This window comes from Acinetobacter sp. BSP-28 (assembly GCF_044130285.1).
GTDB lineage: Bacteria > Pseudomonadota > Gammaproteobacteria > Pseudomonadales > Moraxellaceae > Acinetobacter.
In genome coordinates, this window is record NZ_JBIQOB010000001.1 from 115344 (window position 1) to 229859 (window position 114516).

Here is a 114516-nt window from a genome sequence, read left to right on the forward strand (position 1 = left end):
CGAAGATTTGCAAGATTGTGTTATCAATAGATTATTAAAAATAGAACCAAAAACCTTGCTGATTCATCGGCTGGATCGTGATACTTCAGGCATCCTGGTTTTTGGCCTGACCAGATGGGGACAAAAAACCATTTCCCGTCAATTCCAGGAACGCCAAACAGACAAAACCTATCAAGCCGTAGTGGCAGGGCATCTTGAAGGTGAGGGCACGGTTGATGTGCCGGTTATTTACGATCCGGAACACCCACCTTTACATATTGCCGATCCCAATCACAACAAGCCTGCACTGACACATTGGCAGGCCATCGAACATTTTGAAATTCAAGGACAGGCGGTGACGCGTGTCAAACTGAGCCCGATTACCGGCCGTTCACATCAGCTTCGTGTACATATGCAATATTTAGGTCATCCCATTATTGGCGACACATTGTATGCGACTCCTGAGCAGCAACAGTTGATGCCGCGGCTGTGTTTACATGCTGAAAATTTAAGTTTTTATCATCCACAAACAGAGGAGCTGATGGAGTTTTATGCTCCGGTTCCTTTTTAAAGTAAAAACTTTTTAATCCTCATCGATTTTGCGCACTTTTTAGTGGGCTTTATGTCAAAATAGATTGCTTAAAGACCTGATTTTTTGCTCAAATAGCAACCAGATTTTGGGCTTGAAATTAGTGTCCTCATTTTTAGATAAAGGTGGAAAAATTGCATCAGTTTGCTATTGGTCAACGTTGGTTATCAGACACGGAAACAGAACTCGGTTTAGGGGTTCTAATAGACGTAGATGAACGATCGGTTAGCATCTTATTCCCAAAAAGTGATGAAACTCGTGTCTATGCACGTAACAATGCACCTTTATCACGTATTGTGTTCAATGTGAATGATGAACTGCAGGATCAGGAAGGCACCAAATGGACGGTTGAGTCTTTAGAAGACCGTCATGGCGTGGTGCGTTACAATGTGATTCGTACTTTGGACGATGGGTCAGAAGAACGTAAATCGTTAAATGAAACCCGTATCGGTGCGACCATTCAACTGTCTAAACCGCTTGACCGCTTGTTGGCCAGTCAGGTCGATTACAAAGAATGGTATGACCTGCGTATTGAAGCTTTGCTCATGCAAGCCAATATGAAGTCTAGTCCTTTACGCGGCATGGTCGGTGCACGTGTAGGCCTGATTCCGCATCAGCTTTATATCGCCCATGAAGTCGGGCAGCGTTTTGCACCGCGTGTTTTACTGGCCGATGAAGTAGGCTTGGGTAAAACCATTGAAGCCGGCCTGATCATTCATCAGCAACTGAAAACAGCGCGTTCCGAACGCATTTTGATTTTAGTGCCCGATTCACTGCAATATCAGTGGATGATTGAGATGCGTCGCCGTTTCAATCTGCAGTTTTCTTTATTTGATTTGACCCGTACTGCGTCAATCAAAGAACATGATCCAGATTTGAATCCATTTTTGACCGAGCAATGCATTATTGCCAGTGTCGACTTGATGGTCGATCATGACGATTTACGTGAACAGGCTTTAGAAGCCGGTTTCGATCTTCTGGTAGTCGATGAAGCACATCACTTGATGTGGAGTGAAGAAGAAGGTGGTAACGACCGTTACGATCTTGTTGAAGAGCTCGCGGAAAAAACACCGGGTGTTTTACTGCTTACAGCAACACCAGAACAATTGGGTGTAGAAAGTCATTTTGCCCGTTTACGTCTGCTCGATCCGCAACGCTTTAGCTCGCTCGATCGTTTCCTCGATGAAGAAGAGCAATATCATCAGACTGCAAAAATTGCTGAAGTGCTGATGTCAGATCTGCCTTTGGAAGATGGGCATTTAAAAGCGATTGAAGGCTTGTTGGGGCATGGTATTCAGGATGAGCCGGAACAGCGTTTCCGCGCTATTCATGAGTTGCTGGACCGTCATGGTACAGGTCGTATTTTATTCCGTAATACCCGTGAAGCAATTCAGGGCTTCCCGGGACGTGACTGTCAGCCGGCACCTTTGCCAGCGCCTGCAAACTGGTCGAAAGATGGCAAGTTGCGCGAGCAGATGTGGCCTGAAGAAGCTCAGCTGGATGGCGCATGGATGGAACATGACCCACGTGTAATGTGGCTCATGGAAATGCTGCGTACCGAATTGAAACACAAAAAAGTGTTGCTGATTGCACGTAGTGGTCCAGTGGTTGAAGCTTTGGAAAATGTACTGCGTTTGCATGCCGGTATTCGTACAGCCATGTTCCATGAAGGCATGAGTCTGCTTGAACGTGATCAGGCTGCGGCTTATTTCGCTGAAGATTCGTATGGTGCACAAATCTTATTGTGCTCTGAAATCGGTTCTGAAGGTCGTAACTTCCAGTTTGCCTCTGACCTGATTCTGTTTGACTTGCCAGCCAATCCGGATGTACTTGAGCAGCGTATTGGTCGTCTGGACCGTATTGGCCAGGAAAACCGTATTCAGATTCATGTGCCTTATCTGGTTGGAACTGCGCAAGAACGTATGTTCCGTTGGTACAACGAAGGTTTAAATATTTTCAGCAATATTTCACCGACGGCACAAACACTGCAAGAAAACTTTATTGTGAAATTAAAAGACTGTTTATTGGCAGATTTAGGCCAGCAGTTTGAAGATTTGCTTGAAGAAGTTAGTGTTCAGCGTGAAGCTTTAGAAGCTGAATTACAGGAAGGTCGTGACCGTCTGCTTGAATATAACTCTTGCCGTCCAATCGTGGCACAGGAGATTGTTCAGGCGCTTGAAGACTATGACGACAACACGACTTTGCCAATGTTCATGAAACGCTTTATGGCATCGACCAATATCGATTTCGATGAGCAAAGTAATGGTACCGTGATCATCAAGCCAACTGATCAAATGCAGGTTCAAGGCTTGTCACTAGATGAAGAAGGCATGACCGCGACTTTCTATCGTGATCAGGCCCAAGTTCGTGAAGATGCACAATATTTAACTCTTGAACATCCATTCACTGAAAGTGTCATGGAAATGATCAATACCCAAAGCTTTGGTAGTACCAACGTTGCGGTATTAAAATCAGCAGCTTTGCCACAAGGTTCGGTATTGCTTGAAGTATGGTTTAAGGTAGATGTTGTTGCACCAAAAGCATTGAACTTGCCGTCAAGCTTGCCACAACAGCTGATTCGAGTATTGCTCAGTGAAAAAGGTCAGGATCTATCTGACAAGATTGCTCCAGATATCCTGAAACCTTATCTGCATCATCTGGATGGCAATAGCTGCCGTCAGGTGGTTAAGGCGCGCCGTGAAGTGATTGAACAGCGTTATACACAAGCCTTGGATATTGCCAAAACTGCATTGCCAAACTTTAAGCAGCAGGCAAAAGAAGTCTATGGCAACAAATGGCAATATGAAATTGACCGTTTAAGCTATTTAAAACAGTTCAACCCAAGTATCCGTGAAGATGAAATTTCACGTTTACAGAAATTCCAGAAAGAAGGTTTAACATTACTGGACGGTTTATCAGTCACACCGGAAGCGATTCAAGTGATGGTGGTGGTGAAGCCTTAATCTGAGCTTCGCATTTGAGCTGTTGTTAAAAGTAAAAAAGCGCCAATTGGCGCTTTTTTTATACCTCAGTCATTGTTGCAAGCTTGGTCTAAAATAGCGAAGTATTGCTTAAGCCAGAAAATCTTCAAAATGCTGCCAAATTTTAGCCGCTGCATTTTCCGCGCGTGCGGTATTTTTTGCTAGGCCTAAAAATTCATGTTCAATTTCTTGCAGACAGTTTGCAATTTCAGCAGCTGTGGTATGTTCATCTTCTAATACATCCAGGATATCTACAATATAAGCGTCATATTCGTCCTGCATAGACGCATCTTTACGGATATTTAAAGGGTCCCAGTCATGCAGCAACACATTTTGAATATGCTGAATAAATAATTCAGAACGTTCTTCTGAGTTCATTGAGAGCCTCGTTAAATCGATTATAAATTTTTAAATCATTATATCGTGAATACAGCATAAAACCGAACTACTACAGGAATATGGCAGTTAATGGTTGAACGATCAGCTTTTATAATACGGTGAGTTGTGCTGGAGGGCTGAAACGATTTCCGCTAAAATATGCGCAAAATTAAAACAATGGATAATAAAAATGGCGAAAGCACTGGTGACTTTAGGTTCTCAAACATCCCATGGTGGTGTAGTCTCGGAATGTGAAAATTCTTTTACCATTAATGGCATTGCGGTGCATTTAAACGGCATGAAGCATTTTTGCCCAAAGTGCAAAGCTGTTGTTTCAGCTGTGGCTTCAGATCAATCCACAACAGTTAAAGGGCGTGCAGTGGTGATCGTGGGGGATAAAACCACCTGCGGCGCGACGTTTATGCCCAACCAGAATTTAGTGGTATCTGCAAAATAAGGCAAATATTGGATTTATCATAGGTATTGATTTTAAAGATAAAAATGGATGTGCAAGCTAAGTCAGTATGCAATCAGTATGGTCTATGGGCAGCAGATCAGCTGATTTGTGAATGACTCATTATTCAAATTAAAATGCAGATGTGCAATTACTAAATCTTAAATGAAGCGTTAGGCTGATGGCATTCATTTCGTTGTTCTTAGGTCTATGTTACAGCCGATTCATTTTACACATGCCAATGGCATCCCATCTGCCAGCTATCAAAAGTTTTTTAGCGCTTTGGGTACAGAATACAGTATTAAAGCCATTCCTGTGCTGGGAATGAGTTCTAAATTTCCTGTGACATATACATGGAAGCATTTGGTCAATCAGGTCATTCAAGATATTGAGCAGCAGTTTCCACAGCAGCAAGTGATTGGTTTAGGGCATTCTTTTGGGTCATTAGTGACCTTAATGGCAGCCTATCAGCGCCCGGATTTATTTACACAGTTGGTGATTATGGACCCGCCTTTTGTCATTGGCTCTAAATCAGCAATTTTTGAAGGCATGCAAAAGTTAAGGCTGAAAGCCGTAGATAAAATTACCCCAGCAGAGATAACACTCAAGCGCAATGATCACTGGCAAAGTTTTGATGAAGCTTATACTGCGCTGCGCCATAATCGATTGTTTAAAAATTTTGATCAGGAATGCTTTGATGATTATTTTGAACATGGCATTCAGGCTGATGAACAGCGCGGCGGTGTGACGCTGAGCATTCCTAAAAAAATTGAAGCGCACATTTTTCGTACTGTACCTGCCTGGTGGTGGCGTACGCCGCGCAAGGCACCGAATGTACCGGTGCATTTAATTACCGCAGAGCAGAGCCATTTTTATAAACAAGGTTTGCCTCAAGGCATGAAAAAAATCTATGGCATAGAGTACAGTGTTGTAGAAGGCGGGCACATGTTTCCTTTGGAACGGCCTCAACTAACAGCACAACATGTAAAAAAAATGATTGAGAAACAACAGGTATAACTACAATTAAGGATTCTATTTGAATCCTTATAACAGCAAATTATCGAATCTGTGCTTCATCCAAATGACGTGCACCTTCTAAAATCATCCGAATCATGATCATGGTCTGTTCGGCAATTTCCTTACGCTCTGTCGCAGAAATATCAATAACCGTTGCACCCATGTTAAATACCAGCTGGGTAATGGCTTTTGCTGCGATGTCGGGGTGAGAAAGCCTGCTGTTATTGAGGCGTTCTAAACGAATTAAATCTTCCTGTAATTCTTGCTGGAAATAATTTAACTGACGTCCAACTGCTAATTTATAAGAAGCAGAGCCAGTATAGGCTTCACGCAGCAATAAACTTAAATTTCCTTCATCTGCATCTAACTGTTCAATAAAAACCTCAACTGAACTGCGAATAATGCTGTTTTGTTTAGATGCTTTTAAACGTGCCTGATGCAAAATTTGACGCAATACATTCCCGGAGCGATCAATCAATTCAATCGCGAGTTCATCTATATCTTTGAAATGACGATAAAAACTGTTTGGAGCAATACCTGCTTCACGTGCAACTTCACGTAGGCTTAAGGAGGAGATGCTTTTTTGCGGTCCAATTAAATTCAATGCAGCTTGAAACAGCTCTTCTTTGGTAATGGTTGCTTTTCGCCCCACAGTACGGACGATCACCGGTTCATGAACGAAATTCTGTTTATCAACAGGAGCATCAACATTTTTTTTGATTGAAGACTGGTTCATATTTTTCAAGGGATTAAAGAAACGAAAACATTATAGCGGTTGCTTTGCGACTTTGGAAAGGAATAGAAAAAATACAAATATATATACAAATATATATACATGTGTATAATAATTAAAAATCAATCGCGTGGTGCTGACTATGCATGTGTTAGAAAAAACTAAATCTCCCTTAAGTTCCCTTGCTGAAACTGTAATTGATCAGCATGCAGCTAATTTCTGGTTGCAAAAATTCAATTCACTTTGGTCGATCAATCAACCATTGGGCAAAATTGTCCAAAAAGAAAATGCTGCACAAAATATGGTGAGCTTAACTATTCAAGTGAACCGTCATTTTAAAATGGGGCAGGCAGGACAGCATCATCCGATCTTTGTGGAAGTCGACGGCATTCGCTATGAACGAAGCTATAGTTTGACTCAACTTGATGCTCAACATGTCTTATTAACAGTTAAAAAGGTTGATCAGGGTAAAGTCAGTTCTTGGTTGAGTGACCATGCACAAATAGGCGATGTATTTGAATTTGGCCAGCCATATGGGGATATGCTGTTGCCAGAACAAGCTCAGCCGATACTATTGCTTGCTGCGGGTAGCGGTATTACCCCGATGTTAAGTTTACTCAAAGCACTTTCTAAAACAGATCGCATGGCTCAAGCACCGATCCAGTTGTTGTATTGGGTAAAAGAGTATGCCGATGTCGCTTTTAAAGCACGTTTTGAAAAGCTTGCAGAACAATATCCTAATTTTTCTTTTCAGGTTTTTTATACTCAGGAAGATGATGCTGGTGAACGTTTAAATCAAGAGCATCTTGCATTGGTGAAAAATATTGAAAATAGCCTAGTTTATGCCTGCGGCCCATCCGGATTTGTGGCACAGGCTGAACTGCTGTTTGCAGATGCGCAAAGTTTTAAAAGTGAAGCTTTCAGCATGACACCTGTTGAAAATTCTGATATCGGCTTTGTAAATATCACTTTGCTGAAGTCTAATAAAGTGGTGGCGATTCCTAAAGGTCAATCCATTCTCAGCAGTCTGGAACAGCAAAATATCAAACCGACTCATGGTTGCCGTATGGGAATCTGCAATAAATGTGTCTGCAATAAAGTCGAAGGTTCTACTAAAAATTTAGTCAATGGCAGTCAAAATTCAGAACCTGGTAATGTCTTAAAAATTTGTGTCAATTCAGCACAATCCGATCTTGTTATTGATTTATAAGTGAGTCAAATATCATGAATATGCCTGTTAAAATAGAATATTTTAAAAACCCTAAAAATGGTGAGCTCACACAATCTCAATTAGATGATTTGGCTCGTGAGCTGGATGCAATTAAACAAGAAGTGCTTGATGATATCGGCGAAAAAGACGCGAAATATATCCGCAAGGTTTATTCAACCATCCGTTATGCTTCAATTGCTGGTCGTGCCTGTCTGTTTGCCGGTTGGTTCCCGCCAGCATGGATTCTAGGTACAGGTTTACTTGGTTTTGCTAAAATCATGGAAAATATGGAACTCGGTCATAATGTCATGCATGGTCAATACGACTGGATGAATGATCCTAAATTCCATGGTCCAAGTTATGAGTGGGATATCGTCGGTACAGCGGATAACTGGCGTCAAACCCATAACTACAAGCATCATACTTATACCAATATTAAAGGCATGGATGATGATATCGGTTATGGCTTGCTACGCCTGTTTCCGGAACAGCGCTGGAAACCAGGCTATCTTTTACAACCGATTTATGCCATTCCATTTTGCTTGTTGTTCCAATGGGGCGTAGCCATTCAAAACCTGGAAATTGGTAAAGTTTGGTTTGGGCGTAAGAGTAAACAGGCACTAAAAGAAGAGTGGAAACCGCTACAAAAGAAAATCGGCAAACAATTGTTTAAAGATTACGTTTTCTTCCCATTAATTGCAGGTCCAGCAGCTTTACCTGTATTTACCGGTAACCTGGTTGCGAATGGTATCCGTAACATCTGGACATTCAGTATTATTTTCTGTGGTCACTTTACCAAAGATGTGGAAGTGTTCCCGAAATCAGTGCTGGAAAATGAAAGTCGCGGGCATTGGTATATGCGTCAGATCCGTGGTTCATCTAACTTGACCGGTTCAGAAGCCTTCCATATCTTGACCGGACATTTAAGTCACCAAATCGAGCATCACTTGTATCCGGATATTCCGGCACGCCGTTATCGTAAAATGGCACCTAAAGTACAGGCAGTATGTGAGAAATATGGTTTAAATTATAATAATGCCAATCTGTTTAAGCAGTATGGTAGCGTGATTAAACGTATTGCTAAATATGCTTTTCCATTTAAAAAATAAGCATATTAAAAGATTATGATACGCTGTTTTTCAGGAGTGATTGTGGGATAGCAATCACTCCTGAAATTTTTATAAGATAGAATAAAAATTATAGACCATTAATTTAGTATTAAACGATTGAATCAATTTGCTAATAAATTAACCTTAACAATTGTTGTCTTTTGTTAATTTTTTGTGAAAAACTTGCATAACAATTTTCTTTTTGAGGGTAATCCTCCCATAAATAATCGAAGTTAAAAGTAGAGGTTAAGCAGCCATTAGAGGTGGTCTTCCTTTATTTGCTTGGTGTGGTCTTTCATGGTTGTAATGCCTGAGTAGCACTGCTACGCAAGAATTTGTTGCATAATCTTGTACTTCATCCAAAGTATCAAATAAATGTTTGCTCAGCCAGCTATAGCGTATGGTCCGATTATAGCGTTCAATATATGCATTCTGCTGTGGTTTACCGGGTTGAATATATTCAATACGAATACCTTGTTACGTTGCCCAACGTACAAATTCGTGACTGATAAACTCTAGTCCATTGTCACATCGAATCACTAAAGGCTTTTCTCGATATTCCAGTAAATGATTGAGTGCACGAATCACTCGGATTGTAGGTAATGAGAAACTTGCTTCAATCGCTAAACCTTCTCGACAGTAATCATCAATTACATTCAATAGCCGGTAATTGCGACCATCAGAAAGCTGGTCATGCATATAATCCAGTGACCAGACCTGATTTGCCCGGATCGGTTCTTTCCGCAGTTCTAGTGCATGCCGTTTTAGTCTTCTTCTTGGCTTAATACGAAGATTTAGTGCCAATTCACAGTAAATACGGTAAACACGCTTGTGATTCCAACTGTAATGTTCAACATGACGCAGAGAAGAGAAATACAGACCAAGCCCCAATCTGTATTTTCTTCAGTGAGTTCAAGGAGCTGTTCTGCAATAAGTGCATTGTCATCACTGAGTTTAGCCTGATAACGGTAGCAGGTTTCACTGATGCTAAATGCACGGCAAGCTAGACGAATGCTAATAACATGGTGGGTAACCGCCTGTTGTACCATCTGACGTCGGTGAGATGGCTTCACCCTTGCGTAGCAGTGCTACTCATTGCCATCGCTTCCTGAATGATCTCTGCCTTTAAGCGTTCCTCAGCATACATCTTTTTAAGTCTGGTATTTTCTGATTCCAGTTCTTTGAGTCTTGCCATTAATGATATATCCATACCGCCATATTTGGCACGCCCTTTATAAAATGTGGCATTACTCATAGCGTGTTCACGACAAAAAGCGGCTACAGGTGTGCCAGATTCCGCTTGTTTCAAAATGGACATGATCTGACTGTCAGTAAATTTAGATGTTTTCATGCAGAATCTCCTGCTCGTATCTTAAGAGAAAATTCTACTTTTAGATCCTTTTATTTTTAGGGGGGATTACCTCTAGAATACTTTAAAACCAATCAAAGTAAATTTTTCAAAAATATGGATCTTTTTCCTGCAAACTTGGCAAATATTTTATTCTTAACAGACACTGAATTTGCAATTGATGCTGCTAATGATACAACGCTTAATTTGTATGGCAACCTAGTTGGTACTAAAGGAGCAGGTGGTACAGGTAAGGCATCTGGAAAAATTACAGGTACTGGTGATATTAATATTAAAGGGAACTTGGTGGTTACGGGAGATTTAACAACAGAGGTACAAGGTAATATGACAGTTACTTTAGGCAGAAGTAATACTGATGGTAATAATATTCCTGTATTAATCTATTCGACCAAATCAAAATCTATCCGCTACATGTAAGCTTTCAAAATCTAAAAAACCCACAATTAATTGTGGGTTTTTTATGCATGTAAATGCAACTAAGCCAACTTTTTACAGTTAATAATTTCAGGTAATTGTTGATCCGTTCCCACCATATATGAGTAAGTTGCCAAACTCAGCATTTCATTATCTTCAACACTATTGCCATAGGCATAAATCACAGAATAATGATCTAAAGAATACTTTTCTAAAATTCGTAGTCTTTTTTGTTCCGAACTACAATCTGGAGTAGTGTATTGTCCCGTATAGACATTATTGACTTGTTCAGTATGGGTACAAATTAAATCAATATTTAATAGCCCACAGACATGCTTGAGATAGATATCAACCGATGCTGAAACCAGTACAACTTCATCGCCTAAAGCTTGATGTTGTTTAAGTTGTTTCAGTAAGGGCGAATTTAATTGATTCATTAAATTTTCCGCATATTCCTGTGCCATTTGTTGCAGCTCTAAAGCATTGGCATTACTAAACATGGCACGAAACAATTTGGAACGCATGGCAGGTGCAGGGTAGACACTCAAATAATAAGCTTGAATCCAGGGCAGGATTTTAATGCCTTGTTTGATGATATGTCGTTTGGATAAAGCATAGAAGATAAACCCCGTGAAACTGTCTTTTTTACACAGGGTTCCATCAAAATCAAAGAGCGCTAAATTTTTATTCTTTTTGCTCGTTGCATACATGATTGATATCTTCCGTTTACGCGTGTTGCAAACCAGTTGGTATTATAATCACGACTCAGTTTAGGACCAGAAATGACCACTTCAGGCATGATAGCATAAATTGGATCTTTGCCTGTTTTCTCTTGGTAGAGCTTGGTTACAGCACGATAGGTTGCTGTATCCTCAAAATTTTTCTCTTTTTCTTTTTTTAAGTCAGAACGAATTTGTCGTGGTGTAACCAGAATATTGTTGGCTGCAAATACACTAATCAGTTCGCGTTCGGATTGACTGCTTGCAGAACGGACTGAGCCATCTTTAGTGTAAAGCAACAAATCACCATCCAGATCAAGCTCTGTTGCCGTCAAGTCATTGAGCATGCTTTGAAAAGCTGCGTTGCGACTTGAATACATGCCAGAGTTATAATCTGCAAAACGATAAATCGCTTTATCATAATCGGCAGGGTACATCATCAAACGGTGGATACCGTAATACAAACCGCCATATTGACTATATAAATCAGTACGTAATTCGGCCATGTTACCACCTTGACGTTTATGTTCTTTGGCATAGCCAATATGAACCTGCATGGAACCTAAAGTGGTAATCGGATTTAATTTTTCGCCCATGTCTTGACCGACCAGTTTGGCTGCACCCGTTAATGCGCTGACATGATAATGCTTCGACATATAATCAAAAATTTCACGATAGAGTTCATCTAATTCACGCTCGGTTTTGACACGACGCATTTGACTTAAATAATTATTTTCAGGGGTGGGCTGATTTTTCAGAACCTGCTCAAAATAACCGGCCATGGTTCCGCCCAGAGTATCGCCCAATTTATCTTTAAATTTTTCATCCAGACGATCTTGAACTTCCTTCACTGCTTTTTCACCTAAACCGGGAACTTGCGGGTCAGCAACGAAGTTGGATTCCTGATCCACCACAGCCACAATACTGCAAATATTTTCTTTGGTTTGGGGAATACCGAGCTGATCGGTAATACTGTAAATGTCTTTGGCCCAAGAACTACGGTCGTTAACACGTGGTGGAATAAGACGTTTGACTTGATCTTCTTCTAGGGTTGGTTCATTGTTTTTTGACCACCACGAGCTATCCCCACATGCCACTAAGCTAAGTGACAAAGCCAGAATACTCAAAGATTTAAACCGAGATGAAGTAAAAAGAGTTTTTTTCATAATGATGAAAACATGTTCCAAAAGGATGAGCCCATACAGCAGATGCAGTATACTATGCCGGTCGAAAAAGTGATGAATTTATATGTATATTGGTCCATATCAACTGTCAAATAATTTAATTGTTGCTCCCATGGCAGGTGGGTCAGATTATTAAATATGGTATTTATAAATCAATAACTTAAATAATAAAATTTGGCGCATGGCGTAAAAAAGGCGTAAAAAATGAGGCGAACTTAATTCACCTCACTCCAGTTTCGTTGTGACTCTCTTTGAAGAGAATCTAACCACATTGCAACATCAGATAGATTAACAAAATACTCTGATTTGTTCCCATCGATTTTAAATGCAGGAAAGGGTAGCTTACATTTTGCTGCACGTTGTTTTGCTGAGGCCATGTCCATATGTGGCATATAGTCTTCAACAATATCCTTTAAAGCCACAACTGGACTTTTATAACGTAGGATTAACATCATCGACGTGTCAATCATGTCGTTCTTTTTACTGACTGCTGCACCCATTAATGTTCCTCCTCATTATCCAATCTTTTATTGGCTTCAATTTCCTCTGGGGTTGCATGTCTAAGCCCTCGTAAAGAACAACCTCCTGTCATGTGTTTGGATTTAACTGTTGCCATTCCAATATCTTCAAGCAGTGAAATAAACTCATAAATTTCATCGCCTATATGAGCATCATGAACCACCAAATCACCAGCTTCATAAATATTGTGCTGGCGGCGGTATTCCAATAAGCGCTGCTCTAAACCTTCAACATTATGCAAGAGGCGAGCATTAGGATTATCCAAAACAGCTTTTGCTTTTTCGTACCCGTTAAAACTTTCTATGACAGAATCAGCTAAGCTCATGAGACCTCCTTAAAGCTTTTCCCAAAGGCGGCTACTACTTTCAAAATATCCTTTTCATTTTCCCAGCAGCCTAAGGTAAAAACAAAATTACTATTGTTGTATTGCACACGTTCATAACCACCTTGTTTTGTGCCATCAATAAGGAAGTATTCTTTACCTGGTATTGGTTCTTTAACTGGTGCAGGTACTTCTACGTTATTCACAACGATGACAGGAGGTTTTTCGCGAAAAATCAGTTCATCTTTATAAAATCGGAAAAAGCTGATTTGAGTACTCTCATCTGCATCAATCCAGTCATCGTCCACATTCAAGAACTGAATATTTTTACCTTGTAAGTAAAGTTGAGCAGCTTGTTCGCCATTAATTTTTTCAGTCATTGGCTGGCTCCTGTGCTTCGATCATTTCGTCGATTGCTTCCTCAACAAAATCGAGAGCCATCAACTGACCAAAACTTTTATCGTCATAACCTTCTTCATGCATTACATCGTTAATTCTGTCGTAGTGGGCTGTAATGGTGTTCTTTAGTCTTGATAGCGAATTATCTGGCACCGCTCGGGCTTTGGAGAACGTCCACATTTGACGCATTTGTTCCTTAAACCAAATTACTTCACCATCTTTGATGGTGTGCGCAAACAATTGCTCGTCTGTTAGTGTCTGAGAAAGCACCTCATAGACAAATGTTTTCTTAAATTTAGTTATAAAATTTTGAATTTCCATCACTTGTCATCCTGCCGTGTATTCCAAGCCTTCACAGCATGCGGTTCAATTTCTTCACATGTTTGAAAAGAAGAATTAAATAGGATGCCGGGTTTAACCAAGCACGTACGGTTGCTACAGATAATGCGCACAGCATTATTTGATGAGTGCGCCATATCTGTGTGGGACAATTTAGGAATTGACTGGCACCATGGACACGGCAACAATTCAGGGGTGTTAAATTCCATTACACGGCCTCACTTTTTTGTACGCCAACCATAAAGCTTGGTGGCTTAGGTAAGTCCTGACCTTCAGGTCGCCATAAATGCAGACAGTACGGGTAATTATTCACATATTCACTTTTTGCAGGATGGTACTGAATGACACAATCGTCCTCATCCCAAAACATAGATTTTACTTTGCACATTTCTTCCCAAGTTGGGCAGCGTGATGGAGTGGAAACACTTACGTGTTCCCAACCCATTTGATCACTGGCGATTGCAACAAATTGATTTTTACCAATTAGAAATGAGAAAGCACCATTATTGCCATAGTCTGCATTACTGCCCATTGGGCCATTCTTGATGCGGTTTTTTTCTGGAACTTTAAACATCACGCCACCACTTCATCTTCATCAGTCATCAACACACCAACCAGGTTTCCACCCTCAATGAACCAGTCCACTTTGCTTAACCCAAAAATATCGCTAAGTAATTCTGAAAGCTGGTCCTTTTCAAGTTTAAGTTTACTTTTACGGGTAACTACCGTTTGGATCTGTGACTTGTACTCATCCAAAAGTGTTGCTGGTGTATCAGTACTATCAGCTTTTACGCCTGGATGAATTTCAATACCTAAAATATGAGTTAATGCTTCAGGTTGTTTTTGAATAATTTCCATGGTCGCAGCTGCAGCAGCTGAAGCCACTGCATCTTTACGAAACTCTAGGGAAGGGATGCTTACCATTTGAGTTTCTGGTTTGGCATCAACTGGTTGTTCTTCAGGTTGAACTTCATTTACAGCTTCACCTACAACAAGCTGGTAATGTGATGCACCTGGTAAACCTGTGCGATTGATGTTCCAAGTTTTTCGCAGCAACCACATGGCTTGACTTAATTGCTTGTCTGTTATGTTTAAAGTACTGGTAATCACTTCACCCAGTAGGCCTTCTTTATTTTCCTGTAGCAGCTTTAATAATTCAGTCTGAAGATTGCGTTTAACTTCAGTCGGATGTTTCTGTGCCAATTCAGGTGCTTTCTGAATTATTTCTTTAGTAGGTGAAGCAGCCACGGTAGGTTTAACAGCAGCTGGTTGTTCAACTGCAAGTTTTACCTGTGCCTGATTCAATGTATAAACACCCAGGCTTTCCGTAATGTCTGTACGAGTAGAAATAACATTACGAACAGTTTTGATGCTTAAGCGACAGATCGTTGTAAGCTGGTTTCCAGATAAACCTAAAGGATTGTCTTTTAATGCAGCCAATACTTTTTGAGTGTTTTTATGCAACTCACGTTCAGCTTTTTGAGCCTGAAGCTCTTTTTCAGTCGTCATTTCATTACCTCAATATGTAATTGGCCAATTTAAAGAATATTGTGACGTTTCAATTTTTCGCGAAACGTGCCCCGGTTAATTCCAAGCATTTCAGCTGCTTTAGTTTGATTACCCCGGCAGCGAACTAAAATTTCAGGAAGCAGGGCCTTTTCAATTTCATGAATAAGAGCGCTGTATACTTCACCTTCGTTTGCATCAATTAATTTATTCACGTCAGCCGGGTGAATGTTTAATAAGGACGATAATGTCGGTTGTTTCGTTAGCATGGATTTTCTCTATTGTTAAGCAGCTGCGTTACGAACTAATTTAATCTGGTCGTTCAGATTCTCGATAAATTTCTTGCCATGCCTCAAATACATTTTGAGAAACACGGCATAGCGTTTTTGTGCCATGGCACACATTTCACCGCTGACATTGAGGATCAGTTTTGGCCGGTCAGGATGGTGAAAGATCATATCGCCAAAGCCTTTTTTGCCTGTGGTTTGAATTGGCAGGTTCATCATGAACAAGCCAAAATGAACTTTTTCACAGTCGACCATGTACTGATCGTTGAACAAAAAAGCACAAAATGCCCGACGCATATTTGCGTGAATAAACTTGCCGCCAACCGGTGCAATTTCTTTATATTTAAAAGCGACAATTTCTACAGATTGAGTGGGCATTTCCATTCATTCCTACTTAATTAATGACGTAACGGTTGTTGATTATTTGAGTTGCCTTTAACCCAACCCTTTTGATCTGCCCGAGCTTTACAAGCATTTTCAATAGAACGTGCATACTTGGTTGATGCAAAAGCACCTAAGGCTTTATCCAGTAACTTCGGGTCGTTGGTGCTTTTAATCTGATCCAGGGCAGATTGATAACGTTCTTCAAGTGAACGTTTAGGTTTTTGACTTGCTGCCTGTTGCTGGTTTTGCTGTTGGACACCGTTTTGCTGAGCACTGTTTGAACGTGGCTGCTGCTGGTTTTGCTGTGAATTCTGGCCATTCATACTTTGTTGGTATTCGTTTGAATCGGCATCTTTGTTATCGTCGATCAGGAACAAACCGTTCAGGGCATATTTACGGGCATAGGTGCTCGAAGAGCCAAAAGTCTGTGAAATATCCTGACCTTTTTTAGATTCCACTCCAGCATGTGCTTTTACTTCGGTGACATTGCCCAAACTGTCCTTGAACACGACCTTAGCAGTAATCACTGCAATGCCAGCAATATCGTGAACGTCATCAGTAATGACCATCTCACAGCCATATTTTTCAAGCAGCGGCTTCACTGCTTCCAGAATGTCTTCACAGCTACGGTAGTGAAATTTACCGTATTCGTTGTATTTGCTTTTTGGAGCTTTAAGCTCAAGCTGAATTTTGCGCAATGCGCTATTTTTTTGTTCTGACATGTTCATTCTCCCCAGATGATCGAGTCTGATTAAAGTGGATGGTTATGCACCAACCCAACCCATGCGTTTTTTGTATGCACGACGTTCGTGAAGTGGGATGTTTGTACGTTGCAGATCGATTGCTAATTGTTTGCGACGCTGAAAAGCCATTTCTTTTTCAAAATTGCTACGGATCCACGGCCGAGCAACATGCATTTCCAGCGTGACTAATTCGAGGCCATCAACACGTTCGATATAAATTTTTTGGCCTTTCATGACATAAGTTAGGTGGCCAAGACGCATACGGTTATTGCCTTGCTCATCAGCACCTAAGTATTCAGAGAACTTTTTAGTAGAAGTAGTCATGAGCGTACACCTTCCTGAAATTTGATGGATTCAATAGTCTGGCGATCAACTTCTTCTGAACAGCTTTTCACTGTGAAAGGACCTGCTATAACAGCACCAATAAAACCAATAATTAAAAAAGCGTCTTTTAAACCAGCTTTAAACTTGTTGCGTGTGTTTGACTTGGCCAATTGTTCTGTTGATGGCGGCTGCTGATAGAGAATCCCGGTTTGTGGGATGTGACCAAAATCCGGCGTTTGACTATGTGATGGAACTTGATTCATACTTACCCCCGTAAGCTTGCAAGTGTTTACGTGAAGCCCTGATCCCGTCGAAAGTCTCAGGGCTTTTTTGTTTTTAGAATTAACGTACTAATGAGCCTTCAAGTACGGTTACGAATGGATGCACACCTGGTAAAACCTCAACAGGTTCATCGGCCGCTGCATCAGAAGGATTTGTTTTTCCGTTCTTGATGTAATCAACAGTGTCTTCCATAGAACGTTCAATCGCTTTTTCTAACTGATCAAGGTCGTACCAAAGACGAAGTACACCGTCTTTAATGCGGTAACGGAAACGAGCTGGAAGGGCATAGTGACTGCCACCACGGTGAACCTGGATACCAAACACGATCTGCTCAGGGATAGACAAAGCACCTTCACGACCAGCACTTGCATCAATTTTTTCGTTATAAGTCAGGCTAACTTGACCGTTATCAGTACGAATGCCAGATTTAAAATCAACACTGGTTTTGGCAGAAAGGGTACTTACGATTTCGTATAGTTCAGCAGCAGCTGGCTGATTGATGTAGGGCATAACATCTTCAAGGAACAAGGCAAAGTCTTGTTGCGACATTGCCACCCCAGATTTTTCACAAATTTTTATAAATTCAGGTGTTTTTTCCACGTTAAAGTGAGCGTTATGTTCACAGTGGCGTTGAATTGCATTGGCGTTAGTTTCTGTATTCACCCCAGTTTCGTGATAATCAAGAACAGCCTGAATTTTCCCTGCCAATACATCAACAAAGATGACTGAGTTTGGATCCGCAAAACGATTTACATAAGCAATAAAGTCTTTTGCTGTGTGTAAGCGAACTGCTTGCTTTAATTGAAGTGGGCGATCAAGAAGACCGCTGAAAGTATGAGCACTACCACCTTCAGGAACTACGACAAATGGTAGTTTTCCGCCAGCTTCTTGTAGTGAAGTTTGGCCAAGTTTGAAAGCATCAGAAGTCACTTGAGTATTTATTTCTGTATTCATGTTGTACCTGTTGTTCTATGAAAAATTAAAAGAATTAGTTGAGGGCTTTAATTTTTGGTGCCGCTTCAGTTGGGATGGCTTTTAGGTCAATTGGTCCACTGTCGCTTACGCGTTCTAGGTTTAGACGTTGTTGGCGAGGATCTTCACGAACAAGCTGTTGGTCACGATCTGTAAATAGGACAGTTGCTTCTTTTTCGAATTTCGGAAGCGTGGTTTTAACGTCATCAATGATTTTGTAAGTACCAGCACCATTAGGCTTAATGGTTAATTTCACGGTGACAGTACTTTGCTTGCCTGTGTCAGCAGATGCTTGCAATGCTTCAGTTAAAGCTTGATCAAGTTCTTGCAGGGTGCATCCATGCTGCAGGTTGCCAAGTGTTTGGCAAAATGAAGTGTGTTGTTTAGTCATGCTGACTTTTCTCACATTGGGTTGTTTTGTGAGATTAATTTAGTGTTTACTAAATAATTAGTCAATAGTATTTACTAAATAATTTAGTGAATTATAAAATTATTTTTTAATAGGTAAAAGAAAACCCCGCATAGTGCGGGGTTAGATAAGGTTGTGTGAGGGGCGGAAAATAAAAAATAGAATACGCTATTAGCTATTTTCCATCTGATCTGTTCTTAATTCCCCATTTTTCCCAGGCTTTATATGGAAGGCGGCCGTGATTCAAAATTTTTACAGAAGTTTCTTTTTTCATTTCTTCTAGATTTTTTTGATATAAGCCTACGGATTTAAAGTACTCTACGATTTGCCTATTATTCAAAATATATTCTAGGTAGTAATCACCATGTCCTCTAATTGTTAAATTGGGATGTGTTATTTGTTGTAAGTGATTCCTAACTAGATGAAAGTCACTAGGTTTATTTCTACGATCAAACCAAAAAACAATATAAAAAATTGTAATTGTTAAACTTATAAGCCCCAAGTTGTATAGCAAATCATGCATTTAACACCTCTATTATAATTTTTACCAACTTTCAGTAGTCGATATTCGCCAAATCCATCCAACAATTTCAAATTCTTGTTCTCTTATTTGATCGGCAGTTAATTGAATTTCTGGATACTCCCCAGCATTGTCAGAAACAATACGAATGCCACCCATAGGCAGGTTATAAAGGCGTTTTGCCATAAACAAACCGCCATGACAAATAGCGAAAATTTTACCGTCTTTAACCGTTTTTCGACCTAAATCTATGTGAATTGTGTCCCCATCTTTGATGGTTGGGTGCATTGAATTACCACTGGAACCAGTAGCTACAGCATTTGCTTTTTCTATCCCCAAATTGCGAAGGGTAGCTTTAGGTAGACGTAATTTTTGAGTTTGTGTTTTTAATGCTTCCCCAATCGCACCACTACCACAAGCAAAGCTAAAATCATTAAAGAAAGGAATTTCTACTTCATCATCATCAAGAGGGGTACTTGGATCCCAGACTTGTACAGGAATGAATTCAGCTTGAGGGATATCTAAATAACCACTAACCAGCCCGATTTTCTTCTCTAAATTACGGGCAGCACGCTCACCAAAACTTCCATGGCCCTTAATCAATTGTGAAATATGACTAGGGTTAAGGTCGTGCAATTCACAAAATGCTACATCTGTAAGAGCAACTTTATCTTCCGCAGCTTTATCTAAGACTTTACGTAAATTTGTTCTTCTTAATTTTACTATGTCCATACAAGCTATCCTCTAAACACAATTAAATAATAATAATTTTTTAGTAAAAACTAAATTCATAAACACTAAATAAAAGTTGACGATTACTTTAATTAAAATTAGTATTTACTAAATTTATTTAGTTGTGAGTAATTCATGTCACAAATCGGTACTGATCAATTGAAGCAATATTTAAAGCCAATGAAAAAGGAAGAGCGTGAAGCATTTGCATCGCGCTGCGGAACCACATTGGGAAATTTAAACCAAATAATGTACGGCTATACCACTTGTGGAGCTGCTTTAGCGATTGCGATTGACCGTGAAAGTAAAGGCAATATTCGTTGTGATGATTTATGCCCATCAGCGGATTATCAATATCTTCGTGATCAAAATGAAGAATTATCTGCCTAACTGGAAAGTCTCTCATGCCACAAAAACGAAGTTTTAAAAAAAGAAAGGGCAAATACTTTATGAGTAAAAAATCAGTGTGTATGCCTGCACATTTGTCTGAAGACGTTGCACACCATATTACGCGCCAGGCTTTAGAACGCGGTTGGTCAAATAGCCAGTACTTACGATGGTTAGCCATATTGGATAAGAAGCGTTGTGATGATGATTCTCAGCTTATGTCACAGATGGCAGGCATACCAAGAGAACAGTTCGATTTAATCGAACGGAACGAACGCTAAAAAGAAGGGGATGTAGAAAGTGAATACTCAAGTTCCTGTACAAAGCATCGCTCAAACCATGAGTACCCGAGAATTGTCTATTTTGTGCGGTAAACAGCATAAGCATGTTTGCCGTGATGCTGAAAAATTGAATGAAACCTACGTGAAAATGGGCCTGCCCAAAATTGGGCAGGGGTATTACACCCATCCAAATACAGGTAATCAGCAACATCGTGAATTTTTACTAACCAAAGACCAGACCATTGATCTTGTAACTGGTTATAACTCGGAATTGCGAATCAAAATTAACCGTCGTTGGGCTGAGCTTGAAAAACAAACGGCTTTTGATATTAAAAATCCTGTGCACTTACTACAAGCCATTGAAGTCCAAGCAAGGCTTAATCTTGAGTTGAGTGAAAAAGTTGCACATTTAGAGCCTAAAGCAGAAGCCTTAGATGTTATTGCAGATACATCCAACACGTACTGCCTGCGTGAATGTGCCAAAACGATTGGCATTCAGGAAAAAGAACTTATCCAGCTGCTGATTGATAAGAAATGGATTTACCGCGAACCATCTAAAACACTGGGCAAATCAGGAAAGTTACAGCCACATGCTCAGTATGTGCTGAATAAAGTATTCATCAATCGTATTTCACCAGTAATAACCAACCAGTACACAGGTCAAGAGATGGTGCATACGCATATGCGTGTCACCGCATTTGGTCTTACCCGTATCACTGGACTCGTCAACAAAATCAGAAAGGAGAAAAAAGTAGCATGAGCGATTTACACCCATGCCAGGGGAAATGTTCGGAATTTAAAAATGAGCAGTGTCATACCTGCTTGATCCGTGACATTGAAAAGCAGGAATTTAATTTAGGGGTAGCTCCTGATGATGCCTATGTAAGAGGTGGGCAGAACGCTGTAACAGGCATGGATGAAGCATTTAAGGAGCTTATCGATGAGGCATTTATTGAAGTGTTTGGGGTTACAACACTCCCTTAAAAAGTAAACCCCGATGAATCAGATCGGGGCCACTAATTCAAAACGGGCTTAAGCATTATGAATATGAAAACAAATTTAGCACATGAGCCACCGATTCTACAAGAAACGGTAGGTGAGGTGGTTCAGTTTCCCAAAGGAAAAAAAGTGGTAGATAAATTTGAGAAAGGCTACATCATGTTTAGCCGCCTCTATCACGATGAGGTTCGTCCATTTTTAAGTCCTGCTGCAAAAGATATTTATGAAGAGCTAAACGCTCGTATATCTGGGTTCAATAAGGAATCAGATTTTGTAAGCTATTCACAGCTACAAGGTGGAAAATTAGAAGGTTCTCATAAGTTAAGTCCTGCAACTGTGCGAAAAGGACTTAAAGAGCTTATTGAGCTTGGTGTAATCACTGTCGTTAGTGAAAATATCAAAAAGGGCAATGAATACCGAATTAATGAAGTTTCTTTAGTTGAGTACTTCAAAAACAAAAGTACCACTTCAAAAAGTGAAGTACTAAATAAGGATAAGCACTTCAATAACGAAAGTACTTCAAAAAGTGAAGTACTTCAAAAAGTGAAGTGCTACCACTTCAAAAACGATAGTGCTAGTACTTCAAAAAGTGAAGACACAATAGATATTCTTTATAGATATATTTATATAGATATTATTAAGTCGCTTCGCTCCCAAAAACCTTTGGAAAAAAATTATCTGGTTTTTCAGGAATTGAAAAAACAGCAGCAGCTTGAACAGGAAAAAATTGCAGCTGCTGAAAAATTAAAAGCTGAAGCTGAACGCAAAGAAAAATCACGGAAGTTATCTTTTGATGAAGTAATGAAACTGACTTCTGAAAAATTTCAGTCTTTGTGTGATTTGGATCTATGGGAACAATACGTTTCTGCCCGTTCTCAACTCTCAAAAACAAAACTTACCAAAAATGCGCTGAATACGATTTACAAGGATTTTACGGCTTGGGGTTTTGCCGGTGCCACTCAATCCTTGAAAACATCGATCACGGGTAATTATCAGGGCTTGTTTGAACCGAAAACTACGGATAGTTCTTATCAGTACGGTAATTCTCACAGCAACGATTTCCAATTTGGTGACCTGGCTTATGAAGCCATGCAGCAAGGAGGATATCGCGATGTCTGAGTTGCAGATTTATCAAGCCAACATTGAATGCAATATGCTTGAACCAGCTCAAGCAGACTTAGTGCTCACCATGATGCAGCAGCAATATGGCGCTGAGTTCAACCACAAGCATGAAAAGAATACCAAAGCGCAATTGCGTGCTACGGCTTCCCGGATACTTGCTGGATTGAGCGAAGCAAACATTGTGCTTGGCTTACAACGTATGCGCCATGAGCAACGCTGTCCATCTTTGTCAGCATTTCGTGAATTATGTGAATACTGGAAAGGCCCGAATGAAGCCTGGGCAGATGCCATCACATACACCAAAAACAAAAAGCACCCGATCACTGAACTGACTAAGCAAGCCTTGGACAGAGTTAAGGACATGCTGATTGATACCGATGATAACCGTGATGCTGTACGCATGCAGCAATCGGCTGGTTTCGCATTCCGTGAAATTTACGAAAGCTTGGTTGAACAGGCGAAATTGGCGAATGACATAGAACGTCCATATGTGCCGCAAAAAACTGAAGCTTCAGGACATATAGCGATTGAACTTCAGATCATTCCTGAAAAATCAATTTATGAAAAATTGACAGATGAACAACGCGCCATTGTCGATATGCAAAAGCAATTAGTGGCAGAGGGCATGGACCATCGCACTGCATTGAACAAGGCACGTAAAGAACTCGGCAATCAAAAGTTAAACAAGCTGGACAATCCAGAATTACAGGCGAAGGTTAAAAAACAGCCTAAGCAGAAATTTGATACACCATTTCAAAAGCTCGTTGCCCAAGGCATGAATGTGAAAGATGCGTTTAAACAATGCAAGTTAGAGGGGGCTAACAAGTGAATGCACAAGTAAAAATCGAAAAACAATTTAAAAAAGTAGTTCCAAATGGCCGTGCACAAGTCGCGCATTTTATTAGTGTTCTCGACATTTTGCTTTACGCATGCCACGCCACGCAAGCATTTACGGTAGATGACATTCACCAGAATGTTTCTAACAAAAGCCGTCGGACCGTTTATTTAACGATGATTTCATTGGTTGCTGAAGGATTACTCGAGCGTGTGCCGAACTCGGTGCATTACTACCTACCAACAGAATTTGCCAAAGACTTACTCAATACACATGGGGAGATTGTGAAGTGAGCAGAATGTCGTACGAAGATTTGGTGCAAGAGAATGAATCACAAAAAATGGCTCGCTATATCACTGCTCCACAAAAGCATAAATTGCGTGAAGAACTGGAAAAAGAACTCAAAAAATATAAAGGCCACGTCACTGTATTACCTGGTGTGATGAATACACCACGTCAGCCATCACCAGTTCGTGATACCAGTAATGATTATTGTGGAAATTTAAAAGCGTTTCGTGTTCGCCAGTGGATTGCTGGTCCTGGTTACAGCAATGGCCGTCGTCAACGTCTGGCAGAAGTTACGGATATTAGCTTAAGACGAATCAATGATATTGCCTGTTATCAGACGGGTGCCATTTTAACGAATGCTGAATATGTGCAGATCAAAGCTGCAATGCCAAAAATTGAAGCGATGGAGACTGAAGTAGCAATGTCTCAGCAGGTGGCATCATGACACGTGGATTCCAGCTTAATCATTTTGTGGTGCTAAAAGGCCAAAAGTCCGTATTTAAGATCGTCAAATTTTTTGAAGTGACCAGTCGTAAAAAGACCAGTCACCGTGTACGCCTACAAAATTTAAAAACAGGTTCAGAAATGGCGAAGCAAGTGAAAGACATTGAACGTCTGGCTTTGCAGGTTGAAGTGGAAACTAAACAACGTGGAGGGCAGGGAGTATGAGAAACCGTTTCTACCTAACTTCTGCTCATGGGGATCTTGGTTCAAATATTGTTTGGCATTGTCATGAAGGTCGTGGTTATTCAACTGACATCGATCAAGCACACGTATACACACTGAAAGAGGCACAGGAAGAGTGGGAATTTGGAATTTGTCAGCCTATTTCTGCTGATCACGTTGATGCTTTAGCTGTTTGGAAAGTTGATCACCAATACATTCCCAATGAAACTCAGCCTTTCACAGATATCCACAATACATACGTTGCTTTCAGAAAGGATAAATGGGATGGCAATGATGTTTATTGGCTAAATATCGATAAATGTATTACATCGACTGATTTTGATAATGCTTCTGTATTTGGTTACCCAGTAGCTAAAAAATTAGATTCAAGCTATGTGGTTATTCCATTTGATCTGGCAGATAAGGCAAAACGTCGCACATTCCAAAGATCACAATTCAATCGCAGAAAGATGGTACAGGCTGCCGGCTTACGCGTTCCAGATATTGTCAAAAAACAGCAACGCAGGGTTAGCAGTCCTATGACTCGTTTTAACTGTCCCTCTTGTGGGCGAATTACATGGCAGGACTATCCGTATGACTTTCTAGGGTGTCGTAACGTTCATTGTGATGAATGGAGTATGAATGCATGAAAAAGCCACGCACAAAGAAAAAACACAACCCAAACAAGCTGCTTCCACATCAGGTCCAGGAGCTACAACAAGCAGCTGCAGCTCGTCGTAGTGAAGCTGAATTTATGGCGCGGTGTGAACTGGAATGCCAAGACACCTATGAAATGGAAATGACGTTTTTCAGTCGCAATGTGTACAAATACATTGAAGAACAGAAGGTGAAACAAGCGGAACTGATCAACATGATCGAAGATCCAACGGTTATCCCTTATCACATCATCATCGGTGCATATGATTATCAGGACTTGGCCATTGCATTGACACTGGAAAGCATTCATGTGCCAGAGGTTTGGAATATTTCAACGGAGGGTTATTTTATTGACGTAGATAACCCGGATGCCGAAATGATCAGCCATGACTATCACATTACCTTGCCATCAATGACTCAACTAGAAGTCTGGAAAGGCAAAGATAAATGCGCAGTTCCTTTAGGTAATGGCTTAAAAGTTGTACGGAAGTGGGAAGGCCTGCAGCAGGAATTGATTAAGCATTTTGCTGAAAAGATAGAAAAGGACGGGCTATTAGATACCTACTCACTGGAAACAATCCAGGTAAATTTTGCTGTTGATGCCAAGTTTAAAAATGCAAATCACTATGCTGAATTCTTGACGATCAGTGAATGGGTTGAAAAAGGTATTGCTGAAGAACGCCTGTACAAACTATGGGTTGCTGAGCAATTAAAAATTAAGGAACTGCAGGCCAACAAGAATAAGGAGTGTGCAGCTTGAAGGAATTAAACAAGGTGTTTTTATTCGTGTTTATGGCAATTGGTGCGGCAGTTGTTAAAGCGTGGGGTGTAGCATGAGTAATTTTAAACGTGGTGATTTGATTGTAAAAAAATCAACTTCAGATAAGCGCATTCGTTATGTCATGTATATGCATAACTCCAAAGTACAAATTGCTGAACTCAACAAGGATGGAACTCCCAACCTTATGACCTTGCAGGCACCTTGGGCGGATTTATTCCGTTTGGCCAACCAGCATGAACGTTTATGCCGGTTTCGTATTGACGACTTGATTAGTCATCTTGGCTTGAAAGATGCCCGGGATATTCTGAATGGTTCCAAGCAATCGGACGTATGCAAAGTTGAACTACAACGTCAGTGGGATGCTTGGCACCAAAATGAAATGGATTCCACGAAAGAAGATGAACGGAATTATGTGGAGTGTGGGCGATGAAAGAAGAAGTAGTTGATATCAAGTACGACATTCAAATGAAAGTTGCATCTGCAATTAATGCAGCCTATCACGCAGGACAGTCTGAAGATGTTACTCAAATCAAGGCCGAGTTAGAGGAAACATTGAAGCACGCCCAGGAAGCGTATGAGTTTTTTAAGGTGGTCATGAATCGCTTTTGTATTTCTGAAAATCACCTAGAAATTACCACTCGAAGTTATCTGAATGAAGTGGGTAGACAGTTAGAAATGATTAAGGGGATTAAACGTTGAGTATGAATAAAGGTGACCGCGTAAAAGTTGATTTTGTTTCTGAATCCCGTACTGAATTTTCAGGTAACCATTTTACAGGTGAGGGTGTGGTGGATCGGGTTGAAGATGACCGAGTGTTTGGTCGCTTGGATAATGGTATGCCGTTCATGTGTGGCGTGGATGATGTTCAAGTCATTACTGGGCAATCCGATATACACGACACATTTCAAAAATGGTTTACGGAACAAGCATTCTATAAAAACATGCGGTTTATTTATGGCGAAAATTTATTTCATAAAGACTTAGGTGTTTATCGGATATTACCGGTTCAGATGACGTTTAAGGCTTGGGAGGATCGGAAATCCCAACTCAACAACATAGAGCAGTGCTATATCCAGAAGAAAAAGCAGGTTGATGATTGTGCAGCATTAGCAAAAGAATGGCGAACCCTAGCCAGAGAAATGTGCCCACTTGATGATAAGTATGTGATTGGTGCGCGATTAGGTTGTGCTCAGGATATTGAGGAAGTTTTGCGAGGTGAGCATGAAACTAACTAAGCAGCAACGTGCAGAACTAAAAATGAAGTTTGGTGGTCATTGTGCATATTGCGGTGAGTTATTAGGTGATAAGTGGCATGCGGATCATATTGAGGCTGTTAAGCGTGATTTTGATATGAAGCAGTGCCAAAAGACAGGCTACATGATTCCAGTTGCAAATGGAGTTTTATTTAGACCTCAAAATGACACTTTGGAAAATATGAATCCATCTTGTGTGCCATGCAACATAAATAAATCATCAATGTCTTTGGAATCATGGCGCAGATCAATAGCACATTACCGTGATGTTCAGTTGCTTCGAGACAGTAATCATGCACGGCATTTACACCGGTTTGGCCTAATTGAAATCAAGCCTGACCCAGTGGTGTTCTTTTTTGAGAAGTGGCGAGGTGGCAGTGACCAGCATCTCACTCGCTGAATACAAATTACTGACTTAAAAACATACCAACAATCGGAATCATATAGAGGAAAATAAACATGAAAACTAAACATTTATTGCAGGCGATGGCTGCTGCTGGAATGTACATCAACTATGAACGCAGAGTGATGGCTTTTTATGAAAAGACCGCAGGACGCAACATTACTGGAATCTGACGGTACTTTTTGGAAATGTGTAGATTACCAGTATTACTGGTGGCGTAACGGCTGGGGGTGGCAGCCTTACGTGGGGAAGGTCACACGAGAATTTGAAAACAAATTTTTGCTTGTGAGTAATTATGACCTTACAGATGAAGGAAAGAGATTTGCGAAGACTGGGGCTCGGACATTTACTCCAGCCATCGCAAAAAAACGGTAAAAAGACGAATAAGTTTAACGCCGAAAAAGTCATTGAGGAAAATAAGACGTTTGATTCCAAGCATGAAAAACGTCGGTACGATGCGTTGCTGCAAATGCAGCGCATTGGCTTAATTCAGGACCTTAGGACACAAGTGACGTTTGATCTTGTGCCTAAGGTTCGTTATCCGGCGGCAGGAAAAACCAGCCGTGGACGCACATACATAGCTGACTTTACTTATATGAAAGACGGGGCACTGGTGGTTGAAGACGCAAAATCCAAGATTACGGCACAAGACAGTACATACAGTCTTAAAAAACATTTGATGATGCATATACATGGCATCGAAATCATTGAAGTCTGAGGGCATGCGAATGAAAACACTAGAAGATACCAAAACATCAAGTTCTGAAAAAACCTCAACTCAATTCGTGCTTGAAGCTGCAATTGATTTGCATAACCAGGAACAGATTATTACCCGCGAAACCTTGTCACAGATTTTGCCTGATTTGCCGATGGGCAAGATTGATGACCGCCTGGGGTTTTTAGTCGATACAGGAAAATTACAGCGTGTACAGCGCGGTGTATATATTCCGGTAATACGTCATGCACCATCACGCCCAATTGCTAAATATATTTTGCCAGATGGCACAGTAAAAATTGATATTGGTGATGACATTGTCCTGACCTTAACCCCGCGTGAATCACGTTATTTAGGTAATCTCATGGTCGCTGAAGCAATGCAGTTTTCTAATATTGAACTTGGCCATCACATGGCTGCTATTTCTGGGCAGATGGGAACACAGATCCGCAAACTATCCAATCAGATTGATAAGCTGGTTACAGGTAAGCAGGAGGATTTATTTAATGAGTAAAGTAATTCATAAATTTGAACTTACTTCGCAATGGTCGCAAATGATTCTGCTGCATGAAAATGCAGAAATATTGGATATTGAATGTAAGGGCAGTAAAGTATTTCTATGGGCATTACTTGATATAAATATGCCTGAGAAGGAGTATGAAATTGTAACTGTAGTAACTGGCGGGCTATTTAAAGATGGTTTGAGGTATATAAAAACCCTACATATGATCAATGCCTTTGGTGAAAATATAGTACTGCATTATTTTGTTAACCATTCATAAGTTAGTTCATGAAAATATGTTTGTAGTTACTAACGATTAATATGATTAGTATGAATTTTAAAGAAAGCCCCTTTGCGGTAATAAATTCTAATATCGAATTCATTAATGAGAAGGGGGTCGTGTTTATCTGAGCGCAAGTTATAAATCTCAACATTCATGATTGTACAATTCATTTGTAATTTATATTTTTGAATATATCGATTAACAAAAATATAAATCTCCTTCGTACACTGCATCATGCGAAGCATATGTTCGGAAGCTAGAGAAGATAATGAATGTTCCTTTTCATTTTCCTTTTTCTTTTGAGATGATCTAACAGTTACAGGGCCAAATTTTGCAGGCATGTATACGGATCCGTCATCTAATGTTACAGCAAAAGCAATAATATCTTCATCTCGTAGATTTTTTATCTCTTCTTCATTGGATATCTTTGGAGATATATCCTTCAAAGTCGTGACCTTATTTCTACTTATAAAATGTGGTCTCTCTCTATGGAGTATTTCCAGTACGCTCTTATTCGACCATGTATAAGGATCCTTACCATGGTGTTTAGTTTCAATAAAAAATATTTCATCATCAGTCACGAATGCTAATGCAACAGGTCCAGTACGCTCAATATATTTGCCAACTAAAACCTCACCAAGATGAAAATGTACACAACCATAATCATCTAAAAAACGATCAGAAAACATTAGGTTATTAATCGATTTACTGAGATAGATATTGATATCTTCGCCACTCTCAACTCTTTGAACTAAATTTTGATATCCAATTAAATGCTCGTTAGGAACATTAAAGTTTTTTGATGTGGTAACGGATCTAGGTTTTTTTTTAATTACTTTGCTTAGGTAGTTGCTTAATTGCATATATGCGGGAGCTTTTGGATCAAATTTAAGTTTGCGTGCCTTAATTTCATTTATCGCAAAAGAGTCAATAGCCCGGCTGACTGAATCATATGGAAATTCTTTTATCATTTTTTAAACGATTTTATTAAGTATGTGAAAACATATTACATGCTTTATTTTAGATGTAAATCTAATCGTGGAACATCTAATTTATAGGACGCACCGCGTACCCTTGTAAGGTTTTACAGGTACGCACAGTACGCATGATCATTAATTCACTGATGAAAGGTGAAGTGATGACTGCGGAAAAAAAATCCTATGATTGGGAACGAATCGAGTGTGAATACAGAGCTGGTGTTAAGTCTGTACGTCAGATAGCACAAGAGTTTGGGCCATCTGAAGGTGCTATCCGTAAGCGTGCAAAAAAAGAAGAATGGGAGCGCGATTTAAACGGAAAAATTGAAGCAAAAGCAGAAGCTATAGTACGCAAAGAAGCAGTACGCAATGAGGTACGCAATTCCCCAAAATTCCAGGCAACCGAAAAAGAGACCATTGAAGCAAATGCCAATCTGGTTGCATCCGTCCGTATTACTCATCGCAAGGATATTGAAAAAGCCCGCACAATGACCATGGCTCTATTTGATGAATTAGAGCACATGATCGGCACTGATCAAGCTGACTTACTCGCCCAGCTTGGTGAGCTCATGTATAAGCCGAACGAAAAGGGAATAGACCGTTTGAATGACCTGTATATGAAGATCATTCAAATGCCGAACCGGGTCAGTTCACTTAAGCAATTGACCGATTCACTGAAAACCGTTGTTGGCCTAGAGCGTGAAGCATTCAATCTGAATAAAGAAGAAGCCAAGGTTGAAGATGCATTCACGACCATGCTTCACCGGATATCCCAAGGAAACAGTTCTACCTTCCAACCAGTCGCACAGGATTCCGAGTATGAGAATTAACTGTGTGTACGTGAATGGAACGGCTAATGACCCTGATCAAAATATTTTCATGCGCGTAGACGCAATATTATTGCACCATGCTTGTGCAAAAGGCGGTGAAAGTTGATATACAACACCGCTTTAGCTGAACTACCCTCAAATAAAGAAGAACTGGAACGCTGCCTTGCTGACCCGAAATGGCGGATTTTTTCAGGCTGCCTGTACAAGATCAAAATTAAGGGTGATGACTTTAAGGATGAGCTTGGCAACCTGATTGAAGCTGAAACATTCGAGCTTCCATTTAAGCCCAATCCTGCACAGATTAAATTCTTAAATCGGCTGTGGTACCGCAATATCATTCTTAAAGCACGTCAGTTAGGTTTTACTACGCTGATCTGTGTACTTTGGTTGGACCATGCGCTGTTCAATGCCAATCAGAACTGCGGCATTATCGCGCAAGATTTACCCACTGTTTTTAGCATCTTCAAGGACAAGATTAAGTTTGCCTACGATAACCTGCCTGAAGAAATTAAGTCACGCTTTCCACTGAAAGCCTACAACAAGTCTGAGATTGAGTTTGCCCATAACGGCTCAAGCATCCGTGTAGCAACATCGTTCCGTTCAGGCACCATGCACCGGTTGCATATTTCAGAGTTCGGTAAGATCTGTGCGACTGACCCGGCTAAAGATGATGAGGTTATTACCGGTTCGATTCCAACAGTACCGACCAATGGTGTACTGGTGATTGAATCTACGGCTGAAGGTCGAAATGGATCATTCTATGCCATGGTCCAAGCTGCTCAGACCAACTTCCTGCTGCGTAAAATCCTCACCAGTAAAGATTACCGCTTCCATTTCTATGCCTGGTGGCAAGAGCCTAAATATCGTATCGAAGCTTCAACGGTGAATATCACATCCAAGGACCATGAAGACCTGGATGAAGTGGAGCAAATTGTATTGCAAAAAATGGGTATCAAGATGCGTCTTGACCCGGATCAGCGTGCCTGGTACGTGGTGACACGTGACAATGACCTGAAAGGCGATTCTGCAAAAATGTGGCAGGAATATCCTTCATTCCCGGATGAAGCATTCCAGGTGGCCAAAGATGGTAACTACTATGCCAAGGATATGCTGGCATTGCGTAAACGTGGCGGAATTACACAAATTGAAGTCCTTGATGTACCGACATACACCTATTGGGATATTGGTAATCACGACGGTTGTGCAATTTGGTGGCACCAGATGATGAATGGCCAGGACCGGTTCCCACGTTACTACGAAGCACATGGCCAAGACCTTAGACACTATGCTGCAGAAATTAAAAAGTATGGGTTCGTTTATCACACGCATTTCTTACCGCACGATGCCGCACACCAGCGTTTAGGTGACTTCAACAAATCCACCTTAGAGCAGCTGCAAGAACTTTTACCAGGTCATAACTTTGTAGTGGTACCACGAGTCACGCAGCTTATCGCAGGGATTCAACTCACCCGTAAGCTGCTTAAGAATGCTTGGTTTGATAAGAACGATTGTGCCTTAGGTATTGAACGCCTGGAAGGATATCAAAAGAAATTCTCGAAGCAGGATAAGTGCTTTATCGATCAGCCTAACAAGGCCAATGGTTGCTCAGAAGGTGCTGATGCTCTACGTCAATGTGCTCAGGCAAAAGAAGCTGGATTGATAGAGGACTATTCACAATCTGTCAGCCGTGTAGGGTTGGCTGAAGAAGAACAAACGACTGAAGATAGTCGCTATGAAGATGAGCCATACGACTGGCGATTAATGTAGGATTTTGCAGATGCCCAACACTGACTATGCCGTAGATGAGCCAGTAGTAGACCATTTAGCTTTGACTGGCGATGAATTAAAAGAAATCCATTTAGAGATCGATGAACAACCGAAGTGGCGTAATACAGCGGATATGGAAATGGATTATGCAGACGGCAAGCAGCTTGATAGTGACTTGCTGAAACGTATGCAGCAAATTGGTATTCCCCCGGCAATTGAGAATCTTATTGGCCCAGCTTTACGTGCAATTGAAGGTTATGAGCTTGAAACACGAACGGATTGGCGTGTAACACCTAATGGCGAACCTGGTGGACAGGATGTTGCCGATGCACTGAATTATAAATTAAACCAGGCAGAACGATTATCTAAAGCAGATCGAGCATGTAGTGAAGCATTTCGCCCTCAAATTGGTTGTGGTCTTGGTTGGGTTGAGGTCAAACGCGAACAGGATCCATTGAAATATCCGTATCGTTGCATTGCAGTGAACCGTAACGAGATCCATTGGGACATGAAAGCGCAAGAATCTGACTTGTCCGATGCTCGATGGCTGCGCCGTATGCGCTGGATTCACCCTCAACGATTGAAACTGGCATTTCCTGATCATAAAGAGCTGATTGAAACGATTGGTCGTCATGGTACATCGTGGTGGCAAGATGATCACTATCTGGATGGCGGTAAAACAACAGGTTTAAATAGTGCCTGGGGTGAAGCTCAATCCTGGACATTATCGGAACGGTTTTGGTTCGATACTTCATCCAAAGAGATCAATCTTGCAGAAGTCTGGTACCGCCGTTGGGTAGAGCAGGTGATGCTGCGCTATAAGGATGGTCGTGTGGTTGAGTTTGATGAGAACAATCCCGCACATATCTTCGCACTGACACAAGGCTATGCAATTCCAGAGCGTGCACAGGTTGCTAAAGTTCGCCGTAGTTATTGGATGGGACCGCACTGTTTATTTGATGGTCCTACACCTTATGCTCATCATTATTTTCCGTATGTGCCGTTCTTTGGGTTTAAGGAAGATAACACAGGTATCCCTTATGGCTTCGTACGTGATATGAAGTATTGCCAAGACCTTGTGAACTCAACACAGGCTAAATTACGCTGGGGTATGAGTTCAGTACGTGTCACGGCAACAAGAGGTGCTACCCCAATGACTCGTGCACAGGTATTACAGCAGATTGCACGACCAGATGCTTATGTTGAATTGAATCGTAGTCATATGTCCCAGACAGGTTCTCGATTTGAGGTTGAGCGTGATTTTGAATTGAATCAATACCAGTTCCAGCTGCTCAATGATTCACGTCAAGCGATTGAGCGTAGCAGTGCAATTACTTCAGGATTCCAAGGCAAGCAAGGTACAGCAACTTCAGGACGACAAGAGCAGCTGCAGATTGATCAGTCTAACCAAGCACTGCGTAAAATCGTGGACAATTTCAAAGAGGGTCGGACATTAGTTGGTGAAATGCTGGTATCCATGATTGTTGAGGATCTCGGTAGTCAGGAAGAAGTTGTTATCATTGAAGGGGATGCCATTACTGAGGAACGTCGAGTTCATATCAATAAGCCTGAAACTGATGAGTTAGGCTATACGTATTTATCCAATGATGTACAGCGTACCCGTATTAAAGTCATTCTTGAGGATGTTCCAAGTACCAGCGGCTTCCGTGCACAGCAATTGGCTGCCTTGTCTGAAGTTACTAAGTCATTGCCAGCGAATATCCAGCAACCCATTCTTCCGTATCTTATTGCGCTTACTGATACGCCGTTCAAGCGCGATATTATTCAGGCAATTCGTGAAGCAGCTAAAATGCCGACTGAAGAAGAAATTGAACAACGTATTAAGGATGCAGTAAAACAGGCATTGATTGATGCTGGCCAAGAGCTGAAGGTGAAAGAACTAGAACTGAAAGAGCGTAAGACTGCCAGCGAAATTAAGAATATTGATGCCAAGTCAGTTCAAACAGGCGTACAAGCATCTTATTCTGCAATGCAAGCAGGTGCTCAGATTGCACAGATGCCTCAGATTGCACCAGTTGCTGACCAGATTATGCAAGGTGCTGGTTATCAACGGCCTAATCCTGGTGGTGACGATCCGAACTTTATTACACCGGAACAAGTAGCTGCACGTGATATTAGTTCACCATACATTGAGGGGCAAAGTGCACAGATTGGAAGTGGAGATGTAGCAGGAATGCAGGTGCAACAAAATACCAGTCCAATGAATCCACCGGTACCACAGCATGGTCATTCACCTATGCAAGGTATTGAAACAGCTAGAGTAAATGATAATTTGCAATAATAAACCAGTTTACATTTTACAACCTGGACATTTGTGCTATTGATAGTATTGCTACTGTGGAACATTAACTGTTCCACAGGTTTATTTAATTATTGAAAAGGTGAATAACATGTCACAAAGAACTTGGAATCAACACTTCAATTATGTGGGTAATGTAAATAGAATCCTTGAAATGCATCAAGGCGGGTGTAAGGAAAACCAGATTGCTGGAGTCTTTAAGGATGAGGGTATAAACATTGAACCTCATCAGGTAAAGTCAGTTGTTGAATCTCATGAGGCATTATGTTCAAAATCACTTCCCAAAGAAGTTGCACAGAACGCTATTAAAAATAATGCACAAAATAAGCCTTTTGATTCCGATAATGGATTACAACCAGCATAACCATTAAGCCTTATTGATTAATTAACATACTAAGAATCCGACCTGCTGCACTGAAAATAAAAGGATGAATTGAATATTCGTCCTTTTATTCGCTAGTCTTAGGATTCAACATGACACAAAAACAGATTACATTAGCATTAGACCCAACTACAGAAACAACTGGTAATGCAGAACAAGTAGCACGATTGATTGGTTGCAGTGCTTGGCATATTTCAGGGGATTTTTTAGTTATAGAGAATCCACTACTTGGATATAAGGTCACGGATAATGAAACCTATAGCAGTCCGAATGAAACAACCATTCCAGATGGTGCAACAATAATTCTGCTTGAAGAAGAACAAAGTAAACTTAGATCTGGTATTAATAAGCTACTGGAAACACGCATTCCAATCTTGGACCAAATTTATGAGCTATGCTTGGCTATAGAAAAGTGTGGTGCATCGCCAGAACTAACAGATGCGGTTACTAAGGCCGGTGCCTTACGTGAACCAATTACCCAGTTGGTGAATCAGGCACTTAAACTTGGTATTGGCGAAGGCATTTTGAGTGTTGATTATAGTGATTCAGGTTCATCAATTGCAGAATCACCAAAATTAAAAAATAGTTATAATGTCAAAGCACATGAACCTGAATGTGGTAACCAATCATGTATGGGTAGTAGTGCAATCTCTAATAACCGTCAAATTGATGCAAAGCGTGATAATGCTTTCCTCATAACACAGTTACTGACTTCAAATAAAATTAGTCTAAAATTGCGCCAAAAGGCTGAGAGTAAAATGTTAAATCTTTTGGATGAATTAATTTAATATCAATGTTGGTAACTCAAAACCAGCATAATTGATGCTGGTTTTTTTAATGTTCAAAAATATTATTGCTTAAATATATCAACATGAATGATTGAATCGCTATCAAGATCGGCAGTAATAATATGGAACCCAGAGAAAGGTAACTTGGTTTCAATAATATTAGAAATTTGATTATTTTGATTCTTTACATATTTTCTCATTTCTCTGTTATAAATTATTACAGCTTTATTAAACTGCGACATATCCCAATCAGCTTTAAATATAAATTTTAAAGTTGAGCCATTACTTAGTGCATAAATTATTGAGTGGTGTAATGAATAGCCATTTGTCGTACCCTTCATGATACCGCCAGCAGTTATAATATATGGTTCTTGTTGACCTTCTTTTATAGATCTCATTAAGTCACTAAAAGCTTTTTCTGCTATCATTTCTCCTATTTTAGTAAAGAAGCCATCACATATTTTTACTGCAATGTAAGTAATACCAGCAAGTAATATAGATGCTTGAGGACCAGCCGGTGGAATAGGAACTATTAAAGTATTAGGTACGGATTCTATTGATTTCTCAATTTTCTTGGTTATATCCTCATCAATTTGTTCATTTACACAAATTATCAAGTTGTAGTTTTCTGGATTAATCATTACACACACTAATTCATTGATTTTAAATATTCATTTAATCATAGAGTGAATAAAAATACTTCACTATCATGATCATTCTTAAAAAATTCATCCCACCCTACGCAACTACATGCAACGGCTATTGAGCGATTAGGTTTAAAGCTGTTATTAGTTTTTTCATGAAAACATTTTGATTAATTAACATACTAAGAATCTGAAGCACTGCACTGAGAATAAAAGGATGAATATATTTTCATCCTTTTTTTATTGGTCAGCCTGAGGATTCAACATGACACAAGAACAAGCCTGGCTTCAAACCCCCACTCACCAGATCCTGCCGTTTATCACAGGAACTCATTTTGATTATGACGCAGAGAATCAAAAGTATTTATGTGTCATCGAACTGACCAATGAATCAACAGTGATTATGCCTGCGGATGATGTGGAAGAAGCACATGGCAATGCAATCAAAGTCATTAAAGAAATTGCGCATAAGAATGGATGGCTTAATTAATGGGTTACGGACTTTATTTCAGCGATAAGAATAATCGCTTTCAAGGTTATAACATGCATGCATATTGTGATCATCCGGGCTGCAAGAACGAGATAGATCGTGGTATTGGTTATGTGTGCTGTGGCGATCAGGATCACATGTGCTCATGCGGTGGCTTCTATTGTGCAGAGCATGAAAGCTTGTGCACAATCATCACAGAGGATGAGTTTGAAGACTTGGATCAGGATGATATTCAAGAGCTTCTTAACCACTACGATTTAACTGAAATGCCTGTATTTGATGAAGATGGGTATTTCTATCATTGCAGTCATGAGCCTATCGAAAAAGACAAGGAACATCCTGAATGGTTGAAGCATGTTTTAACTGATGAGACATGGCAGGAATGGCGTGAAAAAGAACCTGAGATGGCAAAGCATTATCAGGAACTATTGGATAAGCAAGGAAAAGCTGAACAATGAAACCATCGAAATTAATGCAGGCAATCGCTTTGGTAATGATGAACCCAGAACAGTATTACCCTGAGCGTAAAGAGTGGCAGGACGTTGAAAAAGGTCAGGTGAGTCGTGACTTTGCTGATTTTGTTGAAGCTTGGATACCAGGTCAAACTGTATTTACATCTGAATGTGAGATTACTGAAAACTCAGAAACTTACAAAATGAAAGCGGATGATGTGCCATTCACGTTCAAGCGTACAGATGACAGCTATACACTGATCTATAACGGATGTGCAGAAGAAATTCAGGAATCTACGTTTAACCAGTTTGTAGACAGTTTATGTGCAGAATTTTCGCTTAGTCATTCAAGTGTATGATTTTCATACTAGCTTTCTGAAGCACTGCATTTATATTTAATTCCATCAAGCGAAGCTGCAAGGTTGCAGGTAGCAAATAACTATTAGGTCAATTGGTATTGCAAGGCTAGTTGATCTTTTGCAGGGAGTTCTCCCCAACTTCCAATAGTCCAGGTTTAACCGGCCTGTCGTTTGATATAACAGATTCAAGAATTGAATGTCTTTGTTTATGACAAGAACGGGTGACCTAGGAATTAGGGAACTGACGCTATGGGTCGCTCCCAACTTGCGTTGCAGCAATACCGCAGAATGATAAACATGACAGCTGGAAAGACAGCAACCCATCTGATGAGCTTGCGAGATTCAAGCGAAACCGAAAGGTCATGGGACAGCGCACCATCGTGGCGTAGGACGTAAAAAATCCATGCAAGAGATGAGGACTGCCGAAGGGATGTGCGACGTACTTCGGATGGCATAGCACAATATTGGTCGATAAGTTTGTTAGTTTGAATGAACCATAAAAGCCGCTATGGGCACAATAAAAACTAAATAGTGGACGCCGACTCACGAAAAACTCGGCTAACTAGAACTCTATAGAGTGTTCGGAGATGAACTAAAAGCACTACCATTATGAAAGCAGGGCTGATGTATTCGAAAGAACGAGATAACCCATAAACGGCTTAGAGTAGTAATGGTATTTACCCTTGGTCGCAGCCGGTGCGCTTACTTTCCCTCTTGTAAGGTGGGTTCAACTCCCACATTCAAGGCCATTATATTTGAGAGTGATTGAATCCGCAGTCGATGCGGTGAGCGATGTAAGTAGCAACTGGGGAACTGCCGCAGGGAAAGCAAAGCAACAAGAAATCGAGTAGTCCAAAAGATGAACGTGCGCTTGTTAATCACTCTCAAATGTAATGCCTTAAAACGTGGCGTTTGCTCAGTCCTGACTTGCCAATGGTGGGAATGGATGGCCTAAAGTGATTTAGGAACTGGAAGATATCAATCCTTGGATATCATTTATAAAAGTACAGAGCATCCAGGCATTTTGCAGTTTCCGCCAAGAAGTTCTGCAATAAATAACGTTTAGGTAGGGTTGGATGTCCCCTGACAGCAGTTTTACCTGACTGTGCCGATTCAGGTAACGATTTCATTAAACCAGTGCTGTGGTTTTTTCTAACCCGTTCTTTCCCCAAGGAACGGGTCTTTTTTTGGAGATTTATTAATGAAAAATAAAGAAATGATAAATCAAAGTAATAGAGATTTGATTTCAGCATCCCAAGAACTCTTTGAATTAAGACGGGACATTAATGGTTTTTTAAATCAAGTTCGATCAATTAAGGATGCTCAAAATATATCTTGTAAAGAGCTTTCGGAAAGATTTGGGTTTGGTAAAAATGTTATTCAATCCTGGTTAAGTGGTGAAAAAAAACCATCACAAGAGATGCAGAAAAAGGTTTGTCAATTTTTAAATATTCCTTATGACACACTGTCATTGACCCCGAATAAACAGGGTGAATATCCATGTGGAATCCGTATCTGTAAACATTGTAAGTCTGAATTTCCTGTATTTAAAAAAACAAACTATTTAAGACGTACTTGTTGCTCTAAATTTTCCGACCCCGTGTAGGGTTTCTACTTTCCTCATGCCTCCTTGCAAAATCAAATCCAGTTGAGCAATCGACAGCAAGCGACTGTAACAAGTCTGCACTTCACCTATTTTGCGGCTACTGCGATAAGTAGCAGGAAAGGCATGAGTAATACAGAAATCTTGAATAGCATTGAAGCGAATGATGGACAAGTCACTCCTGAACAGGGCGCAGCATTACTGAATGCTGCGCTATATGGCGATACCGCTCCGGCGGAAAAAGTTAGTGTGCCAGCCACTAACCCAGAACAAGAGACTGATACACCAGCAGACGCAGGGAAAACAGCAGAACCAGCTGTTAATACAGAGCAACAACCTGATCCTGAACCAGCAAAGGCTCCAGGTGAAGATGAGCAGAATGCGGACAACACTGTAGTTCTGGCAAAAGATGGTAAACACACCATTCCTTTTGAAAGTTTACAAAGTGCCCGTGATCAAGCCAAGTTATTTAAACAGCAGCTTGATGAAGCAAACGCAAAACTCGCAGCACAGCAAGCTCCTGACCAGAGCCAACAGGCACAGCAAAATGCAGCAACCGCGGAAGCCTTAATTCAGGCCAGTGGTAATGATGCAGATGTGATTGCCTTGTTTGGTGATTTTTCTGAAGAAGAAGTTGTAAAAGGTGTAAATGCCTTAATAAATCAGCGTGTTTCAGCTCAGGTTGAAGCCGTAGTACAACAGGCACTTGCCCCATTTCAGCAACAGCAGCAGCAAATGCAGCAGCTCAGTGCTGAGCAACAACACTTTGCAACGATTGAATCTGCTCATCCGGATTATGAATCAATTGCAGAGTCTAGCGAGTTTGCAACTTGGATGGATTCACAGCCTAGCATCACTCGTAATGCGTTTAACAACGTGTTGCAGGGTGGAAATGCTCAGGACGTGAATGAACTGCTTAGTCTGTATAAGTCCCAAAACAATGTTAATCAAGCGGCACCGGCAGCCAATCCTACAGCGGAAATGATTGCCAAAGCCAAGCAAGCTGTACAGAACGCTCCTAAACAAATACCTATCAGCGTGTCAGATCTGCCAGCAGGTGCACCAGCAGCACTTTCTGCAGAAGAACGTTTGTCTACATTGTCCGGCCCTGAACTGCTTTTAGAAATGCAGAACTGGTCGACTGACAAGGTAGATGAATTCATGGCACGTCGTGGATAATCTTTTGGAGAATTCTAATGACAGATAAAACCCATGCTGCATATGGTGATAAAACCAATGCGGTACAACAGTCGGTAGGACTGTTCGCAAAAAGCCTGAAGCGTAATTCGATCATCAACAAGATGGTTGGCACTATGCCGAAAGGTGAAGGCAGTGCAGAAGCGCAAATTAAAAACCAGTCATCTACCCACATGCCGATTGTGCGTGTCATGGATCTTGGCAAGCAAAAGGGTGATGAAGTTACCTTTAACTTGGTACAACCGGTAAACGCTTATCCGATCATGGGTAGTGAATACGCTGAAGGTCGTGGCGTTGGTATGACCATCGTTGAGGATCGTCTACGTGTAGATCAGGCACGTTTCCCTGTGGACTTGGGCAACGTGATGACTTCCATCCGTTCACCGGTAGATTTCCGCCGTTTGGGTCGTCCAATCGCACAGGATCTGATGGATCGTTATAGCGACTTATCGACACTGGTGCATTTATGTGGTGCTCGTGGTTTCTCGAATAATGCTGAATGGGCTGTTCCACTTGCATCACATGAAAAATTCAAAAAAATCATGGTCAATGATGTAAAAGCACCGACTAAAAACCGTCACTACTTGGCCAATGGTGCTGGTGTAAAAGCATTTACCGTGAACGCTGGTGAAGTGGATATTACAACTACTGACTTATTCATTCCGGATACCGTGGATTCTATGCGTTCAGTGGTAGATGACATGATCTTGCCGCCACCTTGTATTAAGGTCGAAGGTGATAATGGCTCGGATGATTCACCGTTGCGCTTATGGTTGGTATCTCCAACTCAGTACAACTGGTTTGCTAAGCAACCTGGCTTCCGTACTTTGCAATCTGAAGCGATTGCCCGTGCATCGAATGCCAACCAGCATCCGTTGTTCCGTGGTGAAGTTGGTCTGTGGAATAACTTCCTGATCCGCAAAATGTCACATGCGATTCGCTTCCGTGCCGGCGATCCTATCCGTTACTCAACTTCATATACCAGTGAGGTTGAAGATAATGCACTTGTTCCAGCAACGTTTGGTACCACTCATGCGATTGACCGTTCAATCATCCTGGGTGGACAAGCACTTGCTGAAGCGTTTGCAGCACATAAAGGTACAGGTATTTCATACTTCTGGTCTGAAAAAGCTGACCTTGACCATGGTGACAAAGCTGAGCTCTTGGTCGGTGCAATCCGTGGCGTGAAGAAGATCCGCTTCAATGTGGACGTGAACGGTGATGGCAGTGACATGCAATATACCGATCATGGTGTGATTACCGTTGATACCGTCGTGAAACTTCAAGGCTAAGTTTCAGGGCAGGGCCGAGCAATCGGCCTTCCTTCAATCATTTGGGAGTAATGAACTCATGGCGACAATTAAACGCAAACGCACACCTGGTCAGTTTGGTGGTGCAGTGCCATATGGTAATACCACTGTACTGGCTTTTGCTTTAGCCACTAATGCAACAGGTGCAGTGATTGATTCAAATTCAACTGCAGCAGTGGCTTCTGGTGATGTGATCGAACTCGGTAGCCTACCTGAAGGTTTCCGTTTAGATGATGCCCAGGTCATTGTGAATACTGCAATGACAGCAGCTGTAACCGGTTCGCTTGGCTTTAAGTATGTGGATGGTGTGGATTCTACAGATGTACCACAGGATGCCGCATATTTCATTAGTGGCGGTGCTTTGAATGCAGCTGGCCGTCTACGTGCGACAGGAACAAAACTGGTCACACTGCCTAAGCCAGCAGTACTCACACTTACTACAGGTGGTGCAGCAAATGCGAAGGCATCTGATATCAAAGTATTGGTATCTGGTGAATTGCTAGGCCCGCGCTAATCTGCAGCGAATAACGATAACTAGGTTAAGCCTTTGGGGTATTGGATGTTGGGAGACGCTAATACCTCTTTTTTTATCCAAGAGGAATAACAATGAAACTCACAACGATTGCAATGCTATGCCACTCAATTAATGCTGCTTACTGCCTGTCACAAGGAGATGAGTCACAGCCATCTTGGGATAGCGCACCTGATTGGCAAAAGAAAAGTGCCTTATTAGGTGTTGAAATGCACTTAAAAAACCCTGATGCAACACCTGAACAATCGCATGAGTCTTGGTATGCACAGAAGGAAAAAGAAGGCTGGAAGTATGGCGAAGTTAAAGATGCTGAGAAGAAAGAGCATCCTTGTTTTTTACCATATGCTGAATTACCGGCTGAACAAAAAGCCAAAGATTATCTATTCAAAGCTGTGGTCAATCTTGCCCGTGATCTTCCTGATCCATCAGATGTACAGGACTTGAGTGCTGAAATCGTGAAATTGCAGCAGCAATTACAAAATGTGAAGTCTCAACCTGCAGTACAAACAACAGCGCAGGCAGCCCCGGCAGTTGGCGTGACAATCTGCTATAAGGCAAACCGTGATACCTGGACAGATAACCTTTATGGCACTCAATTGGTATTCAAGCGCGGTGTGCCACGTACGGTACCAAGTAACTTAGCTCAAAAGTTCCTGTCTCATCCCGAGTTTGAACGTGTAGAAGGTGGAGCTTTGACAGAACAGGCCTCTACTCAAGATGACACACAACAAATCCTAGATGAACAGGCTAAAAAAAAGCAGCAGGCTGATGAAGCGGAAGAACTCAAAAGTGCAGAAATTCAGGCCGTTCGTGGTTTTCGTACCAAGGATACCTTGATCAAATACGTTGAAGAACGTTACAAGGAAAAACTGGACAGCAACTTAAAGCTGGATGAGTTGAAGCAAGTTGCAGTAGATAAAATCCATCAATTCGGGGTTGTTTAATGAAATTGAGTGAGCTGCTTTCACGCTTTCGTACTGAATCAAACGATAAGGTACAGCCTTATTTTAATGAAGATGCGGAGGTAATTGACTGGTTGAATGATGCAGTAGAGGAAGCATGCTTACGTGCACGTCTACTTCATGAACATGCAAATCCCGATATTTGCAGAATTGCCGTGGTCGCTGGCAGCTCACAATATGCATTGCATGAAAGTCTATATGAATTAACACATATTCAGTTTGATCCGGATAGTGGCCGTTGTGGTCGTGGCATTGAGTTGTCATCGGAAGAAATGCTGAGTAAGACCTATTATTCTGACTGGCGTACACGACAGGGAACACCAGTACATGCAATTCAGTCTGATACGGGTTTACGTCTGGTTCCCACACCGGATGAAAATGGCACTTTAATTCTTGAAGGCTATCGTTTGCCATTGGTAGCAATGGCAAATCTGGACGATGTGCCAGAGATTAATAAATCTCATCATGTTCACTTAGTTCAATGGGCATTGCATAAGGCATTCAGTATTCCTGATACCGAATTTTTTGATGCAAACCGTGCTCAAATTGCTGAAATGAAATTCACTGAATACTTTGGTGAACGACCAGATGCAGACTTACGCCGTATGACTCGTGAAGACATTCCGCATATCTCCATGTCGTTTTGGCCTTAAGCAGCACCCCTGTAGGGTTTCAGTTCAAACCACCACGATTCCCATAATGGATTAATTTCATAATCCGTTTTGGGAATTTTTTTAATGGCTAATACGCTATTTGACGCTGCGCGGCAGCGTTTTCTGGAAGCGCAAATTAACTGGATGACAGATACAATTAAAGTCATTCTGGTAAGTACCAGTGCTTATACGGCACAAGTTGGCGTGCATCAATACTTATCAGACGTAGCATCATCAGCGCGTATTGCAGGACCGGTGACACTCACATCAAAAGCTACAACAGGTGGTGCTGCAGATGCGGCTGACTGTACGTTTGTATCGGTGAGTGGTAACTCCATCGGTGCAATCATTATTTATGTGGATACCGGCGTTGAATCTACTTCGCCACTGATTGCCTATATCGATACAGCCACCGGCTTACCGATCACACCTAATGGTGGTGACATTATTGTGACCTGGGACAACGGTACCAATAAAATCTTTAAGGTTTAAAGAAGTGGCCACTTATACAGAGTATGAGTGGTTAAACCTTTATTTCTATTGAGAGTTAGGTGGATATGACAGAAGAAAATAAAGTAGAGCAGCCGGTAAAGAAACCTCGCGCTCCACGTAAAAAGAAAACCGTACCAGTTCAAGAAAAGCCACCGGCTCAAGGTATTGGTGTTGGCGGTTTTGTTGCAGATCAATATGCAGCAGATGAGAATAAAATTAATTGGCCACACCTTATGGCACAGCCAAAGTTCCAGATGTACTGCGTAGAACTTAGCAGCAAGTCGCATGGTGAAGTCGAGTTTTGGCTTGGGCCATTTGTCCAGGATCAACTGGTAAATGGTGAAAAGGTTTTCTTTAAAGCTTATTGTGATTGGCACGATCAAAAGGGCTACTGGAAACAGGAAGATTACTACGGGAATTTACTATGACGGTTGAGTCTGGCATTCGTCTTGAGTTTGCTCAGTTTGGTCATTTCGATTCATTTGACATTATTCGATCATTAACAAGCATGGTTGGATTAGTAGATAACGCTCATCCAACACCTATTGTTACTGGCTTAAAAACCATGTACTACGTTGACCAGGAGGTTATAGAAGGTACTAGGTATTATTATAAAGTTCGTGTATGGCGTGGTTCCACCAGTTTTATTAGTAATGAAGTTACCATCATTGCTGACGCAGATAACTATTGGACTAATGTGTCATCTCTATTGCATTTTGATGGAGCCAATAATTCAACAATATTCACTGATCAAAAAGGTACGGTCTGGAATAGGTCTGGTAATCCGGTTATTTCAACGGCACAAAGCAAATTCGGTGGAAGTAGTGGCAGGTTCACTGACAACAACTATATATACACAAATAATAACGCAGGCTTCCTGTTTGGGGTGACAGAAGATTTCACAATTGAAGCTTGGCTCTATGTTCCGACAGGTGCATCAATCTATGAAAATGTACTCCCAATTATTTGTGCCGGCTTTCAGGATTTATCCAGTGGTGGGGGTGGTTGGAACCTAGCGGTTGTTGACAAAGCGAATGCGACCATTTCTTTACAACGATGCGGTACAAATTTAACCATACAAACAGCTGAATTTACAATTGGCTCCGCTTTGGCACGTGATGTTTGGCATCATATAGAGTTTGGTCGGGCTGCTGGAACAACATATGGATTTTTTAACGGAAATCTAAAAGGAACAACAACCATTCAAAACAATATACCGTTTAATAGCCCAAACACGTCAAATGTGTCTATTGGCTCGGGTAATGGTCGTGTGCTGCCGAACAACTGGCATTTGGATGGTTATGTTGATGATCTAAGAGTAACGAAGGGTGTGTGCAGGCATACTGCAAATTTTGCTGTTCCGACAAGACCTCATCCGGATGCATGATTTATGGCAGACAATTACGAGCATGATAAACCGTATCTGATTACTGCGACATTTCAGAAGCAGCCTGTACCGTCTGAATTAAGTGTTTCCTATGACTTACATGCCACGTTTTTGGGTGTTCCTGATGGTGGTCCTCCTGTAACGCAATATGTAGGTCCAATGGCATTTTTGGCAACAGAATTTAGTTCGCCAAAACTAAAATTCACACAGTTCACAAGTCCTATTGGCTTTGCTGCTCTTACATTTCCTTCACCTAAAATTTACAACAAAATCCAACATATTCAGGTTTCAGGATTTAATGCCGCTGCTTTTGGTGCTGCCTTATTTAAAAATAGAAACCAGGAAGTAAAAGTTAGCGGTTTTTATGCAGGTGCTTTTGGTGCGGCCAAAACATATAACCTACGTCAATATGTAATACATAATGGATTTAATGCTGCTGCTTTTGGTACACCTTATTTAATAGGTGGTGTGAAGTATGTGAATCCTTACGGATTGTATTCTCTTGCCTTTGGTATGCCAAAAGTTATCAATACCAAGGCCAATCAATTTGTTTATCCAACTGGAATTAATGCACCCTCTATTAATGGTCCATTAGTATCGCCACGATTCCTGAGAACGTCCGGTTTTATTGATAGTAAATTCGGCCAGGCTTTAATTTACTTAAAGACGCGGTATGTTCAAGCTAAAGGACAGGAACAATCCAAGTACGGTACACAATGGGTATCGCATAATCCACGGCATTTAAGTGTCCAAGGCTTTGAATCATTTAATCCAGGCTATCCGCGTATTTTCGACAAGGCTCAAAAAATACTCCTGGCCAATAGTCCTAAGATTGTCGGTGGCGTGTTTGGTGATATTGCTGTTAAAAATACACGTCGCTATATCAACGTCAAAGGTGAAGCACATACTGCTTTTAGTGATTGGGCTACAGTTTATTCCAATCGCTCATTTATCACGCCACCTAGTTTTAATTCAGCTTTATTTGGCAATACAAATATCTGGAATAAAACGCCATCGGTTTTCCCGGGTGCATTTAATGCCAGTGTATTTGGTTCAGCTATGGTGGCTGACCGGATACGCAAGATCCAGGCACGTGGTTTTAGCCTGCTTGAAATCAACCGCTTTGGTCAGGCTGTATTTGCCAAGTCACCTGAATTAAATCCTAGATCGTTTAATTCTATGGCTTTTGGTCAGCCATGGATCAGTAATTTTAAGCAATATATTGCTTCTGCAGGTGCTTTATCGTCACTGCGAATGGGGAATGATATTACGGTATGGTTCAGGTACCGTAATGTTTCAGCACAAGGCTTTAATTCTCAAGCAATCAACTCACCACGTATTGAGCATGGTTCGCGTGAGATTCTGGTTAGGGGATTTAATGCAGCATTACTTGGCCAACCTACTACCTGGTACCGCGTTAGAACCATTGCTCCTGGTTCAATCTATCGTGATTTTGAAACAAATCACATGGTCGGTGGTACACAGCACATCAAGCCGCAAGGGTTTGTTGCTTCACTGTTTGGTAGCCGTATCATTCCAGAAGTTCAAGCTGTTTATGGCCAGGGCTTTAATGCGTCAATTATTCCTGAAACGCACAAAATTGAACTGTACAAGCGTTGGGTACAGCTTAAAGGATTTTCTACTGCAGGTACGGCAGACAGCTTGCGCTATGGTACTGCACAAGTCTGGAACAGAAAGCAGATCATTCAGCAGAATTATGATCCTAACGATGGTCTTAATCCTGGTTCGTTTGGCCAGTGGTCAGCCATTGAGAACCGAAATAAAAAAATGGGTGCAATTGGTTTTAATGCTGCACGTTTTGGCATTACTTCCATTGTCAATAAAGCACGACAGATCAAACCACAATCCAATTCCTATACAGCCTTTGGCGTATTAATGATTGCAGATCGCATCCGTTATCTACGCTTAGATGGTATTGAGAACCCACCAATGAGTCGGTGGATTATTGCATTTAACGCAGCTGCTGTGCTTTCAGTGAAAGGCCAACCACATACCATGTGGGGTAATCCGAATGTGATCAATACACGTCGTCAATATCGTTGGGTAGGCGCGTTTGATTCTATGGAATTTGGCAAGCCGATGATAGATTTCAGAATCAGAACGCTATCCATCGAATCGCGTTACGGCATTGCACCTAAATATATTCCGATTCATAAGATCGAATTGCATACGCGCTATATCGAGCCGCATGGTATTGAGAATAATGCGTTTGGATGGAATGAGCTATCGATTCACTGGACCAAGGTTACACCACGATGGACGCACCGCGATTATTTCGGTGAACCGCGTTTAAGAAATGTCACACCCGAACTCAGACAGCGTAGCATTAACAGCATGGAGTTTGGCCAACCTGCTTTGCGTTTAAGTTTTGAGTATTATCCATTGGATGGATTTAATGCCAATGTCTTTGGTAAGGCTGATATAGCTTATCGAACCAAGAGAATACCGATTAGTGGTTTTGGTACCATGGCATTTGGTCAACTTAAAGTGACCAAGACCATAGCTCCACCGTATAGCTTGCAGAATATTATTCTTGATGCTGTAGATGGTTTGCCGGCTTTAGGTATTGAACCACCAAAACATCAAGTGGCCATACCAGGCGTTAAAAGTAATGTCATCTTTGCATCTGGATTTAATGCTGTTCGTTTCAGTGAACCGCATGTACAGTCTAACAGCATCAGGGTTGAACCAGGTATTCAAGAACTTACGATAGGCACACCGCATGTCAGTTTGAGAAATCGGACGATTTCTGTTCCGACCATGGGCGACTTGCTGCAAATAAGAGATACCCGGCCAAGAATTTCACCACATACCATTTATGCGGTAATAGAAGCACCTGCACAAGCCAAGGCTAATCATGAATCTTATAACCTGCACTATGTAAATAGTGATGGTGGTACTCGTCCTCCTGGCGAGGTATTTGGTCATGCCAGAATCGAATTGCAGCATCGTAAAATGTCAGTTTTCGGATTTAGAAATGAAGTAATTTCTGTTCCGAACATATTTTTAAGAAAGCACTACGTTAAACCGATTGGAATATCCTCTTTTCGCATGGGATGGCATCTACTCCTGGATGGTTCACCGCAATATGCCGAACAGATTGAAAGCCATAATAGTCAGGAATTTGGCCGTCCATCATTGCATATCAATTATTACGGTCCTCAATCTATTAGTTGCTTTGGTTTAAGCAGTCTGGCTTTTGGATCTCATCGTATTGAACTGTTTAACCGTACAGTCAATGCCAGTGGTTTTGAAGCAACAATGATGGGAACAAGACGACAAGGTGACACACTATACAAGCCGCAAGGTTTGTATATTGGCTATCCTGCGCCTACCATCCCCAACGGATTTAATGCGGAAAGGTTTGGTCAAGCCTGGGTAAGTCATCGTGTACGCCAGGTTGATGTAGAAGGATTTGAATCCTATACATCAGAAATGGATATAAGCAATTTTAAAGGCCGTTTAAAAGTTATCTTGGCCAAACAGCCAAGCGTCATTACAACACAAGAGATAAAACCAGTATCCATTAATCAACCTGTGTTTGGTTTGCCTAATGCTTGGTTAAAAGTTCACTATATTCGACCAGATGGGAATAGTGATCAATACAGGAAAGGAGGTGGTATTCAATGAAGCGCATTACACCGTTTAAGGGGATAGATAATGTATCTCATGATGATGAAATGGAAACACGGACCAAGGAGGGCGGTTTTATTCGCTTGCGTGATGCCGTCAATGTCGATGTAAGTTCATCAGGACGTGTAGCAATCCGTCGTACCGGTAAAGAAGTATCGGACGTTGCATACAAAAGCCTATGGCAAAGCTCGTTGCATGGTGATGTATTTGGCGTTTTAGGTTTAAGCCTGGTCAAAATTAACCCGTTGGATTGGTCGCATCAGGTATTAGGGCAGCTGAAATCAGACCAGGTAAGCTATGAGGTTATTAATAACCTGGTTTATATCTGTGATGGTGCTGCGCTATATACGTTTAATGGCGCGTTATTGCAAAACCTGACCATAGATACACCGTCATCGGTAATGTGCCAACAGCAAAGCGACGGTGCGCTTAAAGCAGGTCAATATAATGTAGCGATTACCTGGCAATCTAACGGCAAGGAATCTGGCCTATCTGCCTTATGCGGCATTGAGGTAGATTCCCAATCTGCAATTGAAGTGATTTTGCCGTTCTGCTTTGATTCATCCGTGGATACCGTCAATATCTATTGCACGTCCATGGACGGTACCGACCTACGCAAGTTTGACTCATACCCGATTGCACAACGTGTGGTGAATATTTCCAATACGGAAAATTTAGGCCGAAGTATTCAGTTTAAGGACCTGTCGCCAATGAAAGCCGGCAAGTTTTTAGGCTACTGGCAAGGGCGGTTACTGACTGCAGAACGCAATATTATTCGCTTTTCCCAGGCTTTAAACTTTCATTTGCTTGATGAGCGTTATGATTATGTTGCTATGCCGCAGCGGATTACCTTTATGAATCCGGTTGATGGTGGTATTTGGGTTGGCCAAGTCGATCACGTAGTTTTTTTGAGTGGGGAACAGCCGCAAAATTTAAACTTCATAAAGAAAACCGCACAAGCTCCTATTCCGGGTAGTGCAGTATATATGGACAGCGAGGATCTTGGCGAACTTGCCCAGGGTGGACGCGGTGTGACTTGGCTTTCACAGCATGGTTATGTGATCGGCAGTCCGGTAGGTACCTTGATTGAACCACAAGCCAAACGTTTAAAAGGTATCACTGCAAAAATTGGACAGTCTGTAAGGTTTGATCAAAGGATGATAACCCTAGCAAAGTAGCATCATCATAATAGATGGTGTTATTTCGATGGAAAAACAAAACATTAATATTGCTTTGGGTGATGGCACAACAGCTCAAGTCAGCCTTGAACAAATGCAAGAAATGATTGCAAGCGGCTTGATGCCGGTGGGTGAATACTTTGATCGTGTCAATGGGGGTGAATGGCAACGCACCTTTAACATTGTTCCCACGGAAGGCATTGCACATATCCTGAATGTCGCATTGGGTTCCAAAGCAAAACCTTCTAATTATTACATGGCTTTGTTTAGCGGCACCACTGCACCGACTTCCACCTGGACAGCTGCACAATTTGCAGCCATAGCATCTGAAATTGTCAGTCAGACCGAAGGTTATACCGCTGCTAACCGTCCGACCTGGACACCGGCAGAAACCAATACCAATTCGATTGACAATATGGCTACTGCAGCGCAATTGACTATTGCAACGGCAGGCACTTTAACCGTGACTGGTGCTGCAGTGCTGACGACTTCTGCAAAAGGTTCGACTACCGGTGTTCTAATTTCAGCAACCAAGTTCCCAATTGCGCGTACCTTCCAGAATGGCGACGTTTACGAGCTCGGGTATCGACTTAGCTTAACGGTGTAAGACTATGGCCCAAAAACCATATGGGCTATTTGTAAAGAACGATGAACCTACCAGGCGTGATTTAAATTTCATTGCAGCTGTAGTTCATCGTTTTTCTACTTATAAGGCCGAAGCAGACTTAAATGCACTCAGACAGGTCCATGACTTGCCGGATGGCGGCACCATGCTTATTCAGGATGCCGCAGATCTCTTTCGCGTTATCGTAGACAAGCAGCACCAGAAAGAATACCAGCTTGAAAAGAACGGCTATGTTAAGCCGTATATCCCGATGTTTTTTAGTGGTGTAATTACCCGGGCATCTGTGCGTGATGATCAAAAGGTGTCAATTAAAATCACCGAGCAGTGTAGACGACGTTTGGAGAGGGCTACCGATTCTAAAGCGGGTAAAGAATTAAGTCTTGAGCGTTTGACCATTGATCAAAGTTATGATTTTCCAGAATTTATCCCAAAAGAAGAAGGTGTATTAAAACGCACACAATATTTTGCACATAATCCTGCCTGGTATAGTGGGGCTATGGCCGAAGTTATGCAGATTGTTGGCGGCTATGGTAAGCAAGAGTTTGAAGCCTTGCCGGATCATCCGATTGAACGAGCTCAAATCATTTTGCCTGAAACAATATTTAAAGAGATCTGGCCAAAATACCAGAATGTCAGATTGCCAGGTTATGAAGGTGTTCCACCAGTTGATGGCCAGTTTCAGTACGATTACAAGTGGGCTAAGACACACGGCATAGCTTTTGATAGCAATCAAAATCCTTGGCTTGTTGAAATCAGTGATGCGGTTTATGTCATGCCGTTACCAATCATTCCTTTAACTGCTGATGCATTGTTTAGGAAATATGTAGAAGAAGAACTTCAAGATACTGAAATAATAAAAATTTTAGATAAATTTAAAGCATTACCTAGCGGTGAATCATTCCCGAAAGACAAGATTGCTTTTGACCGGTGGTTACGTGCCGGTGTGATTATTAAAGTCTGTGATGTGGCAGATTTTAGAAATCAACAATCCATGTTTACAGCATGTGGTTGGTCATTCAATACGCATGGCCATAGTGCATATAACACCGGCTACAGCTACGATTCAAAAGGCTTAATTAATTGCCACACGTACAGTCTTACGCTAACGCTTAATCCTTCTTTATGGCATTACGGTACCGAAGCGGTAAATCTCAATGATAGCCAGTTAAGCAGCGAAGAAAAAAACCAAATTGCCAAATATCTCAACCATATATTTAACCATATACGGGGCGGTGATGATGTTTTAAGAAATAGCCTGTTATATAAATTTCGCCATGTTGATCAAAATGAAATCCTGGCAAGATCAGGCGCAAGTAACTTTGAAGCAGAAGTTGAATATTGGGATAACTACCAGGCACAACCAATGGCCAACCATACCGGTCATGTGAAAAAGGTATATAGCGGTTATCTGTATCATCCGGCAAAGCCTGAATTTCAACCACAAATCAAGTTTCCATTCTTTGAAATGGATGGCTGTATCTCTTTTGACTTTTCAGCACTGGAATCTGGTGTCAGTGCAAAATGCGATACCATCATGTATGCCTACTATGAAGGCGATGATCTAAAAGTAGTGAAGTATTTTTATGACAACCGCACCTTTAACAAAGTGGTAGATACAGACTATGAAGAATATATGATCGTCGGTAAGTGGTACATGAATGAATACCAAGGCGATTCACGTATATCAGGAAATTTCTATACCACCGATATAGATGAGCGTAAGGAAACATCAGGTACTACAGTAGAAACCACCATAGAAGGGCGTGACCATGGTTATGATTCTAAACCTCATTTTGCCTTTGATTATTTCGGTTCAATTGGGGGTACCATGTGGAGAAACCGCTATTTCAGCCATTTAACAAAATCACTTAACATTGAAGATAGATCGGTAGTGAATGCCATCCTTATTCCCATGTTTAATCGGTTTACCGTATTACATGCCTATAAAGAAAACGAGAAAAATAAAACCTACCGTGAATCACTAGAACTATTTTATATAACCGATCCAACTTCATACCGTTACTGGACCTATGATTTTGTGTTTGCATGGCATGGCAATTTTGAGAAACGGACAGGACAACCCTATCCGGTAAATGGCAACCCGGTATGGGTAGAAATTGAAAACTATAGTCCAACACCTTATAGCGACTTTGCCGATCAAGGTCCTTGGGTACCAGGATTGCCGGCTGATTATACTTGGCTGATCCATCCTAAAAGCAGTGAGTGGAATCATAGCGGTGGCGGTGGTGCACCAAAAATTCATGAGTATTCAAAAAATGAATATCCAACGCTAGAAGAAATACAACAGCTGAAATGGCAGATTAAAAACTTCACGCTGCAGATTAAAACCAAAGATATTGATCGTAAGTATTTCACTGTATCGCCTGATCAAAATGGAAACATGATTACCAGGACAAGCAGTAAGGTTTCTTTTGGTGATAGTGAGTATGTCAACATAAGTGAAATCAATGAACAGCGAACTTATAGAGCAGTTGGCCAGTGTTCATTGGTAGATAGTAAATCTAATTATCACTTTGTAGGGGTTATCAATGAGTAATTATCGTGATGACGTACAAGAAACATTATTCATTAGCGACTTTTCATTCGCTAAAGTAAGGTCTGGTGATGCAGACCAGATGAGAATTACCGACACTGTTATTAGCAAAATCATTAATCGCTTGGATGATAGCTTAGTCATTTCCGACCAGGCGATTAATGCCACACTTTTATTGTTAGAAGATCGGGTTCAGATTTCGGACAGCTACACCGAAGTTATAACGGCAAAGGCATTGATAGTTGATGCTGTAAAAATTAAAGATACCAGTTTTGCCAAATACAAAACCAATCTTGAAGATTCAATTGTCATTGCCGATGAACTACGTTCAACCATCAAGGTTTTGCACCAGGATTCATTGCAGATCTCTGAGCAATATACAGGCAAAAATACGGCCACCAATATAATTCATGACAGCTTAAAAGCGCGTGACCAGGTTAGCAATTATAAAACTGCAAATAGCCTGATAATAGATAGCTTGTCTATCCATGACACTGTGAATGATACGCTGAAAAATATCATCACAGAACGCCTGGTATTGTCGGATGAGGTGCAGTCGTTTAAGCAATCCAGTCAGCTGATCAACGATAAATTAAAAGCCCAGGATAGCAGCTTTATCAAGTTTGCCGACTTGGTTCACGATCAAGTTGTCATTTCAGACAGCATTAAAACAGTTAATCGATTTAATGACCTGATTCAAGATAGCCTAATTTTATCGGATGTATTTATTGAGTTAAGTCAGCCGATTGATCTTATCCAGGATAGTTTAACGATCAAGGATGAAGGCAGCGGATTTAAAAAGGCGAAAGGACAGATTAACGATACGCTGTTTATTGATGATGAGAGCATTGATAACCATGACAGCCATATTGCTTGGAGTAGTAGCGACTCATGGGATATGTCACGTTACGACGCATTTAACTATGAACAACTTGTAGTAATTGATGGCCGACTATATGGCGTAACTGCAAGCGGTATTGAATCCCTGGACTATGGCCATGCTGAAATCGCAGCCAGGGTAGAAATGCCAAAGATTGACATAGGTAAAGGAAACCTAGCTCATCCACTCGGTATGTATATGGAATACACCCTCGAAGGACAAAGCAAGGCTTTCACTGTAGATGTAGGCACCACCCAATCAGGAAATTATCAGCAATACCAATACGCACTACCTGCAGAACAATCAGGACAGTTGACCAATGGCCGCGTATTGTTTGGCCGTGGTTTGCGTGGTCGGCATTTTAATTTCACCATCAATATGCTCGGTAAGTTTGGATATATCAACGATCTTTCTATCGACATTGCACAAACGAAACGGAGAGTTTAAGCATGATTATCCCTACTCTTAATGTCGTAGACCAAGCGATTGAGCAAGTCGAAGATAAGATGAAATACTTTGAAGGCCGCAGTAATGAGCTGCTTTCGAGTATGCAAGAAGCCGTAGGAACATTATCCAATGTCACAGTGGATCGTGTAGATAGTGTTCCTGTTTTACCCAATGCGCAAAATGCCACATTTGAGCCGATTGAACTACCAGAAACACCGAATCTTAGTATTGAAACGCCTAAGCCGTATGCTTTGGATCTTGATATTCAGCAGCCACCTAACTCGCCACAGCCAGGCGCGTTTCCTGGCTTGGGCTTTGATTTGCCAGACGCGCCAATCATGGCCAATGATATTCAGATTCCAAGTGAGCTTGTCAACTACACGCCTGAAACACTGGATACCAATATCGAGATTGGCGACTATGCACCGCTGACATTGACTGGACTGGATACCCATCGTAATCAGACCAGTATCGATATTGGTGTTTTGCTTGAGGGACTAGACTTATCTGATCTTGAATTACCACAAGCACCGGCACAGCCGCAGATTCAGATTCCTGAAATGCCTAACCTGATGGTGATTGATGCACCGACCCGGCCTAACGTAGATATTTCAGCAGTACAGATCCCGGATGCTCCACAGGTTTTATTGCCTGAAATGGAAGTTCTCGAATCTATCGTGCTGCCAACTTATGAAGTCGAAGCCTTCCCGATTTTTGATGAACGTCCACCAGAATTAAATGCCGAAGTGCCTACCGACATTGATGCGATTATGGCCCAGGCCAATCAAGTGATTACCACGGATTACCAAAGCTATAACAAGGATAGTGCAATACAGCCTTTAGTCCTGCAAATTCGCTCCTGGCTGCAAGGGAGTCATACTGGTACCGGTTTACCTGCAGATGTGGAAACAGCGTTATTCAATCGTGCGCGTGAACGCAATGCCACTGAAACGGAACGCAGTGTGCAAGAGGTAGTCGACCAGTGGGCAAGCCGTGGCTACTCATTGCCGCAAGGTGTGTTGCAAAAGCAGGTGGATGCCATCCGTGAGAATGCCCGTTTAAGAAATGCTGATCTGAACCGTGACATTATGATTCAGTCATTTGATAAGCAGCTTGAACATATCCGGTTCTTAACTGAACAAGGTATGGCCCTAGAAAAACTGAAACAGGATATGTGGCTTGCCTATGTTGGGAACATCCTGGAAGCGGCCAAGTTTCAAATTGAAAGCAAACTTAGTCTGTTTAATGCACAAATCTCGATTTTTAATGCGCGAAATGACGCTTTTAAATCGATGATTGATGTGTACAAGACCCGAATTGAAGGCGTGATTAGCAAGCTGAACGCATATCGTACTCAAATCGAAGCACAAGTTGCTATTGGCCAGATCAACCAACAACGTGTTGATGTGTTCAAAGCCAAGATTGAAGCGGTGATGTCGAACGTTGAAGTGTATAAAGCACTGATTCAGGGTGCAACATCCAGGGCCGACTTGGTGAAAACCCAATTCGATGCCTACAAAGCAGAAGTACAGGCATATTCTGAGCAGGTGGGTGCAGAACGGATTAAGGTTGAGATGTTTGATTCCCAGGTAAAAGCCGAAGGTACCAAAATTCAGGCTTATGAATCCCTGGCACGTACTTATGCGTCGACCATTGATGGGTTAAGCGCGAAGGCTGGGATTAAAAGTAAAGAAGCGGATATGAAACTGGAAGCGGCCCGGGTGCGTGTATCCGAGTTCCAGGCCAATACCGAAGCCTATCGAGCAGGGATTGATGCCAAGGCGCGTGAACTGCAGTTGCACACCGAAGCCTATACCACCGGACTTGAGTTATTTAAGACCAAGACACAATTACAGATTGAGAAAATGAATGCTCAAGCCAACGTAATTGAATCCGGTTCACGTACACGCATTGCCTATGCCGATGCCTTGGCCAAGTATGCGGAAATGAAAATTCGTGTTGGTATTGCCAACAGCGATACCTTGTCCAAGTTTGCAGAAATGAAAACCAGGACAGCCATTGCTGTATCGGAAGCACATTCCCGCTATGCAGACCTGGCATTAAGAACAACGATTGCTAACAGCGATATTTATAACCGCTACATTGAATCGCGTACACGTGTTGCTTTGGCCAATGCTGATACACAGTCCAAGTATGCTGAATTAAATTTACGCACAAACATGGCTTATGCAGATACACAAGCCAAGTTTGCCGATATGAAAATGCGTACATCGATTGCCAATGCAGAAACCCAAGCGCGGTATACCGATATGAATATCAGGACCAATATTTCTTATGCTGAAATGCAAATTAAGAAATATGAAGTCGATTTAAGTCATGCTTTGAAAAAGGCAGAACTGGCAGCTGAAAGTATGAAAGGCATTGCGCAGTTTAACTCTCAATTGGCCGCAGGTGCCATGTCAGCCATGCACGTATCTGCCAGTATTAGCGGCAGTGGTTCAAGTTCCATGTCATACAGTGCAAGTGAATCTAAATCTGAGAGTGAAAGCCACAACTACACTTATTAACATGCTATAGGGTTCGCTCTAAGTTCTATTTGATCAGTAACATTTGACTCATCAAATAAGATTTAGGGCTTTTTTATGGGCTTTGGTATTCAGAAAAAGGGAAAGCCACAACAACAGGGTGGCAAGATTGTAGGCAAAGGTACCGGAACTTCAGACGATATTAAAAAAATTGTTCCAACTGGCAGTTACATCATGCCTGCGGATTCAACTAAACAGATTGGTGCTGAAAATCTGGAAGAAATGGGAGAATCTAAAGAGAAGGACCGTGCCGAAACGGTAGAGGGTATGGGCGAACCCAGAGACGTTAATCTCAGTAACGGTGAATTCCAGTTCACGCCTGACCAGGTACATCAGGTGGGTGTGCAAGCCCTGGACCAAATGAAGGACCAGACACATACACCAGTTGATCAGCCACAAATTCAGGGTGGATTTGGTATCCATAAAAAACCTGAACTGTTTTTTGCAAACGGTGGTGTGGTAAGCCCTTACCCAAATGCAGATGATATTCGCAAGGCACAAGCACAAAAACAAATTGGTGGTCCACAGATGCGTGATGTAACGCCTGTACAACGTCAATTGCCCGCGACAACGGCTACAACCAATATACCTAATACCAGTGCACCGAGCACAGCAGCTGCGGAAGGTGGTGGCTTCGTTGGTGGTCTTAAAAATGTGGCCAAAGGTTTAGGTAAGTTTCATGGTGTAGGTTCAATGATTGGTGGAGCAGTTGATGGTTTCAATACAGACACCGAACAATACCGGCAACGTTTTGGCATGCAAACAGATAATCCTTCTTTCCTTGGTGACCTTGGGGTTCGTACATTAGGTGTGCTTTCCGATGTAGGGAATACAGCAACCTTTGGTTTGGCTGGACGAAATTTTGCAGATAAACAACAAGCAGCTGCAGAACAGAATTTAGCAAGCCAGCAAGCACGTTTTGCTACACATAATGCATCCAAGGCAGCACAACCAGTATCAACACCGAGTGTACCAGCACAACCTAAACAGCCTAGTTTTAATGACCAGGTAAATAATGAGTTGTATGGAACAGAATCGACTGTACAGCCAGCGAAAGCAGCATCACAAAATTCTGATCCTTATGCGATTCAGCAAAAAGGCAATAGCTTTAGTTATACCAATCCTGCGGCTGCAAACCAGGCACGTGCAGCAGGTGTTCCAGAATTACAGACAAGTGGCTTTGCCGGCGGCATTCGTCGTACGAATGATCCAAATGGTGTACGCAACTTCATGGCGAATACCCATGAAATGGGACCAACACAAGAGCAAATTAATCAAGCGCTCAATCAAACCTTGAATAACCAACAACAAGGATTTGGTATTCGATATCCAGACCGGCCACAACGTACAGACACACAACAAGCTGAGCGTGATCAACTTGTGCGTGACTTACGTACACCCATTGCTGGTGCCCGTGGTATGACATCAAGTCAGCGTGCACAGTTGTCTGAATTGCAGACCGGTGATGATAATCGTGCTACAACGATGTATAACACTGATGCTAATAACGCCACGAGTCAGGCAAATACTGCTTCGAATAATGCTGCAAGCATTGCGCAAACCATGATGCGTGAACAAGGCGCAAATGATCGTAATGCCTTGAGTGAATATGGTCAGACTTATCGCCAAGGTCAGGCATTAGATCAGGACACCGCCAAGTTTAGTGCAGATTTTGGATTGAAAAAACGCCAGCAAACATTGAATGAAACCAAAGAAGGTTTTGGTATTCGTAATGCTCAACGCATTGAAAAGCTCCAAGAAATGTATGACAAGGCTGAAACCAATGAGCAGCGTCAAAGTATTCAGGAGCGTATTAGTCGTTTGACTGGTGGTAAGGAGAATGCCCGTGACCGCTATATGACTGTGGGTGGTGGTCAGGAATGGAGTGAACAGGCTGGTGGTATGGTCAATCGTCCTCAACAGATCTTTGATACCCAGACACGCAATTATGTTGACTTGGGTAATCCATCAGGACAGCAAGCCTCTGCAGGAGCTACTCCAGCTAAATTCCAAGGGTATCAGGTTTATGAGGATGCTAATGGTAACAGTGCATATCTTGATCCGAAGACGGGGCAATTTATGCCAATTCCGAAATAGAATAAAGCCACCGCAATGGTGGCTTTATCTTATTAATTACACTGCATTTTCCCGCCAATGTTTTGACAGGATCCACCAGTTGATGGAAAGTAAGTATTTCCAGCAGCTTTATTATATCGTGTGCCATCCGATCCCCAACATCCAGCACTATCACAATTTGTAATTGATGATGGTGCGCGTTGTGGTGTCGGTGCAGAATAAGAATTTCTGGAATTTGAATTGTCAGTAGGCATATCCACACCATTCATGGCCGCTAAAGTTCTTAATTGGTTTGCAGTTAATTGACCATTTGGTGAGCCTTTATACGGTGTGCTGGCTTCCTTAATAATTTTTTGACGCAATGCTTCATCTTCTGCACTTCGTTCAGGCTGACGAGGTACCGTATATGCCGTTCTATTGCTATTTTGATATGGGTTAATGTATTGGGTTGGAATTGATGCATTAGATTTAAATTCTTTTCGTTGAGTTGACGCGGCTGGTGTAGATTCGAGTGATCTAAGGGTTTCAATCTTTTGTTGTTTTACTCCTGCAGGCGGTCGTTTGCTGGAATAGGTCACATTCCCTTTACTATCTACCCACTTATAATAATTTTTTGCATGCACTTGTGGTAAGCAAAGCCCAATTGTTACCCCAATAAAAATAATTCGTTTTAACATTATGTTATCTCTTAATTTTTTATAGTTTTATTAAAGACTGAAATGGGAGTAAATACAACACTCCTGTAGGGTTCGACCAATACCAATCTGAAACAGCATTATTCAGGCATACCATAGGAGTGTGTCATGCCTGATTCTAAAGTCATTAATAATCCATTCTTAGATGACCAGAATACCAATAAAGTCACTGAGCAAAGTGTATCTAAGTTTGATCCAAGTACCGCCAAGCCTGTAGTAGAGAATCAGACTCAAGTTTCAAAAGATAAAAATTTCAATTTTGATCCCAGTACAGCTAAGGCAGTAGATAAAGGATTTTCCGGTCATGCACGTGATTTGGGTGCATCACTCATGGGTGGTTTGGCTACGGTACCGGATATAGCTGTCGGTGTTGCTGATCTTTATACCGGTGGCCGGGCAGGTAAGGCAGTAGACAACCTTTCAGATAATTTCAAACTGGGTCAGGCACAAAAATATTGGCAGGATCAAAAAACAGATCAAGCCAAAGTGCAGTCACAACAGTTTGCTGATGCCGAAGGAATTATCGATAAGACCAAGGTGGCACTGTCTAATCCTTCGATTATTGCAAATACCGTGACTGAATCCCTACCATCTATGGCAGTGGGTGGTTTAGCGGGTCGTGGGATAAACATTGCATCCAAGGGGGCAATTGGTGCGGCTGCTTCAGGTGCCATTGGTGAAGGTGCTGTAATGGCAGGTTCACAGGCTGAACAGATCCGTCAGAAAACGGATGACGGCTTACTAACTGGAAAACAAACTGCAGCAGCAGCAGGTACTGGGGTTGCAGGTAGTTTACTTGGTTTCCTTGGTGGTACCGTGGCCAAAAAACTTGGCTTTGAAGATGTAGATACTCTTATGGCCAAGGGCGTAAAGCCTGAGCAAGTAGCACAAGAGATTACGCAGATTCCATTCTCGAGTATTCCAAAAAGTGTAGTACTCGGCGCTATCAGTGAAGGATTGCTAGAAGAAATGCCTCAGTCAGTGACTGAGCAGGTATTACAGAACTATGCATTGGACAAAGATCTATTTAATGGTGTAGATGATGCCATTGTTATGGGGACTTTGGCAGGTATGGCCATGGGTGGTACGGTTGCTGGTACCAGTCAGGCTTCAAAATGGGCTGGCCAACCAAATTCAGCAAACCCCGATACAAATAATGATGCGGATACCACTGGTTTAAATCCATTACTTCCTGCGCCAACCGGAGGAGGTAGTGGAATACCAGGTCTTGGTTATGATGGCTTGCAAGGTGAGTACATTCCTGCTGGTGCACAGGCTTCTGCACAGCCAACGCAAGCACGTCAGAATTTTGAATATGACCAAATGCCAACTGATGCAGAAAGTCAGATTGAATTTGGTGGATTATCCCGTCAGTATGCACCAACTCCATCAGAACAGATGGGTATTGATCCGAATGTAGGGCTATTGTCATCGGCTGCTGCAGCTGCAGTTGATACCGGTATATCTCAGCAATTTCAGATTGAGATGCAGGTACAAGCGGCATCTGAAGCATCACCTAACCCAGCTGGGAAAACCGAAGACAATAATGCACCATTACAACAGGCAGCAGATGCAGCACGACAGCTCACACCTGAACAGATCCACGGTACCCAAAATAAATACAGTCCTGAAGTTATTTCAGCACTTGAGACTTTACGCCAGCGTCAGCAAGGGGAGCAGAGTGGATCAGTCACCCTTAATGAAAGCACTCAAAATGAGGCAGCACAGCGAGGAAATGCACCGCTTAACAATGGAAGCCAATCACTTCCTCAGCAATATGACACCAATGCAACGTCGCAAATGGGAACAGCAACAGGAGCAGCGCAGAAGGGGCTACAACCTGCGCAATCTGATGCAGGTCGGGCCATCTCATCCAACCAAAGTATAAATGAAATCCAAACTAGCGAAGTGAAATCCAAACTACTTGGTGTTCAATCCAAAGTAACCGAACTAGAAGCACAGCTTGCCACTGAAAAAAGCGTACCTAAAAAGGCACAGATTCGTAAACAAATTGCTGAATTACAGAGTGAGCTTTATATTCAGGCACAGAGTGATGTAAATATCGACAACCCACAAAAGTCTACTGTTGAAAATCATCGTGAAAACTTTGCCAAGATGGATCGCTCTATCGCAAAAGTAAATGCTGTCCGTCAAAGAATGCGCGAAGCAAATCCTGAAATCTTCACCGAAGCAAATGATCGTGTACGTGAAACCCATGGTCTAACGAATGCGCGTGTCACTGCTATTGCTGACGAAATAGAAAGTTCAGGCAGTTATGAATTATCTGACCGTGAATATGACAAGGTTAAGAATAATCCAAATTATAAGATCGACTACAACCCTAAAACCTTTACCGGTAAAGTTATAGCTGTTAAGGATCAACATAGTGGTGAATGGCTAGGTAATAAAGAACAGTCTAATGGACAAAGTACTGCACAAATTAATACGGGTCATGTTACCCAAAATGAGATTCAAACTAGCAATAATCAAACCAGAGTATCTGAACTTGAAGCGCAGCTAGCTACAGAAAAATCTATACCTAAAAAAGCACAATTGCGTAAGCAGCTTGAAAATTTAAATGCTGAACGTGCGGCGATTTCTAAAAATAATGAACCAGCTATGACACCGGAATCATCATTACGTGAAGGTGCACGAAATGATTCAGTTACTACAAGCAGCTTTCAGATGCAGCCATTAGATCATGGCGCATTGAATGTTCCATTATCTAAACGTGGAAATATTGATGCACAATTGGATCAATATAAAAAAGAGCAGACTGCTTTAGAAAATGAAAAGCGCGCAATTCAAAAGGGTAATCATGCGGATGCCCAAGCTATTGCAAAACCAATGTTTGATACCTTGTCTACAGAACAAATCAAGACATATGCAAATAAGGCAGGCATCAAACCAAGTGAAGCCAAAAAAGAATTAAAAAGTATGACTCATTGGCAGCCACAAAAGGCAGTTAAGGTTTTTGAGGCATTAAAGGAAGTTGGAACTAAGCAGGATAAACCAGTTACCCCACCTACCTTACCTAACCTAGGTGGGGTAGAGCAAATACAAGTACTTGAACAACAATTGGCAGTTGAAAAGAGCGTACCGAAAAAGGCACAGATCCGTAAACAGATTGCCGAACTTCAGAAGCATAGCCCAATTGATCAAGCTGCACACCAAGCCGCAACCAGTATTCAGAATGATTTACCTGAACCAACCCAAGCACAAATTGAAGCTGGCAACTACAAGAAAGGTCACATTAAGGTACATGGCCTGGATATTGCCATTGAAAATCCACGTGGTTCTGAACGTCGTGGTACCGATCCTGATGGTAAAGAATGGTCTCATCAAATGAGTGACCATTATGGATATCTGAAAACCACGACTGGCGCAGACAATGAGCAAATTGATACCTATGTTGGGAGCAATCCTGAATCCGAACAAGTCTTCATTGTAGATCAGCTAGATCAACAGACGGGTGGTTTTGACGAGCATAAGGTCATGCTTGGGTTTAATTCGCAAGACGAAGCTATTAAAGCCTATTCATCAAATTTTGATAAAGGTTGGAAGGTAGGTCCAGTTCGTGCCATGACCAAGGATGAATTTAAGACCTGGTTAAAAGAAGGGGATACGACTAAACCATCTATGGATGATAAATCTATTACTATTACAGAGGAGAAGCAATTAGGTGATATATTTAACGAAAAATCTACGGGTCAATTGAAAGAGAATATTCATGAGCAAAATGACAGAGTGGAACGCGTACTTATTGAAAACGGGAATACTCAGCCAGGAGAGAGCGGAAGCAATTCGAGCACATCCGGACGCAATCATGGAGCTAGGAAAAGCAGAGCAGTTGGCATTGTCGAAAATAAGGATTCTGGAAGAATATCAAGCTCTACCCAAAGAGAAACAAGAACAGATGCCAACAATTCTACAAGAGTTGGAGAAAGCCAAGACAATAAAAGAACAAATGCCAATTTGGGCAAGGATTCGGAAGGCATAGCTAATGCTTCAGCAGAAATTAATATCGATGAATTACTAGGTAAATTAGCTGGCAAAGCAAACCGTTTAGCTGATGTGGTGGACGATTTAGCGGCTTTGAAAGACAGCTCAGAAGGAAATTATTCGCGGAAACTTTTGCGTTTAATTGCAAGGCTGAATCCAGATGTACGCATTCATATTGTTTCTGATTTAAATACAATAGATGATTCTGTAATTCGTGCAGGTTTAGTCGAAGGTGGTTTTTTTGTTCCTGATCAAGATACCTCTTACATTTACCCAAATACAAAATCATGGGGTGGTTCAAAGTTAGAGTTAGTCAATCATGAATTAGTCCATTCTGTCACTGAAAAATACATTACAGATGGTCATATCTCTAATGAGAATATGAAAAAACTGAATGAAATAAGGGATGCTTTAGATAATTACCGAATAGATAATTATCTGGATTTATCTGAGCATGCTGTTGACCGTTTGGATTATGCATCTAGTACAAATTTTCCGCATGAGCTATTTTCTGTTGGTATGTCTGAAACAGATATTCGAACAGAATTAAAAGAAGCGCTAGGTGAAAATGGTCTTGGAGAACTTGATGCCATTTTTAAGGAAATTTCAAATAGCCTCTCTAATACAAAAACGAAGAATAAAAAATTTAGCCATGCAGATGGCATAACTGCTGGATCTACAGTTAAACAAGTGCGTGAAGCCCTAATCAGCCGTTTTGGTGAAAAGACCATTGCTGATTTGGAAACTCAAGGCATTCTCAATATTGTTCAAGACCAGCAACAAGGCATGACCGGCAATGTTGAAGGCTGGTACGAAAACGGAAAAGTCACATTAGTTGCATCAAATTTGGATGCAGACAGCGCTGTTGCAACATTCCTGCATGAATTAGGTGGGCATGGCGGTTTTCAGAATCTGATGAACAAGGATGCTTATGCTGATTTAATGCATCAGTTTGAGCGTATGATTGAACAGGGAAATCCTGTTGCTATTGAGGCTAAACGTCTTGCAGAACGCGAACTGAATAAAGATGTACAGCTGGATGAATACCTGCCGTATATGATCACACTTGCATCACAGATGCAGTTAAAAAACATTGTACAGAAAGGTGCGATTAAGCGTTTTATGGATCGTATCGTATCCGCCGTAAAAGCTTGGTTGTATGACAAAGGCATCAAACTAAACCTGAATGAAAATGATGTCCTGGCCTTAGCTGAGCGTATGGTTGAAAAACAAAGTGGCATTACTGCAGTACAACGGGTGAAGCAGCAGCTAGAAAATACATCGGCATGGATGAAAGCACCGAATGGTAACCCAACCAGACTGACGGAACAGCAGTGGCTTCAGGTACGTACACCGGCATTTAAACGCTGGTTTGGCGATTGGGAAAATAACCCGGCACAGGCATCACAGGCGGTAGATGAAAATGGGGAGCCAAAAATTTACTACCATGGTACCGCGGCTGAATTTAGCAAGTTTAATCGTGGCGGTGGATTGCTTGGACGTGGTGTTTATCTAACGGATGACCTGGCCACAGCTCAAATGTATGGTGATGTAAAGTCCAATAATAACGGCATTGTGATGCCTTTGTTTGTGAATACCAAACAGACCATGCAAGCTACAGATCGAACCAGTCGTGAACAGATTGATCATGCATCTGCTTCAGGTCGTTTTGATGGTATTCGTCGTTCATTTCAAGATATGGATTTCCTAGTCGCCTTTAATTCAAATCAAGTCAAACATGCCATGAATAATGAAGGCAGTTTTGATGGTCAGAATGATGACATTCGTTTTAGTCGTCAATTCAATGCTCAGCAGACCTTTGACAACATCATGAATGGTGTTAAGGGACTAAATGTACAAAGCACCAAAAATTGGGCAGGTAATAAGTGGATTGACTGGCTAGGTTTGGCTTTATCTGGATTGGGTCGTCGTCAGTTAACCGAAATTTACAGCAAAATTTTACCGTCACTCAGTAAATATAATGAGCTCGCAGCGCAAATGGATGCGGATAAAAATGATGCTGGTGCTGAAGCCGATACTATTGTGCGTGAATGGTCCAACTTGAAGGATGATAACCAACTTGCAGACCTGATGCATGATGCAACGCTGGCAAAAATTGATCCGGTAAAACCGCATGTGGCAGGCGATAGCATCATTAAATATAAGCAGTTACGTGATGACTTCAATGCGCTGAGTCCAGAAGCGCAAGACATCTATTTAAAGGCCCGTGATGCCTACAAAAAGCACTATGCCAAAGTGCACCAGGCTATTAAGGAACGTATCCTGCGGTCAGAGCTCAGTAACACTAAAAAGGCTGAGTTACTGAAGGACATGGATAATCAATTTTTTGGTTATGTGAAAGGCGTGTACTTTCCATTGGCTCGTTTTGGTAAATACGTTGTGATTGTCCGCAATCAAAATGGACAAGTTGAAAGTGTCAGCCGGGCCGAGACCATGGCAGAAGCTCAAAAAATGCGTGCCAAAATGATGAAGAAATTCCCGTTGTGGAAAGTAGATCGTGTGATTCTGGACAAGGAATTTAATGCATCCCGGGACGGGGTAGGTCGTGGATTTATGTCGAGCCTATTTAGTGAAGTGGATAATTTAGGTTTATCAACAGCTGAACAGGCTGAATTTGAAGACACCTTAAGCCAGTTATATTTATCTTCCATGCCGGATTTATCCTGGGCAAAACATGGTATTCACCGTAAAGGTACCGCAGGATTTAGCCAGGATGCACGTCGTGCTTTTGCCCAGAATATGTTCCATGGTGCCGGATACCTTGCCAAGCTGCGTTATGGTGACCAAATGGCAGAGCAGCTGGATGAAATGCAAAAATATGCAACTGAACAGGCGAAAACTAATCCTGAATATGATCAGCCTAAGGCGCAGCGTGTCATTGATGAGATGAATAAGCGTCATGAAAACCTGATGAATCCGAAATCCCATCCACTTTCCAGTATGCTGACCAGTGTAGGCTTTATTTATTATTTAGGTCTGTCACCAGCTGCAGCGATGGTCAACTTGTCACAAACACCTTTGGTGGCATATCCAATTATGGGTGCCAAGTGGGGATTTGATAATGCGGCGAAGGAATTGCTTAAGGCATCGAATGACTTTAGGAAAGGGGTCGAGTTCCATAAAGTCAAATGGGAAGGTACCAAGACGGATCTATACAAAGCCGTCAGTTCAGATATTTCCAAGTTCTTAAACAAGGATGAGCAGCAGGCATATAAAGATGCTGTAGATCGTGGTGTGATTGACGTGACCCAGGCGCATGATCTTGCCGGTATTGCCCAAGGTGAAGATTCTGGTGTGATGTGGAAAATGCGTCCAATTATGCGTGCTGCCAGTACCATGTTCCATAGTGCAGAGCGTTTTAACCGTGAAGTGACCTTTATCGCTGCATACCGTTTGTCACGTCAAACTGGTGCAACACATGACACCGCATTTGATCAGGCCGTGGATGCTACATATAAAGGTCATTTTGATTACAGTTCTGGGAACCGTCCACGGATTATGCAGGGCAATGTGGCCAAGGTACTTTTACTGTTTAAACAGTTTGGCCAGAACATGATTTACACCTTGTCGCGTCAAACTTATCAATCCATTAAAGGTGAAACTGAAGCGGAACGTAAAGAAGCACGTCGTGCATTAGGTGCTGTACTTGGGATGCATGCGGCATTTGCTGGTGTACTTGGTTTGCCATTGGTTGGCTTCTTACTTGGTGCAGCTTCCTGGATGGGTGGAGATGATGACGATCCATGGGATGCTGAAGTTGCATTAAGAAATTATTTGGCAGAAACATTTAACCCGACGATTTCTAACTTGATCATGAAAGGTGTACCACGAGCAGTAACGCCAATTGATATGTCAGGCCGGGTCGGCATCAATAATTTACTATTGCCAGATGTACAGGAAGGTTTAGAAGGAAAACGTTGGGCTGAGTCTGCCATGTCTGCGGCATTAGGTCCGGTTGCCGGCATTGGTACCAATATGGTGAAAGGGGCGCAGGAAATTTCGGAGGGTCATAACCTGCGTGGTGTTGAAACCATGTTGCCAGTCTTCCTGAAAAACTTTGCCAAAACTTACCGCTATAGTGATGAAGGTGTACAGGATAAAACCGGAGTTTCCATTATGGATGAAGTAAGTTCAATGGATCTGCTTGTTCAAGGTATGGGCTTTTCACCGAGTGATGTACGGACTGCGAATGAAGGTAAGTCCGCAATCTTCCAGGCGAACCGAAAACTAAATGAGCGTCGAAGCAGCCTGATGACATTGTGGTCCAGAGCAAAAATGATGGATGACCAAGAGGAAATGGACAACATCTGGGAAGAAATCCAGGGTTTCAATGAAAAGAATCCTACGCGCCGAATTACTCGTATGAACCTGAATCAAAGCTACCGTAACCGTAAACGTCGTATTGATCGTGCTGAAGATGGGGTTTACCTATCCCGTAATCAGCAAGGTGTACGTGAAGCCGGGAATTTTGCGTTTGCTGAATAATAAAGAAAGCCACCCTCGGGTGGCTTATTCTTAAGATTGGTTTTTATAATGACTTTCTTGGTCTTCAATAAATTCGAGAGACCGATCCAGCATAGTACCTGTGATTCCAATCAGACGTTTTAAATCGCGAAAGACATGCGCTGGAATAGAGTGAACTTTTTGCAACAATTCAATGAGATTTTCATTCTCATTATCTATAGCGGTGAGCATCGCTGCAAAGTCTAGTAACTCTGCATGTGCACAAGCATAGCCTTTGGCAACATCGCCAGCGGCATAAACTTGATTTTTTGACGAGTCTTGTATGATACTAGGTGTTGTTGATATTCGCGTATTGACACTAGAACCCTGTGATCTTGGCGGAGAGCAGGGTTTTTCTATGCCTAAATTTCTACTATATTTCCCCATAAAAATTTCTCTTTGGTCTGATTTCTACTGAAATTTTATATTAAAGATTCCTACTTTAATAATGATCATGAATTTAAAATATAATAACAAGTTATGTCAATGATAAATGTTGAATTTTTTTAAAAGTTAAGTTAGTGGTGACTTAATAAATGAAAATTAGTAATTTTATAAAAGTAAATTTTCATGTTATTTAAAATAAAAAATACATAAGTATATGAAAACAATAAATTAAAATAGTTGTTATTTTATTTTTTTAAGTATATTTATTATGCGCAAAAGAATAAAAATATTATTTGATTTATAAATATAATATGAAAATAATAATATTATATAAATGGTTTTATATAATATTATATAGATAATATTATTTCTATTTTTATAGGTTTATAGTTTTCTATTTTTATAGGTTGTGCTACAGAAATAAATATGAAATTCATTAACTTAATGAAAGTTAGAAAATTATTTTGTCTTGTTATGTAAGGTCACTTAATAATATTTTCGGTCCCTAAGCAAGAGTACTGCATACCATACAGTATGGCTTTTACCCTGTAGGGTTCGCTAAAGGCTGAGGAAATAAAGAGACTGTTCATATGAGCGGTCTTTTTTATCTTAGGTGAATAAAATGCAGGAAAACACGATCCCTTGGATCATCAAAATAATCCCAGCCATTGTTGGGGCAATTCTTGCGCTAGTGTTAAGTGGGGACATTGATAAAAGCGGTAAAGTCCAAGTGTCGCTAGGGGTCATTGGTAAGTTTACTGCGAGCGTTACGGTCAGTTTGTATGGCGGTTCGGCCTTTATTGAACATTTTGGATTGTTAACAAAATCAACCATGTTTCAGGGATTCATCATGCTGATGTTTGCCGTATTTGGCCTGATGGCCATTGGTATTCTTTATCAATCGATTGCCCTTATGAAAGGTAAACCCTTACCCGAAGTCATCTTTGAGATTAAGTCTGCATTTGCTGCAATTTGGGGAAGCCGGAAGGGGGGATCAGGCGATGAGTAATCAAAGCCCAGAATTATCCTGGATGCAAGAAGCTTATAAACACAATGGCTTAAAAGAGAATACCAGTAGAAAGCAACATAACCCAACAATCTTGAATTGGTTAAAAGAGTTAAAAGCATGGTGGTCGGAAGATGAGACCCCATGGTGTGGTGTATTTGTTGCTATTTGCTTAAAACGTGCTGGTATTGAATATCCATCTGCATTCTATCGTGCACTGGCATATCGTGACGATAAGAAAGAATTAGCCAAGCCAGCCTATGGTTGTATTGCTACCAAAACTCGTCAAGGCGGTGGCCATGTATTTTTCGTGGTTGGCAAAACATCATCTGGAAAAATTGTTGGTTATGGTGGTAACCAGAATAATTCGGTGAGCTATGCGCTATTTGAATCATCTGATCTTGAATATTACTGGTATGGCAAAACCAATGCGCCGGCAGCATTACGTTATAACTTGCCATTAATTAAAAATGTTTCAGCAACGAAGGTGACAGAAGCATGAATGTAATTGATGCGTTTCTTGCTCCATTTTATAAATGGATCATCCTGGCTTTACTGGTCTTTATTTTAGGTTATGCCTGGTATGCCAATGGCCTTGCTGGTGATTTACATACAGCACAAAGCCACTGTGATGCACGCGTAGAAAAAGTACTTAAACCTTATAAAGATGCTGAAAAAGCAGCTCAAGCCAATGCAAATAAAGTGAGTGAACAACATGAGGAAGCAAAAAAAGCTGAGCGTGTGCGCACAGAGATTATTAATACAAAGGTCGAAAAAATCGTTGAGCGTCCTGTGTATAGTGACGTTTGCTTTGATGCTGACGGCATGTCAGTGGTCAACGAAGCCGCAACCTCAGGCATTCCAGATTCCAGCTAATTTAAAGCAGGAGTGTCCTGAATTAAGAAAACTTGAATTAGGCACCCGGGCAGAAGTTCTACGTGTGATGGTTGATGATCGACGTAAATATGCAGAATGTTCTCAAGGTAAAAAGGCATTGATTGATGCTGTAGAAAAGCCCTCTAGTTGAGGGCTTTTTAGTTCCACAGAATAAGAATAGGAGCTTTGTTTCTCCTTTTTGAGCAACTTATAGAAACAAGTAAGTTTGATTCTCTTTAAGTAAGTTCAAATCAAGCAAATCATAAGTTTAAATGTCTGAAAAAATGTCAAAGCATTTCATTTGTTTATCAAAAACTTAAATCTTAAATAGGTTAAATTGTGTCAGTGATTATGTCGAAATAAGCAAGATTACTTCCTGGTTAAGCAAGCAACAGTCAAGCATTTCGTTATGTTTAACGATATGGTCTATTCATTTGTGATGGCACTAGGTAAAAAAATACCCATATGAGGGCGTATGGGTAAAAACTAAGGACCTTGGAAGTCCATTCAGAAACTAGAGTGATTGCTGGTGCGTATTTTGTATACTAATTAAATAATTTTCAGTGGCAAAATCTACCAAAAATTAAATTAATATGAACTAAATCAAATTTTTATCAAAATTTAAGTAATGATTTATTGAGTAACTCTATTGTTAAATTAAGTCAATCTCCAATAGTTCCCAACACTGGAACCATTCTAGGTCCGGCTAAACGTGCTTTGCTTACAATTTCAACCAACTCATCATAAGTTAAATTGAATGAGTCCTCGCTATCAAAAATATAAACAACATTTTTATCTTTTAGTTCATCTGGCGTTTCAGGAACAAAACGCGCGGGGATTAATTGTTGTGTTAACTGTTGATCAGTCAATGTTGGAATATTTTTAATGTTGCCGTCGAATTTTTGCATGAGTTATAAGTCTCTATTTACGAATCAGTTTAGTTTGATCAAAATTACAATATTTAGTGATATCGAACCATGTAATTATATTGGTTTCCCATTTATAAACCCGGTCGTTTTCCATTTTTAAAACATCTAGACCACTGATGCTGAAATGAGTCGCATCACTCGGCAATTGATCCCAGGTTACGGTGGCATGCTCAGTAAACCAATTTTCCCACGCATTTTGGATGTATGGCACCACAAAATTTTGCTGTACATCATTCCAGGCAAAAATGTTTTGAATACTGGATTTCTCTTTATACATGTCGATAACGCTTTTAGTTGGCCTGAAAGATTTCATGAACCGGTTTAAAAGCTCCTTAATAAAGGCATATTCAGTATTGATAACATCTGGTGTTTCTACTTGTGCTAATGACAGCTCCGCCTCAGCAATATCTTCTGCAGCGACATATCGTTGTTTTAAGGCGAACTGTGAATAGTTATCGTCATATTGCTGCTGAGCAAATTTAATTGCAGCAGGGTAGTCCAGACGTTCACCACGCTTGCGCAGGTTCACGTAACGTTTAAGACTGTTCCATGAGCTATGTAATGTGATGGTCTGTAATTGTGGAATAGTAAATCCATCTTCGGCGTAACGTGTAGCAGCTTCATGGCGTAAATCATGGAAGCGTAAATCTTGAATATCAAGTATTTTGCAGGCTCTACGAAAATAATCGGAAACTGTTTTCACGTTGACTGGGAGTAATAAATTATCGCTATAGCCAAGTTCCAGCATGCGTCTACGCGTGGTCGGTTCCAGTAACTCATTAATCATTAATAAAGCATTAGGTTCTAGGTGTGCAAACTTATGATTGCCTTTAGATCCATCTGGATTTTTAACGTCACGTATTTTCCACTGGTTATTTTTCTTATCGAAATCATCCAGGCGCATTTCGCATAGTTCACCTTCACGTCGACCAGTATAGATGGCCAGCCACATTACCAGGTGCATTGGTACCGCATTGCGCACACGTTTCCATCCTTTGTAGAAATAATTGGTGAGCAACTGAAGTTCCTCCGATGTGACTAAACGATCACGCTCTTTTGACTTGGTGACAATACGTGCTTTCTTTAATCCAATGAGTGCTTGGGATAACTCATTCTTGGCGTTTGCAACGTTTTCGCCCCAGACCAGTTCTGCATGATGAAGTACACTTGAAATGAGGGATAGGTCTTTTAATGTAGTGGACGGACTTACACCATCTTTCATCTGCATTGGGTCACCTTTTCTACGCTCTAACGCAAAAGATGAAAAATCTTGACGTGAAAGGGTATAAACATCCTTTTGTGTAATATCATACGCACAGATATTATTCAGTGCAGAAACCTTGGTATCAGCAAATTCATCGCTAATTTCTTCAATGTATTGTTTAATGAATTGTTCCAGCGTTTTAGAGACGATCTTTGCTTCTGGATCCAACATAGTTGGATTGACGAGTATTTCAGCCTCAATACGTTTGATCCATTCTTTGGCTTGGGATTCTTTTGGAAATGTTCTTGTTTTGATGAATGGCGGTAAGCCTTTACGGTTTATTCGTATTTGCGCCCTGTAACGCGACTTTCCGTCTGCTGTTATTCGTTCTGCAATTGTGCCCATGATTTACGCCAAGATATAATTTACGCCATATGGCGGATTATGGCGCAAAATAGGCGCAAATAATAGTTGAGATTGTTGAAGAATGTTTAAGATAGTTGAAGAATATAGGAAGTAAGAAATTGAGTAAAAACAATGTTATTATAGATTTGTTTGATAAATCAAAGACTACGCCTATTTTTGTCGCTCCGATGGCAGGTGTTACGGATCGTCCCTTCCGGACGCTGTGTAAATATTTTGGTGCAGGACATGCCGTCAGTGAAATGATGACCTCGGACCAGACTTTACGCATGAGCAAGAAAAGTCTGTACCGTGCCAATTTTGATGGAGAATTGGCACCGATATCGGCGCAGATTGCCGGTTCTGAACCCAACGAGCTTGCGGAAGCAGCACGCTATCAGGTGGCGAATGGTGCACAGATTGTTGATATCAACATGGGTTGTCCGGCCAAAAAAGTCTGTAATAAATTAGCAGGTTCTGCGCTTTTAAAAGATGAAGACCTGGTGGCACGCATTTTAGATACTGTGGTTGCTGCAGTGGATGTCCCTGTGACTTTAAAAACCCGTTTAGGGTATTTAAATGGTCATGAAAATATCCTGAGAGTGGCTAAACGTGCGCAAGAAGCGGGTATTGCAGCCTTGGCACTGCATGGTCGCACCCGTGAAGATATGTACTTGAATACGGCACGTTATTCTTTGATTAAAGAAGTCAAAGAAATGTTGAATATTCCTATTATCGCCAATGGTGATATCGACAGTCCCGAAAAAGCCAAATATGTACTAGATTATACGGGTGCGGATGCAGTGATGATTGGACGCGCCGCACAAGGTCGTCCCTGGATTTTTCGTGAAATCTCCCATTATTTAGCCACAGGCCAGCATTTAGCTGCACCGAATATTCAAGAAGTGAAAGATGTATTGTTAGGACATTTGTCTGAACTGTATGATTTTTATGGTGAATACTCAGGTTGCCGTATTTCTCGTAAACATATTGCCTGGTATACCAAGGGTTTACGCTCAAGTAATGAATTCCGCCAAAATATGTATAAGGTTGAAAGTACGACTGAGCAGTTTAATGTGGTGGAAGACTATTTTAATCAGCTCCTTGCTCAGGGAGAAATTATGAGTGATGTACAGGTGGAGCAGGTTAACCTGCTTGAAACTAAATAGCCTTTTATTCGTTTTCTATTTCCATGTTTCAAATAGGTCACTGCTCTTTATTTCAAAGGATTTCATCCAAAAAAGAGTAGTGATTTTTCTTTATCAATACTTTTGTGCGTAATTTGTATAACAATATTAAAAGAATTACATCCTACAACATCTCATCACCCATTCAGGACACTTATAAGACATAGCTTATTCAGAAGTGCTTTATGCTGAATTTTTCTAAAGCTTAAATAAGCTGCTTGTCTAAACATTTTGTATATAGATAGGATAGAAGGAGAAAGCGAATGGTCAATATAAATCGTCCTATGATGGAAGCTGATCTTACTCATCCAAATAAACGTCCAGAAGAACCAAGAACAGATGTGCATGCTGATCCTATTAGCGATAAGGAAAGTAATCGGGTTCCTGACATGAATGAAGCAAATGATCACCCTGTGGGTACAAGTATTGGTACAGTGAGTGGTGTAGCAGCTGGTGCTGCCCTTGAATCTGCAGCTGGTCCTGCAGGTGCGGTAGTTGGCGGTATTATTGGTGATGTGGTTGGTAATGAGGCTGCCGATGCCATCAATCCAGTCGAAGAAGATGCCTATTGGAGAGAGCAGCACCGCGACAGACCTTATTTCCATGAAACCCAAAATACCTATAGTGATTTAGATTATGATCGGGATTATCGCGTTGCCTATGAGGTGGGATATAAGAATCGTCCTTTGTTCGACAGTGATACACATTTTGAACAGGTAGAAACTGAATTGAGAACCCAATGGGAAGCAATCAAAGGCCCATCCCGTTTAGATTGGGAGCAAGCAAAGTATGCTGCCAAGGATGCATGGCTTCGTGCTCCATGCTAGATGAACGTTGAACTGATCCTAGACAAAATAATGGACAGTTCATCCCTCTAAAGATAACGTAACGTTAACTTTGGAGACAATAAAAATGGCTAAACGCTTTAGTCCAGAATTTAAACAGCAAGCAATTGATTATGCACTTTCAAACTCACACGAGTCTGTAGCTGCAATTGCCCAGAAATTAGGTATGGGTTATTCAACATTGGATAAATGGATTTGTGAAACTAATTCGGCAGGTTCAAGCAAACGCCAACATTCACCAGAACAACAGCGGATCTTAGAATTAGAGAAAGAAGTCAAACAGCTCAGGGAAGCCAATGACATCTTAAAAAAAGCGCATGTGTACTTTCTGACAGATCATGCCAAGAAAAGTACACGGCAATTCAAGATCTGGCTGTGAATGGAATCATTGTATCTTCTGTCTGTAAATCCCTGGGTGTGAGCACTTCAGGCTATTATTCCTGGCGAAAATGCAAGGCCAATACAGCGCAGAAATATAATGACTTAAAAGCCGTATATTGGCAGCATCATGCACGATTGGGTGCACCATCACTGGTACATGACCTGCATGATTTGGGTTACAGCATGAGCGAACGGACTGTTGGAAGAATGCTGAAAAAGCTTGGTTTACGTAGCAGGATTTCGCGTAAATACAAGCATACGACAGATTCAAATCATCGTTTGCCCACAGCACCAAATCTGTTGGATCGCCAATTTACAGCCACTCAGCCTAATAAAACTTGGACAACAGACATTACCTATATCCGAACCAAAGAAGGTTGGCTGTACTTATGTGTGATGCTGGATCTATTCAGCCGTCGTATTGTCAGTTGGCAAACTAGCCATCGAATAGACCGCCAATTGGTGTGTGATGCATTTAACTATGCCATGGCTCGTCAGGGTTATCCAACGGGTGTCATGGTACATTCGGATCAAGGTTCACAGTACTGTAGTCGTGATTTTAGAGCGCTATTACTGACAAATGATTGTATTCAAAGTATGTCACGCAGGGGGAACTGTTGGGATAATGCAGTGACCAAAAGCTTCTTTCATACATTGAAAGGTCATGTGGTACATGGCAGTGTGTTTTCGACTCGAAAAGAGGCGAATGCTGTCTTGTTTGACTATATTGAGATTTATTACAATCGGGTGAGAAGGCATTCTGCAAACGGCTGGTTAAGTCCAGAAGCCTTTGAGCGGAAATATTTTAAGAATTTAGAGGGATTTGCTGTCCACGATACTGTCTAGGATCAAACAAAAAACCTCTCAACTGAGAGGTTTTTTATGGAATATATACGCCAGTAGATTAGGATTGGCTGATTTCCAGCACCAGCTGATTAATTAAATCTGCAGCTTCCATCTCCCGGATCTGGGCAACATTGGTTCCCGCCCAAAATGCCCCAAAACCATGGTCACCTTGTGCAGATGCTGCGGCATGCAGTTGTTTACCCAAGTCATAGCAGTAGGGGTAAGTGGCGACTTGCGGTCGTTCAGGCTGATCGACTTGGGTATGCCAATGGTTAATTAAACCGCGGGCAGGGCGTCCGGAAATACTGGCAGTAATTTGAGTAATCGGTTTACTAAACAGGGCTTGCCGATAGGCTGTGTTGGCATTGGAGCTTTTGCACTGTACGAAAGCCGTGCCCAATTGAACAGCTTCGGCGCCTAACTGGATTAAGAGTTGGGCCTGCTTACCATTCATGATCCCGCCAGCAGCTACGACAGGTTTGGTGCAGTACTGTTTTAATAATTGCACCAGATCGGAAGTTTTGACTGCGCTATCAAATGTTTCATTAAAAATACCACGGTGCCCACCGGCTTCAATACCTTGCGCAATAATGACATCAATGCCGGCAGCTTCAATCTCCAGCGCTTCAGCCAGATTGGTTGCGGAAACCATCGTTAGGATACCTGCCTGTTTTAAGGCTTGAATCTGGTGTGCATGCGGAATGCCGAAGTGAAAACTCACGGCTTTAGGTTTGGTTTCCAAGACCAGATTTAAATAGTCATCACTATCTAAAAAACTGGGATAAATGCATTTTAATTCTTTAGGCGGAGTTGCATGATACTTTTCAAATTGAGGGGATAAATATTCAATCCATTGCTCTGCTAGTTTTGGGTCGAGTGCTGCGCTTTGATGACAGAAAAAATTGACCTGAAATGGTTTATGGGTAAGTGCCTGCGTTTCTAAAATTTGCTGGCGTGCTGCTTCAACCGAACTTGCCCCCAAACCCAATGAACCCAAACCGCCTTGATTGGAAACCTCAGCAGCCAATTGAGGGGTAGAAACACCTGCCATCGGTGCAAGGAAAATAGGATGTTTAATTTCAAGTTGTTCTAATAAAGTCATATTTGGCTCCTGTGCATATCATCACTTTGCCCAAGCCCTCTAAATTAAGCAAATAATATTCGTTATTTTTTTATGAAATAAAAATGTTTTTTGAACCTAAAAATAAATGAAAATGAAATGATAAATTAGGCGTCAAACTATGTCGCATAATAGCTCGGTTTACATGTGGTTTGAGTTGGAAATTTTATAATACGGATTCATTATATGAAATTGCATATTCAGTATGGTCCGAAGCGGTACTAGTGTTATATGAATGAAAAAACAATATAGCTGAATATTTCAGGCATACTATTGCAAGATTTAGTGATGAGGATAATTAATGATGAAGCCGTTCATCTTGACGACTTTAATTTTAAGTGTAGTACTTTCAGCATGTTCATCTTCCGAACAACAGAAAATCCAGATTGATCCTCAAAAATATAAGGTGCAAGATGCAGCAAGCCTGCAGCAGCGTTTTGAAACGTTAAATCAACAGTTATCTAAAGATTATCAAGCTTTTAAAAAGAGCAACAATATTGCTTTTTCAGACCAGTCAGTACTTGATGTAAACCAGTTGCAGACTTTAAACCTGCATGCGGTGAGTAGCACCTCTTTAAAACCTGTCAAACAGGATTATTGTCAAATGATGAATGGTTATTTTGCTGAGATGTATCAGTTGGGCCATCAAAACTTGAATATCATCGGACAGGTGAAATTACCCCATGCGCAGGGTGAAAACTTAAGTAAAAGTTTTGCAGATGCCGATCAGTTTTATGACTTTATTTTAAACCGTTATACTTCATACCGTCAGGCACAAGAAATTATGGGTTTTGGCTGTAATTTAAAAGCAGCGCTGCATTAAATTAAAAATAGCATACATAAAAAAAGCCCATCACTTGATGGGCTTTTTATACGCTGAAATCTGGATTTAACAGCCGGTTAATTTTTCAGCTTGTGGTCGTTCGCCCGGAAAGAAAATGGGACGAAGTTTCACGCCAATACCGTTACCAATGAAGGCAAAGATCAACCATAACCAGCCATGCAAACTACCTGAAGCAATACCGCTGAAGTAAGCACCGATATTACAGCCATATGCCAGACGTGCACCGTATCCAAGTAATAAACCACCAAGCACCGCAGCAATGAGTGAGCGTTTTGGAATGTTGAGATTTGGCGCAAACTTACCAGCAAGGCTGGCCGCCAATAATGCACCGAGCATAATGCCGAAATTCATCATTGAGGTAATATCGAACCACAATGAATTGGCTAAAGCTTTGGCGTTGGCAGGTTGTTGCCAATAGGCCCAAGAAGCCACATCTACGCCGGCAAAGCTGGCAGTTTTTGCAGCCCAAACTGCAAGTGCAGAAGTCACACCCCAGGGACGACCAGCCAAAGCGAGTGTGGCAAAGTTGAGCAGGGTCAGAATGATACCGCCCCAAATGAGTGGCCATGGACCACTTATGAAGCGTTTAAAACCTTGAGTTTGAGCTTTGGGTTCTACTTCCAGTGAACCATGATGCTTTTTCTCAAAAAAGATGGTTGCAAGAGCAATCGCAGCGAACAGCACAAAGCTGACGATAAGCGCAGGGATCACGCCTAAACTTGACACAATCGAAATCGGTTCAAGATGCGGCAGATTAAACCACCAGTCTAAATGCGTAGTGGCAATTAAAGAACCTAAGCAGAAGAAAATCAGGGTCACAATCATGCGTGCACTACCACCACCTACGGTGTAAAGTGTACCTGACGCACAGCCGCCGCCCAGTTGCATGCCTATACCAAAGATAAAAGCACCAATCATCACAGACATGGAAACAGGGTTGACATTGCCTTTAACAGGATTGCCAAATAGCTCACCGGCGCCTAAGGCGGGGAAGAATAGCAATACTGCAAGTGCCAGCATGATCATTTGGGCACGTAAGCCACGACCACGACGTTCCTTGATAAAAACACGCCAGCTTGAGGTAAAACCAAAAGATGCATGATACAAGGTCATGCCCAAGGCACCGCCCACCAAAAACAACAAGGCTTGATTCAGCCCCACAATTTGATAGGCACCCACTGTACCGACAAACAAAAGAAAAAGAGCAACCCAAACTGACAGGTTAGATCGGTTGGATTGTGCAGCAATAATAGACATTAGGAAATAAAAAACAACTAAATTAGTCGGAATATTTTAATGTATTATTCACGCATAATATAATTTAAATCGATAGATTATCGGGTTTATAATTTTAAATATCTTATTAAGTATATTTGTAAAAATAATAAATCACATTGGGCTGACATCAAATAATGAGCCGATTCAGCTTGCAAAGCCCATGGCAATAATTCCCCAAATGGTGACGCGTAAACTTCCCTTAATTTTAGATGTACCTGCAAAATAATCCGATAAAGCACCTAAAGCAGCCAAGGATAAAATACCTACAATCATCACGACCATAGAGATGTATTGTTCGGGACTGACCAAAATGGAAAGCATGGGAAATAATGCACCCACAGAAAATGCAAGGGCAGAGGAAGCTGCTGCCTGTAAGGAATTTGCTGCGGTATTTTCGTGAATGCCAATTTCATCCCGTACATTTGCTTCCAGGGCATTGTTGGCAAGGAGCTGTACTGCGATTTTATGTAGCAGCTCAGGTGTTAAACCACGCTGAATATAAATTTGCGTCAATTCTATTAATTTATACTGAGGATGATGCCGAAGTTCACGTGCTTCCATCGTCAAATCAACTTCTTCAATATCGACTTGAGATTTGAAAGAAATATATTCACCTGCTGCCACGGAGTTGGCACCTGAAATGAGTCCGGCGATGCAGGTAATCAGTAAAGTATGCGAAGATACCACTGGCAGCCATCCCCATAATGAGGCTGGTCACGGAAATGATTCCATCATTGGCACCGAGCACTGCAGCACGTAGCCAACCTGTTCTCTGAACATAATGTTTTTCCAGAATTTATTACAATTACCATAAAAGAAATGTCAGTAAAAAAAAGCAAGATTAATCAATAAAAAAAGGCTCCATTTTAAAGGAGCCTTTTTATTTCAACGATTCACATTATTGTTGAGCTCTTTCTTTCACGTTAGAAGCACCTTCTTCCACAGCACCGGCAGTTTTTGCAGTGGCTTCTTTGGCTGCATCTTTAACATCTTTTGCTGCGGCTTCAGTTTTAGCAGCAGCTTCATCACCTGCTGCCTCAATTTTAGAGGTTGCTTCATCAGCAGCAGCTTTAGTTTTAGCTTCAGCTTCCTTTGTGGCATCAGAAATATCATGACTTGCTTGATTGGCTGCATTTTCAAGATGTTCACCAGTGGTTGCACCTGTTTCAGGTGCTTTCTCTTTATTACAACCAACTAAAACAACGGTAGCAGCAAGACCTAAAGCAATAAGCAATTTATTCATTTTCATTTCCTTCTAATTGTGGCACCCACCTAAATAGGGGTATTTTTGAATATAACTAAAAAAATGCACAAATAATGAGCTAAAATTGTTAATTAAATGTAATTATTTTTTATGAAAAAATGAGTGAAAAAAAAGGCTTATACCACTGAAGCAGTGATATAAGCCTGATTAAAAGAATGATGCTTTCTAATTGAGATGATTAGTCATTACGGATAATGTAATCAAAAGCAGACAGTGATGCTTTGGCACCTTCACCGGTGGCAATGATGATTTGCTTGTACGGCACAGTAGTACAGTCACCGGCAGCAAATACACCTTTGACATTGGTTTCATTGCGGTCGTTAATCACGATCTCGCCACGGTTAGACAACTCCACTTTTGACGCTTTCAGGAAGTCGGTGTTTGGCAACAAACCAATTTGTACGAAGATCCCGGCCAATTCAACTGTATGTTCCTCATCCGTTGCACGGTCTTTGTATTTCAGTGCAGTGACTTGTGAACCGTCACCCACCACTTCAGTCGATAAGGCATTCTTGATTACAGTAGTGTTTGGCAAGCTGTTGAGTTTGTCTTGCAGCACCTGATCGGCACGCAGTTTGGTATCGAACTCAACTAAAGTTACATGCTCCACAATCCCGGCCAGGTCAATCGCGGCTTCCACACCCGAGTTACCACCACCGATCACCGCAACACGTTTGCCTTTGAACAATGGACCATCACAGTGCGGGCAGTACGCCACACCACGGGTTTTATACTCTTGCTCACCCGGAACGTTCATCTCTCTCCAGCGTGCACCGGTCGACAGAATGATGGTTTTAGACTCTAACTTGGCACCATTTTCCAGTGTCACTTCCACCAGACCATTGGCGGTTTCATCTGCACCTTTAATTGCAGCGACTTTTTGCAGGTTCATGATGTCGACATCATAGGCACGTACATGCGCTTCCATCTCGGCAGCAAATTTAGGACCCTGGGTTTTCTGCACCGAGGTATAGTTTTCAATGTCCATGGTATCCATCACCTGACCGCCAAAGCGTTCCGCCACGATCCCAGTTTTAATCCCTTTACGCGCGGCATAGATAGCAGAAGTATTCCCTGCAGGACCACCACCAATCACCAGCACATCAAAGGCCTCTTTGGCATTCAGTTTCTCCGCATCTTTGGCTGCCGAGTTGCTGTCCAGTTTGGCAATGATCTCTTCCAGGGTCATACGGCCCTGACCGATGTGGTTGCCGTCCTGGAACACCATGGGAACTGCCATGATTTTGCGTTCTTCAACTTCCTCCTGGAAGAATGCTCCGTCAATCATGGTAGCCGTGGTGCCCGGGTTATAGATTGCGATCAGGTTCAAGGCTTGAACCACGTCAGGGCAGTTATGGCAGCTTAATGATACAAAGACATCGAAGTCCGCTTTAAGACCAAGACCTTTAATGCTTGCAAGTACTTCATCCGATACTTTCGGGGCATAACCAGAAGTTTGTAGTAATGCCAAAATCAAAGAGGTGAATTCGTGGCCCATCGGCAAGCCTGCGAAGAATACACGCGGTTCTTCACCTGCTTTTGCAATACCAAAGCTAGGTGCACGGCTATTTGTACCGTCAAAACGTGCAGTCACTAAATCAGACAAAGCTGCAACTTCAGTCACCAGTTCTTTGATCTTGTCCGACTTATCTGTACCGTTCAAAGTTGCAACGATTTCAATCGGGCCTTCAAGGCGTTCAAGTAAGGTTTTTAATTGAGCTGAAGTATTTTGGTCTAACATGGCTAACGTCTCCAAGGGAGTAAATGCTTATTTAATAAAGCTATAGTAAGGTAAAATTATAAATTGGTAAAACATTTCATTTTTATAAAAATAATCGGTTTAATAGATTAATGTTTTTTACAAAAAATATATGCTAAGTAGATGATGGTTTAATGTGAATATTCAAGTATTAAAGAGAAATTTAAGTATTTTTTATAAATTGCTGCATACTTCTTGCTAATTTTGATTATGATGGCAACATGCTTTAACAAGGTTATAAAAATGCAACTGAAATCCGGTATTTATCAACACTATAAAGGCAATTTATATCAGGTTTTTCATGTCGCTACCCATAGCGAAACAGCAGAGAAACTGGTGGTGTATCAATGTTTATATGGTGATTATTCAATGTGGGTACGTCCTTTAGCAATGTTTCAAGAAACGGTAACACTCGAGAATGATGAAGTCGTTCCACGATTTAAATTAATTCAAGAAACTTCATGAACTAGATTAAAGGCATCGATAAACGCTAGACTCAACAGAATAATAAAATAGGAATAGCTGCGATGAGCATGAGTGAGACATTTCAGAAACGGATGCAGGAATTGTATCAAAGTTTCATTAAATTTGATGCCTTACAAAAAGACCGTATTCAGCGTTATCGAAATATCGAGCCGGAGTCCGCCTTATTTTTAGCCATGCAAGTACGCATGCAGCAATCCAAAGCTATTCTGGAGATAGGAACGTCAACCGGATATTCAACTTTATGGCTGGCAAATGCAGCGCAGACTTCACAAGGTCATATCACTACTTTAGAAATTGATCCGGCACGTTCCCGGAAAGCTCAGCAATATGCTCAAGAATTACAATTGAGTGAGCGGATTGATTTCTGGGTAGGGGATGCTGAACAATTTCTTCAAAATGCCGCACAGCAACAATATGACTTTATTTTACTGGATGCTGAGCGTGATGCTTATGAAGGTTATTGGCAGTATTTGCAGCATATGCTGCATCCAAAAAATGGGGTCTTGTTCGTCGACAATGTCATATCACATGCAGCAGAAGTTAAACAATTTATTGCACTGGTGAAAAATGATGAGCGCTTTATGAGCACAACCCTGTCTATGGGTGCCGGTTTATTTATGATTTGCTATAAATAAAAGTTCTATGAATAAACATATAGGTAAATCAGGGCATAGCCCTGATTTTTTTAAGCAATAGAAATACGGGTAAAATGTAAATCATATTCTAAATATTTATGTACAAAAGCGGCTTTGTCATGACATCGGAGCAGGTTGTTATAAATAAATTCCGGGACTGGGTGGTACAGTTCTGCTGAACCATTATTATAAAAAATTTTAAGATAACGTGATGAAGAACTGTAAGTGTAAGAAGTTACAGTAAGTATTGATCCCATAAGCACTCCTTTTTTATATTATATTTCTCAAATTTTGTCTGTCACTTGGCTTAAGATATATAGGTTGTGCGCTGTAAGGCAGAATTGAAAAACATTCGTCACAAACCTGTATAAGACCTACATTACAATAAAAAGTGACAAAGCATAATAAAAATAAATGTACTACATGGATAAATTTTTGATAGCTAACTTTTTTGTATTCGAAGAATAGGGCAGTACGGTATTCTGCTTTTTATCACTGAAGTAAAAATATAAATCGAATTATGCTGACAGTATAGAAAGTACTAAAGATTAAAGATATTTGAAATAGTAATCTTATTTAAAATTTAAAAAAGAAAAAACCACGCTAAAGAGCGTGGTTTTTACATCAGTTCAATCTAATACAGATTAGATTTTACCAACTAGGTCGATTGAAGGAGCTAAAGTAGCGTCGCCTTCTTTCCATTTAGCTGGGCAAACTTCGCCTGGGTGAGCGTGAACGTATTGAGCTGCTTTAACTTTACGAAGAAGTTCTTGAGCATCACGGCCAACACCACCAGCGTTGATTTCAACGATCTGGATTTTACCTTCAGGATCGATAACGAAAGTACCACGGTCAGCAAGACCAGCAGATTCGATTAATACGTCAAAGTTTTTAGCAAGTGTCCAGTTAGCATCACCAACCATTACGTATTGGATTTTTTTGATTTCTTCTGAAGAATCGTGCCAAGCTTTGTGCGTGAAGTGAGTGTCAGTAGAAACTGAATAGATTTCAACGCCCAATTTTTGGAATTCAGCGTAGTTGTCTGCAAGGTCACCAAGTTCAGTTGGGCAAACAAAAGTGAAGTCAGCTGGGTAGAAGAATACTACAGACCATTTGCCTTTAAGATCAGCTTCAGTTACTTCGATAAATTGACCATTTTGGAATGCAGTTGCTTTAAATGGTTTAACTTCTGTATTAATTAAGCTCATCATTGTCTCCATGATTGAGGTTTGTATTTGATTTCCAAAAGGATAGCGAATTTTTTCTTATTGCTGAAACAGTATTTTTACATTATTGAAATCGGAAAAACCGAATTAACTAATATAAAGCCTACAATTTCACCAAATCTGATTCTTTATCTATTCAATCATTTAAAGATGATTATTGAATGACAAAATATCAGCTCTTCAGCTTGCCTAAGAACATGAAGGTTACGGGCCTAAAATTCAAGGGTAAATTTTTCTTAAATTAAATTTCTTTTTCTAGAATGAATTATTGTTGCGCTAAGTCATCATCCTAAGATGATGTATTTGAGCTTCATTAAAGAATATAAGCTGGTGATTTAGCTTTACGGGTGATCTATTTTGCATGATTTTGAATATTCTTTAGCTCAAACGGTATGAATAAACATTTGCTTGCCTTTCTCTCGAGAGCGTTACAGCGTAAAATACTCAGTTCAATTTTTTGTTTTGGGATAGATTATCTGTGTTAAGTCATTTAAATGTAGATCAATGGGTCATGGCACGTGACCGTCATCGTTTAAATCGGCTACGCAAAGGTAAAGATGCCAATGAAAAACACTATCAAGAATTATTAGAAAAATCGAATCACAAAGTTCGAGAGCGTCTGTCGCGTGTCCCGAACATCAAACTCAATCAAGATCTTCCGGTTACCCAATATAAAGACAAGCTGATTGAAGCCATTCAACAGCATCAGGTGATTATTGTGGCCGGGGAAACCGGTTCCGGTAAAACCACACAATTACCGCAAATTGCCATGCTGGCCGGTCGCGGTTTAACCGGAATGATTGGTCATACCCAGCCACGACGACTGGCTGCGCGTAGCGTATCGCAGCGTATTGCCGAAGAAGTGGGCGAGAAGCTGGGTGAATCCATCGGTTTTAAAATTCGTTTTAACGAACAGGGGTCGCAAGACTCGATAGTTCGTTTGATGACGGACGGTATTTTGCTAGCTGAACTGGCTAATGATCGCTATTTGACCAAATACGACACCATTATTATTGATGAAGCACATGAACGTTCATTGAACATCGACTTCATCATGGGCTATTTAAAACAGCTCTTGCCACGTCGTAAAGACTTAAAAGTCATCATTACCTCCGCAACGCTCGATGTAAACCGTTTTAGCAATTACTTTAATGGTGCACCTGTCTTTGAAGTGGAAGGCCGCAGTTATCCGGTAGAAGTGCGTTATCGCCCAATTTCAGAAATGAGTATTGGCGGTAGTGATGATGATGAATTTGATGACTTTGAAGAAAACTTGCCGCGTGCCGTGGTTCAGGCGGTGGAGGAATGCTTTGCCGATGCACAGCAAAAAGGTCATCCTGAACATGCCGATATCCTGATCTTTGCCAGTACCGAACAGGAAATTCGTGAACTGCAGGAAACCCTGCAAAAGCACGGTCCACGACATACCGAAATTTTGCCCTTATATGCACGTTTAGCGATAGCGGAACAGCAAAAGATTTTCAGTCCTGGCGGTAGTGGACGACGCATTATTATTGCTACCAACGTAGCTGAAACGGCACTCACTGTGCCAAATATCCGCTATGTGATTGACAGCGGTTTTGCCCGTATCTCACGTTATAGCTACCGTTCACGGGTGCAGCGTTTACCGATTGAGGCGGTATCTCAAGCGGCGGCCAATCAGCGTAAAGGTCGTTGTGGACGTATTGCGCCGGGTGTCTGTATCCGCTTGTATTCTGAAGAAGATTTCCAGAGCCGGCCTGAATTTACCGAACCCGAGATTAAACGGACCAATCTGGCATCGGTCATTTTACAGATGGAAAGCCTGAATCTGGGCAGTCTGGAAAGTTTTGATTTTATTGAGCCACCAGATCATCGCTTGGTCAATGATGGCCGTAAGTTGTTGATTGAACTGGGTGCTTTAAACGAAAAGAAATCAGAACTGACAAAAGTCGGTCAGCAAATGGCGAAGATGCCAATCGACCCTCGTTTGGCACGTATGATTTTAGGCGGCGCGCATTTTGGTGTGCTCAATGAAGTCCTGATTATTGTCGCAGCTTTGGCTGTACAGGACCCACGAGAACGTCCTGCCGATAAACAGATGCAAGCTGACCAGAAGCATGCCTTATTTAAAGAAGGTGACTCTGACTTTTTGTTCTACATCAAGTTATGGGAAACCTTGCAAGCTAACCGTGCCTCGATGAATGAAAACAAGCGTCGTACTTTTGCACGCAATCATTTCCTAAGCTGGTTACGTTTACGTGAGTGGAAGAAAACCCATGAACAGCTTTTTGAACTGGCTCAAGGTTTAAAACTTTCTTTTAATGATAAAAAAGCCAGTTATGAAAACTTGCACCGTGCTTTATTGACCGGCCTGCTTTCGTTTATTGCCAACAAGACTGATGAGCGCAATGTGTTTATGGCAGTTCGTCAGCAAAAAGCACGTATTTTCCCGGCATCGACCTTGCATAAAACCAATACCCCTTGGGTCATGGCTTTTGAGATGGTGGAAACCTCGCAAGTATATTTGCGTACCTTGGCGAAGATTGAACCGGAATGGATTTTGCTCGCTGCACGTGACCTGCTCAAGCATCACTATTTTGAGCCGCACTGGTCGAAAAAAGCAGGTGTGGTGAATGCCTATGACCAGATTTCCCTGTTTGGCTTGATCATTGAACCGAAGCGTTTGATGAACTATGAAAAAGTCGATCAGCCGGCAGCGCATGAAATCTTCCTGCGTGATGCCTTAACTACAGGTAATCTCGGCATTATGCCGCCATTTTTAAAGCATAATTTACTTAAGCTGGAAGAAGTGGAACGGGTAGAAGATAAGCTGCGTCGCCGTGATCTGGTGGTGGATGAAGAAACCATTTATCAATTCTATGCATCCAAAGTGCCTGAAGAGGTTGCTAGCCGACGCAGTTTTGAAGACTGGCGAGCGACGATTGAGCCGCAAAATCCGCGCTATTTATTTGTTGAAGATGATGCGCTGTGGATGAATGATCGTCCGACCACGCAGCAATTTCCTGATTATTTGCATAATGGTACATTACGTCTGGCGGCGAGTTACCGTTTTGATCCAAGCCATGATGAAGATGGGGCGACGGTTAAAATTCCGCTACAGGCCTTACCACAGGTCGATGAAAATATCTGGTCATGGGGCATACCGGGATGGCGTGAGGATTTGATTGAAGCCTTACTGAAATCTCTGCCTAAGGATAAGCGACGTAACTTGGTACCAATTCCAGATACTGCACGCAAACTGATGAAAGCAATAGATGCAGTCAATTTGCGTGAACATATTTTCAAGTTTTTGGCCTTTCAACTACGCGGTGAACAAATTACTGAAAAAGACTTTTCTTTTGAACGGGTCGATCAGTATTTGCTGCCGTTCATTAAAGTCATTGATGAAAAAGGTCGGGTGATTGAAAAAGGCCGTGATCTGTCTGAACTGAAAGCCCGTTGCCGAACCGAAACCCATAGTCCAGTCAAACAGTTAAAAGGCGAGTTTAAAACTTTCCCTGAAAATTTCACTTTTGAAGCTTCACAAAAAGTGACTGGTGTCGTCGTAAAGCAATATCAGGCGATGGTCCCGACCAAAGCATTTTCAGAGCTAGATGCCAAAGACGAATCTGGTGTGGTGATTCAGACCTTCAATGATCAGGCTGAAGCGATTAAACAGCACCGGGAAGGTGTGATTCGCCTAGTGTATATGCAGCTCGGCGATCTGGTACGTCAGCTGAAAAAACAGATTTCCAAACCGCTGGCTTTGGCCTATTCACCTTTGGGCGATAAGGCTCAACTGGAGCAAATGTTAGTTTATGCCACCCTTCAGATAACAATAAATGAGATTCCTGTCAATGCTGAAGAGTTTCAAAACTTGCTTTTAAATGTAAAAAAATCTTTCCTAACGCATGGTCAAGTGGCATTATCTATATTGAGCGATATTTATATCCAATGGCAGGATATCCGTCGAAAATTATTGGTTTTAGACGATTCTATCTTTGGAAAAAATATTGATGATCTTGAAGATCAGCTTGATTTAATGAGTCTTTCCAACTGTGTGTATGTCAAGTCTTCCGATATATGGCAGGAATTTCCACGCTATTTAAAGGCTTTGGTCTTGCGTTTAGAACGCTTGCCAAATAACCTGCAAAGGGATAATTCTGCCATTGAGCAAGTTGACCCATGGATGGAAAAATTGTTTAAGTTTAAAAATGACGCTCGCCTGAAAGATTTGTACTTTATGGTCGAAGAATTTCGTATTTCCTTGTTTTCACAGCCAATGAAAACAAAAATGCCGGTTTCTCCAACCCGCCTGCAAAAAGTATGGAATCAATTGGGCATTAATTAACAGAGCGCAAAATTAACGGGAGTTTTACATGGGCATTCGTATTACCGGTACCGGTCTTTATCACCCAGAAGAATCCATTAGCAATGAAGAATTAGTTGCAAGTTTAAATGCTTATGTGGAACAGTTTAACCACGACAATGCTGACAAAATCGCTGCTGGTGAAATCGAAGCACTTCGCGGTTCAGATGCAGAATTTATTGAAAAGGCATCCGGTGTTAAAAGTCGCTATGTTGCTGAAAAATCAGGTATCCTTGATCCGAAGCGTCTATATCCACGTTTACGTGAACGTAGCAATGATGAACTTTCCATTCAAGCTGAATGGGGTGTGATTGCTGCTAAACAGGCGATGGAAAATGCAGGGGTTACAGCTGAAGATATCGACGTTGTGATCCTTTCATGTTCAAACATTCAGCGTGCTTATCCGGCTGTTTCAATTGAAATCCAAACCGCTTTGGGCATTCAAGGCTATGCCTATGACATGAACGTTGCCTGCTCTGCTGCAACCTTTGGTTTAAAACAGGCTGCGGATGCAATCAGAAGCGGTGCACGCCGTGTATTATTGGTCAATGTGGAAATTACCTCTGGCCATACCGATTTCCGTTCACGTGACTGCCACTTTATTTTTGGTGATGTGGCGACAGCATCTATTATTGAAGATACGACCACTAAAACCGGTTTTGACATTTTAGATACACACTTGTTCACGCAATTTTCAAACAACATCCGTAACAACTTCGGTTACTTAAATCGTAGTGAAGATGCGGTTGTGGATGACAAACTGTTCCGTCAGGATGGTCGTAAAGTGTTTAAAGAAGTGTGTCCGCTGGTTGCGAAAATCATTACCAAACAGCTTGAGAAAAACAACATTGCACCAAGCAACGTGAAACGTTTCTGGTTGCACCAAGCCAATGCCAGCATGAATGACCTGATCTTGAAATATGTAGTCGGTAAAGATGCTGACCGTGCGCTAGTACCTATTATTCTGGATGAGTTTGCCAATACCTCTTCTGCAGGTGTGATCATTGCATTACACCGTACTGCACATGAAGTGAATGATGGTGAATATGGTCTGCTTTGCTCATTCGGTGCGGGTTATTCTGTTGGTTCGGTTCTGGTACAAAAACACGTTGTAGCATAAGGAATCATCTATTGCAGGTTGAGCATGATGCCAGATGGATTAAATGCCTCAGTGCGTTGTCCAAACTGTATTTCACCCCCACCTTTTTAGGGGCTGAACACATTGATGCTACCAAACCTGCAATGTATGTCGGGAATCACACCCTATATGGGGTGTTTGATTCACCGATCCTGATTGATTATTTATATAATCACCATAAAGTGGCTGTGGTCAGTGTTGCTGATCATGGCCATTTTTATTTGCCTGGCTGGCGTACCCTGTTTAAGAAATTCGGTGCTGTCGAAGGTGAAAAAGCATATATTCGTGCAGCGATGCAGCAAGGTTATTCGATTCTGGTCTTTCCCGGAGGCGGGCGGGAAGTTTTAAAAAGAAAGGGTGAGGCCTATCAGCTGATCTGGAAACAGCGTTATGGTTTTTTAAAACTGGCGCAGGAGTTTAACTATGATATTGTCCCTTTTGCGGCTTTAGGTGGCGATGAAGTCTTTGAGCTGGGGTTTGATGCCAATCGGATTATTGAAAGTTCCTGGTTTCAAAAAATATTAAAGCTGCCACAACTAGATAAATTGTTACGCCATGGTGATGTTATTCCATCTTTGCCTAAAAGTATTATCCCGAAGCGTCTGCCTTTTTATTTTCAATTTATGCCACGACAAAACTTAATGCATATCGAAAATACTAAACAATTAAAGGATTTTCGCGATCAGCTCCAGAAACAAATTTACGCGGGTTTAGAATATTTGAAACAACAACGTGAAGCTGGAAAAGTTTGAGTAAACTTAGCTTATATTTATTTTATAAAAGCATGATCCAATCATTAAGCTTTAGCAATTTCTCGGGAAAATTTGATTAAATTCCGAACTAGGCATACATTATCTTCATTACATTATTAAATTCATCCTAGGATGGTCATTTAATTTGAGGCGAGTATGGAACAGGATCGTTTAATACTTCAAGATCAAGGGATTGCGAAACCGCTACTCAGAATTTCTAAAAGTCTAAATAAAATTTTTCAAGATCAGCTCAATATTGTAGGTGGGCTGAATGCGCAAAATATGTTTCGTATCGATCAGGAGCGGCATGTCGTACAAGTCGCCAATGGTCTGTTTCAGTTGCAATTTCATGCACCTGAGTCTGGGCGGAAAAGTATTTTGCACTGTGATTTTACTTATCTGGGACAAAAAGCTGAATTACTAGAAGAATTCATCCTGCATGATCTGTATTTTCTTACCAATGATTTAAAGCCACAACATTCTCTCTATCTGCGACAAAAAGCCCAACAGTTGCGACAGCTATTGCTTGATCAGGTGTATTTGTGGGTGCATGGTGCTGAGCGGGTGAGTACTTATTTGAAAAATCTTTCATTGTTTGAAGCTGAAATTATTGATCAGCTGATGATGAAAGCAAATATCTATTCTTTTGCTGTTTTGACAGATTATGTCGTGAATAAAACGGCCTTGCCTGAAACGCTCATCCAGTTGCTGCAAGAGATTTGTTCCATTCAAAAAGTCTATGGAGATGAATTTCTACCTTTGCAACCTTTAATGGAAGCACTGGATGAGTTTTGTTTTAGTGCAGCCCAGTATTTACCTGCGGCCATGTATCGCATTATGGCGCTGTCATTTGAAGAACGCTTTAACTTGCATGAGTTAATGGAACATCAGGATGATATCCATTTACTCTATCGGCATGCTCAAGAACAATCTGCCTTGCTGGGCTTTGTGCGTTTAATGCGGCGTGAACTTTGGCAGCGAGATGATTTGCTCTCAAAACACAATTTTCTGCACAGCTCGACTGGGGTCTGGCAAAAGAAAGTCGCAAAATTGCCCTTATTTGATTATCCACGTGCAGCAAACTGGCTGTTTAAACAGTCTGCTGAGGTACTGGACTGGCTGAGTCGCAATATACAACAGAGTAGTGTCCGGGTTGCGGTCACGGCTTTGAGTTTTATTGACAGCAGTCAGGTTCATCCGCAAGTGATTCTGGCAACTTTACAGTATTTTCAGCATTGTTCGGCACGCATGTTTATTCATAGCTGTCATTATTTTGCCATGCAGGAAGCCTGGTTTGAGCATGAATATAATCATAGTGTGGTGCTTAAAGGGCAGTACCAAGCTCTGGATGATCAGCGCATTGCCATCAGTCCGTCCATTTTATATCTGGATGAATGGATGGAATTAATGTGGAATGTCAGCAAAGGCAATGAGCAAACAGTCAAGAAAATCTATTTGCGTTTAAGTCGGGCCATGCAGGCCTATATGTTATACCTGCACAAAATCACCCAGGTTTTTGGCGATGATTTAATGGCTTATATCCGGCCGGAAACCCATCAAAATCGTGAATTTTATACGGTATTACAGCGCTATAAAATGCAGCTGGATGAGTTTCGTCAGGTCTTTTATTTGCGTGGTCGAAATATCCGGGTGTCGGTGTTTGATTCCTATGTTCGGGATTATCTGGTTGAATTTTTTAAGGATAATCAGCCTGTAGCAAAAAATACCAGCTGGATCGGGTTTTATCATCAGGCTACGGATTGGCATGCTCAGATCCAGAAACAAGAAATCATGAGCCAGTTAAAGAAAAATTATACGGTGTCGGTATGGCAACCGATGATGCCGGAAAAAGTCATGCAATTTTCAAGCTGGAATTTTGAAGAACTGGCAGGCCTGGACCGGCTTATTGAAGAATCGCAAAGATGCCAAAATTGTCTGGCAGCTAGTTATGCCCAGCGGATTATTGAAAGAGAATATGTGGCTTTTCATATGGTCTCACAAACCGGCAAGTTGCATATGACTTTAGGTTGTTATTTACGTGACGGACAGCTGATCTATGACCAGCTGGAATATCCGCATAATAAAAAAACCGAATATCTTTTTGTGAATATCGCGCTGCAATTTATCTCCTGGTTAAATAGTCAGTTTGCGCCGTTTAAGTGACAGTTGCTGTCGCTAAACTTTTTTCTAGGCTTAACTTTTAGCGAAAAAATCGGTAGGCTATAGCCGTTAATTTATGGTTATAGGTCTTATGAAACAAGAAACTGCACTCAAGCTTTTGAAAGCGGGCGAAAATGTCTTTTTAACAGGCTCGGCCGGTGCAGGGAAAACCTATACACTCAATCAGTACATCAATTATCTGAAAGCCCGTAAAGTGCCAGTGGCCATCACGGCATCTACAGGGATTGCAGCCACCCATATGAACGGCATGACCATTCATACCTGGGCAGGCATTGGCATTAAAGATTTTTTGGGTGATGCTGACCTGAAAAACATGAAAGAGCGCAAGTATCTGAAAGAGCATTTGGAAAATGCCCAGGTGCTGATTATTGATGAAATTTCCATGCTGCATGCCAAGCAGCTCAATCTGGTCAATCAGGTTTTAAAATATTTTAAAGAAAGCGATGAAGCCTTTGGCGGGATTCAGGTGATTGTCGCGGGTGACTTTTTCCAGTTGCCGCCTGTAGGTAAAAATGACGAACGCAATCGGGATAAATTCTGCTTTATGTCCGATGCCTGGGTGGAAGCAAAATTCCGGGTCTGTTATCTGACCGAACAGCACCGTCAGGGTAATGATTATTTAAATGACATTTTAAACGCCATTCGCAGCCAGAGTATTACAGCTGAACATCTTCAGGCTTTAGAACAAACCCGCCAGCAAGATGTGGGGCAAACCTTTACCCGTTTATATACCCACAATATGGATGTGGATAGCATCAACTTTAAACATCTCAATGCTATTGATGCTGAAAGCAAGCAGTTTGACGCCGTTTGTGATGGTAATGACAAGCTGATTGAAACCTTGAAATCATCCGTTCGTGCGCCTGAAAACCTGACTTTAAAGAAAAATGCCAAAGTGATGTTTGTGAAAAACAACTTTGATATGGGCTATATCAACGGCAGTTTGGGTGAGGTGATTGGCTTTGAAGAAGATGATGAACATGGCATTTTGCCGAAAGTAAAATTGACGGATGGTACGGTACTGGTGGTGGAGCCTGAAACCTGGTCGGTAGATAATGATGCCGGTAAAACCATTGCCAGTTTTCAGCAAATTCCCTTACGTCTGGCTTGGGCCATTACTATTCATAAGTCACAAGGCATGACTCTGGAAACGGCTGAAATCAACCTGGCCCATACCTTTGAGAAAGGTCAGGGCTATGTCGCTTTATCGCGTTTAAAAGCATTAAGTGGCTTAAAACTGCTGGGCATGAATGAACAGGCTTTGGAGCTGGACAGTTTGGCTATTAAGGCCGATCGCCGTTTTCAGGAACTGTCTGAAGAAGCGGAAAATCATTTCGAGTCGATTGATTTAACACCTCAGCACAAAGCTTTTATCCGTCATTGTGGCGGAACCTTGAATGAAACAGAAATTCAGCGTAACGAAAAGAAAATTGCCAAAAGTGGCGGTAAAACCAATTATGCGACGGCCACCCTGGATGAAACTCGTGAACTGTTTGAAGAAGGCTATGAAATTCAGGATATTGCAGTAGAGCGTGGCTTGACTCCGGCGACCATTATTAATCATCTGGCGAAATTGCATAAAGAACAAGGTCTGGATATTTCTGTGGCTCATCCCGGTGATGAAGTGGTTGAGCAAGTACGGAAAATTTATAAACGCTTGATGAAACGACAAAGCCCTGAAAACTTTAGTGAGGATGGCGCAATCAAGCTGCGCCCAATTGTGGAAGCGACCAGTCCGCGTATGGGCTATGATCAGGTGCGTCTAGCTTTACTTTTTGTGGAATAAGCTCCCATTAATACGGGCTGCCAAGGATAGGCTAAATTTTGTAAAATGATCTTGAGCTGTATGCTTAAAGATGGCTCTTGGGTTAAACTGAAGTCTTAAAATTCAGAATAAAATGCATGGCTTATGGCACTTACAGCATGGATTACGCTTAGAAAATTCATTTATGATAATTTGCATAATGAAGACTATGAAACCACTTTTAGCCGATGGCTAAACTATTTTCTGATTTTACTGATTATCGGAAATGTTGTTGCTGTGCTCTTGGAGTCAGTCAATGATATCTATATTTCTTATCAATGGTTCTTTGATGGATTTGAACATTTTTCCATTTTTATTTTTAGTGCTGAATATTTATTAAGATTTTGGTCGGTTGCGGAAAAAGATCCTTTTCAATCTGGCTGGAAAAACCGGCTAAACTGGATCATTAGCGGTGGAGCCATTATTGATTTGTTAGCGATCTTACCCGCCTATATCAATTTCTTTGTGCATCTGGATTTACGTTTCCTCAGAATTCTACGGTTGTTGCGACTGCTTAAGCTGACACGTTATTTTGTCTCTCTACAAATTTTATTACGGGTGATTGAGCGTGAAAAAGGCTCATTTCAGGCAGTCATCTTTATTTTAATTATTATGATTGTAATGGCTGCTGCAGGCATTTATGTGGTGGAAAGTCGTGCCCAACCTGAAGAGTTCAGCTCCATACCTGCCTCAATGTGGTGGGCAGTAGTGACTTTAACCACTGTGGGTTATGGTGATGTCACGCCCATTACTCCTTGGGGACGTTTTTTGGGTGCCTTAATTACCATTTTAGGCGTGGGGCTGGCCGCTTTACCGGCAGGTATTTTGGCAACTGGCCTGACGCATGAACTGGAACAGCGTAAGCAAAATCTGGAATTAAAGTTTAGAGAGTTATTACAGAGTTCGGAAATTGATTTATTGAGGGATCAGGAGAAAATAGAAGCTATTCGCAAAGAGGTGGGGCTCACTTCGCATCAAACTCGCGATATTATTTTCCAGTTGCTGCGCGAACAGCGAGAAGAAGCTTTGAAACAAGAACGTGAGCAATATGCCTATTGCCCACATTGTGGAGAAAAATTACCGGATTAATTAGCCGTAGATATATGTAAATTGAGGCGGGTAAAGAAAGTTAAGTGCGAATATCTTATTTTCTTTTGATTTGTCTTTTAGATGAGAAAATCTTGATTTTAGAGCCGTAATTTACTGCTTTTGGGGGTATGGAAAAGTTGGAAAAATGACTTAAATTTGCATAGAGAAAGTTATAAAAAGTAATATTTTTAATGTAAACAAAAGTTTGTTATGTTGTATATGAATAAAAATTATTTAAACTGTGTTTAAAATAGAAAAAAACAGGATGGTTTTTTCATTTATTTAAGAGAATTAAAAAAATAAAAAAGGATAAAATTATGAAACAGTATCAGAGAGCAGCTTTAGCTTTAGTGGTCGCCAAGCTGGAATTTGGTAATCATAAATCAAATATTTATGATTATAAAGAAAGTGTCTACCCTCAAATCAGTGGTAATGTGAATCAGCATGAAGCCAAACTTTTTGATCATCACAGATCCGTGATTTTTGAAGGTAAAAATACCGGTCGAGAGTTTAATCTATATGATTATGGCCACCAAGAATTTATCAGTTTAAAGAAGAAAGGCATAAAAAAATACGAAGGCTATCATTATGGAAATGCCAGTTATTATGAGATCACTATTTCCGGCTCAAGTATAACGTTCTATGACTGTAGTACTGGGGAATATTACCGTTTTTCTTAATTGATGCTGTTTATAAGCTCTTAGTTTGGCGATTAAAAATAGCCCCTAAAAAGGAGTTATCTTTACGTTGAAGCTCATTGCAAAAGCGTTTAAATATAGTTTGCAATTCTATGGTCTAAATCTAAAACCAAAATCGGTTCATCAATCTGAACTACTTCCACGCCTTGGGCACGTAGGTCATCTAGAAGCTGTGCATAGGTTGGAAGCAAATGATCAACAAATTTTAAGCTGGCTTTATCTACACTGATCTCTGCATGATCTGAATCACACTCACAGGCTGTTTTTTAGTTGTTTTGCCATCACGAATGTGCGACAGGTAAAAGAAAGTCTGCAAATCAGGGATGATAACTTTAATCGCTTGATTCAGGATTTTCGCACGTTCAACTAAAGCCAATAAATCAGAAAAGTCAGCTTTAAACTGTCACAAAAGAAAGACCTGCATTCATTTGGACTAGCCAGTTGCTGACTTCAACCGCTTGAGCTTTTGCTAAAAATTCGGTTTTGCTGATTTCACCTTTTCTGTAGCTTTCCTTAGCAAATTTAAGTTCACGCTTTGCTCCAACACGTGGATAACCCAAAATATGCGACCTAATGGACATGATATTTTCCTAAATAAGATTCTTTTCGTCGAAAACATCAGCGAATAAAATAAAACATGAACCAAACTAATTAATTACATGCTATATTGAATAATATTCACTTTTTGGTTGCTGAATTGAGTTTTTCGCTTTTCAAATAAATAGAGCGAATAAAGTTGAATTCATGGTTTTTTATTTATTTTATGTTTTGTCTAAACCTTGTTACTCGAAGCATAGCTTCTCGTCTTGCGCTCAGGCAAAGCTACTTTTTGTTGTCCTTCGCACTTTCAGCATAGCTGTAAGTCTTGCGCAAGGGCAAAACGATGTTTTGCTGGACCCTTGCTCATGCTAGAGATTCGTCATCTAAAAACTTTAACTGCCTTGCGTGAGCATGGCTCACTGGTCGCTGCTGCCAATGATTTGTGTTTAACGCCATCGGCTATTTCACATCAGCTGAAAGAACTGGATCACTGGTATGGGGTAGAGGTAGTCAATCGCCGTAGTCGTCCTGTGACGTTTTCAAATGTGGGACAGCGTTTACTGAAACTGGCAGATGATGTATTGCCACAAATCCAGATTACCCAAACAGACATTACACGCATTGTGCATGGGCAGACTGGGCGCATTATTTTCTCGTCAGAATGTCATAGCTGTTTTGACTGGTTAATGCCTTTGCTGAATCAATATCGTCAACAATATCCAGATGTAGACCTGGACTTTGCTTCAGGTTTTGAAGCCAATCCGCATGAGCTTTTGCAAAATGCCGAATTTGATTTGCTCATTACGGCCGATCCGATTGCTTTGAAAGGCATTGAATATTTTCCGATATTTGAATATGAGTCGCGTTTGGTATTATCTAATACTCATCCTTTGGTACGTGCAGAACGTATCACTGTGCAAGAACTGGCAGATGAGACCTTGATTACTTATCCGGTAGATAAGCACCGTCTGGATATCATGGCGAAACTGTTTATTCCAGCGAACATTCAACCCAAGCAAATACGGACGACAGACTTGACTCAAATGTTGATTCAACTGGTAGCCAGTGGGCGGGGTATTGCTGCATTGCCTGATTGGGTGGTGAATGAATATGAGCAAAAAGGCTGGGTGACTTCACGTCGTTTGGATTGTGTCTCGTCTACCGGTTTGCGCCGTACCTTGTATGCGGGTTATCGAACTGAAGAGAAAGAGAAAAGTTACTTTGAAGGTTTCTTAAAGCAACTGGCAAAATTCTCTCAAAAGCGTAATCAGTATTATTCTGAATAGATCGACGATTGACTGAATTTAAAAATTGAAGCTGCTGAATGGAACAGATGAGATCAATGATGAGCTTATCTGTTCTTTATTTTTGAGTGATATCAACAAAAATAGAAAATTAATCACATGACATTAAATAACTAAAATGAGAACTATTACGCGGAAACTGTCTATACAGTTTCGGATAAAATTCATTGGCTTTTTTTCTTACAATCCATTGCCTCTTTTCCAGGTCTATTTATGCTCAAATCTAAGCAACCTTCCCCCAAGCAGCTCATGTCCTGTCATTCAGACACAAACGGCTATTGCGAAGCTGGGTCTGGATTTGAATGCGGTGATGACATTGGTTGCACGTTTAGGTGGCGATGAATTTGCCGTGATTTTAACCTCGATCGCTAATCAGGAACTGGCAAAATCAGCGATGAATCGTATTGAACAAGCCTGTGGTTTACCTTTTATATTTGAAAATTTCCAGTTAAGTATGGGTGCAAGCATTGGTTTGGCAGTATATCCTGAAGATGCTCAGGGTTTAGAACAGTTACTGGAATGTGCCGATTTAAAAATGTATGAAAATAAAAGAGAAAAGAAACAAATTCATCTCAATGGTTGATCATCTTTAAAACATTGGATCAACCTGGATGAAGTCTAGATTTTAGTGAGTTATTAGGCTCATTTTTTTATGAATAGCCAATAAACAGGGTCAATATCCCTGCGGCAATTAAAGGACCGACAGGAACGCCACGTAACACAGCCACACCTGCAACCGTACCAATCAGCAATCCTGCAACCACATCAGGCTGATTGCTCATCAGTTTGACTCCGCGTCCACCTAGCCAGGCCACTAATACACCAATGGCGATGGCGAGTAAGGATTTCCAGCTCATAAAGGATTTTAAAATAGCATCACCCGGAATTTTGCCACTGGCAATAGGAGTCAGTACGCCAATGGTTAAAATAATGATGCCAATATTTAAACCATGTTGTTGCAAATAAGGGAAATATTCACTGAGTGGGGTAATGCGAAAAACGATCAGTACACCCGCAGCAATGGTAACGGCACTATTATGGCTAAAGATACCGCAAGCCAGTAAAACCAGCAGTACGATAAGATTTAAATCTAGATGGGACATTATTTAAAGGGAGAAATTTATAAATCAGCACTATTGTATAGGGTTTTTACAGTAGATTTGCCTGAAAAAGCGGGAACAATAAAAATCGTCCTCATTTCAGTATAGAATGCGCATTCCGTGATAGTAAAAGGTTGGGTCTATGTTGTTGGAAAAGATGTTGCAATCGCAGGGCTTTGGTTCACGCAAATATTGCCAGCAGCTCATTAAAAACGGAGCGATTGCCATTCAAGGTGAAGTGATCACTAATCCAAAACATAAACTGGATTTAAATGATTTAACTTTTAGTGTCTATGATGAAAGTTTTGATTATCGTGAAAAAGTATATATTGCCTTAAATAAACCGCAAGGTTATGAGTGTTCACATCAGGCCACTCACCATTTCAGTGTGTTTGATTTATTTGATGATATCTTGATGAATCGCGGCTTGCAGTGTGTAGGTCGTCTGGATCAAGACACCAGTGGGCTGTTGTTACTTACGGATGATGGGCAATTTTTACAAGCCTTAACTCATCCTAAAAAACATGTGGCCAAAGTCTATCGCATGTACACAGCTGATCCTGTAACAGCAGACCAAATTCGGCAGCTAGAGCAGGGTGTTGAATTGCGCAATGAAGCTGGTATTTTTGCGGCAACGGATGTCATGCAGCTTGCGGAAAGTGAATTGCAGCTAACTATTCATCAAGGAGTTTACCATCAGGTGAAGCGTATGTTGGCTGCGGTGGGCAACAAAGTTGAACGATTGCATCGCCAGCAAATTGGTGCTCTGGAATTAACTGATTTAGAAGAAGGGCAGTGGATTTATTTAAGCATTGAACAAGTAGAACTGGCGAAGCAACGTATGACTATTTAAGGAAGCAGTGATAAATTTGGAATTCGTTATCTTTCACAAAACCCATTTTTTCATATAACTGATGTGACTGATAATTGGTCTTTTGAGTTTCCAGGCTAATACGGATCGCATTTTCATGCCGTGCAAATAAAATGGCAGTATCGATAAGCTGTTTGGCGGAACCCTGACGACGATAAGTCGGGGTGACGTAAACATCATCCAGAATATAATAGATTGCACAAGCCACCGAAGAAAAACCTAAATACAGCAAAATAAAACCGGTAAAGACATCATCTTTCACGTGAATAAAAATCACACTTTCCTGGTTTTCAAAACGTTGTTTTAAGAATTGATAAGATAAATCCAGATTGGAAGATGCACCATAAAATTGGCGATATTCATCAAATAAAACAGCAAGGGGATGTAAATCTTCTAAAGTGGCGCGTCTTACGATCATGCGATACTCCATGCTTTTTTATTGTCTTTGCATGAAGCATACCTAAGTTTTTATAAGATTTTTTCTAAATTTTGTTTGTAAATGCAACACTGTTAAGTTTTGTCACTTTCGCCCAAAATGGCATTCAGCTCTTCAAAAAGGTCGAGATGGTCATCGTCTAGAGCAAATTCCTGATCTTCATTTAGTGCTTGATCAACTGGCAGATTCAACTCGGGTTGCTGCTGTTTTAATTTTCGGATCCTATTCAGTTGATCGAGGTTAATACTTTGATTTTCAATAGAAAATGGAATAGATTTTGTTAAAACAACCTGTTTAAAAAACAGTCGGACTGCTTGTGCTGGCGTAATGCCCAACTGTTTAAACACTGCAAAAGCATGCTTTTTTTCTTGGGAATCAAGTCGTATTTGATAAACTTCGGTTTTTCTCATGATTTTTTAAATACGTCTAATTACTTAACTTTTCAGCATTTATTTTAATCAAATCTCATGTAATTTCAATATTCATACACTAGATTTACCAAAATATTTTGTAATGACAAGCATATTACAATGTCAGGTCAAAATGAGATGAAAAAGTCATTTGCTGCCTGCTAAGGGGGTCAATAAATGCAATATGTTTGGCTAACAGTTGTAGCGGGGCAGAAAAATCATCTTCCCTTTTATGTTGCACGACTGGATAAAAAGGATCATTTTTAATGGCAATTCCCAGGCTATTTAAGTGTACCCGCAGTTGATGCTGCTTTCCGGTTATCGGTCTCAACTCATATTTCCCCCATGCTGCGTCATGTTCGATTAAATGGATTTCAGTTTCACTATTTACTTTTCCTTCAGTCACTTGCATGGTGTAAAAGGGTTCACCTTTTTCCATTCGATAACGGGTATAACAGGGAAATGTTAAATTGGCATGAAAAGGTGCAATGGCATGATAGGTTTTTTTCACCTCACGTTTGGCAAACATCTCCTGATAAATTGCACGACTAGCAACCTGTTTGGAGAATAAAACCACACCAGCAGTTTCTCGGTCTAAACGATGAATCGGGGTTAAAAATTCATTGCCAGTCTGTTTTTTTAATCGCACCAACAGGGTTTCTTGCACATATTGTCCTGTCGGGCTGATGGTTAAAAAATGCGGTTTATCGATCACCAGTAAATGTTCATTTTCAAACAAAACTTCATGTTCAAAAGGAACCGGTATTTCGTGAGCTAAAAAGCGGTAATAGAACACATGACTATTTTCAATATAAGGTGCATCAGTCGTTAAGACATTGCCCGCAGCATCATAGATCAAACCATCAGCAAAACGTTGTTGCCATTCAGCAGCTTCAATATGCGGAAACTGCAGACATAGATATTGATAGACACTGTTCGGTGCAGGAGAGGTTTTAGGCAGGAAAACTTTACTGGCGCTAACGCCATCAATCATTGGCGGAATAAATTCAGTGCTGGTCATGTGATGTGTCGTAGATCAATCTGCTGTGCATGGAAATTAATGCGATTTACAATGAAATGTAGTAAAAGTTTCATATTTGGAAGGGGGAGCATGGGCAATAAAGCGGTGCGATGCTATCATAATTGTTCTTTTGAATTTTGTCGTGAGTAATATGCAGTATTCATTTAATCTAGCTTTAAATAATGAAGACGATACCCAAAATTTAGCACAGGTTTTGGCGCAGCATTTTACAACGGGTGTAATTTATTTAATTGGTGATTTAGGTGCGGGGAAAACCACCCTGACACGTTATTTTTTGCAAAGTCTGGGACATCAAGGTGCGGTAAAAAGTCCGACTTATACCTTGGTTGAACCGTATAATATCCAAGGAAAAGATATTTTTCACTTCGATTTATACCGTTTAAATGATCCTTATGAACTTGAACTGATGGGTATTCGCGACTATTTAGAAACCCCAAATGCGCTATTTTTATTTGAATGGCCTTCAAAAGGTGGCGATGAAATTCCACAGCCTGACCTGATTATCAATATTGAAAAATCTGAAGATGAACTGACACGTACTGCGAGTTTAAGTTTCTCATCTGCAGCATTAAACCAAGCATTAGAGAGTCATTTTAACAATGCGTGATGATTTAAGTGAACGTCGTATTCATACCCTGAATCCTGCACTGGCGAACCAGATTGCTGCTGGTGAGGTGATTGAACGTCCAGCATCGGTGGTCAAAGAATTATTAGAAAATTCAATTGATGCGGGTGCGACTGAACTTATTATTCGTGTTGAGCAAGGCGGTAGTACCCTGATTGAAATCATTGACAATGGTCATGGGGTTCATCCTGACGATTTAGCCTTGGCAGTCATGCGGCACGCCACCAGTAAAATTCAAACGGCAGATGATTTACAGGCCATTGTCAGTTTGGGTTTTCGTGGTGAAGCATTGGCATCGATTGCTGCGGTTTCACGCCTGACCCTGACCAGCAGTCAAAATGATGAAGGTGTCGGTTATCAGGTTGAAGTAAACGGCACCGCTTTTGACCATCAGCACATTCAAGCGGTTGCTACTCAAAAAGGCACCCATATTCGGGTACAGGATCTATTCTTTAATGTACCGGCTCGTCGCAAGTTTTTAAAGAAACAGGGCACCGAATTTGGCCACATTGAAGAAATCGTTCGTCGTCTGGCACTCACTCATTTTGATATCCGTTTTGTCCTGGAACATAACAACACGATTCGTTTGAATTTGCCGGTTGCAGATAGTGGTGAGCTGCGTTTCCAGCGTGTGCAACAGCTTTTGGGCCGACAATTTACCGAAAATGCCTACTGGATTGATGCTGACAGTATCAATATGCGCTTGTCCGGATGGTTGGGGCATCCCTCAGATGCGCGTGCGCAGGCCGATTTGCAATATGTGTATGTGAATGGCCGGATTGTAAAGGACAAAACTATCTCACATGCCTTGCGTATGGCCTATGATGGTATTCTGCATGGTCATCAGCATCCTGCCTATTTGCTGTTTTTAGAAGTTGATCCTGAAAATATTGATGTCAATGTGCATCCAACCAAACATGAAATCCGTTTTTTAAACCAGCGTGAAGTACATGAGTTTGTACGTCATTTTGCTAAAGAAAAATTGTCGGAATTTCAAACGGCCACAGCAGAACTGGCGTCGGCCATGAAAAGGGATGAAGCAGACCAGATTGCTGCGCTGCAGCCGCAACCGCGTTATCAGGAACAATTTCAACTGCATAAAGCGGTAGATGCGTATACGCCACAACCGGAAGTGCAAATTTCTACCGATTTACTCAGTGATTTTAATGCTAGCAGTCCGCAAACGGTCCATTATGCTTCATCTCATGCTGCAACAAATAGCTATGCAGGTTCACAACAGCTGAATAATGCCTTAAAAAGCTATCTGGCACCATTGCGGGAAGAAACAGATACTTCTTCTTCTCAAGGAAATAGCCTAAGTAATAATGATAATATTGAAAAGCCGCAATCGACCTATGTAGATGAGCATCCACTCGGGATTGCAATTGCACAGTTACACGGCATTTATATTCTGGCACAAAACTCTGAAGGCCTGATTATTGTCGATATGCATGCCGCACATGAACGCATTGTCTTGCAGCAAATGAAAGCCGCATGGGATAAGCCTGAATTCTGGACATCACAACAATTGCTGATTCCTAAAGTAATTAGTATTAGCCGTATGCAAGCCATGCGGGTGGATGATTTAAAAGAACAGTTGGCACGTTTGGGCTTGGAAATAGATCAATATGGCGATGAACAGGTAATTGTTCGTGGTGTTCCTGCCATTTTGCACAAGGCAGATTTTGCTGCTTTGGTTCCTGAATTGCTCAATGACCTCGATCCCAATGATGAAGCACAGGGATTGTTGCAAAAGCGTGACCAGATTTTAGCAGGTATGGCCTGTCATGGTGCTGTACGTGCACATCGTATCTTAAGTCTTTCTGAAATGAATGCTTTGCTGCGTCAAATGGAACAAACCGAATTTGCCAGTCAGTGTAATCATGGACGCCCAACCTGGCGTGCATTTCCACTTTCACAATTAGATAAACTTTTTGCTCGAGGAGAGTAGTTGTACATGTCGAATCAATTGCCGGTCATCAATTTAATGGGACCAACTGCAAGTGGTAAAACCGCTTTGGCATGTGAACTTTATGAGCAAGGTCATTTTGAGTTGATCTCTGTCGATTCTGCGCTGGTTTATCAAGATATGGACATTGGTACCGCTAAGCCTACGAAAGAAGAGCAGGCACGTTATCCGCATCATCTGATCGATATTATCACCCCCTTGGAAGTGTATTCTGCAGCACAGTTTGTCGAAGATGCCTGTGTGCTGATTGATGATATCCATGCACGCGGTAAAACCCCGATTTTAGTCGGAGGAACCATGCTGTATTTCAAGGCCTTATTGGAAGGACTGTCGAGCAATTTGCCCAGTGCAGATTATGCGGTGCGTGCAGAAATTGAGGCTAAAGCGGAACGGGAAGGATGGGAGGCGGTTTACCAGGAATTATGTGAGGTCGATGCTTTAGCAGGGCAAAAATTTAAAGTCAGTGATAAACAACGCATCATTCGTGCCTTGGAAGTATTCAGGTTGACTGGACAGCCAATTACAAAACTACAAGCTGAACAACCAAAAAATGTACCATATCGCTACACTTTTCATAACCATGCCTTACTGCCAGACCGTGTAGAATTACACAAGCGTATCGAACAACGGCTAAAAATTATGTGGGATATCGGATTTTTACATGAAGTGGAAATGCTAATTGAAAAATACGATTTAAATGATAATTTACCCTCCATGCGCTCAGTCGGTTATCGACAAGCTCTAGAATTTATACAAAAAAGTGACGGAAGTATCGAAAAACGACGAGAAATGGAAGATAAGTCTTTATTTGCAACACGACAACTGGCAAAACGTCAATATACCTGGTTAAGATCTTTGCAAGAATCGCATAATTTTAAAACATATTTGACGGTCAAGCAGGCTCAAGAAGACTTGCGAAAGTGTTACGGATAAAGCAAAATTTAGTAACTATCTTTTTTATAATTTTTATTGAGAAATAAAGATAGTTTTTTGCGCTGATTTTAATTTTTTTGGAGTTATAACATGTCTAAAGGTCAAACTTTACAAGATCCGTTCTTAAATTCTCTCCGTAAGGAACGTATTCCTGTTTCTATCTTCCTTGTGAATGGTATTAAATTACAAGGTCATATTGAATCTTTTGACCAATATGTTGTTTTGTTAAAAAATACTGTAAGCCAAATGGTTTACAAACACGCAATCTCTACAGTTGTTCCTGCACGTAACCCACGTCCTGCTGGTGCTCCTGCTGGTGCTCAAGGCGCTGGTGGCTTTGGTGGTGGTCAGTCTCAAGGTGGCTTCGGTGGTCAAGGTGGCTTCGGTGGTCAAGGTGGCTTCGGTGGTCAAGGTGGCTTCGGTGGTCAGGGTGGTTTTGGTAGCCAAGGTGGCTTCGGTGGTCAAGCTGGTGGCTTCGGTGGTCAAGCTGGTGGCTTCGGTGGTCAAGGTGGCTTCGGTGGTCAAGGTGGCTTTGGTGGTCAATCAAACCCAGGTTTTGAAGGCGAAACAAAATTTGAAGATTCTCAAGACGACGAAAATAACCGTTAATTGTTGATTCTTAAAAGCCTCTCTTTATGAGAGGCTTTTTTTATTTTAGAGCAGGTGAATTGATATAATTAATTATCTTGTTGCTAATAAAAAACCAGTTGTTTAAACAACTGGTTTTTTAACTCAAATCATCTGAGAAATTATTTATTTTTTTTACGATCAAGGTTTGGATCTTTGATTTCTACAAAGGCATTGCTGCGAATTTCACGTAACCAGCTATCCAGTTCAGCATCAAATTGGCGTTCACCTAGAATCTGACGTGCCATACGTTGTTGGTATTCGCGTGTCATATCTTGTTGGCGAGTATCAGTGACTTGAAGAATGTGCCAGCCAAATTGAGTTTGGAAGGGTGCACTGGTTTGACCGACAGGAGTGCTCTTCATCTGTGCTTCAAATTCCGGCACCATAACACCTGGATTAACCCAGCCGAGGCTGCCGCCATCGCGTGCAGAACCTGGATCATTGGAAAAAGTAGATGCCAATACGGCAAAATCTTCACCCGCTTTTAAGCGGTTGTAGATGCTGTCAATTTGTTGTTTGGCATTTTCAGGGCTGACCACTTCAGATGGCTGAATTAAAATGTGGCGTGTCTGATATTGCGATACGATCGCTTTTTTCTCACCGCCTTTGCGTTCAATTAATTTTAATATATGAATACCGTCACGAACCGGAATTAGGTCTGTAGTTTGACCTTCTTGCAGAGCACTTACGCGGGCAGCCAGTTCGGCTGGGATGTCAGACAGGCTTCTAAAGCCCATATCTGCACCTTCCACCTTAACAGTCTTGCTTGTGAACTTTTGATCAATTGCTTTAACATCATTGCTGTTATTCAGCTCAGCTTTGACAAGTTTTGCTGTTTTTTCTAATGCTGCTTGGTCATTACCCGATACGCGGATATGAATAACATGCGCTTGGTTACCTAAAGCTGCTTGACCTTGTGGTGTCTTTAAGAAGTTTTCTACATCCTGGTCACTAATTTTGATCCGTGACATCACAACTTGTTGACGCAAACGGTTAATTGCTAAATCTTCTGCAATGCGATTACGTAATGATTCGTAAGTTCCTGGTGCAATACCATCAAGCTTTTGCTGGAATGCTTCTAGACTCTTGCTGCCAGACTGGCCAGCGACCTTAAGTACAGCTTCATTCAGCTCTTTTTCATTGGGCTTGATATTGTAGCGTTTAACTTGTTCAAGTTGCGCTTGACGAATAATGAGCTGGTCAAGGGCCTGTTGCTGTAAATACTGTTCTGGGGGAAGCGATTTTTTTTGTGTTTCTAGCTGATGTTTGAGTTCGGCGATACTTTGTTCTAAATCACTTTTTAAAATGACACTGTTATCTACCACTGCAACCACTTCATCTGAAGGTTGTGCAAATGTAGTCATTGATGAAGATAGGGCTAAAGCAAGAGCAGTCGCTTTAAAAAAATGTTTTAACTGTATTGTCTTCATTAACGTTGTGTCCAAGATTGATTAATATTATTGAAACCTAAAATACGGTTTTCTAGTAAAGATGAAAGCTTATTGTTGAAACCACCTAAACCTTTGAGGCTAATTTCAGCCATAATGGCACGCTTTGGCGAAACGCCCTCATCGTTCACATTGTCCAGGTCATTATAGTAAGAGCGGCCATAGACCGAAATGCCCCAGCAACATGACTCATAATTTACACCGAGTAAATACTCGCGGGCGACGTTATTGTCCAGATCATATTGGGCATGACCTAAAATCCGCCAGTTATTTGCTACAGGTTGAATGAAGGAAGCAACAACCTGGTCATACTGGTCTTGGCGGTTCGGAATGTCTTGGCGATAGAAATAACCCAGATTATAAAGATTACCCTGATTTCCAGTGTAATATAGTTGCAAGTCACGCTGAGCATTGTCGCCATTCGACATCCATGCAGAATTTGCACCAATGGTGAAATTTTGTGACAGTTGGCTAGAGATACTGACTATAGGTCCAGTACGACGTTCAGTATCAAGTTGATCGGTTTCATTTTCTAGATTTACACGACGATCTTCAAAATAAAAGCTTTGCCCAACACTGGTTTTTAAACGTTCTAAACCAACCTCATCAAATAAGCTATAACTTAGGCCTAAAGATAAGAAATTATTATCTTCTAAACGGTCATGTCCGTAGAAGCGACGTGGGCTAAACAACTGATCATAATTGATGGATGCAGGAGCAGAGTCAAAGTTTGGATGACCATCTTGGTTTTTATACGGTGCATAGGCATAAAAAGCGCGAGGGGTAATCGTTTGTAGATATTTGCCCTCTTTTTCAAAGGTTAAGCCCGTATCTAAGGTAAATTGAGGTACGGTGACTGTCTTTGTTTCATCCGATGAGCTAATGTTCTGAGCATCAATCGTATTTTGATCATATACGGTATTTATATTGCGCAGTGAAACTTCAGGAACCACAAATGACCATGGGGTACGGTAGTTGTAACGAACTGCAAAATCATTGTAAATACGTGTGCCGCTTGGTTCTGTATTTGGGCTATTGAAATCCGTGATGTCTTTTTTAAAGTATGCGGTGTCATTATTGAATTCGTATTGCAAACCTAATGGGTTGCCATTTTTATAATTCAATAAAAACTGTGGCAGGCGAGCATAAGGACGGTCTATAGATGAAACGGTCTTGTCCAGCGTTTGGAAATCTTCAACTTTGAGTTGTGCGGATAATCCGGGAATGCCATTGCCATAATTAAGCTGCCAAGCACGGCGCAAGTTTAATTCAGTTTTTGAGTTCGGGTTGTTATTTAAATCAGAAAAATAGTCTTTATCTGATACATAATTATATTCAACATTGGTGGAAAACTGGTTGTTGATTTGCCAATTATGTAAAAATTGTAAGCCCTTACGATCTTGGTCGTTATACTCGCTATCAGAAGCTAAATAACCACCCCAAACCATACCTGAACCGAAATTTTCAGTTAAATAGCGGAACTCGCCTTCAAGCATGGCACCACGGTTACCTATATAACGCGGCGTGATGGTGGCATCGTAATTAGGTGCCAAGTTTAAATAAACTGGAACGGCAAGCTCTACACCACCATCATTAGAAAAACCGAAACTAGGGGTTAAAATACCTGTAGTACGACGGTCATCAATTGGGAAGTTGAAATAGGGTACTGCGAGGACCGGAACTTCTTTGACATAAAGTTTGGTACCACGAGTTTCACCGCGTCCAGTTTCCTTGTTTAAGGTGATTTTATCAGCCTGAATTTTCCAGCCTGGTTTTTCATCGGGTGGACAGGTGCTGTAGGTCGCATTATTCATTACCACCACATTTTCTGAGGTGCGGGCAATTTTTTCCGCACGGCCATGCGCATGCTGCTCTTCAGAAATGTAGAAGCTGTTATTTAAATCGCCTTGCTGAGTCTTTAAGTTGTAATTGATCTGTTCACTTTGTGCCAGCAAACCGGCTTGCGCCATTTGCACACGACCTTGTGCATTGGCATAAGTTTGGGTCTGGTCGATGGTAATTTTATCGGCACGAATTTGACGACCTTGCTGGTCGATTAATACATTGCCTTCAAGAACAGAATCACCGTTCGGGTCATAATGACCATAATCTGCAGTCACTGTAGATGTGGCATTGTCTGGATCAGCAGCTTTAGTTTCTGGACTAATTGGAGTAATCCAGGCACCTTTACAATAAGCAGAGCTTAAATACTGCCCTTGACGTTGTTGGGCCTCAGGTGCTGATTTGTCTACATAATATTGTTCAAAAAATTGTTGTCCAGGATACGACTCCTGAATACTGTCTTTCATTTTTTGGTTGTCGACAGTCGAAGCTGGAATTGTAGATTCAGCATAGCTTGAGATCGAGCTGCCACATAAGAGGGTCAAAATAGCAGTCGCTAAAGGATTAAATTTAAACTGATGCTTCATTTGTATCATTAACCAAGTATGCTTAATCGCAATTAATTATCCTCGCATCATAGAGAAAAAGTTGATAAGTGGCTACACTTAGCACTTTAAAAACTCAGCCTGTATTAGAATTTATCGCAAATGAATACACAACGTGAACAATTGATACAAACATGGATTACATCTGTACTTGGTTCAGATCAATTTGAGACTCATTTTTTGGCAGGCGATGCAAGCTTCCGTCGTTATGCACGAATCAAATTGAATAATAAAACATTTATGCTTATGGATGCACCACCAGAAAAAGAAGATTGTGGGCCTTTTGTGACGATCGATGAATTTTTTGATAACAATGGTGTACGTGTGCCACATATTGTTGCCAAAGACCTGGAATTGGGCTTCTTATTGCTCGAAGATTTTGGTGATGTTTTGCTCTCTACCTTGCTGAATGAGCAAACTGTAGACAATTATTATGCGCAAAGTTTCAAACAACTGATTCAATTACAGTCAATTAATGGAACAAATCACTTTCCAGATTACTCCTACGAAAAACTGATGTCGGAAATGGCATTATTGACCGACTGGATGTTACCTTCACTGAAAATTCAACCGACAGTAGAGGAAAGTGCTTTAATTAAACGTACTTTTGCTATTTTGGCCAACACAGCTTTGGCTCAGCCGCAAGTGATTGTGCATCGCGATTTTCATAGCCGCAACTTGATGCAGATTGAAGGCGAAACAGATCTGGGCGTGATTGATTTTCAGGATGCCGTAATTGGTGCAGATACTTACGATTTGATTTCAATTACCCGTGATGCCTATGTGCAATGGAATGCTGACCGTGTTTATACATGGTTTAAAACCTTCTATGATCTGTTGCCTGAATCGGCGAAACAGGACCGTGATTTTGAGCAGTTTAAAAAAGATGCCGACATGATGGCTATTCAGCGTCATATTAAAATTTTGGGTATCTTTGTGCGCCTGTTCGAACGTGATGGCAAGTCTGGCTATTTAAAAGACCTGCCTCGTGTGATGTGGTATTTACTTGAAGAAAGTAAGCCTTATGCAGAATTACAACCGTTTATGCAGTTTATTGAAGCCAAGGTTATGCCGAAATTTGAAGCAAAATACGGTGGTTATGAGGTGGCTGCATAATGAAAGCCATGATTTTAGCGGCAGGATTGGGCAATCGCATGCGTCCATTGACGCTGCATACGCCAAAACCCTTGCTGGAAGTGGGTGGGAAACCCCTGATTGTTTGGCATATTGAAAAACTGCAAAGTATTGGTGTCACTGAAATTGTCATCAATACGGCCTGGTTGGGCGAAAAACTGGCCTCAGCTTTGGGAGATGGTGCCCGGTTTGGCGTCAATATCTTGTGGTCACATGAAGGTGAAGGATTAGAAACTGCGGGGGGGATTATCAATGCCTTGCCATTATTAGGTGAAGAACCTTTTATTTTAGTGAATGGTGATGTCTGGACCACCATGGATTTTGCGACCTTATTTGATGTGAAATTGCAGGATGATCTTGCTCATCTGGTTTTTGTCGATAATCCGGCTCAACATCCTAAAGGTGACTTTATCCTTGCTCATGGCCGGGCTTATACTTTTGATCAGGCACAGCAAGGTGAAGCACTGACCTATAGTGGCGTTGCGGTGATTCATCCCGCAATGTTTGCAGGCTTGGAAAATGGTAAACGACCACTGGCACCTTTATTAAAGCAAGCCATGCTTGAACAGCAAATTTCTGCATCCAAAATGCAGGCTGCTTGGGTCGATGTTGGCACACCTGAACGATTAAGTGATCTAGATCTACAGATTCGTCAGGGGATGTATGCTTAAGTGCATAATCACTAAGCGTTAACTACTGTTCCACGGCTTAGAAATCGGTATACTTCCATTAACTTTTCGAGACGTTTTGTATATGCACCAGTTTTTCAAAGAACTACAGCAGGGTAGTCAGGCTTTAGGTTTAGAGCTAAGCGATGAAGCTTTAAATTTATTACTCAAATACCAGGATGCTTTGGTTCTGTGGAATAAAGCATATAACTTGACAGCCATTCGTGATCCCAAGGAAATGCTGGTCAAGCATTTGCTGGACAGCCTGAGTATTTTGAAAGATTTACCTCAGGGGCGATTGCTGGATATCGGAACAGGTGGTGGTATGCCAGGCATGATCATTGCATTGTGTCAGCCTGAGCGTCAGTGTGTATTGCTAGATTCAAATGGCAAGAAAATTCGTTTTCTTAAACAGTTTATTGCCGATTTAAAACTACAAAATGTTATTGCTGTTCAGACACGTGTCGAAAATGAAGAAAGCATTCAGGAACTGGGTCAGTTCGATGTTATTACCAGTCGTGCATTTGCTTCTTTAACTGATTTTGTCACGGCTTCTAAACCTTTCATGCATGAACAAAGTATCATTGCATCAATGAAAGGTTTAATTCCTGCGGATGAAGTAGAGGCTTTAAAAGATCAATTCAGTTGTGAGATTATTGAACTGAAAGTTCCGCGTTTAGACGAACAACGTCACTTGCTTTTATTGAAACATATTTAATTTTTTCGAAGGATTGGGGTCACCATGGCACAAATTATTGCGATTGCGAACCAAAAAGGTGGCGTAGGTAAAACCACAACCGCAGTAAATTTGGCAGCATCGTTAGCTGTTTTAAAAAAGCGCGTTTTACTTGTGGATATGGATTCACAAGGCAATGCCACGATGGGCTCCGGGATCCAAA

General features: G+C 41.2%; 116 protein-coding genes and 4 pseudogenes (2 of these 120 running past the window's edge). 78 read left to right on the forward strand and 42 right to left on the reverse strand.

Features of this window, described 5'->3' with window-relative positions; translation table 11 throughout:
* Together ACE01R_RS00565 and rapA are read left to right on the forward strand one after the other, a co-directional pair.
* Window positions 1–550 carry the 3' portion of an RluA family pseudouridine synthase gene (locus tag ACE01R_RS00565; RefSeq protein WP_395544103.1) on the forward strand. It extends 95 nt beyond the left edge of the window, so only the last 550 of its 645 coding nucleotides appear in the window; the start codon falls outside the window, past its left edge; the stop codon is at window positions 548–550.
* Between the two features lie 143 nt (window positions 551–693).
* Complete coding sequence (rapA, locus tag ACE01R_RS00570) at window positions 694–3531, forward strand: RNA polymerase-associated protein RapA (RefSeq protein WP_395544107.1); 2838 nt, start codon at window positions 694–696, stop codon at window positions 3529–3531.
* Between the two features lie 108 nt (window positions 3532–3639).
* On the opposite strand, the gene ACE01R_RS00575 is transcribed toward rapA, so the two are convergent.
* Window positions 3640–3927 carry a hypothetical protein gene (locus ACE01R_RS00575; RefSeq protein ID WP_395544108.1) on the reverse strand — a complete coding sequence of 96 codons (288 nt, stop codon included), beginning with the start codon at window positions 3925–3927 and terminating at the stop codon, window positions 3640–3642.
* A gap of 190 nt (window positions 3928–4117) precedes the next feature.
* Between ACE01R_RS00575 and ACE01R_RS00580 the strand changes: the two genes are divergently transcribed.
* Both ACE01R_RS00580 and ACE01R_RS00585 read left to right on the forward strand, forming a co-directional pair.
* Entirely contained in the window at window positions 4118–4384 is a 267-nt protein-coding gene (locus ACE01R_RS00580; RefSeq protein ID WP_395544110.1) for a PAAR domain-containing protein, read from the forward strand.
* A 207-nt stretch (window positions 4385–4591) separates the two neighbouring features.
* Window positions 4592–5398 (forward strand): alpha/beta fold hydrolase, encoded by an 807-nt coding sequence (locus tag ACE01R_RS00585; protein ID WP_395544115.1) that lies wholly within the window; start codon window positions 4592–4594, stop codon window positions 5396–5398.
* 40 nt (window positions 5399–5438) lie between these two features.
* Here the strand turns inward: ACE01R_RS00585 and fabR are convergent, their stop codons facing one another.
* Window positions 5439–6134 carry an HTH-type transcriptional repressor FabR gene (gene fabR, locus ACE01R_RS00590; protein WP_395544125.1) on the reverse strand — a complete coding sequence of 232 codons (696 nt, stop codon included), beginning with the start codon at window positions 6132–6134 and terminating at the stop codon, window positions 5439–5441.
* 139 nt (window positions 6135–6273) lie between these two features.
* On the opposite strand from fabR, the gene ACE01R_RS00595 reads away from it, so the two are divergent.
* Together ACE01R_RS00595 and ACE01R_RS00600 are read left to right on the forward strand one after the other, a co-directional pair.
* Complete coding sequence (locus tag ACE01R_RS00595) at window positions 6274–7341, forward strand: ferredoxin reductase (protein WP_395544127.1); 1068 nt, start codon at window positions 6274–6276, stop codon at window positions 7339–7341.
* Window positions 7342–7355: 14 nt separating this feature from the next.
* The gene (locus ACE01R_RS00600; protein ID WP_395544128.1) at window positions 7356–8450 is read left to right on the forward strand and encodes a fatty acid desaturase family protein; all 1095 of its coding nucleotides are present in this window, start codon (window positions 7356–7358) and stop codon (window positions 8448–8450) included.
* A gap of 246 nt (window positions 8451–8696) precedes the next feature.
* Here the strand turns inward: ACE01R_RS00600 and ACE01R_RS00605 are convergent.
* Window positions 8697–9801: pseudogene (locus ACE01R_RS00605) on the reverse strand (IS3 family transposase).
* 114 nt (window positions 9802–9915) lie between these two features.
* Between ACE01R_RS00605 and ACE01R_RS00610 the strand changes: the two are divergent.
* Window positions 9916–10236: a hypothetical protein gene (locus ACE01R_RS00610; protein ID WP_395544129.1), complete on the forward strand. Its 321-nt coding sequence runs from the start codon at window positions 9916–9918 to the stop codon at window positions 10234–10236.
* 59 nt (window positions 10237–10295) lie between these two features.
* On the opposite strand, the gene ACE01R_RS00615 is transcribed toward ACE01R_RS00610, so the two are convergent.
* Window positions 10296–10943 (reverse strand): HAD-IB family hydrolase, encoded by a 648-nt coding sequence (locus ACE01R_RS00615; protein WP_395544130.1) that lies wholly within the window; start codon window positions 10941–10943, stop codon window positions 10296–10298.
* Window positions 10910–12118, reverse strand: a complete 1209-nt coding sequence (locus ACE01R_RS00620) for a DUF1615 family protein (protein ID WP_395544134.1) — start codon at window positions 12116–12118, stop codon at window positions 10910–10912. The genes ACE01R_RS00615 and ACE01R_RS00620 overlap by 34 nt, the downstream gene beginning before the upstream one ends.
* Before the next feature lie 82 nt (window positions 12119–12200).
* Here ACE01R_RS00620 and ACE01R_RS00625 point away from each other — a divergent pair.
* Window positions 12201–12266 (forward strand): annotated as a pseudogene (locus tag ACE01R_RS00625) (hypothetical protein); the annotation flags it as partial.
* A gap of 85 nt (window positions 12267–12351) precedes the next feature.
* On the opposite strand, the gene ACE01R_RS00630 reads toward ACE01R_RS00625, so the two are convergent.
* The 15 genes from ACE01R_RS00630 to ACE01R_RS00700 form a co-directional block, all read right to left on the reverse strand.
* Entirely contained in the window at window positions 12352–12636 is a 285-nt protein-coding gene (locus ACE01R_RS00630; RefSeq protein WP_395544137.1) for a pyocin activator PrtN family protein, read from the reverse strand.
* Window positions 12636–12980 (reverse strand): hypothetical protein, encoded by a 345-nt coding sequence (locus ACE01R_RS00635; RefSeq protein ID WP_395544143.1) that lies wholly within the window; start codon window positions 12978–12980, stop codon window positions 12636–12638. Before ACE01R_RS00635 ends, ACE01R_RS00630 begins: the two co-directional genes overlap by 1 nt.
* Complete coding sequence (locus ACE01R_RS00640) at window positions 12977–13357, reverse strand: hypothetical protein (RefSeq protein ID WP_395544150.1); 381 nt, start codon at window positions 13355–13357, stop codon at window positions 12977–12979. The genes ACE01R_RS00635 and ACE01R_RS00640 overlap by 4 nt, the downstream gene beginning before the upstream one ends.
* Entirely contained in the window at window positions 13350–13697 is a 348-nt protein-coding gene (locus tag ACE01R_RS00645) for a hypothetical protein (protein ID WP_395544151.1), read from the reverse strand. Before ACE01R_RS00645 ends, ACE01R_RS00640 begins: the two co-directional genes overlap by 8 nt.
* Window positions 13697–13924: a Lar family restriction alleviation protein gene (locus tag ACE01R_RS00650; protein WP_395544155.1), complete on the reverse strand. Its 228-nt coding sequence runs from the start codon at window positions 13922–13924 to the stop codon at window positions 13697–13699. The genes ACE01R_RS00645 and ACE01R_RS00650 overlap by 1 nt, the downstream gene beginning before the upstream one ends.
* Entirely contained in the window at window positions 13924–14289 is a 366-nt protein-coding gene (locus tag ACE01R_RS00655) for a hypothetical protein (protein ID WP_395544162.1), read from the reverse strand. The genes ACE01R_RS00650 and ACE01R_RS00655 overlap by 1 nt, the downstream gene beginning before the upstream one ends.
* Entirely contained in the window at window positions 14289–15224 is a 936-nt protein-coding gene (locus ACE01R_RS00660; protein ID WP_395544170.1) for a hypothetical protein, read from the reverse strand. The genes ACE01R_RS00655 and ACE01R_RS00660 overlap by 1 nt, the downstream gene beginning before the upstream one ends.
* A 29-nt stretch (window positions 15225–15253) precedes the next feature.
* Window positions 15254–15490, reverse strand: coding sequence for a helix-turn-helix domain-containing protein (locus ACE01R_RS00665; RefSeq protein WP_395544175.1), 237 nt, complete (start codon window positions 15488–15490; stop codon window positions 15254–15256).
* A gap of 15 nt (window positions 15491–15505) precedes the next feature.
* Window positions 15506–15886 carry a hypothetical protein gene (locus tag ACE01R_RS00670; protein ID WP_395544176.1) on the reverse strand — a complete coding sequence of 127 codons (381 nt, stop codon included), beginning with the start codon at window positions 15884–15886 and terminating at the stop codon, window positions 15506–15508.
* Between the two features lie 20 nt (window positions 15887–15906).
* The gene (locus ACE01R_RS00675; RefSeq protein WP_395544177.1) at window positions 15907–16614 is read right to left on the reverse strand and encodes an ERF family protein; all 708 of its coding nucleotides are present in this window, start codon (window positions 16612–16614) and stop codon (window positions 15907–15909) included.
* A gap of 42 nt (window positions 16615–16656) precedes the next feature.
* Window positions 16657–16959 carry a hypothetical protein gene (locus ACE01R_RS00680; RefSeq protein ID WP_395544178.1) on the reverse strand — a complete coding sequence of 101 codons (303 nt, stop codon included), beginning with the start codon at window positions 16957–16959 and terminating at the stop codon, window positions 16657–16659.
* The gene (locus ACE01R_RS00685) at window positions 16956–17222 is read right to left on the reverse strand and encodes a hypothetical protein (protein WP_395544180.1); all 267 of its coding nucleotides are present in this window, start codon (window positions 17220–17222) and stop codon (window positions 16956–16958) included. Before ACE01R_RS00685 ends, ACE01R_RS00680 begins: the two co-directional genes overlap by 4 nt.
* Before the next feature lie 79 nt (window positions 17223–17301).
* Window positions 17302–18195, reverse strand: a complete 894-nt coding sequence (locus ACE01R_RS00690; RefSeq protein ID WP_395544183.1) for a DUF2303 family protein — start codon at window positions 18193–18195, stop codon at window positions 17302–17304.
* Between the two features lie 34 nt (window positions 18196–18229).
* Window positions 18230–18604 (reverse strand): hypothetical protein, encoded by a 375-nt coding sequence (locus ACE01R_RS00695; RefSeq protein WP_395544184.1) that lies wholly within the window; start codon window positions 18602–18604, stop codon window positions 18230–18232.
* A 562-nt stretch (window positions 18605–19166) separates the two neighbouring features.
* On the reverse strand, window positions 19167–19874 hold the full coding sequence (locus tag ACE01R_RS00700) for a helix-turn-helix transcriptional regulator (RefSeq protein WP_395544185.1): 708 nt from the start codon (window positions 19872–19874) through the stop codon (window positions 19167–19169).
* A 135-nt stretch (window positions 19875–20009) separates the two neighbouring features.
* Here ACE01R_RS00700 and ACE01R_RS00705 point away from each other — a divergent pair, with 135 nt between their 5' ends.
* From ACE01R_RS00705 to ACE01R_RS00790, 18 genes are all read left to right on the forward strand, one after another.
* On the forward strand, window positions 20010–20264 hold the full coding sequence (locus ACE01R_RS00705) for a hypothetical protein (protein WP_395544187.1): 255 nt from the start codon (window positions 20010–20012) through the stop codon (window positions 20262–20264).
* Between the two features lie 14 nt (window positions 20265–20278).
* Window positions 20279–20542 (forward strand): hypothetical protein, encoded by a 264-nt coding sequence (locus tag ACE01R_RS00710; RefSeq protein ID WP_395544189.1) that lies wholly within the window; start codon window positions 20279–20281, stop codon window positions 20540–20542.
* 19 nt (window positions 20543–20561) lie between these two features.
* Window positions 20562–21302 carry a phage antirepressor KilAC domain-containing protein gene (locus ACE01R_RS00715; protein ID WP_395544201.1) on the forward strand — a complete coding sequence of 247 codons (741 nt, stop codon included), beginning with the start codon at window positions 20562–20564 and terminating at the stop codon, window positions 21300–21302.
* Window positions 21299–21526 (forward strand): hypothetical protein, encoded by a 228-nt coding sequence (locus ACE01R_RS00720; RefSeq protein WP_395544202.1) that lies wholly within the window; start codon window positions 21299–21301, stop codon window positions 21524–21526. Before ACE01R_RS00715 ends, ACE01R_RS00720 begins: the two co-directional genes overlap by 4 nt.
* A 63-nt stretch (window positions 21527–21589) precedes the next feature.
* Entirely contained in the window at window positions 21590–22660 is a 1071-nt protein-coding gene (locus tag ACE01R_RS00725) for a hypothetical protein (RefSeq protein ID WP_395544203.1), read from the forward strand.
* Window positions 22653–23492 (forward strand): hypothetical protein, encoded by an 840-nt coding sequence (locus ACE01R_RS00730; RefSeq protein WP_395544204.1) that lies wholly within the window; start codon window positions 22653–22655, stop codon window positions 23490–23492. Before ACE01R_RS00725 ends, ACE01R_RS00730 begins: the two co-directional genes overlap by 8 nt.
* Window positions 23489–23791: a hypothetical protein gene (locus ACE01R_RS00735; RefSeq protein WP_086197035.1), complete on the forward strand. Its 303-nt coding sequence runs from the start codon at window positions 23489–23491 to the stop codon at window positions 23789–23791. The genes ACE01R_RS00730 and ACE01R_RS00735 overlap by 4 nt, the downstream gene beginning before the upstream one ends.
* Before the next feature lie 5 nt (window positions 23792–23796).
* Window positions 23797–24231: a hypothetical protein gene (locus ACE01R_RS00740; RefSeq protein WP_395544205.1), complete on the forward strand. Its 435-nt coding sequence runs from the start codon at window positions 23797–23799 to the stop codon at window positions 24229–24231.
* The gene (locus tag ACE01R_RS00745) at window positions 24228–24455 is read left to right on the forward strand and encodes a hypothetical protein (protein ID WP_395544206.1); all 228 of its coding nucleotides are present in this window, start codon (window positions 24228–24230) and stop codon (window positions 24453–24455) included. Before ACE01R_RS00740 ends, ACE01R_RS00745 begins: the two co-directional genes overlap by 4 nt.
* Window positions 24452–25102 carry a hypothetical protein gene (locus ACE01R_RS00750; RefSeq protein ID WP_395544207.1) on the forward strand — a complete coding sequence of 217 codons (651 nt, stop codon included), beginning with the start codon at window positions 24452–24454 and terminating at the stop codon, window positions 25100–25102. The genes ACE01R_RS00745 and ACE01R_RS00750 overlap by 4 nt, the downstream gene beginning before the upstream one ends.
* Window positions 25099–25869 (forward strand): hypothetical protein, encoded by a 771-nt coding sequence (locus ACE01R_RS00755; protein ID WP_395544208.1) that lies wholly within the window; start codon window positions 25099–25101, stop codon window positions 25867–25869. Before ACE01R_RS00750 ends, ACE01R_RS00755 begins: the two co-directional genes overlap by 4 nt.
* Window positions 25870–25942: 73 nt before the next feature.
* Window positions 25943–26320: a hypothetical protein gene (locus ACE01R_RS00760; RefSeq protein ID WP_395544209.1), complete on the forward strand. Its 378-nt coding sequence runs from the start codon at window positions 25943–25945 to the stop codon at window positions 26318–26320.
* Window positions 26317–26589 (forward strand): hypothetical protein, encoded by a 273-nt coding sequence (locus tag ACE01R_RS00765; protein WP_395544210.1) that lies wholly within the window; start codon window positions 26317–26319, stop codon window positions 26587–26589. Before ACE01R_RS00760 ends, ACE01R_RS00765 begins: the two co-directional genes overlap by 4 nt.
* A gap of 2 nt (window positions 26590–26591) precedes the next feature.
* Window positions 26592–27125 (forward strand): hypothetical protein, encoded by a 534-nt coding sequence (locus ACE01R_RS00770; protein WP_395544211.1) that lies wholly within the window; start codon window positions 26592–26594, stop codon window positions 27123–27125.
* A complete protein-coding gene (locus ACE01R_RS00775; RefSeq protein ID WP_395544212.1) occupies window positions 27112–27543 on the forward strand; it encodes an HNH endonuclease in 432 nt (143 codons plus the stop codon). Before ACE01R_RS00770 ends, ACE01R_RS00775 begins: the two co-directional genes overlap by 14 nt.
* Window positions 27544–27868: 325 nt before the next feature.
* Entirely contained in the window at window positions 27869–28264 is a 396-nt protein-coding gene (locus ACE01R_RS00780; protein ID WP_395544213.1) for a DUF1064 domain-containing protein, read from the forward strand.
* A 10-nt stretch (window positions 28265–28274) separates the two neighbouring features.
* Window positions 28275–28775 carry a hypothetical protein gene (locus ACE01R_RS00785; RefSeq protein ID WP_395544214.1) on the forward strand — a complete coding sequence of 167 codons (501 nt, stop codon included), beginning with the start codon at window positions 28275–28277 and terminating at the stop codon, window positions 28773–28775.
* Window positions 28768–29043: a hypothetical protein gene (locus ACE01R_RS00790; protein ID WP_395544215.1), complete on the forward strand. Its 276-nt coding sequence runs from the start codon at window positions 28768–28770 to the stop codon at window positions 29041–29043. The genes ACE01R_RS00785 and ACE01R_RS00790 overlap by 8 nt, the downstream gene beginning before the upstream one ends.
* A 29-nt stretch (window positions 29044–29072) precedes the next feature.
* Here ACE01R_RS00790 and ACE01R_RS00795 read toward each other — a convergent pair whose 3' ends face one another.
* Entirely contained in the window at window positions 29073–30017 is a 945-nt protein-coding gene (locus tag ACE01R_RS00795; protein WP_395544216.1) for a hypothetical protein, read from the reverse strand.
* Between the two features lie 167 nt (window positions 30018–30184).
* On the opposite strand from ACE01R_RS00795, the gene ACE01R_RS00800 reads away from it, so the two are divergent.
* From ACE01R_RS00800 to ACE01R_RS00820, 5 genes are all read left to right on the forward strand, one after another.
* Window positions 30185–30853 (forward strand): hypothetical protein, encoded by a 669-nt coding sequence (locus tag ACE01R_RS00800; RefSeq protein WP_395544333.1) that lies wholly within the window; start codon window positions 30185–30187, stop codon window positions 30851–30853.
* Window positions 30854–30955: 102 nt separating this feature from the next.
* Entirely contained in the window at window positions 30956–32620 is a 1665-nt protein-coding gene (locus tag ACE01R_RS00805; RefSeq protein ID WP_395544217.1) for a terminase, read from the forward strand.
* Window positions 32621–32630: 10 nt separating this feature from the next.
* Window positions 32631–34922, forward strand: coding sequence for a hypothetical protein (locus ACE01R_RS00810; protein WP_395544218.1), 2292 nt, complete (start codon window positions 32631–32633; stop codon window positions 34920–34922).
* A 109-nt stretch (window positions 34923–35031) separates the two neighbouring features.
* Window positions 35032–35304, forward strand: a complete 273-nt coding sequence (locus tag ACE01R_RS00815; RefSeq protein WP_395544219.1) for a hypothetical protein — start codon at window positions 35032–35034, stop codon at window positions 35302–35304.
* A gap of 110 nt (window positions 35305–35414) precedes the next feature.
* On the forward strand, window positions 35415–36110 hold the full coding sequence (locus ACE01R_RS00820) for a hypothetical protein (RefSeq protein WP_395544220.1): 696 nt from the start codon (window positions 35415–35417) through the stop codon (window positions 36108–36110).
* A gap of 62 nt (window positions 36111–36172) precedes the next feature.
* Here the strand turns inward: ACE01R_RS00820 and ACE01R_RS00825 are convergent, their stop codons facing one another.
* Complete coding sequence (locus tag ACE01R_RS00825; RefSeq protein ID WP_395544221.1) at window positions 36173–36751, reverse strand: hypothetical protein; 579 nt, start codon at window positions 36749–36751, stop codon at window positions 36173–36175.
* 268 nt (window positions 36752–37019) lie between these two features.
* Between ACE01R_RS00825 and ACE01R_RS00830 the strand changes: the two genes are divergently transcribed.
* From ACE01R_RS00830 to ACE01R_RS00840, 3 genes are read left to right on the forward strand one after another with little or no spacing between them, the layout of a single operon-like run.
* On the forward strand, window positions 37020–37244 hold the full coding sequence (locus ACE01R_RS00830) for a hypothetical protein (RefSeq protein ID WP_395544222.1): 225 nt from the start codon (window positions 37020–37022) through the stop codon (window positions 37242–37244).
* A gap of 53 nt (window positions 37245–37297) precedes the next feature.
* The gene (locus tag ACE01R_RS00835; protein WP_395544223.1) at window positions 37298–37702 is read left to right on the forward strand and encodes a hypothetical protein; all 405 of its coding nucleotides are present in this window, start codon (window positions 37298–37300) and stop codon (window positions 37700–37702) included.
* Complete coding sequence (locus ACE01R_RS00840) at window positions 37699–38055, forward strand: hypothetical protein (protein WP_395544224.1); 357 nt, start codon at window positions 37699–37701, stop codon at window positions 38053–38055. The genes ACE01R_RS00835 and ACE01R_RS00840 overlap by 4 nt, the downstream gene beginning before the upstream one ends.
* A 992-nt stretch (window positions 38056–39047) precedes the next feature.
* On the opposite strand, the gene ACE01R_RS00845 is transcribed toward ACE01R_RS00840, so the two are convergent.
* Entirely contained in the window at window positions 39048–39185 is a 138-nt protein-coding gene (locus tag ACE01R_RS00845; protein WP_395544225.1) for a hypothetical protein, read from the reverse strand.
* A 71-nt stretch (window positions 39186–39256) separates the two neighbouring features.
* On the opposite strand from ACE01R_RS00845, the gene ACE01R_RS00850 reads away from it, so the two are divergent.
* The 16 genes from ACE01R_RS00850 to ACE01R_RS00925 all read left to right on the forward strand — a co-directional run bounded on the left by ACE01R_RS00850 (window position 39257) and on the right by ACE01R_RS00925 (window position 60172).
* The gene (locus tag ACE01R_RS00850) at window positions 39257–39661 is read left to right on the forward strand and encodes a helix-turn-helix domain-containing protein (protein ID WP_395544227.1); all 405 of its coding nucleotides are present in this window, start codon (window positions 39257–39259) and stop codon (window positions 39659–39661) included.
* A gap of 123 nt (window positions 39662–39784) precedes the next feature.
* Window positions 39785–40837, forward strand: a complete 1053-nt coding sequence (locus ACE01R_RS00855; protein ID WP_395544228.1) for a hypothetical protein — start codon at window positions 39785–39787, stop codon at window positions 40835–40837.
* 17 nt (window positions 40838–40854) lie between these two features.
* Window positions 40855–42147, forward strand: coding sequence for a DUF4043 family protein (locus tag ACE01R_RS00860; RefSeq protein WP_395544231.1), 1293 nt, complete (start codon window positions 40855–40857; stop codon window positions 42145–42147).
* Between the two features lie 58 nt (window positions 42148–42205).
* Complete coding sequence (locus tag ACE01R_RS00865; protein WP_395544232.1) at window positions 42206–42679, forward strand: hypothetical protein; 474 nt, start codon at window positions 42206–42208, stop codon at window positions 42677–42679.
* A gap of 92 nt (window positions 42680–42771) precedes the next feature.
* Window positions 42772–43641 carry a RyR domain-containing protein gene (locus tag ACE01R_RS00870; protein ID WP_395544233.1) on the forward strand — a complete coding sequence of 290 codons (870 nt, stop codon included), beginning with the start codon at window positions 42772–42774 and terminating at the stop codon, window positions 43639–43641.
* Window positions 43641–44312 (forward strand): DUF6682 family protein, encoded by a 672-nt coding sequence (locus ACE01R_RS00875; RefSeq protein ID WP_395544236.1) that lies wholly within the window; start codon window positions 43641–43643, stop codon window positions 44310–44312. The genes ACE01R_RS00870 and ACE01R_RS00875 overlap by 1 nt, the downstream gene beginning before the upstream one ends.
* An 84-nt stretch (window positions 44313–44396) precedes the next feature.
* Window positions 44397–44804, forward strand: coding sequence for a hypothetical protein (locus tag ACE01R_RS00880; protein WP_395544238.1), 408 nt, complete (start codon window positions 44397–44399; stop codon window positions 44802–44804).
* Window positions 44805–44869: 65 nt separating this feature from the next.
* Window positions 44870–45232, forward strand: a complete 363-nt coding sequence (locus ACE01R_RS00885; RefSeq protein ID WP_395544334.1) for a hypothetical protein — start codon at window positions 44870–44872, stop codon at window positions 45230–45232.
* The gene (locus ACE01R_RS00890) at window positions 45229–46191 is read left to right on the forward strand and encodes a LamG-like jellyroll fold domain-containing protein (protein ID WP_395544240.1); all 963 of its coding nucleotides are present in this window, start codon (window positions 45229–45231) and stop codon (window positions 46189–46191) included. Before ACE01R_RS00885 ends, ACE01R_RS00890 begins: the two co-directional genes overlap by 4 nt.
* Before the next feature lie 3 nt (window positions 46192–46194).
* Window positions 46195–49842 (forward strand): hypothetical protein, encoded by a 3648-nt coding sequence (locus ACE01R_RS00895; RefSeq protein WP_395544242.1) that lies wholly within the window; start codon window positions 46195–46197, stop codon window positions 49840–49842.
* Complete coding sequence (locus ACE01R_RS00900; RefSeq protein ID WP_395544243.1) at window positions 49839–51023, forward strand: hypothetical protein; 1185 nt, start codon at window positions 49839–49841, stop codon at window positions 51021–51023. Before ACE01R_RS00895 ends, ACE01R_RS00900 begins: the two co-directional genes overlap by 4 nt.
* A gap of 94 nt (window positions 51024–51117) precedes the next feature.
* A complete protein-coding gene (locus ACE01R_RS00905; protein WP_395544335.1) occupies window positions 51118–51630 on the forward strand; it encodes a hypothetical protein in 513 nt (170 codons plus the stop codon).
* A gap of 4 nt (window positions 51631–51634) precedes the next feature.
* Window positions 51635–54205, forward strand: a complete 2571-nt coding sequence (locus tag ACE01R_RS00910; RefSeq protein WP_395544244.1) for a hypothetical protein — start codon at window positions 51635–51637, stop codon at window positions 54203–54205.
* Entirely contained in the window at window positions 54198–55529 is a 1332-nt protein-coding gene (locus tag ACE01R_RS00915; protein ID WP_395544249.1) for a hypothetical protein, read from the forward strand. Before ACE01R_RS00910 ends, ACE01R_RS00915 begins: the two co-directional genes overlap by 8 nt.
* 2 nt (window positions 55530–55531) lie before the next feature.
* Complete coding sequence (locus tag ACE01R_RS00920) at window positions 55532–58057, forward strand: hypothetical protein (RefSeq protein WP_395544250.1); 2526 nt, start codon at window positions 55532–55534, stop codon at window positions 58055–58057.
* A gap of 75 nt (window positions 58058–58132) precedes the next feature.
* Window positions 58133–60172, forward strand: a complete 2040-nt coding sequence (locus ACE01R_RS00925; RefSeq protein WP_395544251.1) for a hypothetical protein — start codon at window positions 58133–58135, stop codon at window positions 60170–60172.
* A 32-nt stretch (window positions 60173–60204) separates the two neighbouring features.
* Here ACE01R_RS00925 and ACE01R_RS00930 read toward each other — a convergent pair whose 3' ends face one another.
* Window positions 60205–60828 carry a DUF4124 domain-containing protein gene (locus tag ACE01R_RS00930; protein WP_395544252.1) on the reverse strand — a complete coding sequence of 208 codons (624 nt, stop codon included), beginning with the start codon at window positions 60826–60828 and terminating at the stop codon, window positions 60205–60207.
* Window positions 60829–60954: 126 nt separating this feature from the next.
* On the opposite strand from ACE01R_RS00930, the gene ACE01R_RS00935 reads away from it, so the two are divergent.
* Window positions 60955–69354 carry a PLxRFG domain-containing protein gene (locus ACE01R_RS00935; protein WP_395544253.1) on the forward strand — a complete coding sequence of 2800 codons (8400 nt, stop codon included), beginning with the start codon at window positions 60955–60957 and terminating at the stop codon, window positions 69352–69354.
* Window positions 69355–69384: 30 nt separating this feature from the next.
* Here the strand turns inward: ACE01R_RS00935 and ACE01R_RS00940 are convergent, their stop codons facing one another.
* Window positions 69385–69759 (reverse strand): hypothetical protein, encoded by a 375-nt coding sequence (locus ACE01R_RS00940; protein ID WP_395544254.1) that lies wholly within the window; start codon window positions 69757–69759, stop codon window positions 69385–69387.
* A 622-nt stretch (window positions 69760–70381) separates the two neighbouring features.
* On the opposite strand from ACE01R_RS00940, the gene ACE01R_RS00945 reads away from it, so the two are divergent.
* From ACE01R_RS00945 to ACE01R_RS00955, 3 genes and pseudogenes are all read left to right on the forward strand, one after another.
* A complete protein-coding gene (locus ACE01R_RS00945; RefSeq protein WP_395544255.1) occupies window positions 70382–70768 on the forward strand; it encodes a hypothetical protein in 387 nt (128 codons plus the stop codon).
* A gap of 10 nt (window positions 70769–70778) precedes the next feature.
* Window positions 70779–71267 (forward strand): annotated as a pseudogene (locus ACE01R_RS00950) (TIGR02594 family protein); the annotation flags it as partial.
* The gene (locus ACE01R_RS00955; RefSeq protein WP_395544256.1) at window positions 71264–71641 is read left to right on the forward strand and encodes a hypothetical protein; all 378 of its coding nucleotides are present in this window, start codon (window positions 71264–71266) and stop codon (window positions 71639–71641) included. The pseudogene ACE01R_RS00950 and the gene ACE01R_RS00955, both read left to right, overlap by 4 nt.
* 662 nt (window positions 71642–72303) lie before the next feature.
* Here the strand turns inward: ACE01R_RS00955 and ACE01R_RS00960 are convergent.
* A complete protein-coding gene (locus tag ACE01R_RS00960) occupies window positions 72304–72549 on the reverse strand; it encodes a hypothetical protein (RefSeq protein WP_395544257.1) in 246 nt (81 codons plus the stop codon).
* 13 nt (window positions 72550–72562) lie between these two features.
* On the reverse strand, window positions 72563–74179 hold the full coding sequence (locus ACE01R_RS00965) for a tyrosine-type recombinase/integrase (protein WP_395544258.1): 1617 nt from the start codon (window positions 74177–74179) through the stop codon (window positions 72563–72565).
* Between the two features lie 140 nt (window positions 74180–74319).
* On the opposite strand from ACE01R_RS00965, the gene dusB reads away from it, so the two are divergent.
* The 3 genes from dusB to ACE01R_RS00980 all read left to right on the forward strand — a co-directional run bounded on the left by dusB (window position 74320) and on the right by ACE01R_RS00980 (window position 77435).
* Window positions 74320–75345 (forward strand): tRNA dihydrouridine synthase DusB, encoded by a 1026-nt coding sequence (gene dusB, locus ACE01R_RS00970; RefSeq protein WP_395544336.1) that lies wholly within the window; start codon window positions 74320–74322, stop codon window positions 75343–75345.
* 281 nt (window positions 75346–75626) lie between these two features.
* Entirely contained in the window at window positions 75627–76190 is a 564-nt protein-coding gene (locus ACE01R_RS00975) for a hypothetical protein (protein ID WP_395544259.1), read from the forward strand.
* Window positions 76191–76275: 85 nt separating this feature from the next.
* Window positions 76276–77435 (forward strand): IS3 family transposase gene (locus ACE01R_RS00980; protein WP_395544260.1). Its coding sequence is split into 2 segments (ribosomal slippage): window positions 76276–76510 and window positions 76510–77435, totalling 1161 coding nucleotides; the frame shifts between segments, so codons are not numbered across the junction.
* A gap of 58 nt (window positions 77436–77493) precedes the next feature.
* Here ACE01R_RS00980 and ACE01R_RS00985 read toward each other — a convergent pair.
* Window positions 77494–78537, reverse strand: a complete 1044-nt coding sequence (locus ACE01R_RS00985; protein ID WP_395544261.1) for an NAD(P)H-dependent flavin oxidoreductase — start codon at window positions 78535–78537, stop codon at window positions 77494–77496.
* 322 nt (window positions 78538–78859) lie between these two features.
* Between ACE01R_RS00985 and ACE01R_RS00990 the strand changes: the two genes are divergently transcribed.
* A complete protein-coding gene (locus tag ACE01R_RS00990; protein ID WP_395544337.1) occupies window positions 78860–79378 on the forward strand; it encodes a hypothetical protein in 519 nt (172 codons plus the stop codon).
* Window positions 79379–79444: 66 nt separating this feature from the next.
* Here ACE01R_RS00990 and ACE01R_RS00995 read toward each other — a convergent pair whose 3' ends face one another.
* The 4 genes and pseudogenes from ACE01R_RS00995 to ahpF all read right to left on the reverse strand — a co-directional run bounded on the left by ACE01R_RS00995 (window position 79445) and on the right by ahpF (window position 83682).
* Entirely contained in the window at window positions 79445–80656 is a 1212-nt protein-coding gene (locus ACE01R_RS00995; protein WP_395544262.1) for a YeeE/YedE family protein, read from the reverse strand.
* Between the two features lie 165 nt (window positions 80657–80821).
* Window positions 80822–81473: pseudogene (locus ACE01R_RS01000) on the reverse strand (VIT family protein).
* Window positions 81474–81575: 102 nt separating this feature from the next.
* On the reverse strand, window positions 81576–81920 hold the full coding sequence (locus ACE01R_RS01005; protein ID WP_395544263.1) for a hypothetical protein: 345 nt from the start codon (window positions 81918–81920) through the stop codon (window positions 81576–81578).
* A gap of 199 nt (window positions 81921–82119) precedes the next feature.
* Window positions 82120–83682: an alkyl hydroperoxide reductase subunit F gene (ahpF, locus tag ACE01R_RS01010; protein ID WP_395544264.1), complete on the reverse strand. Its 1563-nt coding sequence runs from the start codon at window positions 83680–83682 to the stop codon at window positions 82120–82122.
* Between the two features lie 261 nt (window positions 83683–83943).
* Here ahpF and ACE01R_RS01015 point away from each other — a divergent pair, with 261 nt between their 5' ends.
* Together ACE01R_RS01015 and ACE01R_RS01020 are read left to right on the forward strand one after the other, a co-directional pair.
* Window positions 83944–84165, forward strand: coding sequence for a DUF1653 domain-containing protein (locus ACE01R_RS01015; protein WP_395544265.1), 222 nt, complete (start codon window positions 83944–83946; stop codon window positions 84163–84165).
* Between the two features lie 62 nt (window positions 84166–84227).
* The gene (locus ACE01R_RS01020) at window positions 84228–84821 is read left to right on the forward strand and encodes an O-methyltransferase (protein ID WP_395544266.1); all 594 of its coding nucleotides are present in this window, start codon (window positions 84228–84230) and stop codon (window positions 84819–84821) included.
* 50 nt (window positions 84822–84871) lie between these two features.
* On the opposite strand, the gene ACE01R_RS01025 is transcribed toward ACE01R_RS01020, so the two are convergent.
* Both ACE01R_RS01025 and ahpC read right to left on the reverse strand, forming a co-directional pair.
* A complete protein-coding gene (locus ACE01R_RS01025; RefSeq protein WP_395544267.1) occupies window positions 84872–85078 on the reverse strand; it encodes a KTSC domain-containing protein in 207 nt (68 codons plus the stop codon).
* A gap of 387 nt (window positions 85079–85465) precedes the next feature.
* On the reverse strand, window positions 85466–86029 hold the full coding sequence (gene ahpC, locus ACE01R_RS01030) for an alkyl hydroperoxide reductase subunit C (RefSeq protein WP_395544268.1): 564 nt from the start codon (window positions 86027–86029) through the stop codon (window positions 85466–85468).
* A 529-nt stretch (window positions 86030–86558) separates the two neighbouring features.
* On the opposite strand from ahpC, the gene hrpA reads away from it, so the two are divergent.
* The 7 genes from hrpA to ACE01R_RS01065 all read left to right on the forward strand — a co-directional run bounded on the left by hrpA (window position 86559) and on the right by ACE01R_RS01065 (window position 98042).
* On the forward strand, window positions 86559–90380 hold the full coding sequence (gene hrpA / locus ACE01R_RS01035; RefSeq protein WP_395544338.1) for an ATP-dependent RNA helicase HrpA: 3822 nt from the start codon (window positions 86559–86561) through the stop codon (window positions 90378–90380).
* 28 nt (window positions 90381–90408) lie between these two features.
* Window positions 90409–91518 (forward strand): beta-ketoacyl-ACP synthase III, encoded by a 1110-nt coding sequence (locus ACE01R_RS01040; RefSeq protein WP_395544269.1) that lies wholly within the window; start codon window positions 90409–90411, stop codon window positions 91516–91518.
* Between the two features lie 11 nt (window positions 91519–91529).
* On the forward strand, window positions 91530–92288 hold the full coding sequence (locus ACE01R_RS01045) for a lysophospholipid acyltransferase family protein (protein WP_395544270.1): 759 nt from the start codon (window positions 91530–91532) through the stop codon (window positions 92286–92288).
* Window positions 92289–92444: 156 nt separating this feature from the next.
* Window positions 92445–94451 (forward strand): hypothetical protein, encoded by a 2007-nt coding sequence (locus tag ACE01R_RS01050; RefSeq protein WP_395544271.1) that lies wholly within the window; start codon window positions 92445–92447, stop codon window positions 94449–94451.
* Window positions 94452–94539: 88 nt separating this feature from the next.
* On the forward strand, window positions 94540–96255 hold the full coding sequence (locus ACE01R_RS01055) for an AAA family ATPase (RefSeq protein ID WP_395544272.1): 1716 nt from the start codon (window positions 94540–94542) through the stop codon (window positions 96253–96255).
* Between the two features lie 123 nt (window positions 96256–96378).
* A complete protein-coding gene (locus tag ACE01R_RS01060; protein ID WP_395544273.1) occupies window positions 96379–97362 on the forward strand; it encodes an ion transporter in 984 nt (327 codons plus the stop codon).
* 317 nt (window positions 97363–97679) lie between these two features.
* Window positions 97680–98042: a hypothetical protein gene (locus ACE01R_RS01065; protein ID WP_395544274.1), complete on the forward strand. Its 363-nt coding sequence runs from the start codon at window positions 97680–97682 to the stop codon at window positions 98040–98042.
* Between the two features lie 89 nt (window positions 98043–98131).
* On the opposite strand, the gene ACE01R_RS01070 is transcribed toward ACE01R_RS01065, so the two are convergent.
* Both ACE01R_RS01070 and ACE01R_RS01075 read right to left on the reverse strand, forming a co-directional pair.
* A complete protein-coding gene (locus ACE01R_RS01070; RefSeq protein WP_395544275.1) occupies window positions 98132–98251 on the reverse strand; it encodes a hypothetical protein in 120 nt (39 codons plus the stop codon).
* Window positions 98252–98455: 204 nt separating this feature from the next.
* Window positions 98456–98641: a hypothetical protein gene (locus ACE01R_RS01075; RefSeq protein WP_395544276.1), complete on the reverse strand. Its 186-nt coding sequence runs from the start codon at window positions 98639–98641 to the stop codon at window positions 98456–98458.
* Between the two features lie 324 nt (window positions 98642–98965).
* Here ACE01R_RS01075 and ACE01R_RS01080 point away from each other — a divergent pair, with 324 nt between their 5' ends.
* A complete protein-coding gene (locus ACE01R_RS01080) occupies window positions 98966–99886 on the forward strand; it encodes a LysR family transcriptional regulator (protein ID WP_395544277.1) in 921 nt (306 codons plus the stop codon).
* Window positions 99887–100214: 328 nt separating this feature from the next.
* A complete protein-coding gene (locus ACE01R_RS01085) occupies window positions 100215–100487 on the forward strand; it encodes a diguanylate cyclase domain-containing protein (RefSeq protein WP_395544343.1) in 273 nt (90 codons plus the stop codon).
* Window positions 100488–100554: 67 nt separating this feature from the next.
* On the opposite strand, the gene ACE01R_RS01090 is transcribed toward ACE01R_RS01085, so the two are convergent.
* Entirely contained in the window at window positions 100555–101007 is a 453-nt protein-coding gene (locus ACE01R_RS01090) for a DUF441 domain-containing protein (RefSeq protein ID WP_395544278.1), read from the reverse strand.
* Between the two features lie 139 nt (window positions 101008–101146).
* On the opposite strand from ACE01R_RS01090, the gene ACE01R_RS01095 reads away from it, so the two are divergent.
* Complete coding sequence (locus ACE01R_RS01095) at window positions 101147–101857, forward strand: pseudouridine synthase (RefSeq protein ID WP_395544279.1); 711 nt, start codon at window positions 101147–101149, stop codon at window positions 101855–101857.
* Here ACE01R_RS01095 and ACE01R_RS01100 read toward each other — a convergent pair.
* From ACE01R_RS01100 to ACE01R_RS01110, 3 genes are all read right to left on the reverse strand, one after another.
* Window positions 101850–102293 (reverse strand): GNAT family N-acetyltransferase, encoded by a 444-nt coding sequence (locus ACE01R_RS01100; protein ID WP_395544280.1) that lies wholly within the window; start codon window positions 102291–102293, stop codon window positions 101850–101852. The genes ACE01R_RS01095 and ACE01R_RS01100 overlap by 8 nt on opposite strands.
* Before the next feature lie 92 nt (window positions 102294–102385).
* Entirely contained in the window at window positions 102386–102721 is a 336-nt protein-coding gene (locus ACE01R_RS01105; RefSeq protein WP_395544281.1) for a type II toxin-antitoxin system RelB/DinJ family antitoxin, read from the reverse strand.
* A 115-nt stretch (window positions 102722–102836) separates the two neighbouring features.
* Complete coding sequence (locus ACE01R_RS01110) at window positions 102837–103742, reverse strand: pseudouridine synthase (RefSeq protein ID WP_395544282.1); 906 nt, start codon at window positions 103740–103742, stop codon at window positions 102837–102839.
* Window positions 103743–103893: 151 nt separating this feature from the next.
* Between ACE01R_RS01110 and tsaE the strand changes: the two genes are divergently transcribed.
* From tsaE to hfq, 4 genes are all read left to right on the forward strand, one after another.
* Window positions 103894–104370, forward strand: coding sequence for a tRNA (adenosine(37)-N6)-threonylcarbamoyltransferase complex ATPase subunit type 1 TsaE (tsaE, locus tag ACE01R_RS01115; RefSeq protein WP_395544283.1), 477 nt, complete (start codon window positions 103894–103896; stop codon window positions 104368–104370).
* A complete protein-coding gene (gene mutL / locus ACE01R_RS01120) occupies window positions 104363–106339 on the forward strand; it encodes a DNA mismatch repair endonuclease MutL (RefSeq protein ID WP_395544284.1) in 1977 nt (658 codons plus the stop codon). Before tsaE ends, mutL begins: the two co-directional genes overlap by 8 nt.
* Before the next feature lie 6 nt (window positions 106340–106345).
* Window positions 106346–107290, forward strand: coding sequence for a tRNA (adenosine(37)-N6)-dimethylallyltransferase MiaA (gene miaA / locus ACE01R_RS01125; RefSeq protein ID WP_395544285.1), 945 nt, complete (start codon window positions 106346–106348; stop codon window positions 107288–107290).
* A gap of 90 nt (window positions 107291–107380) precedes the next feature.
* The gene (gene hfq / locus ACE01R_RS01130; protein ID WP_395544286.1) at window positions 107381–107899 is read left to right on the forward strand and encodes an RNA chaperone Hfq; all 519 of its coding nucleotides are present in this window, start codon (window positions 107381–107383) and stop codon (window positions 107897–107899) included.
* A gap of 140 nt (window positions 107900–108039) precedes the next feature.
* Here the strand turns inward: hfq and ACE01R_RS01135 are convergent, their stop codons facing one another.
* On the reverse strand, window positions 108040–109350 hold the full coding sequence (locus ACE01R_RS01135; RefSeq protein WP_395544287.1) for a peptidylprolyl isomerase: 1311 nt from the start codon (window positions 109348–109350) through the stop codon (window positions 108040–108042).
* A complete protein-coding gene (locus ACE01R_RS01140) occupies window positions 109350–111797 on the reverse strand; it encodes an LPS-assembly protein LptD (RefSeq protein ID WP_395544288.1) in 2448 nt (815 codons plus the stop codon). The genes ACE01R_RS01135 and ACE01R_RS01140 overlap by 1 nt, the downstream gene beginning before the upstream one ends.
* Before the next feature lie 120 nt (window positions 111798–111917).
* On the opposite strand from ACE01R_RS01140, the gene ACE01R_RS01145 reads away from it, so the two are divergent.
* From ACE01R_RS01145 to ACE01R_RS01160, 4 genes are all read left to right on the forward strand, one after another.
* Entirely contained in the window at window positions 111918–112931 is a 1014-nt protein-coding gene (locus ACE01R_RS01145; protein WP_395544289.1) for an aminoglycoside phosphotransferase family protein, read from the forward strand.
* On the forward strand, window positions 112931–113620 hold the full coding sequence (gene murU / locus ACE01R_RS01150; protein ID WP_395544290.1) for an N-acetylmuramate alpha-1-phosphate uridylyltransferase MurU: 690 nt from the start codon (window positions 112931–112933) through the stop codon (window positions 113618–113620). Before ACE01R_RS01145 ends, murU begins: the two co-directional genes overlap by 1 nt.
* Window positions 113621–113702: 82 nt before the next feature.
* Complete coding sequence (rsmG, locus tag ACE01R_RS01155; protein ID WP_395544291.1) at window positions 113703–114335, forward strand: 16S rRNA (guanine(527)-N(7))-methyltransferase RsmG; 633 nt, start codon at window positions 113703–113705, stop codon at window positions 114333–114335.
* A 24-nt stretch (window positions 114336–114359) separates the two neighbouring features.
* Window positions 114360–114516 carry the 5' portion of a ParA family protein gene (locus ACE01R_RS01160; RefSeq protein WP_086195487.1) on the forward strand. It continues 626 nt past the right edge of the window, so the window shows 157 of its 783 coding nt (coding positions 1–157); the start codon lies at window positions 114360–114362; its stop codon lies beyond the right edge, outside the window.

Excerpts from the sequence above, each read along its gene's own strand:
- ACE01R_RS00575 (WP_395544108.1), bottom strand. The coding sequence starts at position 3,927 with ATGAACTCAGAAGAACGTTCTGAATTATTTATTCAGCATATTCAAAAT.
- ACE01R_RS00580 (WP_395544110.1), top strand. The coding sequence starts at position 4,118 with ATGGCGAAAGCACTGGTGACTTTAGGTTCTCAAACATCCCATGGTGGT.
- ACE01R_RS00585 (WP_395544115.1), top strand. The coding sequence starts at position 4,592 with ATGTTACAGCCGATTCATTTTACACATGCCAATGGCATCCCATCTGCC.
- fabR (WP_395544125.1), bottom strand. The coding sequence starts at position 6,134 with ATGAACCAGTCTTCAATCAAAAAAAATGTTGATGCTCCTGTTGATAAA.
- ACE01R_RS00595 (WP_395544127.1), top strand. The coding sequence starts at position 6,274 with ATGCATGTGTTAGAAAAAACTAAATCTCCCTTAAGTTCCCTTGCTGAA.
- ACE01R_RS00600 (WP_395544128.1), top strand. The coding sequence starts at position 7,356 with ATGAATATGCCTGTTAAAATAGAATATTTTAAAAACCCTAAAAATGGT.
- ACE01R_RS00610 (WP_395544129.1), top strand. The coding sequence starts at position 9,916 with ATGGATCTTTTTCCTGCAAACTTGGCAAATATTTTATTCTTAACAGAC.
- ACE01R_RS00615 (WP_395544130.1), bottom strand. The coding sequence starts at position 10,943 with ATGTATGCAACGAGCAAAAAGAATAAAAATTTAGCGCTCTTTGATTTT.
- ACE01R_RS00620 (WP_395544134.1), bottom strand. The coding sequence starts at position 12,118 with ATGAAAAAAACTCTTTTTACTTCATCTCGGTTTAAATCTTTGAGTATT.
- ACE01R_RS00630 (WP_395544137.1), bottom strand. The coding sequence starts at position 12,636 with ATGGGTGCAGCAGTCAGTAAAAAGAACGACATGATTGACACGTCGATG.
- ACE01R_RS00635 (WP_395544143.1), bottom strand. The coding sequence starts at position 12,980 with ATGAGCTTAGCTGATTCTGTCATAGAAAGTTTTAACGGGTACGAAAAA.
- ACE01R_RS00640 (WP_395544150.1), bottom strand. The coding sequence starts at position 13,357 with ATGACTGAAAAAATTAATGGCGAACAAGCTGCTCAACTTTACTTACAA.
- ACE01R_RS00645 (WP_395544151.1), bottom strand. The coding sequence starts at position 13,697 with ATGGAAATTCAAAATTTTATAACTAAATTTAAGAAAACATTTGTCTAT.
- ACE01R_RS00650 (WP_395544155.1), bottom strand. The coding sequence starts at position 13,924 with ATGGAATTTAACACCCCTGAATTGTTGCCGTGTCCATGGTGCCAGTCA.
- ACE01R_RS00655 (WP_395544162.1), bottom strand. The coding sequence starts at position 14,289 with ATGTTTAAAGTTCCAGAAAAAAACCGCATCAAGAATGGCCCAATGGGC.
- ACE01R_RS00660 (WP_395544170.1), bottom strand. The coding sequence starts at position 15,224 with ATGACGACTGAAAAAGAGCTTCAGGCTCAAAAAGCTGAACGTGAGTTG.
- ACE01R_RS00665 (WP_395544175.1), bottom strand. The coding sequence starts at position 15,490 with ATGCTAACGAAACAACCGACATTATCGTCCTTATTAAACATTCACCCG.
- ACE01R_RS00670 (WP_395544176.1), bottom strand. The coding sequence starts at position 15,886 with ATGCCCACTCAATCTGTAGAAATTGTCGCTTTTAAATATAAAGAAATT.
- ACE01R_RS00675 (WP_395544177.1), bottom strand. The coding sequence starts at position 16,614 with ATGTCAGAACAAAAAAATAGCGCATTGCGCAAAATTCAGCTTGAGCTT.
- ACE01R_RS00680 (WP_395544178.1), bottom strand. The coding sequence starts at position 16,959 with ATGACTACTTCTACTAAAAAGTTCTCTGAATACTTAGGTGCTGATGAG.
- ACE01R_RS00685 (WP_395544180.1), bottom strand. The coding sequence starts at position 17,222 with ATGAATCAAGTTCCATCACATAGTCAAACGCCGGATTTTGGTCACATC.
- ACE01R_RS00690 (WP_395544183.1), bottom strand. The coding sequence starts at position 18,195 with ATGAATACAGAAATAAATACTCAAGTGACTTCTGATGCTTTCAAACTT.
- ACE01R_RS00695 (WP_395544184.1), bottom strand. The coding sequence starts at position 18,604 with ATGACTAAACAACACACTTCATTTTGCCAAACACTTGGCAACCTGCAG.
- ACE01R_RS00700 (WP_395544185.1), bottom strand. The coding sequence starts at position 19,874 with ATGGACATAGTAAAATTAAGAAGAACAAATTTACGTAAAGTCTTAGAT.
- ACE01R_RS00705 (WP_395544187.1), top strand. The coding sequence starts at position 20,010 with ATGTCACAAATCGGTACTGATCAATTGAAGCAATATTTAAAGCCAATG.
- ACE01R_RS00710 (WP_395544189.1), top strand. The coding sequence starts at position 20,279 with ATGCCACAAAAACGAAGTTTTAAAAAAAGAAAGGGCAAATACTTTATG.
- ACE01R_RS00720 (WP_395544202.1), top strand. The coding sequence starts at position 21,299 with ATGAGCGATTTACACCCATGCCAGGGGAAATGTTCGGAATTTAAAAAT.
- ACE01R_RS00725 (WP_395544203.1), top strand. The coding sequence starts at position 21,590 with ATGAAAACAAATTTAGCACATGAGCCACCGATTCTACAAGAAACGGTA.
- ACE01R_RS00730 (WP_395544204.1), top strand. The coding sequence starts at position 22,653 with ATGTCTGAGTTGCAGATTTATCAAGCCAACATTGAATGCAATATGCTT.
- ACE01R_RS00740 (WP_395544205.1), top strand. The coding sequence starts at position 23,797 with ATGTCGTACGAAGATTTGGTGCAAGAGAATGAATCACAAAAAATGGCT.
- ACE01R_RS00745 (WP_395544206.1), top strand. The coding sequence starts at position 24,228 with ATGACACGTGGATTCCAGCTTAATCATTTTGTGGTGCTAAAAGGCCAA.
- ACE01R_RS00750 (WP_395544207.1), top strand. The coding sequence starts at position 24,452 with ATGAGAAACCGTTTCTACCTAACTTCTGCTCATGGGGATCTTGGTTCA.
- ACE01R_RS00755 (WP_395544208.1), top strand. The coding sequence starts at position 25,099 with ATGAAAAAGCCACGCACAAAGAAAAAACACAACCCAAACAAGCTGCTT.
- ACE01R_RS00760 (WP_395544209.1), top strand. The coding sequence starts at position 25,943 with ATGAGTAATTTTAAACGTGGTGATTTGATTGTAAAAAAATCAACTTCA.
- ACE01R_RS00765 (WP_395544210.1), top strand. The coding sequence starts at position 26,317 with ATGAAAGAAGAAGTAGTTGATATCAAGTACGACATTCAAATGAAAGTT.
- ACE01R_RS00770 (WP_395544211.1), top strand. The coding sequence starts at position 26,592 with ATGAATAAAGGTGACCGCGTAAAAGTTGATTTTGTTTCTGAATCCCGT.
- ACE01R_RS00775 (WP_395544212.1), top strand. The coding sequence starts at position 27,112 with ATGAAACTAACTAAGCAGCAACGTGCAGAACTAAAAATGAAGTTTGGT.
- ACE01R_RS00785 (WP_395544214.1), top strand. The coding sequence starts at position 28,275 with ATGAAAACACTAGAAGATACCAAAACATCAAGTTCTGAAAAAACCTCA.
- ACE01R_RS00790 (WP_395544215.1), top strand. The coding sequence starts at position 28,768 with ATGAGTAAAGTAATTCATAAATTTGAACTTACTTCGCAATGGTCGCAA.
- ACE01R_RS00795 (WP_395544216.1), bottom strand. The coding sequence starts at position 30,017 with ATGATAAAAGAATTTCCATATGATTCAGTCAGCCGGGCTATTGACTCT.
- ACE01R_RS00800 (WP_395544333.1), top strand. The coding sequence starts at position 30,185 with ATGACTGCGGAAAAAAAATCCTATGATTGGGAACGAATCGAGTGTGAA.
- ACE01R_RS00810 (WP_395544218.1), top strand. The coding sequence starts at position 32,631 with ATGCCCAACACTGACTATGCCGTAGATGAGCCAGTAGTAGACCATTTA.
- ACE01R_RS00815 (WP_395544219.1), top strand. The coding sequence starts at position 35,032 with ATGTCACAAAGAACTTGGAATCAACACTTCAATTATGTGGGTAATGTA.
- ACE01R_RS00820 (WP_395544220.1), top strand. The coding sequence starts at position 35,415 with ATGACACAAAAACAGATTACATTAGCATTAGACCCAACTACAGAAACA.
- ACE01R_RS00825 (WP_395544221.1), bottom strand. The coding sequence starts at position 36,751 with ATGATTAATCCAGAAAACTACAACTTGATAATTTGTGTAAATGAACAA.
- ACE01R_RS00830 (WP_395544222.1), top strand. The coding sequence starts at position 37,020 with ATGACACAAGAACAAGCCTGGCTTCAAACCCCCACTCACCAGATCCTG.
- ACE01R_RS00835 (WP_395544223.1), top strand. The coding sequence starts at position 37,298 with ATGCATGCATATTGTGATCATCCGGGCTGCAAGAACGAGATAGATCGT.
- ACE01R_RS00840 (WP_395544224.1), top strand. The coding sequence starts at position 37,699 with ATGAAACCATCGAAATTAATGCAGGCAATCGCTTTGGTAATGATGAAC.
- ACE01R_RS00845 (WP_395544225.1), bottom strand. The coding sequence starts at position 39,185 with ATGAAATCGTTACCTGAATCGGCACAGTCAGGTAAAACTGCTGTCAGG.
- ACE01R_RS00850 (WP_395544227.1), top strand. The coding sequence starts at position 39,257 with ATGAAAAATAAAGAAATGATAAATCAAAGTAATAGAGATTTGATTTCA.
- ACE01R_RS00855 (WP_395544228.1), top strand. The coding sequence starts at position 39,785 with ATGAGTAATACAGAAATCTTGAATAGCATTGAAGCGAATGATGGACAA.
- ACE01R_RS00860 (WP_395544231.1), top strand. The coding sequence starts at position 40,855 with ATGACAGATAAAACCCATGCTGCATATGGTGATAAAACCAATGCGGTA.
- ACE01R_RS00865 (WP_395544232.1), top strand. The coding sequence starts at position 42,206 with ATGGCGACAATTAAACGCAAACGCACACCTGGTCAGTTTGGTGGTGCA.
- ACE01R_RS00870 (WP_395544233.1), top strand. The coding sequence starts at position 42,772 with ATGAAACTCACAACGATTGCAATGCTATGCCACTCAATTAATGCTGCT.
- ACE01R_RS00875 (WP_395544236.1), top strand. The coding sequence starts at position 43,641 with ATGAAATTGAGTGAGCTGCTTTCACGCTTTCGTACTGAATCAAACGAT.
- ACE01R_RS00880 (WP_395544238.1), top strand. The coding sequence starts at position 44,397 with ATGGCTAATACGCTATTTGACGCTGCGCGGCAGCGTTTTCTGGAAGCG.
- ACE01R_RS00885 (WP_395544334.1), top strand. The coding sequence starts at position 44,870 with ATGACAGAAGAAAATAAAGTAGAGCAGCCGGTAAAGAAACCTCGCGCT.
- ACE01R_RS00890 (WP_395544240.1), top strand. The coding sequence starts at position 45,229 with ATGACGGTTGAGTCTGGCATTCGTCTTGAGTTTGCTCAGTTTGGTCAT.
- ACE01R_RS00895 (WP_395544242.1), top strand. The coding sequence starts at position 46,195 with ATGGCAGACAATTACGAGCATGATAAACCGTATCTGATTACTGCGACA.
- ACE01R_RS00900 (WP_395544243.1), top strand. The coding sequence starts at position 49,839 with ATGAAGCGCATTACACCGTTTAAGGGGATAGATAATGTATCTCATGAT.
- ACE01R_RS00905 (WP_395544335.1), top strand. The coding sequence starts at position 51,118 with ATGCAAGAAATGATTGCAAGCGGCTTGATGCCGGTGGGTGAATACTTT.
- ACE01R_RS00910 (WP_395544244.1), top strand. The coding sequence starts at position 51,635 with ATGGCCCAAAAACCATATGGGCTATTTGTAAAGAACGATGAACCTACC.
- ACE01R_RS00915 (WP_395544249.1), top strand. The coding sequence starts at position 54,198 with ATGAGTAATTATCGTGATGACGTACAAGAAACATTATTCATTAGCGAC.
- ACE01R_RS00920 (WP_395544250.1), top strand. The coding sequence starts at position 55,532 with ATGATTATCCCTACTCTTAATGTCGTAGACCAAGCGATTGAGCAAGTC.
- ACE01R_RS00925 (WP_395544251.1), top strand. The coding sequence starts at position 58,133 with ATGGGCTTTGGTATTCAGAAAAAGGGAAAGCCACAACAACAGGGTGGC.
- ACE01R_RS00930 (WP_395544252.1), bottom strand. The coding sequence starts at position 60,828 with ATGTTAAAACGAATTATTTTTATTGGGGTAACAATTGGGCTTTGCTTA.
- ACE01R_RS00935 (WP_395544253.1), top strand. The coding sequence starts at position 60,955 with ATGCCTGATTCTAAAGTCATTAATAATCCATTCTTAGATGACCAGAAT.
- ACE01R_RS00940 (WP_395544254.1), bottom strand. The coding sequence starts at position 69,759 with ATGGGGAAATATAGTAGAAATTTAGGCATAGAAAAACCCTGCTCTCCG.
- ACE01R_RS00945 (WP_395544255.1), top strand. The coding sequence starts at position 70,382 with ATGCAGGAAAACACGATCCCTTGGATCATCAAAATAATCCCAGCCATT.
- ACE01R_RS00955 (WP_395544256.1), top strand. The coding sequence starts at position 71,264 with ATGAATGTAATTGATGCGTTTCTTGCTCCATTTTATAAATGGATCATC.
- ACE01R_RS00960 (WP_395544257.1), bottom strand. The coding sequence starts at position 72,549 with ATGCAAAAATTCGACGGCAACATTAAAAATATTCCAACATTGACTGAT.
- ACE01R_RS00965 (WP_395544258.1), bottom strand. The coding sequence starts at position 74,179 with ATGGGCACAATTGCAGAACGAATAACAGCAGACGGAAAGTCGCGTTAC.
- ACE01R_RS00975 (WP_395544259.1), top strand. The coding sequence starts at position 75,627 with ATGGTCAATATAAATCGTCCTATGATGGAAGCTGATCTTACTCATCCA.
- ACE01R_RS00985 (WP_395544261.1), bottom strand. The coding sequence starts at position 78,537 with ATGACTTTATTAGAACAACTTGAAATTAAACATCCTATTTTCCTTGCA.
- ACE01R_RS00990 (WP_395544337.1), top strand. The coding sequence starts at position 78,860 with ATGAAGCCGTTCATCTTGACGACTTTAATTTTAAGTGTAGTACTTTCA.
- ACE01R_RS00995 (WP_395544262.1), bottom strand. The coding sequence starts at position 80,656 with ATGTCTATTATTGCTGCACAATCCAACCGATCTAACCTGTCAGTTTGG.
- ACE01R_RS01005 (WP_395544263.1), bottom strand. The coding sequence starts at position 81,920 with ATGAATAAATTGCTTATTGCTTTAGGTCTTGCTGCTACCGTTGTTTTA.
- ahpF (WP_395544264.1), bottom strand. The coding sequence starts at position 83,682 with ATGTTAGACCAAAATACTTCAGCTCAATTAAAAACCTTACTTGAACGC.
- ACE01R_RS01015 (WP_395544265.1), top strand. The coding sequence starts at position 83,944 with ATGCAACTGAAATCCGGTATTTATCAACACTATAAAGGCAATTTATAT.
- ACE01R_RS01020 (WP_395544266.1), top strand. The coding sequence starts at position 84,228 with ATGAGCATGAGTGAGACATTTCAGAAACGGATGCAGGAATTGTATCAA.
- ACE01R_RS01025 (WP_395544267.1), bottom strand. The coding sequence starts at position 85,078 with ATGGGATCAATACTTACTGTAACTTCTTACACTTACAGTTCTTCATCA.
- ahpC (WP_395544268.1), bottom strand. The coding sequence starts at position 86,029 with ATGAGCTTAATTAATACAGAAGTTAAACCATTTAAAGCAACTGCATTC.
- hrpA (WP_395544338.1), top strand. The coding sequence starts at position 86,559 with ATGGCACGTGACCGTCATCGTTTAAATCGGCTACGCAAAGGTAAAGAT.
- ACE01R_RS01040 (WP_395544269.1), top strand. The coding sequence starts at position 90,409 with ATGGGCATTCGTATTACCGGTACCGGTCTTTATCACCCAGAAGAATCC.
- ACE01R_RS01050 (WP_395544271.1), top strand. The coding sequence starts at position 92,445 with ATGGAACAGGATCGTTTAATACTTCAAGATCAAGGGATTGCGAAACCG.
- ACE01R_RS01055 (WP_395544272.1), top strand. The coding sequence starts at position 94,540 with ATGAAACAAGAAACTGCACTCAAGCTTTTGAAAGCGGGCGAAAATGTC.
- ACE01R_RS01060 (WP_395544273.1), top strand. The coding sequence starts at position 96,379 with ATGGCACTTACAGCATGGATTACGCTTAGAAAATTCATTTATGATAAT.
- ACE01R_RS01065 (WP_395544274.1), top strand. The coding sequence starts at position 97,680 with ATGAAACAGTATCAGAGAGCAGCTTTAGCTTTAGTGGTCGCCAAGCTG.
- ACE01R_RS01075 (WP_395544276.1), bottom strand. The coding sequence starts at position 98,641 with ATGTCCATTAGGTCGCATATTTTGGGTTATCCACGTGTTGGAGCAAAG.
- ACE01R_RS01080 (WP_395544277.1), top strand. The coding sequence starts at position 98,966 with ATGCTAGAGATTCGTCATCTAAAAACTTTAACTGCCTTGCGTGAGCAT.
- ACE01R_RS01085 (WP_395544343.1), top strand. The coding sequence starts at position 100,215 with ATGACATTGGTTGCACGTTTAGGTGGCGATGAATTTGCCGTGATTTTA.
- ACE01R_RS01090 (WP_395544278.1), bottom strand. The coding sequence starts at position 101,007 with ATGTCCCATCTAGATTTAAATCTTATCGTACTGCTGGTTTTACTGGCT.
- ACE01R_RS01095 (WP_395544279.1), top strand. The coding sequence starts at position 101,147 with ATGTTGTTGGAAAAGATGTTGCAATCGCAGGGCTTTGGTTCACGCAAA.
- ACE01R_RS01100 (WP_395544280.1), bottom strand. The coding sequence starts at position 102,293 with ATGATCGTAAGACGCGCCACTTTAGAAGATTTACATCCCCTTGCTGTT.
- ACE01R_RS01105 (WP_395544281.1), bottom strand. The coding sequence starts at position 102,721 with ATGAGAAAAACCGAAGTTTATCAAATACGACTTGATTCCCAAGAAAAA.
- ACE01R_RS01110 (WP_395544282.1), bottom strand. The coding sequence starts at position 103,742 with ATGACCAGCACTGAATTTATTCCGCCAATGATTGATGGCGTTAGCGCC.
- tsaE (WP_395544283.1), top strand. The coding sequence starts at position 103,894 with ATGCAGTATTCATTTAATCTAGCTTTAAATAATGAAGACGATACCCAA.
- mutL (WP_395544284.1), top strand. The coding sequence starts at position 104,363 with ATGCGTGATGATTTAAGTGAACGTCGTATTCATACCCTGAATCCTGCA.
- miaA (WP_395544285.1), top strand. The coding sequence starts at position 106,346 with ATGTCGAATCAATTGCCGGTCATCAATTTAATGGGACCAACTGCAAGT.
- hfq (WP_395544286.1), top strand. The coding sequence starts at position 107,381 with ATGTCTAAAGGTCAAACTTTACAAGATCCGTTCTTAAATTCTCTCCGT.
- ACE01R_RS01135 (WP_395544287.1), bottom strand. The coding sequence starts at position 109,350 with ATGAAGACAATACAGTTAAAACATTTTTTTAAAGCGACTGCTCTTGCT.
- ACE01R_RS01140 (WP_395544288.1), bottom strand. The coding sequence starts at position 111,797 with ATGAAGCATCAGTTTAAATTTAATCCTTTAGCGACTGCTATTTTGACC.
- ACE01R_RS01145 (WP_395544289.1), top strand. The coding sequence starts at position 111,918 with ATGAATACACAACGTGAACAATTGATACAAACATGGATTACATCTGTA.
- murU (WP_395544290.1), top strand. The coding sequence starts at position 112,931 with ATGAAAGCCATGATTTTAGCGGCAGGATTGGGCAATCGCATGCGTCCA.
- rsmG (WP_395544291.1), top strand. The coding sequence starts at position 113,703 with ATGCACCAGTTTTTCAAAGAACTACAGCAGGGTAGTCAGGCTTTAGGT.